This window comes from Myroides oncorhynchi (genome assembly GCF_020905415.1).
GTDB lineage: Bacteria > Bacteroidota > Bacteroidia > Flavobacteriales > Flavobacteriaceae > Flavobacterium > Flavobacterium oncorhynchi_A.
In genome coordinates this window covers 818187-933529 of the sequence record NZ_JAJJMP010000001.1, presented here as the reverse complement: position 1 = coordinate 933529, position 115343 = coordinate 818187, and the positions used below count along the sequence as shown (strand labels likewise).

108 protein-coding genes, 1 tRNA gene and 1 riboswitch (2 of these 110 cut by a window edge) are annotated in these 115343 nt (G+C 34.1%); of the genes, 67 read left to right on the top strand and 42 right to left on the bottom strand.

Translation table 11 applies throughout. The features are described 5' to 3' along the window. Positions 1-2303: the 3' portion of a hypothetical protein gene (locus LNQ81_RS04135; protein ID WP_229944911.1), read on the top strand. The gene continues 64 nt to the left of window position 1, outside the view; 2303 of the gene's 2367 nt are visible here — the last part of the coding sequence; its start codon lies beyond the left edge, outside the window; its stop codon occupies positions 2301-2303. Here LNQ81_RS04135 and LNQ81_RS04130 read toward each other — a convergent pair. Beyond that, complete coding sequence (locus LNQ81_RS04130; protein ID WP_229944910.1) at positions 2284-3441, bottom strand: Pycsar system effector family protein; 1158 nt, start codon at positions 3439-3441, stop codon at positions 2284-2286. The two genes, LNQ81_RS04135 and LNQ81_RS04130, sit on opposite strands and share 20 nt — an antisense overlap. Before the next feature lie 29 nt (positions 3442-3470). Between LNQ81_RS04130 and LNQ81_RS04125 the strand changes: the two genes are divergently transcribed. Next, complete coding sequence (locus LNQ81_RS04125) at positions 3471-7211, top strand: BamA/TamA family outer membrane protein (protein ID WP_229944909.1); 3741 nt, start codon at positions 3471-3473, stop codon at positions 7209-7211. Here the strand turns inward: LNQ81_RS04125 and LNQ81_RS04120 are convergent. Further along, positions 7194-8075, bottom strand: coding sequence for an esterase-like activity of phytase family protein (locus tag LNQ81_RS04120; RefSeq protein WP_229944908.1), 882 nt, complete (start codon positions 8073-8075; stop codon positions 7194-7196). The genes LNQ81_RS04125 and LNQ81_RS04120 overlap by 18 nt on opposite strands. Positions 8076-8369: 294 nt before the next feature. On the opposite strand from LNQ81_RS04120, the gene lepA reads away from it, so the two are divergent. Then, positions 8370-10166 (top strand): translation elongation factor 4, encoded by a 1797-nt coding sequence (lepA, locus tag LNQ81_RS04115; RefSeq protein WP_229944907.1) that lies wholly within the window; start codon positions 8370-8372, stop codon positions 10164-10166. Between the two features lie 84 nt (positions 10167-10250). Continuing rightward, complete coding sequence (locus LNQ81_RS04110) at positions 10251-11066, top strand: hypothetical protein (protein ID WP_229944906.1); 816 nt, start codon at positions 10251-10253, stop codon at positions 11064-11066. A gap of 81 nt (positions 11067-11147) precedes the next feature. On the opposite strand, the gene LNQ81_RS04105 is transcribed toward LNQ81_RS04110, so the two are convergent. The 7 genes from LNQ81_RS04105 to LNQ81_RS04075 form a co-directional block, all read right to left on the bottom strand. Continuing rightward, positions 11148-13883, bottom strand: a complete 2736-nt coding sequence (locus LNQ81_RS04105) for a M16 family metallopeptidase (protein ID WP_229944905.1) — start codon at positions 13881-13883, stop codon at positions 11148-11150. Positions 13884-14019: 136 nt separating this feature from the next. Then, positions 14020-14337, bottom strand: coding sequence for a thioredoxin (gene trxA / locus LNQ81_RS04100; RefSeq protein WP_006259770.1), 318 nt, complete (start codon positions 14335-14337; stop codon positions 14020-14022). 4 nt (positions 14338-14341) lie between these two features. After that, positions 14342-15772, bottom strand: a complete 1431-nt coding sequence (locus LNQ81_RS04095; RefSeq protein WP_229944904.1) for an MBL fold metallo-hydrolase — start codon at positions 15770-15772, stop codon at positions 14342-14344. Between the two features lie 73 nt (positions 15773-15845). Further along, entirely contained in the window at positions 15846-16637 is a 792-nt protein-coding gene (locus LNQ81_RS04090) for a sulfite exporter TauE/SafE family protein (RefSeq protein ID WP_229944903.1), read from the bottom strand. 8 nt (positions 16638-16645) lie between these two features. Next, positions 16646-17278, bottom strand: a complete 633-nt coding sequence (locus LNQ81_RS04085; RefSeq protein WP_229944902.1) for a Crp/Fnr family transcriptional regulator — start codon at positions 17276-17278, stop codon at positions 16646-16648. 89 nt (positions 17279-17367) lie between these two features. Continuing rightward, complete coding sequence (locus LNQ81_RS04080) at positions 17368-17781, bottom strand: DUF6691 family protein (protein WP_229944901.1); 414 nt, start codon at positions 17779-17781, stop codon at positions 17368-17370. 37 nt (positions 17782-17818) lie between these two features. After that, the gene (locus tag LNQ81_RS04075; RefSeq protein ID WP_229944900.1) at positions 17819-18379 is read right to left on the bottom strand and encodes a YeeE/YedE family protein; all 561 of its coding nucleotides are present in this window, start codon (positions 18377-18379) and stop codon (positions 17819-17821) included. A gap of 560 nt (positions 18380-18939) precedes the next feature. Here LNQ81_RS04075 and LNQ81_RS04070 point away from each other — a divergent pair. The 9 genes from LNQ81_RS04070 to LNQ81_RS04030 all read left to right on the top strand — a co-directional run bounded on the left by LNQ81_RS04070 (position 18940) and on the right by LNQ81_RS04030 (position 27888). Then, entirely contained in the window at positions 18940-19299 is a 360-nt protein-coding gene (locus LNQ81_RS04070) for a DsrE family protein (RefSeq protein WP_229944899.1), read from the top strand. A 64-nt stretch (positions 19300-19363) separates the two neighbouring features. Next, entirely contained in the window at positions 19364-21805 is a 2442-nt protein-coding gene (locus LNQ81_RS04065) for a bifunctional UDP-N-acetylmuramoyl-tripeptide:D-alanyl-D-alanine ligase/alanine racemase (RefSeq protein WP_229944898.1), read from the top strand. A gap of 44 nt (positions 21806-21849) precedes the next feature. Further along, entirely contained in the window at positions 21850-22287 is a 438-nt protein-coding gene (gene mscL / locus LNQ81_RS04060; RefSeq protein ID WP_229944897.1) for a large conductance mechanosensitive channel protein MscL, read from the top strand. Positions 22288-22398: 111 nt separating this feature from the next. Beyond that, positions 22399-23016, top strand: a complete 618-nt coding sequence (locus LNQ81_RS04055) for a 4'-phosphopantetheinyl transferase family protein (protein WP_229944896.1) — start codon at positions 22399-22401, stop codon at positions 23014-23016. 49 nt (positions 23017-23065) lie between these two features. Next, positions 23066-23785 (top strand): Bax inhibitor-1/YccA family protein, encoded by a 720-nt coding sequence (locus LNQ81_RS04050; RefSeq protein ID WP_229944895.1) that lies wholly within the window; start codon positions 23066-23068, stop codon positions 23783-23785. A gap of 73 nt (positions 23786-23858) precedes the next feature. After that, a complete protein-coding gene (gene pnuC / locus LNQ81_RS04045) occupies positions 23859-24485 on the top strand; it encodes a nicotinamide riboside transporter PnuC (RefSeq protein WP_229944894.1) in 627 nt (208 codons plus the stop codon). Further along, positions 24470-24868, top strand: coding sequence for an alternative ribosome rescue aminoacyl-tRNA hydrolase ArfB (gene arfB / locus LNQ81_RS04040; RefSeq protein ID WP_229944893.1), 399 nt, complete (start codon positions 24470-24472; stop codon positions 24866-24868). Before pnuC ends, arfB begins: the two co-directional genes overlap by 16 nt. Positions 24869-24880: 12 nt before the next feature. Further along, positions 24881-25531 (top strand): glycosyltransferase family 32 protein, encoded by a 651-nt coding sequence (locus LNQ81_RS04035; protein ID WP_229944892.1) that lies wholly within the window; start codon positions 24881-24883, stop codon positions 25529-25531. A 215-nt stretch (positions 25532-25746) separates the two neighbouring features. Further along, positions 25747-27888: a TonB-dependent receptor gene (locus LNQ81_RS04030; RefSeq protein ID WP_229944891.1), complete on the top strand. Its 2142-nt coding sequence runs from the start codon at positions 25747-25749 to the stop codon at positions 27886-27888. Positions 27889-28139: 251 nt separating this feature from the next. On the opposite strand, the gene LNQ81_RS04025 is transcribed toward LNQ81_RS04030, so the two are convergent. Then, a complete protein-coding gene (locus tag LNQ81_RS04025) occupies positions 28140-28595 on the bottom strand; it encodes a Rieske (2Fe-2S) protein (protein ID WP_229944890.1) in 456 nt (151 codons plus the stop codon). Between the two features lie 312 nt (positions 28596-28907). On the opposite strand from LNQ81_RS04025, the gene greA reads away from it, so the two are divergent. Together greA and LNQ81_RS04015 are read left to right on the top strand one after the other, a co-directional pair. After that, positions 28908-29387, top strand: coding sequence for a transcription elongation factor GreA (greA, locus tag LNQ81_RS04020; protein ID WP_229944889.1), 480 nt, complete (start codon positions 28908-28910; stop codon positions 29385-29387). Positions 29388-29402: 15 nt separating this feature from the next. Next, a complete protein-coding gene (locus LNQ81_RS04015; protein WP_229944888.1) occupies positions 29403-29792 on the top strand; it encodes an HIT family protein in 390 nt (129 codons plus the stop codon). Positions 29793-29829: 37 nt separating this feature from the next. Here the strand turns inward: LNQ81_RS04015 and LNQ81_RS04010 are convergent, their stop codons facing one another. Then, complete coding sequence (locus LNQ81_RS04010) at positions 29830-30981, bottom strand: sensor histidine kinase (RefSeq protein WP_229944887.1); 1152 nt, start codon at positions 30979-30981, stop codon at positions 29830-29832. A 134-nt stretch (positions 30982-31115) separates the two neighbouring features. Between LNQ81_RS04010 and LNQ81_RS04005 the strand changes: the two genes are divergently transcribed. Genes LNQ81_RS04005 through aat form a run of 3 tightly spaced genes read left to right on the top strand, consistent with a single transcriptional unit; the run spans position 31116 to position 33383 of the window. Further along, positions 31116-31988, top strand: coding sequence for a flavin reductase family protein (locus LNQ81_RS04005; protein ID WP_229944886.1), 873 nt, complete (start codon positions 31116-31118; stop codon positions 31986-31988). A gap of 25 nt (positions 31989-32013) precedes the next feature. Continuing rightward, positions 32014-32685 carry a DUF3127 domain-containing protein gene (locus tag LNQ81_RS04000; RefSeq protein ID WP_229944885.1) on the top strand — a complete coding sequence of 224 codons (672 nt, stop codon included), beginning with the start codon at positions 32014-32016 and terminating at the stop codon, positions 32683-32685. A 53-nt stretch (positions 32686-32738) separates the two neighbouring features. Continuing rightward, positions 32739-33383, top strand: a complete 645-nt coding sequence (aat, locus tag LNQ81_RS03995) for a leucyl/phenylalanyl-tRNA--protein transferase (RefSeq protein WP_229944884.1) — start codon at positions 32739-32741, stop codon at positions 33381-33383. On the opposite strand, the gene LNQ81_RS03990 is transcribed toward aat, so the two are convergent. From LNQ81_RS03990 to pepE, 16 genes are all read right to left on the bottom strand, one after another. Continuing rightward, positions 33384-34091: a HesA/MoeB/ThiF family protein gene (locus LNQ81_RS03990; RefSeq protein WP_229944883.1), complete on the bottom strand. Its 708-nt coding sequence runs from the start codon at positions 34089-34091 to the stop codon at positions 33384-33386. It abuts the gene before it with no gap. Positions 34092-34106: 15 nt separating this feature from the next. Next, positions 34107-35216 (bottom strand): 2-iminoacetate synthase ThiH, encoded by a 1110-nt coding sequence (gene thiH, locus LNQ81_RS03985; protein WP_229944882.1) that lies wholly within the window; start codon positions 35214-35216, stop codon positions 34107-34109. A gap of 3 nt (positions 35217-35219) precedes the next feature. Beyond that, complete coding sequence (locus LNQ81_RS03980; RefSeq protein WP_229944881.1) at positions 35220-35996, bottom strand: thiazole synthase; 777 nt, start codon at positions 35994-35996, stop codon at positions 35220-35222. Then, positions 35993-36613, bottom strand: a complete 621-nt coding sequence (locus LNQ81_RS03975) for a thiamine phosphate synthase (RefSeq protein WP_229944880.1) — start codon at positions 36611-36613, stop codon at positions 35993-35995. Before LNQ81_RS03975 ends, LNQ81_RS03980 begins: the two co-directional genes overlap by 4 nt. Next, positions 36603-37358 carry a hydroxymethylpyrimidine/phosphomethylpyrimidine kinase gene (locus tag LNQ81_RS03970; protein ID WP_229944879.1) on the bottom strand — a complete coding sequence of 252 codons (756 nt, stop codon included), beginning with the start codon at positions 37356-37358 and terminating at the stop codon, positions 36603-36605. Before LNQ81_RS03970 ends, LNQ81_RS03975 begins: the two co-directional genes overlap by 11 nt. Beyond that, a complete protein-coding gene (locus LNQ81_RS03965) occupies positions 37325-37957 on the bottom strand; it encodes a thiamine phosphate synthase (RefSeq protein ID WP_229944878.1) in 633 nt (210 codons plus the stop codon). Before LNQ81_RS03965 ends, LNQ81_RS03970 begins: the two co-directional genes overlap by 34 nt. 12 nt (positions 37958-37969) lie before the next feature. Next, positions 37970-39784 carry a phosphomethylpyrimidine synthase ThiC gene (gene thiC, locus LNQ81_RS03960; protein ID WP_229944877.1) on the bottom strand — a complete coding sequence of 605 codons (1815 nt, stop codon included), beginning with the start codon at positions 39782-39784 and terminating at the stop codon, positions 37970-37972. A 44-nt stretch (positions 39785-39828) separates the two neighbouring features. After that, positions 39829-40035 carry a sulfur carrier protein ThiS gene (gene thiS, locus LNQ81_RS03955; RefSeq protein ID WP_229944876.1) on the bottom strand — a complete coding sequence of 69 codons (207 nt, stop codon included), beginning with the start codon at positions 40033-40035 and terminating at the stop codon, positions 39829-39831. Between the two features lie 64 nt (positions 40036-40099). Then, positions 40100-40199: riboswitch (TPP riboswitch) on the bottom strand. 62 nt (positions 40200-40261) lie between these two features. Next, positions 40262-41359, bottom strand: a complete 1098-nt coding sequence (locus LNQ81_RS03950; RefSeq protein WP_229944875.1) for an ISAs1 family transposase — start codon at positions 41357-41359, stop codon at positions 40262-40264. Positions 41360-41540: 181 nt separating this feature from the next. Further along, on the bottom strand, positions 41541-42020 hold the full coding sequence (locus tag LNQ81_RS03945) for a methyltransferase (RefSeq protein ID WP_229949230.1): 480 nt from the start codon (positions 42018-42020) through the stop codon (positions 41541-41543). Positions 42021-42091: 71 nt separating this feature from the next. Continuing rightward, complete coding sequence (locus tag LNQ81_RS03940) at positions 42092-43261, bottom strand: dicarboxylate/amino acid:cation symporter (RefSeq protein WP_229944874.1); 1170 nt, start codon at positions 43259-43261, stop codon at positions 42092-42094. Positions 43262-43350: 89 nt separating this feature from the next. Continuing rightward, positions 43351-44316 (bottom strand): translation elongation factor Ts, encoded by a 966-nt coding sequence (gene tsf, locus LNQ81_RS03935; RefSeq protein WP_229944873.1) that lies wholly within the window; start codon positions 44314-44316, stop codon positions 43351-43353. A gap of 102 nt (positions 44317-44418) precedes the next feature. Further along, positions 44419-45159, bottom strand: coding sequence for a 30S ribosomal protein S2 (gene rpsB / locus LNQ81_RS03930; protein WP_229944872.1), 741 nt, complete (start codon positions 45157-45159; stop codon positions 44419-44421). A gap of 141 nt (positions 45160-45300) precedes the next feature. Continuing rightward, complete coding sequence (gene rpsI / locus LNQ81_RS03925) at positions 45301-45687, bottom strand: 30S ribosomal protein S9 (protein WP_229944871.1); 387 nt, start codon at positions 45685-45687, stop codon at positions 45301-45303. Continuing rightward, positions 45687-46142 carry a 50S ribosomal protein L13 gene (gene rplM / locus LNQ81_RS03920; RefSeq protein ID WP_229944870.1) on the bottom strand — a complete coding sequence of 152 codons (456 nt, stop codon included), beginning with the start codon at positions 46140-46142 and terminating at the stop codon, positions 45687-45689. Before rplM ends, rpsI begins: the two co-directional genes overlap by 1 nt. A gap of 543 nt (positions 46143-46685) precedes the next feature. Beyond that, positions 46686-47393 (bottom strand): dipeptidase PepE, encoded by a 708-nt coding sequence (gene pepE / locus LNQ81_RS03915; protein ID WP_229944869.1) that lies wholly within the window; start codon positions 47391-47393, stop codon positions 46686-46688. A 91-nt stretch (positions 47394-47484) separates the two neighbouring features. Here pepE and LNQ81_RS03910 point away from each other — a divergent pair, with 91 nt between their 5' ends. The 6 genes from LNQ81_RS03910 (at position 47485) to LNQ81_RS03885 (ending at position 52073) form a co-directional block, all read left to right on the top strand. Beyond that, on the top strand, positions 47485-48228 hold the full coding sequence (locus tag LNQ81_RS03910; protein WP_229944868.1) for a hypothetical protein: 744 nt from the start codon (positions 47485-47487) through the stop codon (positions 48226-48228). A 23-nt stretch (positions 48229-48251) separates the two neighbouring features. Further along, positions 48252-48995, top strand: a complete 744-nt coding sequence (locus LNQ81_RS03905) for a hypothetical protein (protein ID WP_229944867.1) — start codon at positions 48252-48254, stop codon at positions 48993-48995. Positions 48996-49367: 372 nt separating this feature from the next. After that, a complete protein-coding gene (locus LNQ81_RS03900) occupies positions 49368-50099 on the top strand; it encodes a hypothetical protein (protein ID WP_229944866.1) in 732 nt (243 codons plus the stop codon). A gap of 245 nt (positions 50100-50344) precedes the next feature. Next, entirely contained in the window at positions 50345-51106 is a 762-nt protein-coding gene (locus LNQ81_RS03895) for a hypothetical protein (protein WP_229944865.1), read from the top strand. A gap of 86 nt (positions 51107-51192) precedes the next feature. Continuing rightward, positions 51193-51510 (top strand): Sec-independent protein translocase subunit TatA/TatB, encoded by a 318-nt coding sequence (locus LNQ81_RS03890; protein WP_229944864.1) that lies wholly within the window; start codon positions 51193-51195, stop codon positions 51508-51510. After that, on the top strand, positions 51510-52073 hold the full coding sequence (locus tag LNQ81_RS03885; protein ID WP_229944863.1) for a phosphatase PAP2 family protein: 564 nt from the start codon (positions 51510-51512) through the stop codon (positions 52071-52073). Before LNQ81_RS03890 ends, LNQ81_RS03885 begins: the two co-directional genes overlap by 1 nt. A gap of 46 nt (positions 52074-52119) precedes the next feature. On the opposite strand, the gene LNQ81_RS03880 is transcribed toward LNQ81_RS03885, so the two are convergent. Beyond that, complete coding sequence (locus tag LNQ81_RS03880; protein WP_229944862.1) at positions 52120-52761, bottom strand: O-methyltransferase; 642 nt, start codon at positions 52759-52761, stop codon at positions 52120-52122. 644 nt (positions 52762-53405) lie between these two features. On the opposite strand from LNQ81_RS03880, the gene LNQ81_RS03875 reads away from it, so the two are divergent. From LNQ81_RS03875 to LNQ81_RS03860, 4 genes are all read left to right on the top strand, one after another. After that, positions 53406-54563, top strand: coding sequence for a serine hydrolase domain-containing protein (locus LNQ81_RS03875; protein WP_229944861.1), 1158 nt, complete (start codon positions 53406-53408; stop codon positions 54561-54563). A gap of 3 nt (positions 54564-54566) precedes the next feature. Then, positions 54567-55280 (top strand): 3'-5' exonuclease, encoded by a 714-nt coding sequence (locus LNQ81_RS03870; RefSeq protein WP_229944860.1) that lies wholly within the window; start codon positions 54567-54569, stop codon positions 55278-55280. A gap of 455 nt (positions 55281-55735) precedes the next feature. Continuing rightward, on the top strand, positions 55736-56185 hold the full coding sequence (locus LNQ81_RS03865; RefSeq protein ID WP_229944859.1) for an osmotically inducible protein OsmC: 450 nt from the start codon (positions 55736-55738) through the stop codon (positions 56183-56185). 126 nt (positions 56186-56311) lie between these two features. Next, entirely contained in the window at positions 56312-57997 is a 1686-nt protein-coding gene (locus tag LNQ81_RS03860) for an ABC transporter ATP-binding protein (RefSeq protein ID WP_229944858.1), read from the top strand. Positions 57998-58044: 47 nt separating this feature from the next. Here LNQ81_RS03860 and LNQ81_RS03855 read toward each other — a convergent pair whose 3' ends face one another. Next, positions 58045-59400 carry a saccharopine dehydrogenase family protein gene (locus LNQ81_RS03855; RefSeq protein ID WP_229944857.1) on the bottom strand — a complete coding sequence of 452 codons (1356 nt, stop codon included), beginning with the start codon at positions 59398-59400 and terminating at the stop codon, positions 58045-58047. A 116-nt stretch (positions 59401-59516) separates the two neighbouring features. On the opposite strand from LNQ81_RS03855, the gene LNQ81_RS03850 reads away from it, so the two are divergent. Beyond that, entirely contained in the window at positions 59517-59909 is a 393-nt protein-coding gene (locus LNQ81_RS03850) for a DUF423 domain-containing protein (protein WP_229944856.1), read from the top strand. A gap of 77 nt (positions 59910-59986) precedes the next feature. After that, on the top strand, positions 59987-61600 hold the full coding sequence (gene pckA / locus LNQ81_RS03845) for a phosphoenolpyruvate carboxykinase (ATP) (protein ID WP_229949228.1): 1614 nt from the start codon (positions 59987-59989) through the stop codon (positions 61598-61600). Positions 61601-61722: 122 nt separating this feature from the next. On the opposite strand, the gene LNQ81_RS03840 is transcribed toward pckA, so the two are convergent. Beyond that, positions 61723-62466: a uroporphyrinogen-III synthase gene (locus LNQ81_RS03840; RefSeq protein ID WP_229944855.1), complete on the bottom strand. Its 744-nt coding sequence runs from the start codon at positions 62464-62466 to the stop codon at positions 61723-61725. A 13-nt stretch (positions 62467-62479) separates the two neighbouring features. Beyond that, positions 62480-63154 (bottom strand): DUF4271 domain-containing protein, encoded by a 675-nt coding sequence (locus LNQ81_RS03835; protein ID WP_229944854.1) that lies wholly within the window; start codon positions 63152-63154, stop codon positions 62480-62482. A 103-nt stretch (positions 63155-63257) separates the two neighbouring features. Here LNQ81_RS03835 and LNQ81_RS03830 point away from each other — a divergent pair, with 103 nt between their 5' ends. Genes LNQ81_RS03830 through LNQ81_RS03820 form a run of 3 tightly spaced genes read left to right on the top strand, consistent with a single transcriptional unit; the run spans position 63258 to position 65782 of the window. Then, positions 63258-63980: a polyprenol monophosphomannose synthase gene (locus LNQ81_RS03830; protein WP_229944853.1), complete on the top strand. Its 723-nt coding sequence runs from the start codon at positions 63258-63260 to the stop codon at positions 63978-63980. Next, positions 63980-65317, top strand: coding sequence for a dihydroorotase (locus LNQ81_RS03825; RefSeq protein ID WP_229944852.1), 1338 nt, complete (start codon positions 63980-63982; stop codon positions 65315-65317). The genes LNQ81_RS03830 and LNQ81_RS03825 overlap by 1 nt, the downstream gene beginning before the upstream one ends. Positions 65318-65329: 12 nt before the next feature. Further along, positions 65330-65782, top strand: coding sequence for a DUF4296 domain-containing protein (locus LNQ81_RS03820; protein WP_229944851.1), 453 nt, complete (start codon positions 65330-65332; stop codon positions 65780-65782). Here the strand turns inward: LNQ81_RS03820 and LNQ81_RS03815 are convergent. Continuing rightward, on the bottom strand, positions 65715-66713 hold the full coding sequence (locus LNQ81_RS03815) for an NAD-dependent epimerase/dehydratase family protein (RefSeq protein ID WP_229944850.1): 999 nt from the start codon (positions 66711-66713) through the stop codon (positions 65715-65717). The two genes, LNQ81_RS03820 and LNQ81_RS03815, sit on opposite strands and share 68 nt — an antisense overlap. 184 nt (positions 66714-66897) lie before the next feature. On the opposite strand from LNQ81_RS03815, the gene tyrS reads away from it, so the two are divergent. The 4 genes from tyrS to LNQ81_RS03795 all read left to right on the top strand — a co-directional run bounded on the left by tyrS (position 66898) and on the right by LNQ81_RS03795 (position 74333). After that, positions 66898-68190 carry a tyrosine--tRNA ligase gene (gene tyrS / locus LNQ81_RS03810; protein ID WP_229944849.1) on the top strand — a complete coding sequence of 431 codons (1293 nt, stop codon included), beginning with the start codon at positions 66898-66900 and terminating at the stop codon, positions 68188-68190. Between the two features lie 646 nt (positions 68191-68836). Continuing rightward, the gene (locus tag LNQ81_RS03805) at positions 68837-71935 is read left to right on the top strand and encodes a SusC/RagA family TonB-linked outer membrane protein (RefSeq protein ID WP_229944848.1); all 3099 of its coding nucleotides are present in this window, start codon (positions 68837-68839) and stop codon (positions 71933-71935) included. Between the two features lie 14 nt (positions 71936-71949). Beyond that, positions 71950-73476 carry a RagB/SusD family nutrient uptake outer membrane protein gene (locus LNQ81_RS03800; RefSeq protein WP_229944847.1) on the top strand — a complete coding sequence of 509 codons (1527 nt, stop codon included), beginning with the start codon at positions 71950-71952 and terminating at the stop codon, positions 73474-73476. Positions 73477-73676: 200 nt separating this feature from the next. Continuing rightward, positions 73677-74333 carry a response regulator transcription factor gene (locus LNQ81_RS03795; protein WP_229944846.1) on the top strand — a complete coding sequence of 219 codons (657 nt, stop codon included), beginning with the start codon at positions 73677-73679 and terminating at the stop codon, positions 74331-74333. A 228-nt stretch (positions 74334-74561) separates the two neighbouring features. Here the strand turns inward: LNQ81_RS03795 and yihA are convergent, their stop codons facing one another. Beyond that, entirely contained in the window at positions 74562-75182 is a 621-nt protein-coding gene (gene yihA / locus LNQ81_RS03790) for a ribosome biogenesis GTP-binding protein YihA/YsxC (RefSeq protein WP_229944845.1), read from the bottom strand. A gap of 1 nt (position 75183) precedes the next feature. After that, positions 75184-75951 carry an alpha/beta fold hydrolase gene (locus tag LNQ81_RS03785; protein WP_229944844.1) on the bottom strand — a complete coding sequence of 256 codons (768 nt, stop codon included), beginning with the start codon at positions 75949-75951 and terminating at the stop codon, positions 75184-75186. A 352-nt stretch (positions 75952-76303) separates the two neighbouring features. On the opposite strand from LNQ81_RS03785, the gene mraZ reads away from it, so the two are divergent. The 26 genes from mraZ (at position 76304) to LNQ81_RS03655 (ending at position 104054) form a co-directional block, all read left to right on the top strand. Then, positions 76304-76759, top strand: a complete 456-nt coding sequence (mraZ, locus tag LNQ81_RS03780) for a division/cell wall cluster transcriptional repressor MraZ (protein WP_229944843.1) — start codon at positions 76304-76306, stop codon at positions 76757-76759. After that, the gene (gene rsmH, locus LNQ81_RS03775; RefSeq protein ID WP_229944842.1) at positions 76752-77663 is read left to right on the top strand and encodes a 16S rRNA (cytosine(1402)-N(4))-methyltransferase RsmH; all 912 of its coding nucleotides are present in this window, start codon (positions 76752-76754) and stop codon (positions 77661-77663) included. The genes mraZ and rsmH overlap by 8 nt, the downstream gene beginning before the upstream one ends. Next, the gene (locus LNQ81_RS03770; protein ID WP_229944841.1) at positions 77660-78019 is read left to right on the top strand and encodes an FtsL-like putative cell division protein; all 360 of its coding nucleotides are present in this window, start codon (positions 77660-77662) and stop codon (positions 78017-78019) included. The genes rsmH and LNQ81_RS03770 overlap by 4 nt, the downstream gene beginning before the upstream one ends. Further along, positions 78010-80013, top strand: coding sequence for a penicillin-binding protein (locus LNQ81_RS03765; RefSeq protein ID WP_229944840.1), 2004 nt, complete (start codon positions 78010-78012; stop codon positions 80011-80013). The genes LNQ81_RS03770 and LNQ81_RS03765 overlap by 10 nt, the downstream gene beginning before the upstream one ends. Beyond that, positions 80010-81467, top strand: coding sequence for a UDP-N-acetylmuramoyl-L-alanyl-D-glutamate--2,6-diaminopimelate ligase (locus LNQ81_RS03760; RefSeq protein WP_229944839.1), 1458 nt, complete (start codon positions 80010-80012; stop codon positions 81465-81467). Before LNQ81_RS03765 ends, LNQ81_RS03760 begins: the two co-directional genes overlap by 4 nt. An 18-nt stretch (positions 81468-81485) precedes the next feature. Further along, positions 81486-82697, top strand: coding sequence for a phospho-N-acetylmuramoyl-pentapeptide-transferase (gene mraY, locus LNQ81_RS03755; RefSeq protein WP_229944838.1), 1212 nt, complete (start codon positions 81486-81488; stop codon positions 82695-82697). Between the two features lies 1 nt (position 82698). Further along, entirely contained in the window at positions 82699-84030 is a 1332-nt protein-coding gene (gene murD / locus LNQ81_RS03750; protein ID WP_229944837.1) for a UDP-N-acetylmuramoyl-L-alanine--D-glutamate ligase, read from the top strand. Positions 84031-84037: 7 nt separating this feature from the next. Beyond that, positions 84038-85276 carry an FtsW/RodA/SpoVE family cell cycle protein gene (locus tag LNQ81_RS03745; protein ID WP_229944836.1) on the top strand — a complete coding sequence of 413 codons (1239 nt, stop codon included), beginning with the start codon at positions 84038-84040 and terminating at the stop codon, positions 85274-85276. 12 nt (positions 85277-85288) lie between these two features. Continuing rightward, a complete protein-coding gene (murG, locus tag LNQ81_RS03740) occupies positions 85289-86383 on the top strand; it encodes an undecaprenyldiphospho-muramoylpentapeptide beta-N-acetylglucosaminyltransferase (protein ID WP_229944835.1) in 1095 nt (364 codons plus the stop codon). Between the two features lie 2 nt (positions 86384-86385). Further along, positions 86386-87729 carry a UDP-N-acetylmuramate--L-alanine ligase gene (murC, locus tag LNQ81_RS03735; protein ID WP_229944834.1) on the top strand — a complete coding sequence of 448 codons (1344 nt, stop codon included), beginning with the start codon at positions 86386-86388 and terminating at the stop codon, positions 87727-87729. 17 nt (positions 87730-87746) lie between these two features. Further along, positions 87747-88484 (top strand): cell division protein FtsQ, encoded by a 738-nt coding sequence (locus LNQ81_RS03730; RefSeq protein WP_229944833.1) that lies wholly within the window; start codon positions 87747-87749, stop codon positions 88482-88484. A 10-nt stretch (positions 88485-88494) separates the two neighbouring features. Then, on the top strand, positions 88495-89922 hold the full coding sequence (ftsA, locus tag LNQ81_RS03725) for a cell division protein FtsA (RefSeq protein WP_229944832.1): 1428 nt from the start codon (positions 88495-88497) through the stop codon (positions 89920-89922). Positions 89923-89935: 13 nt separating this feature from the next. Then, the gene (gene ftsZ, locus LNQ81_RS03720) at positions 89936-91981 is read left to right on the top strand and encodes a cell division protein FtsZ (protein ID WP_229944831.1); all 2046 of its coding nucleotides are present in this window, start codon (positions 89936-89938) and stop codon (positions 91979-91981) included. Between the two features lie 87 nt (positions 91982-92068). Next, positions 92069-92518 carry a GatB/YqeY domain-containing protein gene (locus LNQ81_RS03715; RefSeq protein WP_229944830.1) on the top strand — a complete coding sequence of 150 codons (450 nt, stop codon included), beginning with the start codon at positions 92069-92071 and terminating at the stop codon, positions 92516-92518. A 13-nt stretch (positions 92519-92531) separates the two neighbouring features. Continuing rightward, positions 92532-92605, top strand: a tRNA-Arg gene (locus tag LNQ81_RS03710). Positions 92606-93436: 831 nt separating this feature from the next. Continuing rightward, positions 93437-93865, top strand: a complete 429-nt coding sequence (locus tag LNQ81_RS03705) for a CBS domain-containing protein (protein WP_229944829.1) — start codon at positions 93437-93439, stop codon at positions 93863-93865. Positions 93866-94082: 217 nt separating this feature from the next. Then, positions 94083-94547 (top strand): GAF domain-containing protein, encoded by a 465-nt coding sequence (locus LNQ81_RS03700; RefSeq protein ID WP_229944828.1) that lies wholly within the window; start codon positions 94083-94085, stop codon positions 94545-94547. A gap of 135 nt (positions 94548-94682) precedes the next feature. Next, complete coding sequence (gene rpsO / locus LNQ81_RS03695; protein ID WP_229944827.1) at positions 94683-94952, top strand: 30S ribosomal protein S15; 270 nt, start codon at positions 94683-94685, stop codon at positions 94950-94952. A 169-nt stretch (positions 94953-95121) separates the two neighbouring features. Further along, complete coding sequence (locus LNQ81_RS03690; RefSeq protein WP_229944826.1) at positions 95122-97278, top strand: polyribonucleotide nucleotidyltransferase; 2157 nt, start codon at positions 95122-95124, stop codon at positions 97276-97278. Positions 97279-97758: 480 nt separating this feature from the next. Further along, the gene (locus LNQ81_RS03685) at positions 97759-99144 is read left to right on the top strand and encodes a trimethylamine monooxygenase (protein ID WP_229944825.1); all 1386 of its coding nucleotides are present in this window, start codon (positions 97759-97761) and stop codon (positions 99142-99144) included. A 186-nt stretch (positions 99145-99330) separates the two neighbouring features. Further along, positions 99331-100194 carry a sigma-70 family RNA polymerase sigma factor gene (locus LNQ81_RS03680; RefSeq protein WP_002987652.1) on the top strand — a complete coding sequence of 288 codons (864 nt, stop codon included), beginning with the start codon at positions 99331-99333 and terminating at the stop codon, positions 100192-100194. Between the two features lie 67 nt (positions 100195-100261). Then, complete coding sequence (locus tag LNQ81_RS03675; RefSeq protein ID WP_229944824.1) at positions 100262-100630, top strand: hypothetical protein; 369 nt, start codon at positions 100262-100264, stop codon at positions 100628-100630. 84 nt (positions 100631-100714) lie between these two features. Beyond that, entirely contained in the window at positions 100715-101587 is an 873-nt protein-coding gene (locus tag LNQ81_RS03670; RefSeq protein WP_229944823.1) for a helix-turn-helix domain-containing protein, read from the top strand. Between the two features lie 99 nt (positions 101588-101686). Further along, the gene (locus LNQ81_RS03665; RefSeq protein WP_229944822.1) at positions 101687-102052 is read left to right on the top strand and encodes a hypothetical protein; all 366 of its coding nucleotides are present in this window, start codon (positions 101687-101689) and stop codon (positions 102050-102052) included. A gap of 84 nt (positions 102053-102136) precedes the next feature. Beyond that, complete coding sequence (locus tag LNQ81_RS03660; RefSeq protein WP_229944821.1) at positions 102137-102949, top strand: MbnP family protein; 813 nt, start codon at positions 102137-102139, stop codon at positions 102947-102949. A gap of 61 nt (positions 102950-103010) precedes the next feature. After that, positions 103011-104054 carry a cytochrome-c peroxidase gene (locus LNQ81_RS03655; protein ID WP_229944820.1) on the top strand — a complete coding sequence of 348 codons (1044 nt, stop codon included), beginning with the start codon at positions 103011-103013 and terminating at the stop codon, positions 104052-104054. A gap of 186 nt (positions 104055-104240) precedes the next feature. Here LNQ81_RS03655 and lysS read toward each other — a convergent pair whose 3' ends face one another. Continuing rightward, entirely contained in the window at positions 104241-105941 is a 1701-nt protein-coding gene (lysS, locus tag LNQ81_RS03650; protein WP_121964200.1) for a lysine--tRNA ligase, read from the bottom strand. Between the two features lie 188 nt (positions 105942-106129). Between lysS and LNQ81_RS03645 the strand changes: the two genes are divergently transcribed. The 3 genes from LNQ81_RS03645 to rpe all read left to right on the top strand — a co-directional run bounded on the left by LNQ81_RS03645 (position 106130) and on the right by rpe (position 107881). Continuing rightward, a complete protein-coding gene (locus LNQ81_RS03645) occupies positions 106130-106294 on the top strand; it encodes a YqaE/Pmp3 family membrane protein (protein ID WP_121964199.1) in 165 nt (54 codons plus the stop codon). Positions 106295-106305: 11 nt separating this feature from the next. After that, positions 106306-107019 (top strand): lipoyl(octanoyl) transferase LipB, encoded by a 714-nt coding sequence (gene lipB / locus LNQ81_RS03640; RefSeq protein WP_229944819.1) that lies wholly within the window; start codon positions 106306-106308, stop codon positions 107017-107019. Between the two features lie 199 nt (positions 107020-107218). Further along, positions 107219-107881: a ribulose-phosphate 3-epimerase gene (rpe, locus tag LNQ81_RS03635; protein ID WP_229944818.1), complete on the top strand. Its 663-nt coding sequence runs from the start codon at positions 107219-107221 to the stop codon at positions 107879-107881. A 142-nt stretch (positions 107882-108023) separates the two neighbouring features. Here the strand turns inward: rpe and groL are convergent, their stop codons facing one another. The 7 genes from groL to miaB form a co-directional block, all read right to left on the bottom strand. Further along, complete coding sequence (groL, locus tag LNQ81_RS03630) at positions 108024-109649, bottom strand: chaperonin GroEL (protein ID WP_229944817.1); 1626 nt, start codon at positions 109647-109649, stop codon at positions 108024-108026. Between the two features lie 38 nt (positions 109650-109687). Then, positions 109688-109963, bottom strand: coding sequence for a co-chaperone GroES (locus tag LNQ81_RS03625; protein WP_229944816.1), 276 nt, complete (start codon positions 109961-109963; stop codon positions 109688-109690). A 150-nt stretch (positions 109964-110113) separates the two neighbouring features. Further along, entirely contained in the window at positions 110114-110488 is a 375-nt protein-coding gene (secG, locus tag LNQ81_RS03620) for a preprotein translocase subunit SecG (RefSeq protein WP_229944815.1), read from the bottom strand. A 4-nt stretch (positions 110489-110492) separates the two neighbouring features. After that, entirely contained in the window at positions 110493-111548 is a 1056-nt protein-coding gene (locus LNQ81_RS03615) for a tetratricopeptide repeat protein (RefSeq protein WP_229944814.1), read from the bottom strand. A 19-nt stretch (positions 111549-111567) separates the two neighbouring features. Then, positions 111568-112071, bottom strand: a complete 504-nt coding sequence (locus tag LNQ81_RS03610; RefSeq protein ID WP_229944813.1) for an LptE family protein — start codon at positions 112069-112071, stop codon at positions 111568-111570. Positions 112072-112073: 2 nt separating this feature from the next. After that, on the bottom strand, positions 112074-113363 hold the full coding sequence (locus tag LNQ81_RS03605; protein WP_229944812.1) for a sigma-54 interaction domain-containing protein: 1290 nt from the start codon (positions 113361-113363) through the stop codon (positions 112074-112076). A gap of 23 nt (positions 113364-113386) precedes the next feature. Further along, on the bottom strand, positions 113387-114835 hold the full coding sequence (miaB, locus tag LNQ81_RS03600) for a tRNA (N6-isopentenyl adenosine(37)-C2)-methylthiotransferase MiaB (RefSeq protein WP_229944811.1): 1449 nt from the start codon (positions 114833-114835) through the stop codon (positions 113387-113389). Between the two features lie 387 nt (positions 114836-115222). Here miaB and LNQ81_RS03595 point away from each other — a divergent pair, with 387 nt between their 5' ends. After that, positions 115223-115343 carry the 5' portion of a hypothetical protein gene (locus LNQ81_RS03595; protein ID WP_229944810.1) on the top strand. Its footprint extends 362 nt past the window's final position, so only the first 121 of its 483 coding nucleotides appear in the window; the start codon lies at positions 115223-115225; its stop codon lies off the right edge, out of view.

The window sequence follows — 115343 nt, the reverse complement described above, 5'->3', positions numbered from 1 at the left end:
AAGCGATGCATATCTTCATAAATGATCCGGAGAAGAACGATATCAAAAAGACCTACTTTAAAGATTTGTTGGAGCGTGTGAGTGGCGTACCATGTTTACTAGAACCGATAACCGACGCTAAGATACTTGATGATAACCGAGTTCTTATTAACGAGCTTTTAGAGATTCTGTTTCCTATCGCATTAACAGATAATGAAATCAAAGCAGTAGGTATGCCTTTTCAGAACTTGATGTTTAACCATAGTAGAAGGTTTAGAAAAATCATAGAAGAGAGTGGGGGTAATTATAATATAGAGATTCGAGACTTTAGTCAACACCAGTATTATGTAGCAAGTTGTTGTATAATTATGAACCATTATTTTAAAGCTGATTTTGATTTGACTAGACCTCTATTCATTGATCTTCCAGATGCTAAAGGGATTATTCATCACTATAGAGTTTTATATAATGCGGACTTTGTAGAAGTTATTCCTAAGGAGAATGCAGTAATGTTGACTAAAGAGGACATCGAATTACTTGAAGATAATTTCGATGATTTAGTGTTGTGGAAAGAGAAATTTCCTCAGCATAGTTGGCAATTAAATGGTTTTGGTATTATTAACCTTGTAGATGTTACTATAGAGAACGCGATGTCATTACTTAAGGAGAATTTCCTAAAGTCAGAATTGCAGAGCGTGTGTATAGGTAATATTATGGAGCCTTTGTTTAGCTCTATTTTTAGAGTTCCGAATTTGAGAATAGGGTTTACTCCTTTAGTCGTAGATGCCTTAATACAGAAGGAAACGAATGAGATAATGGCGATGTCTAGTTTTTTGTTGAATGAAAAAAAGCCATCTATTATTCTATCGAAGAAAGCTTATGAGGCTGTGATTAATGAAAAGGGATATTACAGTATATCAGATGTAGATGTAGCCTTAGATGAGGAAGAAGAAAGAGAAATGTGTCTTCACTTAAAAAGACAGGGTATCAGGAGTTGCTTGTTTAGTCCTGTGGTGATTTCTAGTGGAATAGAAGGGGTTTTTGAAATTGTCTCTAGTGATGCTAGAGTACTAAATAGTGTGAATGCTCAGAAGTTGAACGGGATTATGCCTATTATTTCTGAGACATTCGAACGAGTAAAAGCAGATATGCAAAATCACGTTGAGGCAATTATACAAAGAGAGTTTACAACTATACATCCTAGTGTATATTGGAAATTCTTAGAAGAAGCGCGACGAAATTATATAGATAGCGTAGTGGAGAAGGATGTGTTTATTAATCCTATTTCATTTAAGAATGTGTATCCATTGTATGGTGAGATAGACATTAAAGGGTCTGGAGCACTGCGTAATCAGGCCATCTTTGGTGACCTTAAAGAACAATTAGTGAAATTAATAGCTGTCTTTGGTGATTGTTCTTTACAAGAGAATGCTTTGATACTAGAACGTCATATACTTAAATTACAAGCTTATTTGCGTCAATTAGATAGTAATTTCGTTACAGGATTAGAACAGCGTATTCAGAATTATGTAACGAATGAAATACACTCGTATTTAACGAAAGAAGAACACCTGTTCTGTAAACAGAAGTTAGAGGATTATTTTATGTTTATAGATATGCAGTTAGGTATATATTATAAATACAGAAAAATATATGATACACAAGTTGCAAAGATGAATAAATCCTTCTCGGATTTATTAGACTTTCGTCAAGAGTCAGCTCAAAAGGTTTTTCCTCATTATTATGAACGATTTAAGACAGATGGTGTAGAACATAATCTGTATATAGGTAGTTCTATTAGTCCTAACAAATCATTTGATTTTACATATCTACATAATTTAAGACTGTGGCAGCTACAGGTGATGAGTGAGCAAATGTGTATACATTATCGCAATAATATACAGGATGCCTTAGAGATGGATGTGACAGTGCTAATATTTGTTTATGACTCTTCTTTAGGTATTCAGTTTAGACTAGATGAAAAGCGCTTTGATATCGATGGATCATATAATACTCGTTACGAGATTATAAAAAAGAGACTGGATAAAGCTTGTGTTAAAGGATCTACTGAACGCATTGTACAACCTCGTAAAATAACGATAGCATTTGCCTCTAATTATCATTTAGAGGAATATTTAGGATATATTCAATTTGGACAAAAAATAGGATTACTAGATAATAATCTAGAACAATTTCTTATAGAAGACATGCAAAGCGTATCAGGATTAATAGGAATACGCATAGGGGTCAATTTAGATTATGATGTAGATCAGTTAGACTATAGTACACTAATGCATAGATTCCTTAAAAACCAATACCTTTAAAAGCTAGTGTGAAAGCAAGAACAGATAACAGAATACCAACAGTGAATACGGTATAAGTAATACGCAAAAACTTGTATTTTTTGTTTAGTACTACTCCGAGACTATATAAGTCTTTAGTCAGTGCATGATGTAGGTATTGTTTGTCTTTCATGATTTCACCTAATGTCTCTTCGTATTCTTCAAAAGGCATTTGATGGAATGTTCCAAAAAACAGTAAATTCACTTCCTTATTTTGTACTTGTTCTTTGGTGTATTTACCGGAAGTTAGTTTAGGACGTGTAGATTGTATAGCGAATATTATAGTAGCTACGCTGAAGATTAATAAGACAAACGTAGGTATTATTAGATGCGCATTACTAGGGCTATCTAGCTTTGGAATAAGAGTAGATAGACATATTGAGATAATGATTGCATTAACAGATAGTAATATATTTGCCTTTCTATCAGCAATTGCACTAAGAGAAGTATGATTCCTTAATGTAGTTCTAAATAGAGTATCTATAGTTCTATTAGAGTCAATCTTTTCTTTCTTCTTTTTATTTGATTGTATTTTGTCAATTTTTGCTAGTACATCTAACAAGTTTTTTTGTTTAGTTGGCTGCCATTTTTGCTGTGTATATGTAGTATAATAACGGTGTTTATAGAGCATTACATCTCTGTTTTGTTCCAACCATTCTAATTGAGTGAATGTTTTATCACATAAATGTTCTATTTCTTTTTTTAATAGATTGCTTGTCTCTACATAATTGTCATCTGAGAAATGTGCGAAGTCAGCATCTTTAATAATACATTCTAAATCGTTTTCAGGGATATAATCAAGTTTGGTTGCACGGATTAATTGCATAATAGTTAGTACATCATCGTGCGCTACACCATTGTCTAATAAGTATGTTTGTGCAATTTGTGCTCCTCTTTCTTCATGACCCTCCCAAGAGTTAATATATCCTACATCGTGAAACCACGCCGCATAACGTAAAAGATCAGCTTCGTGGTCTGTAACAGTTATATGTGTTAAAATTTCCTCTAATCCATTTACTACGCGTAGAGTATGGTTAAAGTTGTGGTATGTATATTGATGTGATAATGTATCTTTGTGTATCTGAAAGATATGTTCTTCGATTTTTTGTAGAATAGTCATGATGTAAATACCTTTATAACCCTAAAAATATGAAAATATTTTCTTACTTATCGTTAAAGCTAACTAAAATAGCAGCTACTTTATTGTTAATCTCCTTAGTTGGATTAATGTCTTGTGCTACATTAGAACCTCAATACAACAATAAAAATAGTAATATGCTCTCACAAGAACGAATTAATGATTCGAAAATTGCCCATACGTACTATTTAGTTGGGAATCTTAGTCAAGCTGGAAATAGAGATGAACAGGAGCATTTGACAGCATTTAGAAATATTGTGAAGCAAGATGGTGATGAAAACTCTACTTTAGTATTGTTAGGGAATAATACTAAAGGTGGAATGCCTAGTTTGTCTTCAAAAAAGAGAATAGAAGCAGAAAGCAAAATAGGTTCTCTTATAGAGTTAATTAAAGAGAATAAAGGAGACGCGGTTTTTATTAATGGTGAGTCTGATTGGAGTAAAGGTTATGAAGGCATAAAGCGTTTAGGCGATTATTTAGTAGAAAAAACAGGAGATAAAAAAATAGTATTACCCCGAAAAATATGTGGTTTAGAAAGATATAAAGTAAATGACGAAACTGTTTTAATCGTTATTGATAGTCAATGGTATTTAGAGGATTGGGATGAACATTCAAATATCAATGAAGATTGTGATATTAAGACTAGAGAGGATTTTTTTGAAGAGGTTAGAGGAGAGATAAATAAGAACCAAAATAAGGTTGTTCTATTAGCTATGCATCATCCTGTGTATAGTAATGGTAATTATGGTGGAAAGTTTTCTACAAAGGATCACTTGTTTCCTTTAGGTAATAATGTGCCATTACCTGTGATAGGTAATATTTATACTTATACTCGTGCAATGGCAGGCTTTAATAGTCAAGATTTACAAAGCAAGAAATATAACGAATTAAATAAGCGTATTCGCACAACAGCTCAAATGTATAATAACGTAATTATTGTTTCAGCACATGAACATAATATGCAGTATATAGAAAGGGATGGAGTAAAGCAGATTATAAGTGGTGCAATGAGTAATCTATCACCAGCGCGTGCTATAGAGCAAGGTGACTTCTCAGCTGGAGTATATGGATATACAAAGGTTGAGGTAATGAAAGATAGAAGTACGAGATTAGTATTCTATGGATATAAAGAAGGAAAATATAAAGAGATTTATAATCAAGAAATATTAGGGGCTTTTGGAGATAACTATGCTTCTCTATCAGCTAATGAAGAAGTTAGTAGAGAAGATGTCAAAGCAAGTGTATATCCTACAGAATGGACAAAAAAGACAGGTTGGTATAAGTTCTTATGGGGGCAGCATTATAGAGATGTATATGGTACACCAATTACTGCATCTGTAGCTGATTTAACAACGTTAAAAGGAGGATTAACACCTACTATATCTGGAGGGGGTAACCAATCTATGTCGTTGAGGTTAGTAGATAAAGAAGGTAAAGAATATGTAATGCGTGGAGTGAGAAAGAGTGTGTCAAGATTCGTACAGACAGCAGTCTTTAAAGATCAGTACGTGATGAACTCTTTCGAGAATACTTGGGCAGAGCGCTTTATCTATGACTTCTATACTACTTCACATCCGTATACACCATTTATACTTGATGGCTTAGCGGATAAGATAGGGATGTATCACACTAATCCAGAGTTGTATTATGTGCCTAAACAGTCTGCTTTGGGACGTTTTAATGATAAGTATGGTGACGAATTATATATGATAGAAGAACGACCTTCATCGGGATATGAGGATGAAGCTAGCTTTGGGAACACTAAGGCAATAGTTAGTACAACTGATGTTATCGCAAAACTGCGTAAGGATGAGAAATATACTGTAGATCAACAAGCATATATGCGTGCTCGTATCTTTGATATGTTGATAGGGGATTGGGATAGGCACGGAGACCAATGGAGATGGTCGGAGTTTACAGAAGGAGATAAGATTGTATATAGACCTGTACCTAGAGATAGAGATCAAGCATTCGCTAAGATAGATGGAGCATTATTATCACTGATCAAGAAGCTTCCACCACTTAGACATATGCAGAATTATACAGAAGACTTTGCTAATCCACGTTGGATAAATAAAACTGCATTTCCATTAGATCAGTATTTGTTAAAAGAGACTTCTGAAGAAGACTGGTTAAGAGAGGCTAAGGATATTGTAGAGAAACTAGATGATGAGACTTTAGATGAAGCCTTTAATAAACTACCTAAAGAAGTGCAGACCAATGAAGTTGAAGACATCAAAAGAATATTTAAAGCAAGAAGAGGTAAGATAGAGCAATTCATACCAAAATATTATAAACAATTACGAGAGTATGTAATCTTGTCGGGGACTGATAAGAAAGACTTATTTAATATCGAGAGATTGGTAGGTGGCGATGTATTGTTAAAACAATATCGAGTTAAGAAAGATGGTGAAGTACTTGTGTTTGAAAAGGTTTACAAAGCTAGTGAAACAAAGGAGTTATGGGTTTATGGTTTGAATGACGAAGATACTTTTAAAGTGACAGGTGATGAGAAAGCTAAAATAAAAGTGAGATTAATAGGAGGTAAGAACCAAGATTCATTCTTGATTGATAATTCTTCTAAGGTTGTTGTTTATGATTATGCAGACAAGAAAAATGAAGTAGTTTCACAAAGTACTAGAACGACAACTATCTTGTCGAATAAGTATGACCTTAATAATTTTAACTATGAGAATGTTCCATTGAACATTAATATGTTATTACCTAATGTAGGGTATAATCCTGAGGACGGAGTCAAATTAGGTTTTTTATATAGTTCTACTCGCTCTAAGTTTTTGCAAGATCCTTATACCGCTAAGCATGTAATAAAAGGTTTTTATTCTTTTAATACAAAAGGATTTGAAGGAGAGTATAAAGGTTTTTTTCCTAATGCTACAGATAATTGGATGTTTACTATTGCCGGTAGAGCGACTAGCCCTAATTTCGCTGTGAATTACTATGGTCTAGGTAATGAAACTTATTATTTCGATGAAGAAAAAGGAGATGATTATAAGCGTGTTCGAGTAGAGAGTTATTCTGTAACACCAGGTTATAGATATGAAGGAAAGCAAGGTGGAAGCTTCGAGGCTAACGTAGAATATAATGCTTTAAAAGTACAAGATAAGAGTGGTCGTTTTATCACTGATAATCCTGAGTCTGTTAACACTAAAGTTTTTGACTTCCAACATTATGGAGGAGTCAAGTTAGAGTATAGCTATGAACAGTATAATTATCCAGCTAATCCGACTGTAGGTTTTGGGTTTAATTCGAAGTTAGGATGGAAGATGAATCTGAAAGAAACTGAGCAGAACTTCCCTTATTTAGATGTGAAAGCCAACTTTATACATAATATAGATAGAGCAGAGCACTTAGTATTTGCTACCAATTTTACGTATCAGACTAGATTAAATAATAACTATGACTTCTACCATGCAGCTGTGATAGGAGGTAATGCTAATCTGAGAGGATTTAGACCAGAGCGTTTTACAGGTAAGAGTTCTTTGGTGCAAACAACAGACTTGAGATATAATGCGGGTCAGTTTACAGCAGGATTTATCCCAATGAGCTATGGTTTTTATGGTGGTTTTGACTATGGTAGAGTATGGCAGCCAGGTGAGGTGTCTAATAAATGGCACAACTCTTATGGAGCAGGTTTATGGGTAAGTGCAATAGAACAAGCGACACTACACTGCTCATATTTTAGCAGTGCAGATGGAGGTCGCTTTGTATTTGGATTAGGGTTTGGGTTTTAATGTACTCAAATCCACTTTATATATTTTACCACCTTTTTTATCTTTTACTTCATCTGCCAGATAAACAGTGTTGTTGTCTCCGAAAGTAACAGATTCTTTTTGAGAAACATGATGTAGTTTGTGCTCTGTTATTTTTCCGTCCATAATAGCATTGGGGTTGAAGCCCTCTATTATCCATAATTTAGAGTGAGAGAGTAAGACAAAGGTCTTCTCATCAGGACTCATAGCAGCGCCTGTGATAGCACAGTGTTTATATATATTACATCCATTAAAGGTTTGTACATGTTCTGCTTGGTGATGTCCTGCTATGTTAGGTACTTTATACACTAAAGAAGTTCCATCAAAGCCTTTACTTCTGTTCTTAGTGAAGATATAGAAGTTATTATTGTATAAAATGAATGCTTCAGCATCATAGAATAATTCCGTGTCCTTAGGGGGAAAAGTCTCTTGTTCAGGATATTCGAATGTGATGATTTCTGCGACGTTTGCTTTGTCTTTTTGTAAGTCATCTTTGTTGATTTTGAGAATGCGCAGGTCTTTTCGTGTATTCTTATTGTTGCCAAAGTCACCGATGTATAGGTTACCTTCTTTATCTGCTGTTAATTCCTCCCAGTCTATATTCTTTTGGTCTTTTATTTTTAAAGTATGAGCTATTTTTCCATCAGTTTTAATCTGATATAGTTCGCTTTTATTACCGCTATCTTGTAATGCCCAGAAAGAACTAGATGTATTATCATAGTATAACCCAGAAACTTCCTTAAGGTTATTAGGTAGTATAATGTGGTCTTTAGTAACATCACTTTTTTGTCCACAACTAGCTAATGTAGTTAATGCGACTATTGAAATTGTCAGTAGTGATTTCATAGTTTAAAATTTTAAAATATAAAGTTACTAAAAGTGGCTATAAAAAACATATAATCTACTTTGAATTGTAAACACAACTTGATATAAAGCTCTTTTCTTTTAATAAGAGGCACTCTAATGCACAAAAAAATAAGTGAAAATTGAAAGATTAAAGTATATTTGCAAAATATAGGCTTATTATCTTTTAATTAGAAGAGAATAAAAGTCTTATAATAGAGGTTACACGATTATTGAATGTCATTTCAATGCTTCTAATGGGCGTGTGCACGTAATTATAACTTTGATTTAACGAAGATGAAGAACATTAGAAACTTTTGTATTATTGCTCATATTGACCACGGTAAAAGTACTTTAGCGGATAGATTACTAGATGCTACACAGACTGTTACAGCACGTGAACAACAAGCTCAACTTTTAGACAGTATGGATTTAGAGCGCGAGAGAGGGATTACTATTAAATCTCACGCAATCCAAATGGAATATACATATAAAGGTGAGCAATATATACTTAACTTAATCGATACCCCAGGACACGTAGACTTTTCTTATGAAGTTTCTAGGTCTATTGCAGCGTGTGAAGGTGCGTTATTGATCGTAGATGCAGCTCAGAGCATCCAAGCGCAGACTATTTCTAACCTATACTTAGCGTTAGAGAATGACTTGACGATAATCCCTGTTTTAAATAAGATTGACTTACCTAGTGCTAATCCAGAAGAAGTAAGCGATGATATCGTTGACTTATTAGGGTGTGATTACGAGGAGATTATTCCTGCATCAGGAAAAACAGGATTAGGAGTAGAAGAAATATTAGCTGCTATTATAGAGAGAGTGCCAGCTCCTAAAGGAGATCCAGAAGAGCCTTTGCAAGCACTTATATTTGACTCTGTATATAATCCTTTCCGTGGTATTGAAGTTATCTTCCGTGTTATTAATGGTTCGATTAAAAAAGGACAGAAGATTAAGTTTATGGCGACGAATAAGGAGTACTTCGCAGATGAAATCGGTACACTTAAATTGAATCAGGTTCCAAAACAAGAGATAAAAACAGGAGATGTAGGTTACTTAATCTCTGGTATTAAAGAAGCAAAAGAAGTAAAAGTTGGTGATACCGTAACTGACGCTAAGGTACCTACTCAAAACATGATTTCTGGTTTTGAGAACGTAAAGCCTATGGTATTTGCAGGTATCTATCCTGTAGATACAGAAGATTATGAAGAGTTGCGTAATTCAATGGAGAAACTTCAACTTAATGATGCTTCATTAGTATTCGCTGCAGAGAGTTCTGCTGCATTAGGGTTTGGTTTCCGTTGTGGTTTCTTGGGAATGTTACACATGGAGATTATCCAAGAGCGTTTAGAACGTGAGTTTAATATGACTGTTATTACTACTGTACCTAACGTGTCGTACTTAGCTTATACTAAGAAAGAACCAGAGAAGGGTATTATCGTTAACAATCCATCAGATTTACCTGAGCCTTCTAAATTAGAAAGAGTAGAAGAACCATATATTAAAGCAACAATCATTACTAAAGCTGACTTTGTTGGACAAGTAATGAGTTTATGTATTGATAAGCGTGGTATTATAACTAACCAAACATACCTTACAGAGAGTAGAGTAGAGTTGACATTTGATATGCCACTAGCAGAGATTGTTTTCGACTTCTATGATAGACTAAAAACAGTATCGAAAGGATATGCTTCTTTTGATTATTCTCCTATCGGAATGCGTACTTCTAATCTTGTTAGAGTCGATGTAATGCTTAATGCTAACGTAGTAGATGCACTTTCTGCATTAATGCACGCAGATAACGCTTATCATATCGGTAAGAAGATGTGTGAGAAATTAAAAGAACTTATCCCACGTCAGCAATTTGATATTCCTATTCAGGCAGCTATTGGAGTGAAAGTAATCGCTCGTGAGACTGTAAAAGCATTGCGTAAAGACGTAACAGCTAAATGTTATGGAGGGGATATTTCTCGTAAACGTAAATTACTTGAGAAACAAAAAGCAGGTAAGAAGCGTATGCGTCAAGTAGGAAACGTAGAGATTCCACAAGAAGCATTTATGGCTGTATTAAAGTTGAATGATTAAGCACAGCTTTTAAAATATTTAATGAAAAGACTATCAATTCTGATAGTCTTTTTTTTTGAAACAAAAACTAATACAAAAAACTAGATGAGAAAAGGCTTATTATTAATAGCTACACTTGCATTAATTGGTTGCAAGAATACCAAAGAAGAAGAAAAGTCTACAATAGAATCGATCACTAATGTACAAGAAGTGGTAGAGGAAACACAAGAGAAGGTGGCTGTAACACAATTTGATAAGGAAGAAAATATTTTTCTAGATATACTTGTTCCTAACTATTATTTTAAGGAATTTCATCAGTCTGATTTCGATAAGGTTAATGATAAATGGCTTGCGTTTGAAGAAAAGAAAGGATTGTACCAAGTATTAAAGGCCGACTACGCGATTAGTGAACAAACTAATGAGTGTACAGAAAGTCAGCAGATAGGTATATTTTCAACTGGATCAATAGAGCCTATCTTTTTCTTAGGACCTAATAAAATGATAAAAAAGGGAACTAAAACTGCTGTAAATATTAAAGAACAACCTTTATGGCCTGATATGCCACAAGAATATCTGTTTAATGGGAAACAGTATATTTTAAGGGCAGAAGGCAAACAAGTAGATTCATATCAGTATACTGATGATAATGGAAAAGTAAAGAAGTATAGAAAGTATGAAGACTATAAGTTATATCTAGTTGTTAATGGAGAGGCAGAACAGTTAGTTCTTGATATACCTAGCTTTAATGAGACTTTTATCAAGGTATTATTTGTTGGCGATCTAGATGATGATGGTAACTTAGACTTTGTATTTGATACATCGGCTGAGTATGAAATTCAATCAGTAGAAGTGTATTTATCTAAAGGAGCTCAACACTTTATTTATTTGGCTGGAATAACATCTGTTGATTTTAGTTGTTAATAAAATTGATATTTAAGTGTGTAAAAGAAACGCCCATTGAGACTCAATGGGCGTTTCTAGCTTATGTATTAAAATATTAGATTACTTCTTAGTAAAATCACCTGTATAAACAGTAGTAAATTTAGTTGGCTGTAAATATTTTTTAGCAGCGTCATTTACTTGTTTAATTGTTACTTTTTCTATTTCTCCATTTAGTTTATCATGGTCTGTGAATGGTATATCAAATAATAATAATGAATTAGATAATCCTATTAGATAACCATCAGAACCTAGATTAGTTTGTCTAGCATTTTTCCAAGAAGTTTTATTAGCTACTAATTCTTCTTCAGTTATACCTGAGGTAATCAGTCTATTAAACTCTTCATTGATAGCTTTTTCTACTTCTGCACGCTTTGTAGGGTTTAGGAAAGCATAAATCATCCAAGCAGAATCTTCTCTTTTAGGATCATTAGGAACACTTAGTGAAGAACCTGCACCATAGCTAATACCTTCTTTTTCACGTAATCGCTGAGGAATACGTGCAGTCATAAAACCACCTCCCATTACTTCATTTGCAAATACTAGAGCAGCATAATCAGGATTAGTTTTATTCATTTTGAATCCTACTTTACCTACTGCAACAGCATTCTCTTTGTCAGGAGTTTCAAACGTTTGTTTGTCTTGTTTTGTTTCTACATAATTAGGAAGCGCTTTTTCGTATTTTACAGTACTATTGAAGTTGCTGAAAGTAGTTTCAAATAACTTGTTTACAGCTTCTTTATTATTCATTCCAATTACTGTAGCTATCCCATTGTTTGCACCAAAGAATGCTTTGTAAAACTCTTTTATTGCGTTAACTGTTACATTTTTATATCCAGCGATATCTTCTTGTGGAGTAGATGTGTAGAAGATACTTCCTTTCTCCTCTTTAGATGTTAATTGAGATATTTTAGTAAAAGCTATAGTCTGCGGATCACTCAGTTGAGCTTCTATTCCTGTTATAGTCTCTAACTTAAGTTTATCCAATTCTGTTTCTGGAAATATAGGATTAGATAAAATATCTTTTAAGATGGTCATTGTTTCATCTATACTGTTTCTATATGACGACACACTAATGAAAATATTTTGACCTCCAAAGCGAATATTAACAGAAGACTTCAGTTGATCTAATTTATCTTTGATCTGTTGTTTAGTCATTGTTTTAGTTCCTGCTGTTAACAAGTCAGCAGTGAATTCTCCGATGTATTGTTTGTTCAATAGGTCTTTCTGATTACCTACTGGTAGTGTCATACTAATGATAACTTTTTCACCTTTGATATCTTTATCTATGATACCATATTTCAAACCATTCTTAAGTTTACCAGTAGAATAATTTTTTTCTAAGTTAGAAATAGTTGCCTCAAATGGTCTTAACTCTCCTGAAGATTCTTTTCCTTTATAGTTTTCAACTAAAGATTTGATATCTTTATTTTGAATCTCATTTGCTTTAACTCTCACTTCATCTTTTGAAGGAATGAATAAACCGACTGTACGATTATTATCTTTAAAGTATTTTTTAGCAACTCTATTGATATCTTCTAGTTTTAAGTTCTCTATATTATCTCTATATAGATTAGCCAAGCGGTAATCACCAGCTCCTATTATCTCTGTTAGATTAATTGTATAACCGATTGTGTTATTCTTAATATTTTCTAAGCCTTTAAGAATATTAGTTTTAGCTCTGTCTAGATCCTCTTGTGTATAGTTGATATTACTTATTTTAGCTAAAGCTGTTTTTACATCTTTAAGCGTTGTTTCTAGATTTTTATCATTGGGAACGTCAAAGTTAAATAAAACAAAGCCTGCATCTCTAACAGTTGGATTAAACGCCCAAAGACTCGACACTTTCTTTGTCTCTACTAATTCTTTGTATAAATATCCTGATGGGTCATTGTTTAAGATTGACTCTAAAGCGCTTAATGCCGCATAGTCTTTATCTGCAAAAGAGGCTGCGTGATATAAAATATTGATGTGTTGAGAATCACCAGCACGTCTAACTTCTACATACTTTTCTCCATCTTGTGCAGGCTCTACAGTGAAGATCTCATCTAATACACGTTTAGGTTTAGGAATAACAGAAAAATAGTCTTCAACATATTTTAAAGCTTTAGCTTCGTCAAACTTACCAGAGATAACTAGCGTAGCATTATCAGGTTGATAATACTTTTCATAGAAACGTCTTAATTGAGGTGTTTTTACACGTTCGATGTCTTCTTTAGATCCGATAGTACTTAATCCATAGTTATGCCATAAGTAGGCTGTATTAATAGTTCTTTCCATTAATACTCTAGTGGGATTATTTTCTCCTATCTCAAACTCATTTCTCACTACAGAAAATTCCTTGTCTAAATCTTCTTGTAAGATAGTGGCATTAATCATACGATCTGCCTCCATCTCTAAAGCCCATGATAGGTTTTCGTCACTAGCCGCAAATACTTCATAGTAGTTTGTTCTATCATACCATGTTGTTCCTTGTGCGTTACCTCCTTTATCAGATAACATCTTTTTGATATCACCTAGTTTAGTAGTACTCTTAAATAGCATGTGTTCTAACAAGTGAGCCATTCCTTTTTCACCATAACCCTCATGTTTTGAACCTACATTGTAAACAATATTTACGATGACATTGTTCTGTGTTGCATCAGGTAGTAAAAGTACTTTTAATCCATTTGATAATTTGTATTCTTTAATATCTTCAACAGAAGTTACAAAGGTTGGTTTTTCCTTCTGTTGGGCATAGGCGTAATCTGCAGCACTTATGGTCAATGCAAACATAAGTGTGTATACTATTTTTTTCATAAATCAGTAATTAAGGTTAATTGTTATAAATATATAATATAAATTCTAATAAATTGATAGTCTGATAAATAGTGGGCGTTAAATATTTGAATGCTATTGTAAAAAATAAGGCTACTCTAGATAGAGTAGCCTTATTTTAATAATTATGTTTATACTGATCTATATGACCTAGTAAGGTCTGTTTATCCATATATCCAGATTGTTTCCACAGAAGTTTACCTTTTCTAAAAAGCATTAGTGTAGGTACACCTCTCATCTGGTATTGTGTGCTGTACTGTGTGGTAAGAGCAGTATTTTTATCTACATCTATTTTGATAATAGAGATATCATCCTGTAACTCTTTTTTTACTTCCTCTAGCACAGGAGCTAGCATCTGACATGGTCCACACCATGTAGCGAAGAAATCAACTAAAGTTAACTGATCTCTATCGATTAACTCTTGAAAATTACTCATTGTATTATTGTTTAGTTGTTGGACAGGTTGCTGTACAGCTAGCTCCTTCTTGTAATGGGATAGATGTGTTCTTGATAGCGCCAAAACCTCCGATTACATCGATCATATTGTGGTATCCTCTAGCTTTTAGAATAGAAGACGCGATTAATGAACGGTACCCTCCTGCACAGTGGATAAAGAATTTACCTTCTGTTGGGAAGTCGGTGATATTATCATTGATATAATCTAATGGAGAATGTGTCAAGTTTTTATAGTTAATATGAGCAGAATTATATTCTCCTGGTTTACGCACATCTACTACCTTGATATCTTCATTTGCTATTTTATCTGCTAATTCTTCTGCTGTTACCTGTTGTACAGTATCGTATTCAAATCCTTCTGTTTTCCAAGTAGAGAATCCTCCTTTTAGATACCCTAGCGTATTGTCATATCCTACACGAGATAGACGGATGACAGCTTCTTCTTCACGCCCTTCAGGAGTGATTAATAAGATAGGCTGTTTAATATCTGTGATTAATGCACCTACCCATGGAGCGAACTGCCCATCTAATCCGATAAAGATAGCACCTGGTATATGTCCACTAGCGAAGTCTGAAGCAGAACGTACATCTAATAATAATGCACCAAACTCTTCAGCTACGGCTTGAAACTCTTTTGGTGTAAGGGCTTTATTGTTGTTGATGATTGTCTCTACATTCTCATATCCTTCTTTATTTAACTTCACATTTAGTGGGAAGTATGCAGGAGGTGGTAGTAGACCATCTGTTACTTCTTTTACAAACTCTGCTTCTGTCATGTCAGCACGTAGCGCATAGTTCGTTTGTTTTTGATCTCCTAGAGTACCAACTGTTTCTTTGCTTAAGTTCTTTCCACAAGCAGATCCAGCACCATGTGCAGGATATACGATAACGTCATCTGCTAACGGCATAATCTTCGTGCGTAAACTATTGTATAACGTAGCAGCTAATTGCTCTTGAGTCAAGTCAGCCGCTTTCTGAGCTAAGTCAGGACGACCTACATCACCTAAGAATAACGTATCTCCACTGAAGATAGCGTGATCTTTTCCACTCTCATCTTTTAGTAAGTACGTAGTACTCTCCATTGTATGCCCAGGAGTGTGTAGTGCTGTGATCGTGATATTTCCTATTTTAAACACCTCTTCATCTGTAGCGATATGTGCCTTAAATGTTGGGTTAGCATTTGGTCCATATACGATAGGAGCATTCGTTTTCTCAGCTAATGTAACGTGTCCACTCACGAAGTCTGCGTGGAAGTGTGTTTCGAAGATATATTTTATAGTTGCATTATCTTTAGCAGCTCTGTCTAAGTAAGGCTGTACCTCTCTTAGTGGATCGATGATAGCAACTTCTCCGTTGCTCTCTATATAGTAAGCTCCTTGAGCTAAACATCCTGTATAAATTTGTTCTATTTTCATATTGTAGTTTATTTCTTTGTTTGAAGTAAAAGTAAGAAGATGTTTTTGAAATGAAAGTAACTTAGGTTACAAACTATAAAAACACTTCCTTAATTAGGATATAAATAGCCATGATCAGTACGAAATAACCATAGCTCTTTTTTAAATTTTTGTCAGGGACGTACTTTGTTAAATAGATCCCGATGAAGATTCCTATTATAGATATTCCACTAAAAGTAAGTAGCATCGCCCAGTCCATAGTGGTATGACCTAGATCTCCTAAAAAACCTATTAACGACTGTATAGCGATGATGCATAATGAGGTGCCGACGGCTTGTCTCATAGGCATCTTAGCAAATAAGACTAAGGCAGGTATGATTAAGAATCCACCTCCAGCTCCTACTGTACCAGCTAGTAGTCCGATAAGGATACCTTGTAAGACTAGCCCTGATAAGGCAGGTTTGTTATCTTGTACTTCTATCCCTTTTCGAGGTCTGATCATTTTAGTAGCAGAAGTGAACATCACCAAAGCAAATAAGATCATCAATGCTATATTCTTATCTATATTCCAACTACCAATAGATATTACATCTGGTACGAGTGGTAGTAAGTAGGCTCTCGTGATATATACTGTAATGACAGACGGTATCCCGAAGAGCAATACTGTTTTTAGATCTACTTTTTTGTCTATATAGTTTTTTACCCCACCTACTAGGGAAGTAGATCCTACTATGAATAGTGAGTATGCTGTAGCTACGAATGGTTCTACCTTCATGATATACACGAGGATAGGTACGGTGAGTATAGACCCACCACTACCGATAAGGCCTAGTGATATTCCGATAAGTAAGGCTAGAGCATAACCTATTAATCCTGTATAATCCATATCTGTACTTAAGGCTTAAGTAGCTCGATGTATTTTCTATTGAGCTGTATAATACCTTCGTTTTCTAAAGTTTTTAGTATTCTAGAGATCACTACTCTAGAAGTGTTTAGTTCATCAGCTAATTCTTGATGTGTATTGTTGATAAAGCGGCTATTGTATATTTTCGCTTTACTTCTTAGTAAGTTACATAGACGTTCTTCCATATTCATAAAGGCAAGACTATCGATAGCAGTCAGCATTTCGTTCATACGGTTGTTATAACTGTTGAGTACGAAGTTTCGCCAGCTCTTATATTTTACCAGCCATTCATCCATTTTTCCTACAGGAACTAAGACTACACTACCATTGCGTTCAGCTATAGAGCGTACTTGACTTTTAGTCTCGCCTAAACAGCAGGTCAGTGTCATCGCACAAGTATCTCCTTCTTCTATATAGTATAATACTATTTCTCCTTCTCGCTGATCTTCTCGTATGATTTTTATAGCTCCTTCTAATAGCAAGGGAATTTTTTTTATATATTCTCCTATCTCCATTAGTTTTTCCCCTTCTTTAAAGTCTTTTATCGTTGATACTTCTATGATTTCGTCTAATAGTTTTTCCTCAAAGATAGGACTGTACTTATTTCTGATAATATGCTCCATAAAAGAATAAACAAATGATTATTAGCTGTGATTTACTTTATTGAAGCCAATATATTAAAAGTATTGTAAACTAAGGAAGAAATCTTGTATTAATGAGGAAGCCATTTTCTAATCAACCCATAGAACCAAGTTCCTAATAATGCTCCGATAATCGCAATCAGAATAGGTAAAAAGCCTGCTCCAAATAAGGCAAACATAGGCCCTGGGCAAGCTCCTCCTAATGCCCATCCTAATCCGAAAAAGACACCTCCTATTAGGTAGCGTGGTACACTCTTCTCTTTTGGGGTGAACTCTATCGGGTTACCAGAGAAATCTTTAATGTTTTTTTTCTTGATAATATAGGTCGCGACAACAGCGATAGTTAACGCAGTTCCCATAATACCGTACATGTGGAAACTGTCGAATTGGAACATTTCATATATTCTGAACCACGATGCAGCTCCAGATTTAAACATTCCTATCCCGAAAAGCATTCCGACTAATAAATAGGCTAATTTTTTCATTGTATCTTATTGATATAGATATTGTTAATCATTTGTATTAGAAAATAAGAGGGAACAGTAGGTGTACCATAATTAACCCTCCTATAAAGAAACCAATTACTGCTATTAAGGAAGGTAACTGTAGATTACTCAGTCCACTGATCGCATGTCCTGAAGTACATCCTCCTGCATATCGAGAACCAAAGCCTACGAAGAACCCTGCTAATAATAGGAACCCGATAGACTTAATAGAACCAAAGACTTCATTAGAGAATAGTTCTGTCGGTATATATGCTTTGCCAGCACTTTCTATACCTAGTGCATGGAGCTTCTCTATCGTCTGTTCGCCTAGAGGTATAGCTGCAGGCTCAACACTCAAGAAGTGGTATGCGATGAATCCTCCTAGGATGGTACCTACTAAGAAGAGTAAGTTCCAGGTCTGAGCCTTCCAGTTAAAGCAGAAGAAATCACAACTCTTCCCTGCTCCCATCATAGAGCACATGGCGCGTAGATTAGAGGAGAATCCAAAAGATTTACCCATTAATAAAAGCAATATAAGTGTAGTAGCGATGAATAATCCTCCTACATACCAAGGCCATGGGCCATATATCCATTCCATAACATTTAATTTAGTAAGACAAAGTTCTCGATTAAAATTGAGAAGAAATGTAACCTAGGATACACAGAACTTCTTTTTTGTGTTTATGCTATATATAATGTAGGATAAAGTTAGGTTGGATGAGAAGTAAGGATTAATGTTGTTTCACATTGAGATAAGAGGAGAATACTACGTGTATAAAAGGAGTATTGTTGGACAAAAGTACTTCTACTTCCACCATTCTAGGTGTATTGTTTTGATAACTAATTCATTATGTATTTTTGAGTGATAAAAAAAGTAATTTCTTTTTTTAGTTAAATTGTTCTAATAGATAGTTTTTGGGGTAATTTTTCAAAAAAAGTAGACATTGAAAGTGAATTTAGGGTATAAATAAGAACTTATTTATGCTGAAAACGAAAAAAAGTAATTTCTTTTTTTGAAAGGATAGATTTAGATCTGAATAGAATTTTAAAGAGGATGGAAGGAAAAGTTTGTGAGAGTTTATTAGTCGATATGAGTGGTTTTTAGTAGTTTTATAGAACTTAAAAAATAGAACCCAAAACTTAAAAATAGATATACTTATGAAAAATACAAAGCACAACGTTGTATTTCAATTAAACACAGACAACATTAACGAACAGAATGCACTAATGACTTATGTAACTAATGTTAGAAATCACTGGAAAGAGGATGTAACTATACAAGTAGTCGTGCATGGGCCTGGTATCGGAATGCTTAGAAAAAGTAAGACGATGGTAGGAGAGCCTCTAAAGGCAGTGATGCAAAAAGGAATACAATTCTTTGCGTGTGAGAATACAATTAATGCTCGTAAAATAGAGAAATCAGATATTATCGAGAATGTTGGATTCGTTGCCTCAGGATTAGTTTATATCATCGAAAAACAAGAAGAAGGTTGGTCTTACATAAAATGTAATTTTTAAGATTTTATATAGATAGAGAGTGGTATGACTATCTTTACCTTTGTGTATCAAATAAGGCAAAATAATGAAATTTAATACGGATGCGTTCTGTTCATTCATTGGAGCAGATATTATAGGAAACAGTAAGAGTGAATATGTAGATATTTCGAATATATCCGTAGATAGTAGGTCATTACAAAATGATCAGCACACTTTATTTTTTGCATTAAAAGGAGGTAATCATGATGGACATGATTATATCGAAGAATTGGTAAATAAAGGAGTCAGATATATCGTCATCTCTGACCAGACTAAGGTACGTCCTATAGAAGGGGTACTTTTCTTTAAAGTAAATAATACATTAACTGCACTTCAGGGTGCGGCTATTTTTCATAGAGATCGTTTTGATTTTCCAGTTATCGGAATTACAGGTAGTAAAGGAAAGACTGTCGTAAAAGAATGGCTAAACTTTCTCCTAAGTGAAGAGTATAAGATCATCAAGAGCCCTAAGAGCTATAATTCTCAGACGGGTGTTCCGCTATCTGTATTTGGGATAGAGGAGAAACACAACTTAGGTATCTTCGAGGTTGGAATTTCTACTGTGGGTGAAATGGAGAAACTTGCCAAGGTTGTCAAGCCAACCATTGGAGTTTTTACAGCACTTACAGAAGAGCATGGAGAAGGTTTTCGCTCATTAGTAGAAAAAGTGAGTGAGAAAGCTAAACTATTCCAGAATGCTGAGGTGATTATCTGTGAGCTGAATGAGTTGTTATTAGAATATTTTAGCCCTGTTACTTCTGTCTATACTTGGAGCTTGACAGATACGTCAGCGAATGTCTATGGACAGTTTCATTCATCTATTCTTACCGTATCTATTAATCAGAGAGATTCGTACTCAGTAGAACTTCCATTTACAGATGTTAGTTCTGTACGCAATATAATGACTTGTATCAGCACGATGTCGTATCTAGGATATGACTCGGAGAAGATCGTACAGCGTATCAAAGGACTATATCCTGTAGAACTGCGTATGCAGGTAAAGAACGGTGTGAATAACTGTACGATAATAGATGATGCGTATAATGCAGACTACCAATCTCTATCTATCGCTCTTGACTTTCTAGAGAAGCATAAGGTAAGTACATCTAAAACTGTGATATTATCCGATATGTTTAAAAGTGGATATGAGGAGGGAGAGATATATGGTCAATTAAAAGTACTGTTGTCTACACACCAGATAACTCGTGTCATTGGTATTGGGGAACACATTAGTAAGTATCTAATCGGAATAATGAATACTTATCTATACAGAGATACTGAAGAGTTTTTACAGAAAGTATCGGCAGATGATTTTAGCGATGAGAATATTTTGGTCAAAGGAGCTAGAGGATTCCGTTTTGATAGAATCGTCACGATGCTAGAGAAGAAAACACATGAGACTGTATTAGAAGTTAATCTTACTGCGATGTGTCACAATCTTAACTTCTACCGTTCAAAGTTAAAGCCAGAGACTAAAGTGATGGTCATGGTGAAGGCATTCGGCTACGGTAATGGCAGCTATGAGGTAGCTAAATTATTAGCTCACGAGAAGGTAGATTATCTAGGAGTAGCTTTTGCAGATGAAGGAATAGAATTGCGCAAAGCAGGTGTGAATACTAAGATTATCGTGATGAACCCTGAGATCAATGCTTTCTCTGCGATGATAGCGTATGATTTAGAGCCTGAGGTGTATTCTGTACGTGAGCTTAATGCATTCTTAAAAGTAGCTAGAGAACGCAACTGTTATGAATATCCTATCCATATCAAGCTAGATACAGGCATGCATAGACATGGCTTCTTGACAGAGGATCTGGATGAATTAATAGAAGTGCTTAGACATACTAATGTAGTCGAAGTCAAATCTATATTCTCACATTTATCATCAAGTGATATGCCTGAATATACAGACTTTACACTCGGACAGATAGAGATGTTTACACATAACTCAGATAAATTAATACATGTATTAGGTATTAATCCAATACGTCATATTCTGAATACATCAGGAATTTTTAACTTTTCAGAGTATCAATTTGATATGGTTCGATTGGGAATAGGATTGTATGGAGTCGGTAATGATAGAGAAGAAATGCAACAATTGACTAATGTTAGCACGCTTAAAACTCGCATTATGCAAATCAAAGAAATCAAAGAAAAAGACAGTGTAGGATACGGTCGAAGATTTCGAGCTGAGGGAAAAACGCGTATTGCAACTGTGCCAATAGGATATGCCGATGGAGTACATCGCTCGTGGGGGCCTGTGGGCTATGTACTAGTAAATGGGCAAAAAGCTGAGATTACTGGATCTATATGTATGGATATGTTAATGATTAATGTAACAAATATAAATTGTCAAGAAAATGACGAAGTCGTTATTTTTGGTAAAGACCTGCCTGTCACTATTATAGCTGATGAAATAAAAACAATACCATATGAGATTTTAACAAGTATTGCACTTCGCGTTAAAAGAATTTTTTTTGTAGAGTAAAAAAGTTATATTTTTAACACTTCAAAACTTAAACAATAAAGGCTATGGGATTTGTAAAAGAATTTAAAGAATTCGCTGTCAAAGGTAATGTAATGGACTTGGCAGTTGGGGTTATCATTGGAGGAGCATTTGGTAAGATCGTGACTAGTGTAGTTAACGATGTTATTATGCCTATCGTATCAGCTATTATTGGTACACCAGACTTCTCTAATATGTATTTAGTGTTAAAAGGTGATGCACCTGATGGAGCACCATTAGCAGCTGCAAGAGGAATCGACGGAAACGTTGTGTTTGCGTATGGTAATTTCATTACAGAAATTATTAACTTCACTTTATTAGCATTATGTGTATTCCTATTAGTTAAAGGAATTAATACAATGAAGAAAAAAGAAGCAGCAGCAGAGGAAGTGCCAGCGGGACCACCAGCTCCAACACAAGAAGATCTTTTGGCTGAAATTAGAGATTTGTTAAAAAAACAATAATATCTTAGTTATTTGACGATTGATTTCGTTTTAATAAAATAAAAAGACATACGTTTAGTATGTCTTTTTTTATTTGATGTATCTTTGTATACATTAATTAGTAGTTAAGTTATGCCTTTAATAAAAGAGTTAAGAGAGGATAGATGTAAAGTATTAATCTGGAAAGTAGAAGAAAATATAGAGATACTTAAACAGGGGATAAAATTACGTGAAGCGACGCAGCAACGTTTAGATAAGATGAAATCTGAGGTTCATCAAAAAGGATTTTTGGCGGTACGACATTTATTAGCATGGGCTGGTTATAGTGATTTAGATTTAAGATATGACGAGAATGGAAAACCGTCATTAATGGATGGAAGTTTTATTTCAATCTCCCATTCATTTGAATATGCTTCTATAGTTATTAGCAATGAAAATGTAGGTATTGATGTAGAGAAGAAACGCGAAAAAATTAAGCGAATTGCCAATAAGTTTTGCAATGTTGAAGAAATGAAATTAAGTGAAGAGGGTAACTGTGAGGTAGAGATATTGACTGAGATTTGGTGTGCTAAAGAAGCAATGTTTAAAATGTGTGAATCACGTAGTATGAGTTTTAAGGAGGATATGAGTGTCATGCTAGATAAGAATCAATGTGTTGTTGATAATGGAGTTTTTAAACAAATATTCGAATATAAATTAGCTGATTTAGGGGATTTTGTATTAGTTTATGCGTTAGAGGCGAAATCATAGTGTAGATTATAATTATTAATTAGTATTTTTGAAAAAATAAAATAACGATATGGAAAGTAATTTTAATAAAATAGAGTATGCGGTGCCAGTAGCACAGGAGTCTGAGATAGTCAGAGCACAGTTTTATAAGAAGACTTATGCTACTTTAGCAATGGGAGTATTGGCATTCATAGTATTGGAGACAATTATGCTTAATACGCCTTTTGTTGTGGAAGGAATGTTTAAGATTATGGGAATGGGAAAATTCTCATGGTTGATTGTTTTAGGTGCATTTATGGGAATTACGTGGTATGCTCAGAAGTTAGCGGATAACACTACTAATAAAACACAACAGTATGCTGGTTTCTTTCTATATACGTTGGCTGAAGCATTCATTTTTGTACCTATTCTTTATGTAGCGATATCAATGACTAATGATTTGACATTGATTTCTCAAGCAGGTATTATGACCTTAGCATTATTCGGTGGATTAACAGGAGTAGTTTTTAGTTCTAATGCGAACTTCTCTTTTATGAGATCAATATTAAGCATAGGATTTTTCTTAGCATTAGGAACGATTATTTGTGGGATGATCTTCGGATTTAACCTTGGATTATGGTTTTCTTTAGCTATGGTAGGATTAGCTTCAGGATCTATTTTATACTCTACATGGCAAATTAAAAATGAATATGCTGCTAATCAGCACGTACCAGCTGCATTATCATTATTTGCATCATTAATGCTTTTATTCTGGTATATTTTAAGAATAGTAATGAGTAGAAACAACTAATTAAAAAGATAAATGATACTTTTGAACCGCGTTCTTTAATGATCGCGGTTTTTTTATATATAATTCAGTGATTATGTTTGACTTTTTCTTTGGAGCTTATAGTGAAGCGAGTATGCTTCAGATAGTATTAGAATCAATAGTGTTTATATTCGGAATATTAAGTGTGTGGTATGCTGGTAAAGAAAACATCCTAGTCTATCCAACAGGTATTATAGCTACTATTATTACAGTATATTTGCTTTATGTGATAGGGTATTATGGAGACATGATCTTAAATGGATACTATTCTATAATGAGTGTGTATGGCTGGTATAACTGGTCTAGACAGAAAGATGGACATAGCGTATTAAAGATTAGTAGAACTAATAGAAGTGAAAAAGTAAAGGGAGTTATCATATTCTTTGTAACTCTTATTATTATTTACGGTGTTTATTATTTCTCAGGCAAAGAAATATTGCCAGAGAATTATATAGATATTATTACATCAGGTATCTTTTTTACAGGGATGTATTATATGGCACTAAAGAAGATAGAGAATTGGACACTTTGGATTATAGGAGATATAGTATCAGTTCCACTATATGCATACAGGGGATACGGTATATTAGCAGTACAATTTGCTGTCTTTACTGTACTTGCTACTATGGCTTATATATCATGGTATAAAACAATAAATAAAGAAAAATGCTTAGAGAAGTAATAGAAAGAGAATTGACCTTTAAAGCCGTCCGCAGTAGTGGAGCAGGTGGACAGAATGTTAATAAAGTATCTACTAAAGTTGTGCTGTCTTGGGATTGTATGAATTCGCAAGGGATAACAGAAGAAGAACGTACACTATTGTTAGAACGACTTAAGAACAGATTTACGAAAGAAGGAGTATTAATATTGGATGCTGATAATACACGTAGTCAGATTAAAAATAAAGCAATTGTACTAGAGCGTTTTTTTCAACTGCTGTCTATTGGTTTACATATAGAAAAAGAGAGAAGAGAGACTAAAACACCTCGTAGAGTTTTGCAAAAGAGGAAAGAGAGTAAACAGCAAAACTCTTTAAAGAAGGCATTGAGAAAACGATTAATGTAGTAAAACAAAAATATGATTCCCAAAATAATTCATTTATGTTGGTTTGGTGGAAGTAAGTTCCCCGAGTCAGTAGAAATATGCATTGCTAGCATGAAGAAGCATAATCCTGATTATCAAATTATGATATGGAATGAAGAGAATTATGATGTTAATAAATGCAGGTTTACTAGTGAGGCATATCGTGAGAAGAAGTTTGCTTTTGTATCAGATGTCTGTAGGTTAGAAGTGTTACAACAGTATGGAGGGGTATATTTAGATACAGATGTAGAGATTCTTAAGAGTTTTGATCCTTTATTAGATAATGATTTTTTCTTAGGGAGAGAGTCACTGACTTTGTTGTGTACAGCAGTTATAGGATGTGTACCTAATCACCCTCTGACTGCGGAATTATTGACATATTATAGCTCTAAGTCTTTTTACAGATATCCACTTCTAAAGTCTTTTTACAAAAAAATCAATAAAACGCCTAATACGGTGATTATAAGTAAAATGCTTAGTAATAACGGACTGCTTAAAGATAATAGTTGTCAAAGAATAGATAAATACAATTTAGTTATTTACCCAACGTATTATTTTAGTCCAATAGATTATAAGACTAAAGTGTTTAATAAATCTGAGGATACTTATTGTATCCATCACTTTACAACCACCTGGAAAAAGTAAGGTTCTACTATTACTTTTTTTCTTTAGAAAAACAATCTATATTTGTACTATAAATCTCAAAGGGGTGCCGTACGGCTGAGATCATACCCATAGAACCTGGGCAGGTAATGCTGCCAAGGGAGTAAATACAGTTCACTCTAGAACTGTTATGGACTAGTGTAATTATTAATTAATAAGAATAATTGCCCCTTTTATTTGTAGATATTTTTTTACGAATGAAAAAAAAATTACTTCAATCTTTATTGGTAACTGCTGTTTGTGCAAGTTCCACCTATGCACAAGAGAAACAAGTTAAAGATTCTGTTCAACAATCAACACTTAACGAAATCGTATTATCAGCTGTTCGTGCAGATGAGAAGACGCCTATTGCTTATGCCAACTTATCTAAGAGTGAAATTGGAAAGCGCAATCTCGGACAAGATATTCCTACCATTATGTCTTATATGACTTCAGTAGTGACTACTACTGATGCTGGTAATGGGATAGGATACTCTAGCTTCAGAGTACGTGGGTCAGATGCGACACGTGTCAACGTAACCTTAAATGGGATTCCATATAATGATGGAGAGTCACAAGGTTCTTTTTGGGTTAATATGCCAGATTTTACATCATCTGTTCAGAATCTACAGTTGCAGCGTGGTGTAGGTACTTCTACTAACGGATCAGCAGCATTCGGCGCTAGTCTTAATCTAAAGACAGATGACTTCTCACATGAAGCTAATGGAGAAGTATCTAATTCTTTTGGTAGTTATAATACACGCAAGTCTACTGTTAAGTTTAGCACTGGACTAATCAACGATAAATTTGAGATAGCTGGACGTCTATCCGATATGAAGTCTGATGGATATATAGACCGGGCGTCTTCTAACATGAAGTCTTACTACTTACAAGGAGTGTATGTAGGTGAGACTTCATTAATAAAGGCTGTGGTATTCAGAGGGAAACAAAAGACGTATCAAGCCTGGAATGGCGTGTCTCAAGCGGATATAGATAAGTATGGTCGTCGTTATAATCCTGCTGGGAAGTATAAGGATGATCAAGGGAATACACAGTTTTACGATAATGAGACAGATAATTATATCCAGACACATTACCAATTGCACTGGAGTGAACAGTGGTCATCAGCTTGGTCTTCTAATGTGTCTTTACATTATACCAAAGGAGATGGATACTATGAGAATTATAAAGAAAATCAAAAGTTTAAAAGCTATGGATTTAAACCTATTACTGTAGATGGTAAGGAGGTAAATAAGACAGATTTGATAAGACAGAAGAGTCTAGATAATCACTTCTATGGGATGGTGTTTAATACTAATTACACAGCTGATAAACTTAGTGTGATAGTAGGTGGAGGAGCGAATAAGTATGAGGGGGATCACTTCGGAAATGTGCTATGGACTAGACAGCCAGTAAAGTTTAGCCCTAACTATGAGTATTACAGAGATGACGCAGTGAAGACAGACCTTAATTTCTATGCTAAAGCGACTTGGCAGTTCGCTGATAAGTGGAGTCTATATGGAGATATGCAGTATAGAAGAGTAACTTATGAAGCTAATGGTATAGAGACAGGGTTAGTCAATGATAAGTTTAACTTCTTTAATCCTAAAGGAGGAATTACTTTCCAACTAGATGGTCAAAATCAGTTTTATATGTCTTATGCCAAGGGTAATAGAGAACCAAACCGAAAGGACTATGAGGGTGAGGGAAAACCGAAGTCAGAGAGTATGGACGATTATGAATTAGGATGGAGATTCAGAGGAGATAGAGCTACTATTAATGTGAATGCGTACTATATGAAGTATAAAGATCAATTGATCTTGACAGGAGAAATTAATGATGTAGGAGGAATGCTAAGAGCCAATAGTGGGGATAGTTATAGAGCAGGTTTAGAGATAGATGCGAATGTATGTGTGCTAGAGAAATTATATTGGTCTCCTAGTGTAACGATAAGTGCAAATAAGAATAAAAACTTTATGACTACGGTAGATAATAAACCTATTAACCTAGGGACTACTAATATTGCCTTCTCACCTGACTTTATTGCATCTAATGCTATTACCTATTTACCTATATCAGGAATGAGTGTGTCATTACTGACGAAGTTTGTAGGAGAGCAGTATATGGCTAATCTAGACGCTAAGGAATCAAAACTTGATTCTTATTTTATCAATGACCTAAGTGCTTCTTATGAGTTCCCAATAAAAGGATGGGTTAGATCAGTAGGAGTTTCTGTACTAGCGAACAATATATTTAATGTGAAGTATATCTCTAATGGATATTATGACCCAGAATGGGGAGCTGCTTATTATCCACAAGCAGAGTTTAATATATTAGCGGGATTGAGCATTAAGTTTTAATTAGTGAAGTATAATAAAACGAAAAGCTACTATTTTAACGATAGTAGCTTTTTTTATATCTAATCCTGTCATTCAAGATTGCTTCAAGGTTTTTTCAATATTTCTTCAATAAATGAACTCTTTTATAGGGAACTCTTGAACAAATGTTGAAGAGGTGTTGAGGAATACTATTTGATTTTAGAGGTGTTGTAATTAATCGATTTAATTCTTCTGTGAATAAAAGAGTAATAGATAATTATTAGAACTGTCGCTTAATAGTTAATATGTAAATAATCACCTTGTTTTCTTACAGGATACGGTTTTAGTTGGTACTGTACTCCTGGAGTAAGAGATTGTCCATTGATAAGGCTAAATTGAGCTTGTACTCCGTCATGATTGTGTTTGCATGAACAATAGACAAATATGCCTTTATTATCTTTTCGAGTTAGTACAGAGCATCCTTCTGGTTTGTGATTAGGACAAGTTAGTTCATAAGCGAAATACTGTGCTCCTGCATTGTAAATAGCTATACCACTTATGCTGTTTCCGACTCCATAAGCTACATATACACCTCCAGGATTTAGTAAGTTTATCGCAGCAGGGTCATTTAAGTATAGACTAAAGTTTACACTTTGGCTAGGTAAATATGGATTAGTATATTTACCATTAGTTTTACCACAAGAGACAGATATAAGTATTGTAAAAAGGAATAGAAATAATTTCTTCATTTTAATAAACTGTTTGAAAAACAAATTTAATTAATTATATTTGACAAATATAGTAGAACAATCAATTATTGATTTAACAATAAAATAAAAATATCTTTATAGTAAGGAATCCCGTTTTTATGGGATTTTTTCTATTTACCTTAAATCCGTAAAGAACGTTTAAACGAGAATAAATTATACAAAACAGAACAAGATTAGTGATTAAAGCACACTATAGTGTGGTTTTAGAGCTAATTGAAGCTATGTAAAGTAGAATTAATTCGCAGTAAATGGTAGTTACGGATTTAAAGTTTTTATATAAACGAGTTAATTATGAGCAAGATTTCGTATTATACTGCGGAAGGTCTTAAGAAGTTAAAAGACGAATTAGAGCAGTTGAAAAGTGTGGAGCGTCCTAAAGCATCTCAAGCGATAGCTGATGCAAGGGATAAAGGTGACTTGTCTGAAAATGCAGAATATGATGCAGCTAAGGAAGCACAAGGATTATTAGAGTTAAAGATAGCTAAGGTAGAAGAAGTTGTAGCAAATGCTCGACTAATAGATGAATCTCAGTTAGATGTTACTAAGGCTTTAGTATTATCAAAAGTAAAAATTAAAAATACAGCTAATGGTATGGAGATTACCTACACATTAGTGGCAGAGAGTGAAGCAGATCTAAAAGCAGGTAAGATATCTGTAACTTCTCCTATTGGTAGAGGGTTGCTAGGTAAATCTGTAGGTGATATTGCGGAGATACAAGTTCCTAATGGTACTATTGCTTTTGAGGTATTAGAAATAAGTAGAGATAACTAAAAACATAGATAGATTATGAGTTCTATTTTCACGAAGATCATTTCAGGAGAGATACCTGCATATAAAGTAGCAGAGGATGATAATTTTCTAGCATTTTTAGATATTAATCCTAATGCGAAGGGACATACATTATGTATTCCTAAGGAGGAGATTAATAAGATTTTTGATATGGAAGAGGATCAATATCTAGAGTTGATGAAGTTCTCTCGTAAAGTAGCTAAAGCATTAGAGCTAGCAGTGCCTTGTAAGAGAGTAGGTATGGCTGTAGTGGGGTTAGAAGTGCCTCATGTACATGTCCATCTAATTCCTCTTCAAGAGATGGATGATATGCGATTCACTAAGAAGGAAAAGCTATCTCCAGAAGAGTTTGAAGCAGTTGCTAAGGCTATTAATAGTCATTTATAAGACTATATTATATATAACGTAAAGAGGTTGCCTAGTATTAGTGCAACCTCTTTTTGTTATACGTAATACAGAATGTAGTTCCTTTACCTATTTCTGATTGAGTAATTTTAATCTTTCCATTTTGGAAGTCTTCTACTATTCTTTTTGTTAAGGATAGTCCTAATCCCCATCCCCGTTTTTTAGTTGTATATCCAGGCTCAAATATCTTCTTCAACATTTTTTTTGGGATACCACTACCTGCATCGGTGATCAATATATTGACCACTTTAGGAGTGTCTTGTATATGTATAGCCAACTTTCCTTTTCCTTTCATAGCATCTATAGCATTCTTGATAAGGTTTTCTATCGTCCAGCTATGTAGTTCTTTGTTTAAAGGGATTAATATTTCATAGTCTGGGCTATCCATCGTAAAGAGTATTTGCTTAGAGTTTCTAAGAGAGAAGTAATCAAAAGTCTTACGAGTCTCAGAGATAATATCAACATCAGTAAGCTTAGGGATAGAACCTATCTTAGAGAATCTATCTGCTATAATTTGCAGTTTTTTTACATCCTTTTCTATTTCTGCTATTGTGTCTGGATTCACATTGTCTAGTCTCATAATTTCTATCCATCCTAGAAGAGAAGATAGAGGCGTTCCTATCTGGTGGGCAGTCTCTTTCGCCATACCTGTCCATAGTTTATTTTGAGTAGCTACTTTATTACTGCGATAGAAATAAAATAATAAGACAGTGAAGAATAAAAATATTAGAACTAGGGTAACAGGGTAATACTTTAGTTTAGTTAATAAAGAAGAGTTGCCATAGTATACGTATTGTGTTTGCTTACCTACTTTTAATAGAATAGGAGGATTTTGTGATTTTAATCTGCGCAGTAGTGCTTGTTTCTTCTCAGGCGTATTGACTATATTTTCGTCTATATTGTTAATAGATAATATATTGTCATTTACATCTGTTTGTATGATGGGAATCGTTTTGTTTTCCATCATAATTAAAAAGGGGAGAGAGACATCTGCTTCAATAGATGTAGCAATATCAAGGGTATTCAGTGCTTCTGCCCATATTTTCATCTTTGTTCTCTCTTCAGTTTTATAGGTCTGAAAAAAAGAATAGGTATTCCAAAGGATTACTAATAAGGTGATTAATGCGGCGGCGATAACTGACCAGCGGAATATTTCTTTCTTATTGCTCAAGATAACAATTGGTTTAATATCAAGATTTAAAAGTAATTAAAATAAATGAATTGATTTTAGTTTAATGAAGTATTAAAAGTTTTATCGTTATTAAAAGCTTTTGTAACTTTACTTTTCTTCAATTTAATGAATATATGAAATCTATAAAACCAAATGATATCTCTGTAGTAGAGCTACAGAGACTGATGCAGACGTCTATAGGACCACGTCCAATAGCTCTTGCAAGTACGATAGATGCTGATGGTAGACCAAATCTATCTCCGTTTAGCTTCTTTAATATGGTAAGTACTAATCCACCTATTTTAGTGTTTTCTCCATCTAGACGTGTGAGAGATAATTCTAATAAGCATACCCTATTTAATGTACAGGCTAATCTTCAGGTAGTGATTAACGTGGTGACGTATGATATGGTTCAACAGACTTCTTTATCAAGCACAGAGTATAAGGATGGGGTAAATGAGTTTGTTAAATCAGGATTGACAATGGTACCATCAGATATAGTCAAACCATTTAGAGTAAAAGAAAGTCCTGTACAGTATGAGTGCGTTGTACAAGAAGTAATTGGTCTTGGACAAGAGGGAGGTGCTGGAAATCTTGTGATTTGTGAAGTTGTAAAAATACATGTGAATGAAGAGGTGTTAGATGAAAATGGGCAAATAGATCAACATAAGATAGATTTAGTAGCACGTATGGGAGCGAACTGGTATACACGTGCTAATGAAGGTGTTTTTGAAGTAGAAAAGCCATTAACTACACTTGGTTTGGGAGTAGATGTGTTACCTATAGAAGCAATAGAAAGTGATGTATTCACAGGTAATGATTTGGGGATATTAGGTAACGTTGAGCATTTGCCAAATGATGAGGAAGTGCTAAGCTTTGCAAATTCAAATAAAGAGTTAAAAGAAATATTGATATCTAATAATCAAATCAATAAATTTAAATTAGCAAAAAAATATTTAGAAGAAAATAATGTACCTTTGGCTTGGAAAACAATTTTAGCCAAATAGATTGTAATTAAAAATAGAGATTAAAATGGAAGTTACAGGAAGAATCAAGTTAATTGGACATACACAAGATATTAGTTCATCATTCAGAAAGAGAGAAGTTGTAGTAACTACAGAAGAGCAATATCCTCAGCATATTATGATAGAGTTTACTCAAGATAAAGTAAACTTATTAGATACATATCAAGTGGGTGAACAAGTTAGAGTTTCTATTAATTTGAGAGGAAGAGAGTGGCAAAGTCCACAAGGTGATACTAGATACTTTAATACAATCCAAGGATGGAGAATAGAGCACATGATGCCTGCTCAACAAGGAGGTAATATGGAGCAAAATCAACAACCATATATGGGGCAACAAGATAATATGCAGTCTCAATATGGTAATACTGGTATGTCTCAACAAGGAGGTTTTAACCAAAACCAACAACAAGGTTTTGCTCAGAATACTCAAGGGCAACAACAAGGAGGCTTTAATCAAAACCAACAACAAGGTTTTGCTCAGAATACTCAAGGGCAACAACAAGGAGGTTTTAACCAAAACCAACAACAAGGTTTTGCTCAGAATACTCAAGGGCAGCAACAAGGAGGCTTTAACCAAAACCAACAACAAGGTTTTAACCAAGGACAAAATAATATGGGACAACAGTTTCCTCCTGCTTCAAGTTATTCTGAAGAAGATCACGACGATTTACCATTCTAAAATAGTATATATGTCCCTAAGTATTCTATTCTTAGGGACTTTTTTTTTCTATTATGATATCATCTATAGATAGTAATTACTTGTATTTTCCATCAGTGGAGAATGCGCACGAATCAGGTATATTAGCAATAGGCGGAGACCTGTCTGCTAATAGACTTATACTCGCCTATAAGTCTGGTATATTTCCATGGTTTGAAGATGGAGAGCCTATTACTTGGTGGGCGCCTGATATGCGTATGGTGCTCGCACCTGATGAAGTACATATTTCTAAAAGTATGCGTAGTATACTTAAAAAAGAACAATTTAAAATTACTTTCAATACTTGTTTTGCTGATGTAATTAGCAATTGTCAAAATGCTAAACGCGACGGACAATTGGGAACTTGGATTACAGATGATATGATTGAAGCATATTGCAATTTACATAAACTAGGTTTGGCTCAGTCTGTTGAAGTCTGGCAAGATGGAGAATTAGTAGGGGGCTTATATGGGGTAGATATGGCACCTGTTTTTTGTGGAGAAAGTATGTTTTCATCTGTTCCTAATGCAAGTAAAGTCGCTTTTATTTATTTATGTGAGTATTTAGAAAGCAAGAATTATAAATTGCTAGATTGTCAAGTATATAATAGTCATTTAGACTCCTTAGGTGCTTATGAAATACCAAGAGAAGTTTTTATGGAGTATTTACCTCAAAAGTAATTAGTAATTTAATTTTGTTACCTGCCATGTTAAGGTGTTTATTATTAGTAGTTGATTACTAAGAGCCGGTAATGTTAGGATGACTTTAAGTGTTTCATGTGCCATCATAGTTCCTATAATACCTGGAAATGTTCCTAGTACCCCATTAAGAGTACAGTTAGGGACATCTTCTTCTGCAGGTGGTTCTGAGAATAGATTACGCAGATTATGTGAGCCTTTATAATTAAATACACTTAGTTGTCCTTCGAATCCGAATATAGTTCCATAGATAATAGTCTTATCTAAGCTTACACCTACATCATTGACTAAATACCTAGTATCAAAGTTATCACTGCCATCTACTATGATGTCATAAGGAGATAGTATATCTATAGCGTTTACATTTGTTAGTTTCTCATTATAGGCAGTAAAGTGTATATGAGGGTTTAGTTCTTTAATTCTTTGTGTAGCTATTGTTGTTTTATTTTTATTGATATCTATCTCTGTGAATAGTATTTGTCGATGGAGATTGTGATGTTCTATGGTGTCATAATCTATGACAGCTAATGTACCTACGCCACAACATGCTAAGTAGGTCAATGCTGGAGAACCTAATCCTCCAGCACCGATGACTAATACTTTAGCTTGTTTAATCTTCATTTGACCATCTATACCTATTTCAGCTAAATTCATCTGTCTATTATATCGTAAGAAATCTGTTGTATCCATATTACAATTGTTTAATTATTGATAGGCTTTATCCCAATCTTTCCATATAGGTTCATATCCTGATTCTTTAATAAGGTGATAGATTTCGGATGTACTTCTCGTATCACAAATCTCAAATTGCTCTAGTGAGTCCTCTGCTACACTATATCCTCCCGGATTGGTTTTTGAGCCAGCACTCATAGTAGTAGCTCCTAGTTTGAAGACATTGTTTCTTAAGATTTTACTCTCACGGGTAGAGATGGATATCTCTAGGTCTTCATTCCAAATTCTGTATGCACATAATAGTTGTATGAGGTCTCTATCTTCCATGATGAAGTTCGGTTCTATAACACCTTCTGCTGGTCTTAATCTAGGGAATGATACAGAATACTTCGTTTGCCAATAGGTTTTTTGTAAATAATCAATATGAAGCGCATTAAAGAAACTATCTACTCGCCAGTCTTCTAGTCCAAGGAGAACACCTAGTCCTATTTTATGTATGCCAGCTCTCCCTATTCTGTCAGGGGTGTCTAGTCTATATTCAAAGTTAGATTTCTTCCCTTTAGGATGATATTGTTTATAGACTTCTTTATGATAGGTCTCTTGATATACTAGTACAGCATATACACCAAGATCAGCTAACTGTTCGTATTCATCTTGCTTTAGGGGCTGTACCTCTATTGAGATGGTAGAAAAAGACTGTTGTATTTGTTCTATACTTTGTTTGAAGTAGTTGATATTGACTACGTGATTAGCTTCTCCAGTGACAAGTAGGATATGATCATAGCCTTGTGTTTTTACTGCAGTAATTTCTTGTTCTATTTCTTTTGGAGTTAGTGTCTTTCTTCGAATATTATTATCTACACTAAAACCACAATAGGTACAAATATTATTACACTCATTACTTAGGTACATAGGGGCGTATAATGATATCGTCTTGCCAAATCTCTTTTGCGTAAGCTGTTGACTTATTTGTGCCATTTGCTCTAAATAAGGAGCGGCAGCGGGAGAGATGAGATGTAAGAAATCAGTAAGTGTCTTTTTATTTTTTATGAGACTGTATTCTACTTTAGCAGAGGTTGTTTCATAGATTTTTTTCTTAATCTCTTCCCAGTCGTATTGTTCATAAGTTTGTATAAAGGACATAGTTTACTCTGTTAGAAATGCGGTTAGTGGACTAGAAGCTTGAGCGCGCTTTAGTATAGCCGGTAGTTTAGCTTCATAAGCTAGACGACCGGCTTGGACAGCAAGTTTAAAAGCAGTTGCCATTTGTTTTGGGTTACCAGCTACTGCTATGGCAGTATTAACAAGTACAGCATCAGCACCTATCTCCATAGCCTTAGCTGCATCAGAAGGAGCTCCAATACCAGCATCAATAATAACGGGAACTTTACTGTTCTCTATGATAATTTCTAAGAAGTCCATTGTCTTTAAGCCTTTATTGGTACCAATAGGTGCTCCTAAAGGCATAACAGCTGCTGTACCTACTTCTTCTAGTCGCTTGCATAATACAGGGTCTGCGTGTATATAAGGGAGTACAACAAATCCTAACTTAGTTAATTCTTCTGTAGCTTTTAGGGTTTCGATAGGATCGGGGAGTAGGTATTTTGGGTCTGGGTGTATTTCTAGTTTTAACCAATTGGTCTCTAATGCTTCTCTAGCTAGCTGTGCTGCGAAGATTGCTTCTTTAGCATTTCTCGCTCCTGAAGTATTAGGCAGTAGATGGATATGGGGGTGATCTAGATGAGTGAGTATGACATCTGTGTTTGTAGTAGTGTCTATTCGTTTCAATGCGACTGTTACTAATTCGCTTTCAGATGCTAATGTTGCTATTTCCATATCTGCGTTAGAACCGTATTTACCTGTCCCTAAGAATAAGCGTGATTGAAAGGTCTTATCCGCTATTGTAAGTGGCTGTATATTCATTTGAGTATATTGTTTAGTTGTTGTAGTAATGTTCTTTTATCTGTGCTATTTTGGAGTAAACTAGATATGGCTATACCATATAGTCCAGCTTGTTTTAAATTTTCTACATCTTCTAGTTGTATACCACCTATAGCAACAACAGGAATGTTGATAGCAAGTTGTTGCATCTGTTTTAATAACTGTTGATAACCTGCTATTCCAAGTATGGGGCTTAGCTTTTGTTTAGTTGTAGTAAATCGATATGGGCCTAGACCAATGTAATCACACCCTTCAGAATGTCTAAGTATGATATCCTCTATCGTATTAGCTGTACCACCTATAATTTTGTTGGGTAAATAGACTTTGGCTTGTGTGATGCTTAAATCAGTATGCCCTAAGTGAACACCATCAGCCTCTAGTGCTTTAGCTAAGTCTACATGATCATTAATGATAAGAGTCGCTTGATATTGTTCACAAAGTTTCTTGACCTGTTCTGCTGTTTGCCATAAGGTAGTATTCGTTGTATTCTTGAAGCGATATTGTATCCACTGTTGTCCTGCTCCTAATACAGTTTCTATATGATATAGTTGTTCTTGTGGAGTATCTCCATGACTGATGTATTGTATCTTATTTAGCATGATATCCGAGTAGTGTATGGTTAGAATTGAAGAATGTTTCTATGTAGGCTTTTGCCTTTTGAATAGCGGTCAGTGTGTTATACCCTTTAGCGATATTGGATGTTATAGCAGAAGATAATACACAACCAGAACCGTGTTTAGGATAATCTGATAGTTGAGTAGGAGGTATAGTTTGTATAACCTCTTTACTTACGTAGTAGTCAAAGCCTAACGCATTGGGGTTATGTCCCCCTTTTAGCAGTACATCACAGTATTGGCTTAATGCCAGTGCCTTTTGAAGAGCATCGTCATTTGTAGTGACTAATTGATGTATTTCTAAATAGTTGGGGGTGATAAGATCTATCTGTTGTAACACAGTAACTAAGGAATCTGCTAGCTGAATAGTCTGAAAGTCAAATCCACTAGATGAGCGCAGTACTGGATCCCAAATAATTTTAGTTATAGGAGATAAACCTTTAATAGTATCAATATATAATTTGAATGTATCTAGGTCTTTGACAATGCCTATTTTTACTACTGATATAGAATAATTCTCTAATATCGTTGACAATTGACTGATAGTATATTCTGCCTCCTGCCATTTTACATGAATAAAGTGATCTTCAGTCTGTATCGTATTAGCAGATAATATTGCCATTGGGTATACTTGATGAAGTTCAAATGTTTTGATATCTGCCATAACTCCAGCGCCACTAGTAGGGTCAAAGCCAGCTATTGCCAATGCAATTGGTCGTAATGTTGACATAATTCAAATTGTTTTAAGGGTTGCTTAGCTTCCCATATTGTTCCTAATAAGGCATAATCATCAAACCCCATTGAATGAATAGATTTGATGTGAAAAGGAGTAATTCCTCCAAGGGCAACTAAGGTTACTCTGTTGTTGGTTCTTTGCTCTAATTCTTTTGTCCAATCTATGTCTGAAGTGTAACCTTTCTTAGATATACTAGGATAGATAGGACTTATGAATGCTCTGTTTATACTTGTTGATAACTTATTAACTTCACTTATACAGTGAACAGATGTTGATAACTTAGGTAATTCTTTATTATAGTTATTAACATGTAAACAATTGGTTGTTGATAAGTGCGTATAAGTACTGTTTATCTTGTTGATAAGTGCTTTATATTGTTCAAAACAGTGTTTATTGTTGTTAATAACTATTGTTGGCATGTGTATAACTAAGTACTGATGATAGTAATTATCAATATTATTTACCCACTTTACAAGTTCTTCAAATGACATACTCGGTTTGCGAACATGAAGTAGAGGCAAGCCTTTCTCAAACATTTTGTTGATAAGGCTTGTCTCATTTTCTATAGGAGTAGGATAGGTTATGACTACCATCTCTTTTTGCTTTTATAGGTATATTTCTTTTCCTAGTTCTATAAATTCTTCTGACTTTTCGCGCATTCCTTGTTCTGCGGAGTCCCTAATCTCTTGTGATATTTTCATAGAACAGAATTTAGGTCCACACATAGAACAGAAGTGAGCTACTTTAGCACCATCAGCAGGGAGTGTCTCATCGTGAAACTCCCTTGCTGTATCAGGATCTAGGGATAAGTTGAATTGATCTTCCCATCTAAATTCAAAGCGTGCTTTACTCAGCGCATTATCTCTGTATTGCGCTCCAGGGTGTCCTTTCGCTAAGTCAGCTGCATGAGCAGCTAGTTTGTAGGTAATCACTCCATCTTTAACGTCTTTTTTGTTAGGAAGACCTAAGTGTTCTTTTGGTGTTACATAACATAGCATTGCAGTTCCGTACCATCCTATCATAGCCGCTCCGATAGCTGAGGTGATATGATCATAACCTGGTGCTATATCTGTAGTCAAAGGGCCTAAAGTATAGAAAGGTGCTTCTCCACAGTCGCGTAATTGCTTTTCCATATTCTCCTTAATCATGTGCATAGGTACATGCCCGGGGCCTTCTATGATGACTTGTACATCGTGTTTCCACGCAATTTTAGTTAGTTCACCTAGTGTCTCTAACTCTGCAAATTGAGCTGCATCATTAGCATCTGCGATAGAGCCTGGTCTTAGTCCATCACCTAAAGAGAATGCTATATCGTATTGCTTCATAATCTCACATATCTCTTCAAAGTGAGTATATAAGAAATTTTCTTTGTGATGGAATAAACACCACTTAGCCATAATAGAGCCTCCACGGGATACAATACCCGTCACTCTATTAGCAGTTAAGTGTATATAGCGTAGTAATACTCCAGCGTGAATGGTGAAGTAAGAAACTCCCTGTTCTGCTTGCTCAATCAGTGTATCTCTAAAGATCTCCCACGTCAAATCTTCAGCTATTCCTTTTACTTTTTCTAAGGCTTGGTAGATAGGTACTGTTCCAATAGGTACTGGAGAGTTGCGTATAATCCACTCTCTTGTCTCGTGAATATTCTTACCTGTTGATAAGTCCATAATCGTATCCGCTCCCCAGCGACATGCCCATACCGCTTTTTCTACTTCTTCTTCTATCGATGAGGTAACAGCGCTATTTCCGATATTAGCATTGATCTTCACTAAGAAGTTACGGCCTATAATCATAGGTTCACTTTCAGGGTGATTAATATTATTAGGGATGATAGCACGTCCACTAGCAATTTCTTCTCTGACGAACTCTGGTGTAATAAAGTTTTTTGGAGTATTGGCACCAAAGCTATGACCTTGATGTTGTTGTTTCATTGCTGAGCTAGCCTTGTTTAACTGTTCTATTCTTTGGTTTTCTCTTATAGCTACGTATTCCATTTCAGGAGTTATGATTCCTTTTTTAGCATAATGTAGTTGTGTAACATTAATTCCCTTATTAGCAACCTTAGGATTGTGTCTAAATTCAAAGCGCAAGTGATCTAATTTTTCATCTGCTAATCTAGCTTTACCATATTCTGATGTGATAGAAGATAATGTATTCACATCCTCTCTATTTAGTATCCATTCTTCGCGTAGACGTGGAATACCTTTGCGTATATCTATCGTGATATTGGGATCTGTATAAGGACCTGATGTATCGTATACGGTTACAGATGGATTCTCTTCTGTACCGCCGTTAGATAGCTTAGTATTGCTAAGAGATATTTCTCTCATTGCTACTTCTATCGGAAAAATATCTCCTTTGATATATACTTTTTTTGAGTTTGGGAAAGGGGTTTGCGAGATACTGTGTTGTTCCATTGTCTTTTAGTTTTAAGTGTTATTAGTTCTTTTAACGAATGGAATCAACCACCTTGAGTAGCAGTGATAATTAAGATATCATCACTAGAAGATAAGTGATGAGTAGACCATTGGGTTTTAGCTATAACAGTTTGGTTCACTGCTACTGCTACCCCTTTTTGCTTAAGTGGATGATAAATATCCAACATAACTTGAATACTTAAGGTATCCGTGTCAAATTGTACTTGTTGATTGTTGATTTTTAGTTCCATTCCTTTTCGTTTTGATATATAACTTTAGGAATGGCTACAATAGGGTACGAACGTACCTATCTAATGAAGTCATCTTACTTTTCCCTACGCTAGTATTAACTAGATCAGGTTCCAAGGGTGAAGTCTCAGTCTACAATGTTATGTAGACACCCCTAAAGCTTGAGGCAAATATAGGTCTTTTTTTGAACTGTGCAAATTAGGGGTAGATTTAACCAGGGCAAACGCATCATAAATTTATTAATTGCATTAGATAGTTATTGTCCCACCCCGCTTTGAGTCTTTTTCCTTTAATTCCAAGTTTAGCAACTTTATCATTCTTCAAAATATTTAGTGCAATTTTTAGTAATATAGCGAAGTTGTTTGCAGCATTTTTAGTTCTTTTTCTACTCTGATCTTCTCTAAAAACAACATCTAAAACCCAATGTAGTTTGTTTTCAATCCCCCAATGTGAGCGTATAATATGATTGAAATCATGAGGTGTTGAGTCTAAACTTGAAATGTAGTAACGTGTAGCATATTGTGTTTCTTTATCCGAATTTTTAAATTCACGAATACTATCTATCTTAATAATAGATTGTATTCCAGTCCATTTAGTTTCACTTTCAATGAATTTAAAATCTTTTATGACACTACACTTCCTTGTTTCTATACGCCCGTGGTCTATATTTTCTGTCTGAACAGACAGTATTTCTTTTCCAAATCGAAACTCGTCTTCAATATCTTGATATAACTGTTCTTGATTTAATTTTACAGCAATAACATAATCTGCATTTGCGTCGATAATTTTATCTACAATAGTTGTTTGACAACCCATCGCATCAATGGTAATAATGCTATTATCCACACATAGTTTTTCTATTAATTCAGGTATAGCCGTTATTTCATTTGATTTTTCATTAGTTTTCACCTGTCCTAAAACTAAGTTATTTTTACTTGCCCAAGCACTAACTAAATGAACGGGTGATTTACCTCCATTTTCCTTTGCTCCTCTAACTGTTTTGCCATCTATATTAATAATTTCTTTATCTACGGTAAGATTAACAATACCACTAACCCATTGAATAAAACAATTCTCAAACTTCTCATAATCAATAGAACTCAGAACTCTATTAAAAGTGTCATGAGACGGAATACCGCTTTTTAAGTCAAGTACATTTGTCAACCATTCTTCTTTTGCTTTGCAATAATCTTCAATTTCATTATAAGAATCTGCCCCACAAATCACTGCAATTATTGACATAACAAGGATGTCATTTAATTTATGTTGCTTCCCTAAATCTCTTCTTTTGTCTTCTATTTGGCTAAAAATATCCACTAATTCCATTGCTTATAATTTTATATAAAAATCTGATAATCAGTTATTAATATAGCTAAAAGTAATAAATAAAACAACGTTTTGTCTAATTATTTTATCTTTATAGATTATAAATTATCATGCGTTTGCCCTGTAGATTTAACCTTGTATAATAAAAAAACGCTGAGGTAATTCCTCAGCGTTTCTCTATTTATATTCTTTCAGCGTAGATGATATAGTATCTTGGTGTAAACCATCTGAACATAGGTCGTATTCCCAGTTTTTTTATTGGGTGTGTCCACTTGTTCCTATCTAATATTTTATATCCTGCTTTTTCTATAAGCCAGTCTAATTGCCAAGGTTCGAACTCGTGATAATGCCTGTCTAGCATATCTGTTTTACTACGATATGCCGTACTAAACCATAGTCTCAAAGGGACTGATATCACTATCTTTTGAGCCTTACACGATTTAAGTATAGTATATGGATTCAGTAAATGTTCAACTATTTCGAATGCTGTCAGTACATTATATTCTGTGTTGATTAGAGTCGACTGATCTTCATCTAAATCTTCCCCAGAAGTATTCGAAACTTTATATCCATCCTCTTGCATTATCTTGGTGAGCGGATTTACTACTCCTAGATCTAATATTGTTGATTCTTTTGGGATATGTTTATTAACAAACTCCATTGTCTTGCGAAATCTTTTACTCGGATATGTTTTTTCGTACATAGTATTCTTAATAAGTTAATGCCTTGTGTTTAAGCAGTAACTGGCTTGTGTGATATTTTATTAACTATAATTGCAATAGCACCATCTCCCATAACGTTACAAGCTGTACCGAAACTGTCCATAGCAATATATAATGCAATCATTAAACTCTGTTGTTCTGTATCAAAACCTAAGATAGAGCTAAGTACTCCTAAAGAAGCCATAATTGCCCCTCCAGGTACACCAGGCGCTGCCACCATCGCTATTCCTAGCATAAATATAAAACCTACCATTAATGTAAAGTCTACATTTTGTCCTTGTACTAACATTAAAGCTATAGAACATGCAACTATCTTAAGGGTACTACCCGCCAAGTGAATAGTAGCACATAAAGGTATGGCAAATCCTGCTATTTTAGGGTCTACACCATTCTTTAAGGTATGTTCTAACGTCACTGGTATTGTTGCCGCAGATGATTGGGTACCAAGGGCTGTGAAATATGCAGGTAGCATATTTTTCATTAGTTTAAATGGGTTTTGTTTACTGATAGTTCCTGCAATAACGTATTGGAATACTAATACAAAGATATGTAACAAGAATATAACCCCTATTATTTTTATAAATGTATCAAGAACGATGAATACTTGACCATTATACGTCATGTTTAAAAATATACCGAATATGAAGAGCGGTAAGAAGGGAATTATAGCTTTATTGATGACTGACATTATGATTTCTTGAAAGTCGTTAAAAACACCTTCTAAATACTTGTAGTTGCCTTTTGATATTCCTATACCTAACATGAATGATATGATTAATGCACTCATTACATCAAACATAGGAGGCATTTCGATATTAAAATAAGGAGCTAAACTTTTAGTAGATTCGGTTATGTTTCCTAATTGTTCTGTTCTCAGGATAGAAGGAAAAGTCGCCATACTAACTCCATAGGAAATAAAACCAGCAAATAGGGTAGATCCATAAGCAATAGCTGTGGTAATCAGAAGTAGTTTACCTGCGTTTTTGCCTATATTACCAATAGCAGGAACGATAAGTCCTATGATGATAAGGGGAATAGCAAAGCCTAAGAAGCCTCCGAATACACTGTTAAAAGTGCTGAATATTCTACCTATGGATTCAGGTAGAAAATTACCTAACACACTACCTAATGCGATAGCAATAATAATCTGTACTAGCAGATTCTTTTTTAAGAATTTCATAATAAAATTAGTTGCGTTTGGGTAAAAGTAATAAAAAAAGCCTCAGAATGAACTGAGGCTTTTAATTATATTCTTAATAAGTTAAATGATTAACCTAAAGAAGCTCTTTTGAATCCAGTGATTTCAACGTTGAAACCTTTCACATAGTCAGAAACTTTTTTAGACTCATCTTTGATAAAGTTTTGGTCTAATAATGCTTTCTCTTGATCTAAAGTAGTGTTGTCACTGATAAAACGTTGGATTTTACCTGGTAAGATTCTATCCCAAATGTTTTCTGGTTTACCTTCAGCTTTTAATTCAGCTTTAGCATCTTCTTCCGCTTGTTTTAATACTTCTTCAGTAAGTTGAGCGTAAGAAATATATTGAGGTACATTTTTAAGTGTTTTACCTAAACGTACTAACTCTTCATTTTCTTTAACGATAACAGCGATACGAGCTTCAGTTTCTTTAGCTACGAATTCTGTATCAAAATCTTTGTAAGATAGAGTATCAGCACCCATAGAAGCAACTTGCATAGAAACGTCTTTAGCAATTTCGTCAGCTTTAGCTACTGCTTCTGATAAAGCAGTGATAGCAGCAATCTTGTTTCCGTGAACGTAAGAACCGATAAAAGCACCTTCTAATACTTCGAAAGCTCCGATTTCGATTTTCTCACCGATAACTCCAGTTTGCTCGATACATTTTTCAGCTACAGTCATAGTAGCATCAAATGGTGAAGCTAAGAATTCTTCTTTAGTGTTAAAGTTGATAGCTTTGTCAGCTAATTCTTTTGCTAAAGCTTGGAATCCTTCGTTTTTACCTACGAAGTCAGTTTCACAGTTTAAAGTAAGAACTACACCTCTAGTTTTGTCTGCATTAACTAAAGCTACAGCAGCCCCCTCGCTTGACTCACGGTCAGAACGGTTAGCAGCAACTTTTTGTCCTTTTTTACGTAGAACTTCGATAGCTTTATCGAAATCTCCTTCAGCTTCAACTAAAGCTTTTTTACAGTCCATCATTCCGGCACCTGTTTGTTGTCTTAGTTTATTTACTTCTGCAGCAGTAATATTTGCCATTTTAAAAGAGTATTAATGAGTTAATAAAAAAAAGTCGTTATCGACAGTGTATACAAATGTAGACAACTATCAGCATAACGACTTTATGATATTGTTAAAAAATTATGCGTTAGCAGCAGGAGCTTCTACTTTAGTAGCTTCTTCTTTTTCAGACTTTCTTTCTGCATTACCTTCGATAATAGCAGAAGTCACTAATGATAAAATTCTATCGATTGATTTAGAAGCATCATCGTTTGCTGGTATAACAAAATCAACTTGACGTGGGTCAGAGTTTGTATCAACCATAGCGAAGATCGGAATGTTTAATTTTTGAGCTTCTTTTATCGCAATGTGTTCAGCTTTAATATCTACAACAAATAGAGCTGCTGGTAGACGAGTCATGTCAGCAATAGAACCTAAGTTTTTCTCTAATTTTGCACGAAGACGTTCAACTTGTAAACGCTCTTTCTTAGAAAGAGTCATAAATGTACCGTCTTTTTTCATTCTATCGATTGATGCCATTTTTTTAACAGCTTTACGAATAGTAACGAAGTTTGTTAACATACCACCAGGCCATCTTTCAGTGATGTAAGGCATGTTAGCCGCAGCTGCTTTTTCAGCTACGATGTCTTTCGCTTGCTTTTTAGTTGCAACGAAAAGAATTTTTCTTCCTGATGCAGCGATCTTTTTCAAAGCTTCATTAGCTTCTTCTATTTTAGCTGCAGTTTTATATAGATTGATAATGTGAATACCATTACGCTCCATATAGATATAAGGAGCCATGTTTGGATCCCATTTTCTAGTCATGTGTCCAAAATGAACACCTGCTTCTAGTAAATCTTTTACTTCTACTTTGTTTGCCATTTTCTAATAGTTTACGTTCTGTTACTTTAGCAATAATCGAGTAGCAATAAATTGGTCTCAATTATTTAGATGCTAAACTACCTCTTACAGCATGTTGTAAGTGGGGCAACAAAAACCCAGATTTTTAATAATAAATAAATATTAACGTTTAGAGAATTGGAATCTCTTACGAGCTTTCTTCTGACCAAATTTCTTACGCTCAACCATACGAGGGTCACGAGTCAATAATCCTTCTGGTTTAAGAACACCTCTGTTCTCAACATCAAGTTCACACATTGCTCTAGCGATAGCCATACGCACTGCTTCTGCTTGTCCTGTTGTTCCTCCACCGTATACATTTACTTTGATGTCAAAGTTCTCAGCGTTCTCAGTCATTGTAAGAGGCTGTAATACTTTGTACTGTAATGTACCAGTTGGGAAATAAATTTTAAAATCTTTTTTGTTAACTGTGATGTTTCCTGTTCCTTCAGAAACATAAACACGAGCAACAGCGGTTTTTCTTCTACCGATTTTGTGAATAACTCCCATTACTTAATTTCGTTTAAATTAACGGCCTTAGGTTGTTGAGCTTCATGTTTGTGCTCAGAACCTACATTAACATTTAGGTTACGGAATAATTGTGCTCCTAATTTGTTTTTAGGCAACATTCCTTTTACTGCTTTCTCAACTAATAATGCAGGATTTTTTTGTTGCATTACTTTAGCAGTTAATGATCTTTGACCTCCTGGGTAACCAGTATGACGGATGTAAGTCTTGTCATCTAATTTGTTACCAGTTAGGTTGATTTTTTCTGCGTTGATAACGATTACGTTGTCTCCACAGTCTACGTGCGGTGTGTAATTTGTTTTGTGTTTACCTCTTAAAAGTACTGCAACTTTTGAAGCAAGACGTCCCAAATTTTGACCTTCAGCGTCAACAATTAACCACTCTTTTTGAGCAGTTGCTTTGTTAGCCGATACTGTCTTGTAGCTTAAACTTTCCACAATAAATTTGTATTTAATTAAACATTCCATTCCCAATTAAGGGAGTGCAAAAGTACAATTAATTCTGTACTTTACAAATTTCTACTTTCTTTTTTCGAAAATATTGGCGCTCAATTGTTTGACTAACAATCGTATCGGTATTCTTCTCTGCCTAGATATATGTGTTTTTTTAAAAGTGTTTTTCAAGATTATAGGGAAGTAGTTTTTTGTTTTATATGTTACATATAATATGTTGATATTTAATATATTGTGATGTTTTTTGTGGGTGTTTTAGGAATGTGTATAGTGCCTTTTTTAGTAAGGATTCATATTCTTTGGTTTGTTTCATGCTTTAATATGGACACTAAGAGCAAGCAATGATTCTGTAAGTTCTAGGTATACAGTTAAGAAAGATAGGATAATGGAGAGAATGGCAATTTTTTTTTGTTTAAATAGACAAACCCTAATACTAGGATTTATGCATATAGTATTAGGGTCTGTTATGTAGTGAGAATAACACCATTTCGTTAGATTCAGTATCTGATTAACAAAGTGATTCTCTATTTAGTTTAATTTGCTTAGGTCAGCATTAGTTTCTACTTCATAAGCAGATTTGTTTTGCTCAAAGATACGAGCACTTAGTTCACCTCTTAGTTTTATTGAATCACCTTTGACTTCTAACCAACTGCCTTCTCTAAGTCCTAATACTGGCTGAGTGTTAAACGCGTGAAATTCGTTGATACGTGTCTCTCTTGTTTCTCCCATGTGTGTAGATCCATCGATAGGGTCTAAATAGTGTGGGTTAAGGTTAAAAGAGACAAAACCAAATGTCTTAAATGATGGAGGGTATACGATAGGCATATCGTTAGTTGTTTCCATTGTCAACCCGCATATATTACTACCTGCACTACATCCTAGATAGGGAGTTCCATTATGTACCACTTCTTTTACAGCATCTAAAACATTTGTTCTATAGAGCTGTTGAACTAGTAAGAATGTATTGCCTCCTCCAGTGAATATGCCTTCTGCCTGGTGCACAGCTTCTATTGGGTTTTCATATTCGTGAATTCCTTTTACTTTTATATTTATTGTAGCAAATGCTTTGCGTACTTTATCTGTGTACTGATCATGAGTTATACCACTAGGACGAGCATAAGGTATAAATAGGAGTGTAGAGACCTCTTTAAAATGTTCTTTTAGGGTAGGTAAAAGATATTCTAAATAAGTACCATTGTATATAGTAGATGTACTAGCTATGATTAGATTCTTCATATAGATGATAATTTTTGTAAAAATAAGTCGTTTAGATATAACATTTGTTTTTTATCTAGCAAATGTTCACCTAACTAAACAAAACACTATAATGACTCACTATTTTAGACTATTATGTCTAGTTACACTATTGATATGTACCAATAGTTTAGCACAGGATAAAAAAAATATATTAAACGGTAAGCTAGTTACTCGCAATGGCAATTTAGATGGAATCGTTATTGCTAATGTAACGAAAGAGACTTCGGTTCTATCTGATAAGAAAGGCTATTTTACTATTGAATGCCAAGTTCTTGATACACTAAAATTTATTAGCTCTAACTATATTGAATACACCTATGTTATTAATGAATTAGATGTAAAGCTTAATCCCGTTCTCTTTCCTTTAGAGCCTATATTTACGATGAATAGTTTAGATGAAATCGTGATTACGAAGATCGATAGTGACGCTTTGGGGATCACAAATAAATATACAAGAAGACACACTCCTGCAGAACGCCAATTAAAAAAAGCTACAACAGGAGGAGGATTCATTCCTGTAGATCCTATTGTTAACTATTTTACAGGTAGAACCGGTATGCTTAAAAAAGCGTTGTCTTATGAACGGGAAGGATTTAGAATAGATAAGTTTTTAAATGCTGTTAGTGCTGAACGTCTTGAGAGGCATTACAGGATACCTCTTGATTATGTCGAAACGTTTGTGTATTATGCAGTAGCAAAACAGGATATTAAAGATATATTAAATGCAAAAATAGTAGATGTAAAATATCTAGAAATAAGCTTAACCCCTGTGGTTTTTGAATTTATGGAACTGATTAGCAAAGAAGAGAATTGATTATTAATTAAAGTAAGTGAATCATGCGTTGTATAAGATTATTCCTATTTATTACCATACTGATTTCTTCTTTAGGTGTCTTCGCTCAGGAAGAAATGAAAGTTTTGCATGGCAAAATAGTGACTCACGAAGGGAGTAAAGAAGGTGTGATGGTAATAAATGTTACTAGAGAAACATCTGTTCTATCAGATGATGCAGGATACTTTGATATTCATGGAAAAGATCGAGATGTCTTAAGGTTTATCAGTCCAATGTATTTATTATATATTTATGAGATTAAGAATACAGATTTTGAAAAAGACTTAGTTCTATTTCCATTGGAGAGAAATAAGAATGGGGAAGTTTTAGAAGAAATAATTATTACAAAGAGAAAAGATACATATAAAGGTCTTTTTAATTATGAATCAAAAGGACCATCTCCAGTAGAAAGACAGTTAGCCGCTGCTAACTCAGGTGTTATCATGTCATTGGTTAATCTAATTAATGGAAGGACAACTATGCTTAAAAAAGCTTTAGCTTATGAAAAAGAGTGGTTTAAGTTAGAGAAATTTTTAGATAATGTATCTAAGGAACGACTAGTTGCTCGTTATCACATACCCTACGATTATACGGAAGGATTTGCTTTATATGCTGTTCTTAATAGCGAGGTTAAGGCTGCATTAGATATTGCACCTGTGGATGTACATTATCTTGAGGAAATAATTGCCCCTATAGCTTCAGAATTTCTGGAATTGATCAGTCAAGAAGATAAAAAAGGTGTTAAATAATTAATTTGAATAATTTTCAGTAGAAGTATTCGTTCTAAGAAGACAGTTACCTTTTAACCCTGACTTAGCATTAGCCAAATACTATAAAGTAATTCTAAGAAAGATATATTAAGAGCTCTTTAGTCATATTGTGCTTAAGTCTATTGTGAATAATTGCATTTTGTTTATTCGTTTATGACGTATTTTAGGCTCGTTTAGATTTTGTTGCGAGCTACTTTTATTAAGTATTCCTAAGCTTAAAAAACAAGATGCTATAACGATAGTTTTAGACTAAGTGAAATGGAGATGACTTAGTATTAGTTTGCAATATGAAGTTACTGCAAAAGTAGGAATAGAAGTTAACCAACCACCTTATTAAAATTCACACTAAACATGAATGTTAAACACCTGCTATTTTGTATTTCTTTTTTTCTTTTTTATCACATAGGAAATGCACAAGAAAACAATACAGCTATACACGGAAGAATAATTACTCGAGAAGGAAGTAAAGAGGATATACTGATCACTAATACTACAAAGGGGAATTCTGTTATCTCTGACAAAACAGGTTATTTTGATATTGCCAGTGAATTGAGAGATACACTTAAGTTTACTAGTCCTTTCTACATAGAATATACTTATGTGGTCAATGAATTAGATCTTAAACGAAACCCTGTGCTATTTCCATTAGAACAATTGTATACCATGAATCAGCTGAATGAAATTGTTATTACTAAGTATGATGGGGGTTCATTAGGACTATTTGATGGAATGGGAAAGAAATATACTCCTGCGGAACGCAAATTAAGGTTTGCAAAATCTGGAATTGTAGAACCTCTCTATAATTGGCTATCAGGACGAACATCTATACTTAAGAAAAGTTTGGAGTATGAGAGAGAAGGCTTTAGGGTAGATAAGTTTTTGGATGTTATTAGCAACGTACGATTAATAAATTATTTTAAAATACCTGCTGATTACACAGAAAGTTTTGTGTATTATGCAATTACAAAAGAGGAAGTGAAAGAATTATTAAACTCTAATCTTGTTGATTCTAAAGCTTTAGAACGTGTGATTACTCCTATTGTATTTGAATATTTAGACATGCTTGATAATAAGTCAAAATAGCATTATAGAGCATGAAGAGATTTAATAATATAAAACTGTTTCTTGTTGACTTTCCATTTGATAAAGAGTCAAGAATGTAATACTGCTACACATTGTGATGTTGTTAGTATAGAAGGGAGTAATAAAGAATTGTTCATAAGTAATATCCTAGTAGTATGATAAAATAAACTTATTTAACATAAGTTTGGAGGCGTAAAATTTGTGCATTATTTAGAATAGAATATTTTTACAGCAATAATTGAAGAATGATGAGATTTTTTATAGCTTTTTTAATGATATTAAATGTTTTTGTAGCATTTGGTCAGGAAAGGAAGATGATAGATGGTAAAGTTGTATCTAGTACAAAGAGATTAGAGGGAATCTATGTAGCAAATATCAATACAGGAGAGTCATTTATGACAAAACCAGGTGGATATTTTCGTTTAAAAGCACAAGAAAATGATACACTGATGTTTGCAGGTGCTTTGTTTTTAGGCTACCGACATAAATTAGATGAAATCGACTTTAAGAGAGATGTTGTTTTAATTCCTTTAGAACCCAATTCTCTTTATTATGAATTGGATGAAATAGTAATTACTAAAATAACAGCAGAATCTCTAGGATTAGTACCCAAAGGGACAAAAGTAAGAACTCCTGCTGAAAGGAAGATCTATACAGCAACCACAGGAAGTGGATTAATCTCAGTAGATGCTGTTGTTAACATGATTTCTGGGCGAACAAAAATGCTTAAAAAAGCCTTAGCCTATGAAAGACAAGAGAGTAGAAAAGACAGATTCTTGAATATAATGTCTGATGAAAAATTAATTAAAGATTATAGTATTCCTAAAGATTATATCAATGGATTTGCATATTATGTAGCTACAGATGAGCTAATGTCTTCTTACTTGAGTGTTACAAATCCTGATGCAAATAAAGTAAAAAGTCGTACAGGTGAACTTGCCCTCTACTTTATCGAACTTATAAGTCAAAAAGAACTTGAAGTAGGAAAGCAGGCTAAGTTAGAATAGTTTAACACATGCTTTATGCGAAAATCTACGTGAGAATTTAATAAACTTCGTAGATTTGTAATCTTATAAATTATAAAAACCATACTATGTTTGGAATAGGCGGAGGTGAAATATTTTTCATTATATTAATTATCTTGATGTTATTTGGTTCTGATAAGGTGCCAGAGATGGCACGTGCGTTTGGTAAATTTATGGCACAAGTAAAGAATGCTACGAATGATATCAAACACGAAATTAATAAAAGTGCAGAAGAATCAGGTATTAAGAAAGAGATTACCGAAACTTTTGATATGGATGTTAACCCTTTAAAAGATATCAATCCATTACAGGATATACAGAACGAAGTAGAAAAACAAAAAGAAGATATCGAGAGTATCACTGGACCTATTAAAAGACAGATGTAATGATAGAATCAATTATACAATCAGATAAAGAATTATTAGTCTATCTTAATAATCTAGGAAGTGCTAGTTATGATGCATTTTGGTTGTTTATTACTAAACAATTAAATTGGATGCCTTTTTATCTACTATTGTTATATCTAGTATATAAGAAGGTTTCTCTAAAAACATTGGGTATAGTATTACTTGTTATCGCTGGATTAATTGCCTTTACAGATCAATTTACTAATCTTGTTAAGAGGTATTTTGCTAGACCTAGACCCTGTAATACGGAGGATATTCAAGCATTGTTGCGAATAGTAAAATGTAGCGATACAAATAGTTTTTTCTCTGGACATGCTTCTAACTCTACGGCTACGATGGTGTTCTTATTCTTTTTATTGAGAAGGTATTATAAGTATACATTCTTTGTATTTATATTTCCATTAGTATTTGCCTATAGTCGAATCTATCTATCACTGCACTTCCCAGGAGATATAGTTGTAGGTATGTGTGCAGGGACAATTACTGGAACATTATTCTACCAACTATTTAAATGGTTAGAACGAAAATATAAGTTAGTTTAAAAATTATAAAAAAAGGCTTAACATCAGTGTGTTAAGCCTTTTTTTATTATAATACTCTAGATACTGTCAGTCCATCTCTGATCGGTAGAAGTATAGTCTCTACACGTGGATCTTCTTTCAGTAGCTTGTTATATTGATCTATTTCTATAGTAGCTCTATCGTTCCACTTAATTTCTTCGACTACCTTACCTGACCATAATACGTTGTCAGAAAGGATAATTCCTCCCTTGTTCATCTTCTCTATAATAAGGTGAAAGTAGTTCGTGTAGTTTTTCTTATCTGCATCTAAAAACACCAAATCAAACTTCTTATCTAACGTAGGGATGATATCTAATGCACTCCCTAAATGCTGTCTGATCTGATCTCCGTGACCTGATAGATCAAAGTATTTACGTTGAAATTCTACTAGTTCTTCGTTTACATCTATTGTGTCTATCGTACCATCAGCTCTTAGTCCTTCAGCTAGGCTAAGTGTTGCATACCCTGTGAATGTACCTACTTCTAATATATGCAGAGGGTTTACTAACTTTGAAATCATACTTAAAAATCGACCTTGAAAATGTCCACTAAGCATCCTAGGTTGCAATACTTTTTGGTAGGTTTCCTTATCTAATTTTGCTAGTAATTCAGGCTCATTCTCTGAATGCATAGCTGCGTAATCTTCTAATTCTGGTGATATAAAGTGCATAGTCGTAATTCAAATCTAATTTTAAAAGTGCAAATATAATCCTAGATTAAACGTCTGCCAAATACTGCTTTGATTTTCTGTATTTTAGTTCTTTCATTAGCTTTATCTTGATTTAGGGTTAAATTACATCTCTCTGCTACCTCCCATTCTATAGAATTTAAGAAAATATGAACTACTTTTTTTATTTTCTCTTCATTATAGCTCTATTTACTTTCAAAATATCCATTGCATATCTCTTTTTTTTTGAAAAACTATCCCATTATAGCCTTAAATAGCATAATTCTAAAAAAATAGCATATGTTTTTTTGGAACAACAAATATGCTTAAATAGTTGTTTTTAAATTAGTTAATTTATTTTTAGTTGATTAAGTCTATTTCTACTAGTTCTCTCAACCCCAGTGGGAATCAGTATTAATAGCGAGTTGCTCGACAGTTACTCGAGTATTCGCCGTAGATAGTCGCTCTCAGAAAGATTAGTCGAGTAATGGTTCTCGTATTGATACGCAATCTACGACTAGTTGAGAAATGGTATTAAGTAGGAGGAAGAATAATAAGTGAAGAGTATGAGAAATAAAAATTAACACTTCCTCTAGTTTTAGAGTTTTATTTTTCTAATTTTATAAGAACCAATTATTTAAACTATTATGAGGATATTAAAGAAGATTCTGAAGTGGCTGGCTATTGTTATAGTATTAATCGTTGCTTTGGCTTATATATTTAAGGTGGATTATTTATTCACTGCGGTGCGTACTGTTTACTTTAATGGGTATAAGACTGCATTCTTAGATGATTATAAATACTTTCCAACTAGAGAGATTAAAAATGACGTGGGGCAACCGTGGGCATTTACGAAGGATTATAATACAGTGAAGGCGAGTGATAGTTTAGAGAAGACACATAAAGAGTTACAGTCTATCGCGTATATGGTGATTAAGAATGATAGTATCTTCTATGAGGCATATTATGATGGGTATGATAAGGATTCTTATAGCAACTCGTTCTCGATGGCTAAAAGTGTGGTGTCTGCTGTACTTGGTAAGGCGTTGCAGAGAGGAGAGATTAAGAGCTTAGATCAGAAAGTAATTGAGTTTTTACCGGAGTTAAAAGGAAAATATAAGGACGAGTTGACAGTAGGGGATTTGTCTTCTATGTCGTCAGGTTTAGATTGGGATGAGGCATATTACAGTCCGTTCTCTATTGTGACTAGAGCTTATTTTGACAAAGATTTGAGAGGAGTGATGCTTGGCTTAGAGATTAAGGATAAGCCGGGACAAGAGTTTATTTATAAAAGTGGAGATACTGAGCTGTTAACGATGGTACTGGAGAAAGCTACAGGTAAGTATATGACGGATTATGTGTCAGAATACTTCTGGAAACCGATGGGAGCTGAGAACCCTGCGTTATGGCAGTTAGACCATAAAGGGGATGGAGTAGAGAAGTCTTATTGCTGCTTTACGAGTAATGCTCGTGACTTCGCTAGATTTGGTAAATTATATAAAGACCATGGAATGTGGAATGGGGTGCAGATATTAGATCAGTCATTTGTAGATAAATCAGTGACACCGCGCTTTAAGAATTCTCCTGAGTATGGTTACGGCTGGTGGATGGTGAATCATAAAGGGCAAGACTTCTTCTATATGCGTGGACATTTAGGTCAGTTCGTGATTGTGTCTCCTAAAGACAATGTGATTATCGTACGTCTCGGACACTTTAAAGGGGTACAGACAGACACAGATCCTCATAGTAATGATCTGTATACCTATATAGATGAGGCGTATAATATGTTAGCGCAAAGAAAATAAGCTATGCTAAGAAATCTTGTATTAGAACATTTGCTGTTTTTTGATATAGAGACTGTACCTGTATGCGAATATTTTGATGGCTTAGATGAAGAGATGCAGGGTTTGTTTGATACCAAGACAGCTTATCAACGCAAAGATGGTCAGACTGCAAGTGAGTTTTATGAGCGAGCAGGGATTTGGGCAGAGTTTGGTAAGGTGGTTTGTATCTCTGTGGAGTACTTCACTTATAAGAATGGCGATAGACAGTTTAGGGTAACTTCTTTCTCTGGGGAGGAAGCTACTTTGTTGACAGAGTTTGGTGTTTTACTTGATACTCATTTTAATGATCCTACTTACGTATTATGTGGACATAATATCAAGGAGTTTGATGTCCCATTTGTGGTGAGGCGTATGTTGATTAATGGGGTTAAAATCCCCAATAAGTTGTGTATAATTGGGAAGAAGCCCTGGGAGGTAAATCATCTAGATACCATGGAGTTATGGAAAGTTGGAGATTATAAAAATTTCACTTCTTTGAAGCTTTTGACTAGAATATTGAATATTCCATCGCCAAAAGACGATATTGATGGTAGTGAAGTGGCTAAAGTGTACTATGAGGATAAAGATATCGATAGAATCATTGTGTATTGTGAGAAGGATGTAGTAGCGGTGGCACAGGTTTTGCTTAGGTTTAAGAGAGAGGAACTATTAAGTAAAGAGGAGATATTATCTATCTAGGTTAATAATTGGTTAAAAAATACAGGTTAGCATTTGGTGTTAAAATATATTTTTCCTATTTTTGACTATAAATAAAGATATAATCATGCAAATAATTTATTCAAATACGTTTTATTCTATAAAGTTATCAGTCTTATGTAAGGCTATGTCTTTTGTGGTATAAGGTTTTTGAATAAAATAATAATATTTATTAAGCCTCTGTACCTCTACAGGGGCTTTTTTTTTAATAATAATATAAAGAACAGAGTAATGAATTTAGTCATTAAGCATATAACGCCAACTTCGTATAAGGGAATTTGTTTTCCTGTGCGTTCGATGTGGACATATGTGACCAAGAGTGATGGCTTGTTTTGATTATACTGTTTTTGTATGTAACAATAAATAAGAAAGTCCTTTTGGTATGTGAATACTAAAAGGACTTTTTTTATAAACACAATTTTAAATAATAAGAAGTAATGGGAAACAAAGTTTTAAAAGTATTGGGGTTTTCAGTTAGAGAGCAACAATTCGCTGTGAAGACAGCTAACTACTCTTTCACAGTGAAAGATGGTAGAGAATTAGTGAGAGATGTCAATGCTGATTCTGGGGAATTATTATTAGCTAAGTTGGCTGGTAGTATCCATGCTGTGGGTAATCTTATCGGTAATACATTAGGGTTAAACCTTAAGTCAATCCAAGTAGAAGTATCTGGAGAGATTAAGGCGGATGATGTAGATAAAGCAAACTTCTATGAGTTTAACAAAGTAGAGGTAGTGGTAAAGCCTACGTCTGAGGCATCAATAGTGTTGCTAAAGGAATGGATCGATGCTGTGAAATTAGCATGCCCAATGTTCGCCAATTTTAACGCAAAAACTCCTACTATCGTTACGTTAGTAAAGGAATATGATCAAGTAAAAGTAGCTTAATATGCATATATGTTCCATAAAGATTGTGATATAGTATGTCTGTATAATTAGTTTATTAGATAGCAGACACTATATCACAATTATTATATATTTTTGTTATTCAAGCGAGATAGCTGAATAGACAAAATGAGAGAACAGACACCCATATTATCAGTAAAGGATTTACAGATTGATTTTCTGAAAGAGAAAACATGGAATACGATTATCAAAAAGAGTTCTTTTGATATCTATCCAAATGAAATACTCGGTGTAGTAGGGGAGTCAGGATCTGGTAAATCAGTTACATCACTTGCATTAATGGGGCTATTGCCCAGAGAGATTTCTCAGATAGCGTCAGGTAATATTATTTTCGAAGGAAAGGATATTACACATTATACTGATAAAGAGTTTCGCTTACTTCGTGGAGCTCAAATATCAATGATATTCCAAGAACCGATGAGTGCTCTTAATCCCTCTATCACGTGTGGGGAACAGGTAGCAGAAATACTACGTGAACACCTATCCCTTAAAGGTAAAAGCTTAAAAGAAGAAGTTTTGCGCTTATTCGATAAAGTGAAATTACCTAATCCAAATCAAGTTTATAGTAAATATCCACATCAGATATCTGGTGGTCAGAAGCAGAGAGTTATGATCGCTATGGCTGTGGCGTGTAAGCCTAAGGTATTAATAGCAGATGAACCTACGACTGCATTAGATGTGACGGTACAGAATGAAATTATCAATCTATTAAAGGATTTGCAAAAGGATAATAAGATGAGTATCTTATTTATCTCACATGATTTAAATTTAGTATCTTCTATCAGTGACCGTATACTGGTGATGTATAAAGGTGATATCGTAGAACAAGGGGATGCAGCAGCAGTGTTTAATCATCCTCAAGATATATATACAAAGGCTTTAGTCGCTTCTCGTCCTTCACTTACAGAACGCTTAAGAAGATTATCTACGATAGGAGACTTTCTGAATAAGAATGTGGTAAAAGAAATAGTAACGAAAGAGGATAGGCAAAGTAAGCTAAACACAATATATAGTAAGGCTCCTTTGTTAGAAATAAGAAATGTCTTTAAGGATTATGTGATTAATGGAGGATTATTTAAAAAGGGAGTATTTCACGCTTTGCAAGATATTAACTTTAATGTTTATGAAGGTGAAACATTAGGATTAGTAGGAGAGAGTGGTTGTGGTAAATCTACTTTGGGTAATGTGATTCTGCAGTTAGATAGAGCAACTAAAGGGCAGATCTTTTATAAAGGACATGATATTACGAAGCTTTCAGCTAGAGAATTTAGAGTGTTTAGAAAGGATATACAAATCATATTTCAAGATCCTTATTCTTCATTGAACCCTAGACTTACAGTAGGGCAGGCTATTATGGAACCTATGAAAGTACACAAGATAGGAAGTAATGATGCTGATCGAAGAGAGAAAGTAATAGAAATACTACATCGCGTAGGATTAGACGAAACGGTGTTTAATAGATATCCACACGAATTCTCTGGAGGACAAAGACAGCGTATCGGTATCGCTAGAACGATAGCAGTACAGCCTAAACTTATCATCTGTGATGAGTCTGTCTCTGCCTTAGATATCTCCGTACAAGCACAAGTACTGAATTTACTTAATGACTTAAAGGATAATTATAACTTCACATATATCTTTATTTCACACGATCTGTCTGTGGTGAAGTATATGTCAGATAATGTGATGGTGATGAATAAGGGTAGAATAGAAGAAATAGGAGAGGCAGATGAATTATACGCTAACCCAAAGACACCATATACGCAGGGATTGATCAGTTCGATTCCTCAGTAAGAGATAAAAGTAAAGGCTCCTTATTATGGGAGCCTTTATTATTTCTGTTAGTTATATCCCGAGTAGGGTACTTCTTGTTCTAAGAAGTTAATACCGTAATTCTCGAGTTCTTTTAAGATGGGTTCATACACATCTTCTGTGATTGGCATTTGAACACCTGGATTCGTGATAATCCCTTTTAATATCTTCAGTGTGGCAATGGCTACTGGTAAACCTACTGTTTTTGCCATAGCAGTATAGACTTGGTTATCACCTATGCAGACCATCGTTGAATCAATCTGCTTATTTTCGCCTTTTAGTTCGTAGCCTATTTTGTGATACATCACAATCATATCTTTGTCATCAGGACTTAGTGTCCATGAATCTCCTAATATCTTTTCTAATATTTGTGCAGGAGAGGCGTCTTTAAGACCGATTTTTTTAGTTGGATTAAATAAGTCAAGCTCTAATAACTTATCCCACATGATGTCATCTTGGTCAATACCTAGAGCTAATCGGAGTTTCGTTTCTACAGTGTCAGTAGGATGGTAAGGTAAGTAAGAGTTAATAAACTCTCTGTAGGTCATCTGTTCTGAATTATCTATCTTGTATGTGTCGTCAGTAATACCTAATTCCACGAATAAATTCCATGCTCTAGAGTATCCAACTCTTCTGATAGTACCTCTAAATATTGTTCTGGCATCATTTAAACCATAAATATCTTTATACTTTAAAGAATCTCTGTTTGCGTAAGCTTCAAATTTGCCATACCCTTCGACGTTAAGAAACTCTGTTCGTCTAAATACTTTATTGTAAGGAATGTATTTGTATTGTCCTTCTTGTAAAAATTTGGCTGCACTACCTTGTCCAGCAAGAACAACATTGCGAGGGTTCCAAGTGAATTTATAGTTCCAAAGGTTGTTGTCAGATTCTGGAGCAATTAATCCACCACAGAAAGATTCGAATGAAGTGACTTTTCCACCTTTATATTCGATCTCATGGATGATTTTCATCGCACTCATGTGATCAATACCAGGATCTAGACCTATTTCATTCATAAAGATTAGGTTATTGGCAGTGACTTCTTCGTTTAATTCTTGCATAGCAGGGCTGATGTATGATGCCGTTACCATGTGTTTTTTATACTTTACACAGTCTTTTGCTAGTTCTATGTGTAGTGTAGCAGGTAACATTGATACTACTATATCTGCCTTCTGCACTAAAGTTTGTCGTTCCACTTCGTTGTGTAGGTCAAAAGCGATGGCAGTAGCATTCGGATGGTTCATTGCTTTCTGTTTGGCTGACTCAATTGATAAGTCACCGATAGTTAAATGTAAATTCTCTTGTTCTGATTTATCTAAGAGATACTTGATTAATGAAGAGCTAGATCTACCAGCGCCTACTATTAAAATTTCTTTAGTCATAATATTCTAGTTGGTAATCTAATATACGAAATTTGAGTTTTAAGAAAATGAAAAAATTGTATAAAAATATTAATGTGCTATGTAAGTGATAATTTGTATATTTGAAAGAAAAATAAATGGGACGTAAAGTAGTATTTATCGCGGCATTAATCGGAGCAATTGGTATTATGTTAGGAGCATTTGGAGCTCATGGGCTAAAGAAAGTTGTTTCAGAAGCACAGGTTCTAACTTTCGAGACAGGTGTACGTTACCAAATGTACCATGCCTTTTTTTTACTTTTTATTGGAATGAGCAGTTATTTTTCAGACAAGACTAAAAAAACAGTTATGTATCTGGTTTTGTTTGGGATATTGTTTTTCTCCGGATCGATCTATCTTTTAACCTTTAAAGATTTGATTACTATTAACTTAAGATTTATTGGACCTATTACTCCTATTGGAGGCTTATTGTTTATTATAGCATGGTTATATGCTGGTATACAGGCTTATAAGTGTAAAGGCACTATTTAATAACTCTTTTGTACATTTATATTTTAAATTTATTTCTAAGTTTGCAAACAAATTAATACACAACCTAAATAATGAAAATGGATATTTCTGAATCAATTTCACTGGAAAAATATGGTATTAAAGATGTTGTAGAGGTAGTTTACAATCCTTCATACGACGTTTTATTTAATGAAGAAACAAACCCAAGCTTAACTGGGTATGATAAAGGAGTGGTAACTGAGCTAGGTACAGTTAACGTAATGACTGGAGAATTTACAGGACGTTCTCCTAAAGATAAATACATTGTTAAGGATTCAGTTACAGAAAATACTGTATGGTGGAATTCACCAGAGTCTCCAAATGACAATAAACCAATCGACAACAAAACTTGGAATGCCTTAAAAGAAAACACTGTAGAGCAGTTATCTGGAAAGAGATTATTCGTTGTTGATGCATTTTGTGGTGCAAACGAGAATACTCGTTTAAAAGTAAGATTCATTATGGAAGTTGCGTGGCAAGCGCACTTCGTAACAAATATGTTTATCCGTCCAACTAAAGAAGAGTTAGCTAACTTCGGTGAGCCAGACTTCGTAGTAATGAACGGATCTAAAACGACATTCAAAAACTTTAAGGATTACGGATTAAACTCTGAAGTATATGTAGCATTTAACTTGACTGAAAAAATACAAGTTATCGGAGGTACATGGTACGGAGGAGAGATGAAAAAAGGATTGTTCGCTATGATGAACTATTACTTACCATTAAAAGGAATGGCTGCTATGCACTGTTCAGCTAATAAAGGTAAAGATGGTGATGTAGCTGTATTCTTTGGTTTATCAGGTACTGGTAAAACTACTTTATCAACAGATCCAAAACGTGAACTAATCGGTGATGATGAGCACGGATGGGATGATGAGGGAGTATTTAACTTTGAAGGAGGATGTTATGCTAAAACTATTAGTTTAAGCAAAGAAAATGAGCCAGATATTTATGGAGCTATTCGTCGTGACGCTTTATTAGAAAACGTTACAGTAGATGCTAATGGTATCATTGACTTCAATGATGGATCAGTTACGCAAAATACACGTGTATCTTACCCAATCGAACATATTGAAAATATTGTTAAGCCTGTGTCTAAAGCTGGACATGCGACTAAAGTTATCTTCTTAACAGCAGATGCTTTCGGTGTAATGCCTCCAGTTTCTAAATTGACTCCAGAGCAAACTAAATATTACTTCTTATCAGGATTTACAGCTAAGTTAGCTGGTACTGAGCGTGGAGTAACTAAGCCAGAGCCTACATTCTCTGCATGTTTTGGTAAAGCATTCTTATCTCTACACCCAACTCAATACGGTGAAGAATTAGTTAAGAAGATGGAAGAGCACAACGCTACAGCTTATATGGTAAACACTGGATGGAATGGTACTGGAAAACGTATCTCTATCAAAGATACTAGAGCTATCATTGATCGTATCTTAGATGGTTCTATTGAGAACGCTGAGACTACTATCGTTCCTATTTATAACTTCGCTGTACCAACAGCATTAGAAGGAGTAGATACAAACATTTTAGATCCTCGTAATACTTATGCAGATGCTTCTGAATGGGAAACAAAAGCACAAGACTTAGCCACTTTATTTATTGAGAACTTTAATTTGTACTCAAATAATGCTGAAGGTAAAGCTTTAGTAGCAGCAGGACCACAGTTATAATAATAGTATATTTATATAATAAAAAGGAGATGATTAATCATCTCCTTTTTTTGTTCATACCAGTAAAGTATTGATATAAAAAAACCTCCTTATTAGGGAGGTTTTATATATGAAGTAAGTTATTACTTGTTTGCTTGTTGAATGTATTTCTCTAAAGCCATAGTCATAGATGGTGTGCCAGGTGCTGGAGCCATAATGTCTACTCTTAAGTTATGATCTAAAGCTTCTTTTTGAGTTGTAGTACCGAATACAGCTATTCTTGTATTATCTTGGCTAAAATCAGGAAAATTTTTGAATAAAGATTTAATACCAGTAGGACTAAAGAAAGCTAATACATCATATTTTACATCTGCTAAATCAGATAAATCACTCATAACAGTACGATAAAAGGTTCCTGGAGTCCAGTTTACTTTCAATTCGTTTAAAGTAGTTGGAACATCATGATTCAATTGATCAGAAGCAGGTAGTAAGAATATTTCATCTTTGTATTTTTTAATCAAAGGAGCTAATTCTGCAAAGTCTTTTTGACCTACATAGATTTTTCTTTTGCGATATACTACGTATTTCTGAAGATAATAAGCTACAGCTTCAGATTGACAGAAATACTTTAGTGTTTCTGGTACTTTGTATCTCATTTCTTCAGCTACCCTAAAGAAGTGATCTACTGAATTTTTACTGGTTAAAATAATAGCCGTAAAATTGTTTAGATCAATTTTTTGGTGTCTTACCTCTTTGGCTGGAACACCTTCTACGTGGATGAAGGGTCTAAAGTCAATTTTTACTTTGAATTTTTGCTCTAATTCAAAGTAAGGTGAGTTTTCTACTTTAGGCTCTGGTTGAGAAACCAAAATTGTTTTCACTTTCATAATTGTACTTTTCTTATAATGCTCCGTAATCTTTGAACCAGAAATATAATAATAGATAAGGAGCTATTTCAAGGGTGCAAAGATACAAAATAAAATAGAACACTTTATTTAATATTGATTTTTGGTTGTTTTTTATAAAAATGATATATAATAGGACATTTGTTGTAATTACTGTAATTAATAATGCGCCAATTATGATTTTGTTAGTTATATCGTTGTAGAAAAGTAATACATCTACAGCCAATAATATCATTCCTATATAATTTCGGTATGTTGCTTTTTGAAGGTTTAATGCATCTGAAAACTCATCTATTCCAAAGGTTGTTGAGATGATTTTATCAATTAAGTACTTCCCGATGATAAATGTACCAACGAAGTTTAAAATCATTAGAAACGATCCAAAACTATAAAAAGGTATAATGTCAAAGGATTTTAATACTATCTGCACAAAGAAAGTAAGGGAAAATAGTTGAACCAGTAAGAAAGAAAGAGTAAAACTATTTCGTAGGTTAGTATTGTCTTTGTAAATTTTCAAATACTTATTAGATACAATAAGCTTTGTAAATTCATAAAATCGAACGCCAAAAATTGTTCTATTGATTGCAATAATAGAGAAACCTATAAAGAAAAGGATTGTCGCCCAGTCTTTACTTGGTATTACGCGATCGATAAGTATTAGGTTCTCCATAATATTCGCAAAATTACTAAAAAAATCATTCGAAGGGACTTTGTATTTTATTTAAGTGCTAACTTTATAGAAAAAGGTTACTTTTGTGACAAACGTTTTAAGAATGGAATCAGGATTAGTCATTATACCAACGTATAATGAGATTGAAAATATAGAATTAATAGTTGATGCTGTGATGGAGTTGCCTGAGCAATTTCATATTTTAGTTGTTGACGATAATTCTCCTGATGGTACTGCTGATACAGTGCAATTACTTCAAGAAAGATATCCAACTAGATTGTTTTTAGAAAAGAGGGAAGGTAAGAATGGATTAGGAACAGCTTATGTACATGGATTTAAATGGGCGCTAGCTCGTGAGTATAACTATGTTTTTGAAATGGATGCAGACTTCTCACATAATCCGACAGATTTACCTAAGTTATTAAAAGCTTGTAAAGCGAATCAAGGACTTGTAATCGGGTCTAGGTATGTAACGGGTGTAAATGTTGTCAATTGGCCTCTAAATAGGGTTTTGTTATCTTATGGCGCCTCTAAGTATGTTAGATTGATTACAGGGATGAATATTAAAGATACTACTGCTGGATTTGTTTGTTTTTCACGTCAAGTTTTAGAAAGCTTTAATTTTGATAAAGTGCGCTTTGTGGGTTATGCTTTTCAAATAGAAATGAAATATCGTACTTATGTTAAAGGATTTCCTATCACAGAAGTTCCTATTATATTTACAGATAGAACTAGAGGTGAGTCTAAGATGTCCAGTGGGATTATCAAAGAAGCTGTATTTGGCGTTATAAATCTACGTATACGTAAACTACTAAACACACTATAATGACACACTATTTAATTAAAAACGGAAAAGTTGTAAACGAAGGAGTTACTGTTGTAGCAGATGTCTTAATCGAAAACGGCTTTATTACTAAAGTTGCAGAGTCTATTGAAGTAGCTGAAGGTGTTGCGATTATCAATGCTGAGGGGAAATATGTCATACCTGGGATGATTGATGACCAAGTTCACTTTAGAGAACCTGGTTTGACGCATAAGGGAGATATAGAATCAGAATCTAGAGCAGCTGTAGCTGGCGGGATTACCTCATTTATTGAACAACCTAATACAGTGCCTAATGCTGTGACGCAAGAAATTTTAGAGGAGAAATATCAGATAGCTTCTACTAAGTCATTTGCTAATTACTCATTTATGATGGGGGGAACAAATGATAATTTAGAAGAGTTGCTAAAGACAAACCCACGTAATGTAGCTGGTATCAAATTATTTTTAGGTTCTTCTACAGGAAATATGTTGGTAGATAGACAGGATGTTTTAGAAGAGATATTTTCTAATACATCAATGCTTATTGCTGTACATGCTGAAGATGAGGGAACTATTCAGGCTAATTTGGCAAAGTATAAAGAAGAGTATGGTGATGATATTCCTGTAAAATATCACCCTATAATACGCAGTGAAGAAGCGTGTTATTTATCTTCGTCTAAGGCCATTGAACTTGCTAAAAAAACAGGTGCTAGACTTCATGTATTTCACGTATCTACGGCGAAAGAGACAGAATTGTTTAGAAATGATATCCCTTTAAAGGATAAAAAGATTACTGCAGAGGTATGTGTGCACCACTTGTGGTTTAGTGATAAAGATTACGATACTAAAGGTAATTTTATCAAGTGGAACCCTGCTGTCAAGACAGAAGTAGATAGAGATGGATTATGGAAAGCACTATTAGATGATAGAATTGATGTTATCGCAACTGATCATGCTCCTCACACTTTAGAAGAGAAATCTAAATCATATACATCAGCTCCTTCTGGTGGACCTTTAGTACAGCATGCTTTGGTTTCTTTGTTTGAAGCGTCTAAGCAAGGCAAGATAAGTATTGAGAAAATTGTGGAGAAAACGGCACATAACCCTGCTATATTATTCCAGGTGGAGAAACGCGGTTATGTAAGAGAAGGTTATCATGCGGATATTGTTATTGTTGATGTTGATAGTACTTGGGAGGTGACTAAAGAGAATGTGTTGTATAAATGTGGTTGGTCTCCTTTCGAGGGACAACAGTTTAGTTCAAAAATTACTCATACATTTGTCAATGGATTCCTTGCTTATGAAAATGGAAAAGTGAATGAAAACCATCAAGGACAACGATTATTGTTTGTGAGATAAATCTAGTAATAAATGAATAAATTCTTAGTAATGTTAAGTATGCTTACTCTTATGTCTTGTAAAAGTGACTTAAGTAAGCCTTCGCCTTTTATAGAACAACAAAAAATGGAAAATATCTTATATGATTTTGCTTTGTTGTATTCTATAGAAAGTGTTAGTGCATATAGTCGAGAGGAAGATTCTATTCGAAAAATAGATATTAACTCACTTTATAAGAAATATGATATAGATAGTTTGACTTTTGTAACTAATAATAGGTACTATGTTGAACTAGAAGATGGTGTATATAATCAAATGCAGAATAATATTCTCGTTAGATTAGAAGCAGCTAAAGTCATTGCAGATTCTTTATACTCTAAGTTAGAGGCTAATAAAGAGAATGATACACTGAATAAAACTAGTCTTGATGATATTGAGCAATTGAAATTAGAAAAGATTGATAGTGTTCAAACTGGAAAGAAATAGTATTCTTTACTTTTGAACAATCATAAATATAACTTGAATGAGAAGCTTGTGCGATTGATCGTGTAAAGCTTCTTTTTTTTCTAGTAACGAGAGATACTATATAGTCGAATTTCCAAGCTAGTATACTAGAAGTTTTACTAACTTTTAGGCTAAGATGTTTTTTACCAACTAGATCAGCTATAAAGTTAATTAGTTCTTGATATGTGATATTGTCAGATACAAGAGTAAAACGCTCATTTTTAGTAGGACTATTCATGAGTTGATGCATTGCCTTAACGACATCATTTGCACTAACAATGCTAGCTATGCCTGTTGTGTAAAAAGGGAAGTCTTTTTTTACTTTTTGAAAGAAAGCACCACTACCTTCATATCCGAATCCACGTCCGAATACAATACCAGGATTGACGATGACTACATCTAGACCTTCTTGAGTGCCTCGCCATACTTCCATTTCAGCACCATATTTAGTGATTGCATAATCTCCATGATATAATTCGGGATTCCAATCTGTTGTTTCAGTAATTATTTTGTCTTTATTTATTGTTTCTCCTAAGGCTGCTATAGAGCTTACATAACCTAGTTTTTTAATCTTAAAGGCAATACATAAATTGACGATATTAGCAGTACCTTCAATGTTTGTTTTGCGAAGTAACATCTCATCTTTAGGTTCAAATGAGACTAGTGCAGCACAGTGATATACATAATCAATGTCTTTAAACGCAAGTTCTAATGCAGGAACATCTATTAGATCTGCTTTTACCCATTCTATTTTTAGGAATAAATGAGGTTGATTGTTTAAAATGAAGAAAGCTTTGGTCTTTTTGATGCTGTTTTCATTTCTATAGATAGCTCGTACCGCATCTTCTGATTGTAGAAGATGTAATAATAAATGTGCGCCTATAAGGCCTGTTCCTCCTGTTACTAGTATCATACGCTTAGACAAAAGTAAGTTATATGTTTTACATAGTGAAAAATTATGAAATAAAGTTGAAATCTAACGCCTCTATTATTAGTTCTTGAAGGATAAATGTAGAAAACGAATAAAAATGCAGTGTTTGAGATTTTTTATTCCACAAGCTAAGGTTTTGGGCTATCTTTGTGTAAAATTTATTTAAATGAAGAATTTTATTGAAGAAGTGACTTGGAGAGGTATGCTCCACGACGTAATGCCAGGCACTGAAGAACATCTGTTGGAGCAAATGCGTGCTGCGTATGTGGGAATAGACCCAACAGCGGATTCATTGCATATTGGACATTTAGTAAGTGTTATGTTATTGAGACATTTTCAATTAGCAGGACATAAACCGTATGCTCTTGTAGGAGGTGCTACTGGTATGGTGGGTGACCCTTCAGGTAAATCTAATGAGAGAAACTTATTAGATGAAGAGGCTTTACGTCATAATCAAAACGCAATCAAAGAACAATTAAGTCGTTTCTTGGATTTTAATTCAGGAGCAGATAACGCTGCTGTATTAGTGAATAACTATGACTGGATGAAGGACTTCTCATTTTTAGAGTTTATTCGTACAGTAGGAAAACACATCACTGTTAACTATATGATGGCGAAAGATTCTGTAAAGAAACGTCTTAATGGAGAGTTTGCTGATGGAATGTCGTTTACAGAATTTTGTTATCAATTAATGCAAGGATATGACTTCTTGCACCTATATAAAGAAAACAACATCACTTTACAAATGGGTGGTTCTGATCAATGGGGTAATATTACTACAGGGACAGAGCTTATTCGTAGAACAATAAGTGAGAAAGCATACGCATTGACTTGTCCATTAATCACTAAAGCCGATGGTACTAAATTCGGTAAATCAGAAGGTGGTAATATATGGTTATCTGCTGAGTATACTTCTCCTTACAAATTCTACCAATACTGGGTAAATGTAACGGATGTGGATGCAGAGCGCTATATCAAAATCTTTACATTCATTTCGAGAGAGGATATTGAAGCATTAATCAAAGAGCATGCTGAAGCACCACACTTACGTGTATTACAACGTCGTTTAGCTGATGAAGTAACAGTAATGGTTCACGGTCAAGAGCAGTTAGATAATGCTATTAAAGCATCTAATATCTTATTTAGTAACTCATCTGCTGAAGATTTAAAACAACTAGATGAGAAGACTTTCTTAGAAGTATTTGACGGAGTACCACAAGCAGAAGTATCAAAAGCTGATATTGAAGCTGGTTTAGGTATCGTAGATGCTATCGCAGGTAAGTCTAGCTTCATGCCATCTAATGGAGAGGCTCGTCGTTCATTACAAGCTAACTCTATTTCTGTAAATAAAAAAAAGGTTACAGAGGAGTATGTAGTAACATCTAATGATTTGATCAATGGTCAATTCGTACTATTACAAAAAGGAAAGAAAAACTACTTCGTATTACACGTAAAATAAGAATACTTTCTCTTCATAATACTAAAGGGTTCTCAGTAATGAGAGCCCTTTTTTTTTGACGTATTTAATATGTGTGACCCGTCCTGAAAAACTGTACAGTTTTTTCAGGACGGGTCAGCTTGTATTGCAGGTGTGTAAATTGGGTTTTTTACTGATATAATTATGTAATTATTATTTACAATACTATGATAGCTGTACTTTTTTTCTAGTTAGATTTTGATATTTTATGTTAGATAGGTTAAGGGGCACTTAAAATATACCATATACATGGTATTTCAGGAGAGGTGTTGTTGTAATAAATTTGTATCACTAAAGCAGAGGAATTTATATCTAAATCTGTTGTGTATAATTATTGTTTGTTTTGTAAAGAAATATTCACATTAGACATTACCTCTGCTTTCTTTTTTACTGAGAAGAGAAATATATAAACCCAATATTATGCAATCAATTGAACAAAAGCAAGAATTAAAAACTTGCGTTTTTAGATTTACTGATTCGATTTCTTATAGCACAGATTCTTTGATGTGCATGTGCTGCTGTATGTAGTATTTATCTCGCTAGACCATGTGTTGACGTCTAGTAATACAATTTATTTTCAATTTATAAATAGGGTAAGGATTATAGTCTTTAGCCTACAGTTAGTCTTATGCAAAAAATATTTACAATTTTATTTGTGTTTGTCAGTATTGTAAGTGTACAAGCGCAAAGTAAATTAGTAACAGGAACTGTTACTGATGTTAGTGGCACATTGCCAGGAGTTAGTGTTTTAATCCAGGGAAGTGATGAAGGTACAATGACTGATCTTGATGGAAAATATTCTATTAATATACAGGAAGGTCAAGTGTTAGTGTTTTCCTTCATAGGATATAAATCACAAAATATTGCCTTTAAAGGGCAAAGCCTAATTAATGTCGCTCTTAAAGATGAGAGTAGTGAATTAGGAGAAGTGTTAATAACGGTGCCTTATGGTACTGCTAATAAGAAGACATATACTGGGTCAGTAGGATTGGTGCAGGCTAAAGATATCGAAAAAGCCCAAGTAAGTGATGTGTCTAAAGCTTTAGAAGGAACAGTAGCGGGACTTCAGTCTTTCTCTGCAAGTGGACAGCCAGGATCTAATGCTACGATTAGAATACGTGGTATAGGGTCTATGAATGCAGATAGCGATCCTTTGTTTGTAGTAGATGGTGTACCTTTTGAGGGTGGGTTAAATTCTATTTCACCTACTGATATTGAATCGATTTCAGTATTAAAAGATGCTACAGCAGCAACATTATATGGATCTCGTGCTGCTAATGGAGTGATAATGATTACTACTAAGCAAGGTGGACGAGATACCAAACCACAGATAGAGATTAATGCAAAATATGGATTATCAGATCGTGCACGTAGTGATTATAAACAGTTAAGTACTAATCAATATATGGAGTTGCAGTGGGAAGCCTTGAGAAATGGTCAAATGGATGCTGCAAAAATGAATGCAGAACAAGCGGCTATCTATGCTACGAATAATCTAATAGGAGCTATAGGGATTAATCCTTATGGAACTGGTAATCCATTTCCTGTAGGTACAGATGGTAAGTTGTTACCAGGATTGACGCCATTATGGAATGATGATTGGAATGATGCATTAAGTCAAAATGCTAGATTTACTGATGTTAATCTACGAGTTAGTGGAGGTGGAAAAACTGCTAGATACTATGTTTCAGGAGGATATTTAAATGATCAAGGATATGTGTTAGAATCAGGTTTTAAACGTTTTAATATGCGTTCAAATATCGTGATAGATGCTAAGGAGTGGTTAGAAGTAGGAATGAACGTCTCTGCGTCCCATTCTATTCAAGACTACCCTAAACAGGATGATAGTGCTATTAATAATGTAATTGGTTTTGCTAGAGGGGTACCTTCTTTTTATCCTATTTACCAACGTGATTTAGCCACAGGAGAGTACTTAAGAGATTCGAATACTGGAGGTTTGCTATATGATTATGGTAATTATAGAACGACATCTTATAGAAACTACAATTTAGTAGAAACTCTTCCATTAGATAAGAGTGAGATTAAGAAAGATGTAGCAAGTATTAGAACATACGGACAGGTTAAGTTTTTGGATAATTTAAAACTTAAGACTTCTTTAAGTGTTGATTATAATAGTATAAATGACCATAGTGTGGCTAATCCTGATAAAGGTGCTTCCGCTAATTATGGTGGAAGTATTTCTCGTAGAAATACGCGTACGGTTAATATGACATTTAATAATGTTTTAAATTACAATATTGATTTGGATGATAAGAACTCTTTGGCTGCAATGGTAGGGCAAGAGTATTATCAGTATGATTCTAACTATTTTGGAGGAGCTAGAGAGCAAATTGCAATGATGGGGTTTGAAGAACCTGATGCTGCATCTCGATTGATAGATTTTTATGGAAAGGCTGACAAGTATAGCATGTTGAGTTTCTTTGGAAGTTTAAATTATTCATACGATAAAAAATATTATTTATCAGGATCTTATAGAGCGGATGGATCATCTCGTTTTAAATCTGGTAATAAATGGGGAGGTTTCTGGTCATTTGGTGCTTCATGGAGAATTATAGATGAAGACTTTATGAGTGCATTTAAAGATACTTGGCTAAACAACTTATTATTAAAAGCAAGTTACGGTGCTCAAGGAAATGACAAGGTTGGGTATTATGCTTATCAAGGATTATATGCCATACGTAATAACTTAGGAGAATCTGGATTAGTTAGCTCTAGAATGGAAACGCCTAACTTATCTTGGGAAACTAACTTAAACTTAAATATTGGATTGGATTTTGGTCTTTTTAACAATCGTTTGAGTGGTACAGTAGAGTTCTTCGAAAGAAGATCAAAAGATTTATTATTTAGTCAACAGTTAGCCCCATCAATAGGGTTTTCAAATAAAGATGTAAATATTGGAGGAATTAAAAACTATGGATGGGAATTTACATTAGAAGGTATTCCTATTCAAACAGAAGATTGGAAATGGCGTGTAGGATTAAACTTGACTACGTATAAAAATAAGATAACATCATTACCTAGTTCTGAAATCAATAAAGGAAATCAGATATGGAAAGTAGGTGGGTCTATTTATGATTTCTACTTACCAGAGTGGGCTGGTGTAAATCCAGTGAACGGTAATCCGCAGTGGTACATCCAGAATGAAGATGGTAGTCGTACAGTGACCGAGAATTATAGCAATGTAAGTGGTAATAAAAATAAAGTCTATAAAGGGACTTCTCTTCCTGATGTATCTGGAGGTTTTTCAACAGAGTTGACATATAAGTCATGGCAAGTATCTGCAAACTTTACTTACAATATAGGAGGGAAGATTTATAACTCAGATAAGACTGGATTATATAGACAGGCTGGTAATGGTAGTACATGGAGCGCAGATATGATAGGAAGATGGACACCAGAGAATCCTAATACAGATATAGCTAGATTAAGTACTAATCCTGGTAATAGCTGGACAAATACTTCTGATCGTTTCTTAGTAGATCGTTCATATTTAAAGTTAAAGAATCTGACAGTAGCTTATAACTTACCACAAGAATGGTTGAGAAAAATAAATCTAGCTTCTGCTTCAGTTTATTTTCAAGCAGAGAATTTATTTACATGGACAAAAGAACAAGGGTTTGATCCAGAGCAAACCTTCAACGGGACTACTTATTATAGATACCCAGCGATGAAGACGTTGTCTTTAGGATTAAATATTAAATTATAAAGAATTAAGTAATCATGAAAAAAACAATTTTTAAATATATAGCGTTTAGTGTTCTATTTTCTATTGGAATGACTTCTTGTTCTTTAGATACAGACCCTACAAATGCAGTGTCTAATGAGAATGTTTTTACTACAGTAGAGGGTAATGACAAGGTCTTGATTGGTACATGGGCTAATCTTATGGATTCTTATAGTACTTATGCTAATCCTGGATATGGGGCATTTTTAAGAACAAACGATGCCATGGGGAATGATGTAGTGGTGAATAATATGTATGGATTTAGTAGCCATTATGCCTTCACAGCTCTTTATAATCGTGGTGGAACGAATGCGTTTAGTTGGAATCTTACGTATAAAACTATTGATAATGCAAATAATGTAATAGATAAAGTATTTGCCTCGGAAGGTAGTGTGAATGAAAAACAACGAGTACGAGGTCAAGCGTTAGCTTTGAGAGGGTTTATGTATTTACACTTAGCATCTAGTTATGCATTAGCTATAGATGTAAATCCTAATGCTCTAGTAGGACCTATTTATTTGACTGCAACTACACCTAGTACAGTTCCTGCATCAGCAGCTACGGTTACAGAAGTGTATAAACAAGCAATTTCAGATTTAGAAGAAGCATTATCTTTAATACCTGAGACTTATAAGAGAAATCTTAAGTATAAGCTTGACAAGACTGTAGTACAAGGGTTGTTGGCACGTGCTTATTTGTATACTCAGAATTGGGAAAAAGCTAATTTTTATGCAGAGGCAGTGTTGAACAAGTATGGTCAATTGATGTCTGAAGATGATTATAAGAGTGGTTTTAACGACTCTAGTAATGTAGAGTGGATATGGGGACATCAACAGACATCAGAACAAAGTGGGGCTTCTTATCAATTTAACTATTTAGATGTAACATCAAAAGAGAGTTATTATTTCAGTTTTAATACTGATCCTTATTTTAAAGAATTATTTGATGAAGGGGATTATAGAAAAAGTATGATTTACTGGGCTCCAGATCCCTCTAATACTTCTCCAAAGACGAGAGATGTCGCTTATATGCGTTATGCTAAGTTTAAGTTTAAAGCTGGTCGTATAGCAGATATCGTTTTAATGCGTTCATCAGAGATGTATCTTATAAGTGCAGAAGCTAAAGCTAGATTAGGACAAGCTGATGCTATTAATACTTTGAATGTTTTAAAAATAGCAAGAGGTGCTAAAGAAGTGAATGGATTAAGTGGACAAGCTCTTCTTGATGAAATCTGGATAGAGAGAAGAAAAGAATTGTTTGGTGAAGGATTTTCACGAGTGGATATTGTGCGTAACAAGTTGGCTGTAGAAAGAAAGCTATACCCTCAAGATAAGTTAGTTCCTTATACTTATGAAGTAATGGATAGCCAAGGTAAGGTAAGTCAAGTAACAGTTGAATTATTACCACAAGGACATAGAATAATTAGTTTCTCAGACAAGTCTTCTTTTGTTCCTAATAGTGTGAATTACTTATTTAGAATTCCAGAAGTAGAAGAGATCGAAAATGGGAACCTTTATAAATAAGGAAAAAATAAAGAATTAGTTAGCGTTTATTTACATAAAAGGTTGCTCTTAATTTTATAGTTAAGAGTGACCTTTTTTAATATATGGTCAGTTTGCGTTATATTAATACTAGAAAAGTTGTGTATTTTTGTAACAGAATATTAATAAGGTTATCTATTCTAATAATAGATAAATGAAGGAGTTAACTTAAGGGAATAAGGATGTTAAATATAGGGATTGTAGAAAGTCAAGAGATTACCCGTTATGCTTTACAAGGGCTTATTAAAGAGGTTTGCGTAGGCGAAGTGAGTATTATTGAGATTGATGATTTAATGGGCTTAAAGAGTTATCTACTGAGGAATCCTAATGCGGTTATTATTGTAGACCCGTTCAGTAAATGTCTAGAGAAGCAAACAGAGTTGTTACTCTTACTGCGAGAGCAAAGTGAGAAGTCACAATGGTTATTATTCTTTAGTGAGTTAAATGAGCTATGGCTAAAACAGTTTTTGTCTAATCGAATCTCTGCTTTTAATATTGTCTTCCAAAATGATAAATTAGAACATATCAAGGAAGGTATTTTTAAAACCATTTCTAAGGAAGCTTATCTTGCACCTTGGATAATGAAGAAGCTGGATGAACATCAAGATAGTATTCTGAAAGTGGGGCAAGTGTTAACCAATGCTGAGCGTGAGATATTAAAAGAGATAGCTTCAGGTAAGATGACTAAAGAAATAGCTGCAGATCGTAGCATTAGTAGTCATACTGTAATCACACATCGAAAGAATATTTTTAAGAAGCTTGGGGTGAGTAATGTTTACGATGCTACTCGCTATGCTATAAGAGCAGGTATTATTACTGTCAATGAATATTACATCTAGTGATTGTGAAATTAAAAATAAGGCTTTGAGTGGTGCCATTTTTAGATGCTAGTGGAGTTGTAGCGGATTTAGTGCCGATTGTCTTGTATATACTGGGGTTTGAGCAAGTATACTGCACGGATACTTCTCTGGATAGGCAAGGAAATAGTTGGAGAATTAGATAATAACATAAAGGAAAACTTTAGTATAGATACAAAAAAAACTGCCTAATCAGGGCAGTTTTTTATATTATATAAAGTTTTGATTTTTGAACATCTCCACATTGATTTCTTCAATGTAATCTAGTACCTCGTCTCTTCCTATCTTACCTTCAGCAGATGTGATAAAGCAAGGTGGCATTTCCTCCCAATTATCAGCTAACATCTTTTTTCTATAGTCAGCGATTAGCCCATTGACTTTTTGTTTACCTACTTTATCCGCTTTAGTAAAGATGATAGAGAATGGAACTTCTGTTTCACCTAAGTATTGCATAAATTCTAAGTCAATCTTCTGAGCTTCGTGTCTTATATCTACAAGTACAAAGGCACTTACTAGTTGTTCTCTTTTCTCAAAGTAGTCAGTAATAAACTTTTGGAATACAGCTTTCGTTTTCTTTGATACTTTAGCATATCCATATCCTGGTAAATCGACTAAGTACCAATTAGAATTAATCTTAAAGTGGTTTATTAGTTGTGTTTTACCTGGTCTAGAAGAAGTCTTTGCTAAGTTCTTTTGGTTAGTAAGCATATTGATTAAAGAAGACTTACCTACATTAGATCTACCGATGAATGCGTATTCAGGGATAGGTTCATTAGGACACAACTTAGCGTCAGAGTTACTAACAATAAATTCAGCTGTATTTATTTTCATTTTATTTGATATTTCTTTTAATAAACCAATCGTTTAATAATACATTAAACTGATCAGGGTGTTCCATCATAGCAGCATGTCCACATTCTTCGATCCAGTAAAGGTCAGAATCAGGTAGTAATTCATGAAATTCTATAGCAACTTCAGGTGGAGTTACTTTGTCATTTCTACCCCATATTAAACAAGTTGGGACTTGTATTTTAGGTAAGTCTTTAGACATGTTATGTCTAATAGCGCTTTTTGCGATAGTAATAGTTTTTATAACTTTCATACGATCGTTAACAGTAGCGAATACTTCATCAACAAGTTCTTTTGTAGCTATTTCAGGATGATAAAAAACATCTTCTGCTTTTTTCTTGATATATTCATAGTCACCTCTTTTAGGATAACTATCCCCCATAGCACTTTCATACAGACCAGAGCTTCCTGTCAAAATCATAGCATGAAGGTATTCTGGATATAATTTAGAAAAATATAGCGCAATGTGTCCACCAAGTGAATTACCTAGCAGAATAACTTTTTTATATCCTCTTTTGTCTATAAAATCTTTTACAAATTTAGCGAAAGCCTTTACATTAGTTTTTAAAATACTGTTAGTGTAAAGCGGAAGTTCTGGAAGAACTACTTTGTAACCTTCTTTTGGGAAAAAGTTCGTAACACCATCAAAATTGCTCAGACCTCCCATTAATCCGTGTAGGATGACAATTGGTGTTCCTTCACCAATTTCAACAAAACGGAATTTACCATCTTCTTTTAAAGTTCGCTCCATGTAGTTTCTAAATGCGATTTTTAAATTCCCACAAATATACGGTTTTATATAGTAAAAAATTTTAAATGAGGGAATAATTTACACCTGTGAGAATAATTTAATTATTTTGAGTCTTTTTTTGAAGGTGATTTTGTCAATTTAATTCAATTAATAAGTGGGGTTTGTACTTAAAAATAGTTGTTTAAAATGCGAATTGCTTTTTAAAATTAATGACTATTAATCAGCTGATTACCCTGTATACTTGAAATATTAGCTTTAGGATGTAAAACTTATTAACAAAGTGGGAAAAAGTGGTAAATTGTGGTAAAAAAATGACTACATTTGCTAAGATTATATTTATAGGTGTGTATAGATGGCAATAATTGGGACATACGAATGTAAAATAGACGCTAAAGGAAGGGTGTTGGTTCCTGCTTCTCTAAAGAAGCAGTTGCCTGCTATGTCTGATGGTTTTGTTTTAAAGCGTTCAGTGTTTGAATGTTGCTTGGAGTTATGGCCTATGGCGGAGTGGAATAGAATGATGGAGAAGATAGGACGGTTAAATCCTTTTGATAAAAAAAATGACGCATTTATTCGACGTTTCATGGCAGGGGTTAAAAATGTAGAGATTGATGATGCAGGACGTCTTTTGATAGCAAAAGATTTAATTGATTTTGCTAAGGTTAGTAAGGATATTGTTTTTTCGTCTAAGGTGAATATAATGGAAATATGGGATAAGAAGTTGTATGAGGCTACATTGGATGGAGAAGATTTTGATTTTGGTGAGTTGGCTCAAGACGTAATGAGTAATATTAATTTTGATGAGTAAAGAAGAATACGGATATCACAGACCCGTTTTGTTGACGGAAAGTATTGATGGATTAATAACGGATCCAAATGGAATATATGTAGATGTTACTTTCGGTGGAGGGGGACACTCAAAGGAGATACTTAGTCGACTAGGTAGTGAGGGGAAACTGTTCGCTTTTGATCAAGATGAAGATGCGTTGGCAAATGCTATTGATGACCCAAGGTTTACTTTGATAAATCAAAATTTTAGATATTTAAAACGCTATTTGCGTTTTTATGGAGTAAATGAAGTGGATGGTGTGTTAGGAGACTTAGGTGTTTCGTCACATCAGTTTGATGTTCCAGAGAGAGGATTCTCTACTCGTTTTGATGGAGAGTTAGATATGAGGATGAGTCAAGCAGGTGATATATCCGCATATAATGTCGTAAATGAGTACGCTGAAGCTGATTTGAGAAACATGTTTTACATGTATGGTGAATTAAAGAATGCTGGTTCTCTTGCTAATGCAATAGTGAAAGCAAGAACTGAAGAGCCAATAAAGAATACGGATGAATTGAAATTAGTGTTGGCAAGATTCTTACCAGCTCACAAAAGTGCTAAGATTTTGGCGCAAATTTATCAAGCGATTCGCATTGAGGTGAACCAAGAGATGGATGTGTTAAAAGAAATGTTGATGCAGAGTCTTGAGGTATTAAAGCCAGAGGGACGATTAAGTATTATATCATATCATTCACTAGAAGATCGCTTAGTAAAGCGATTTATGAAGAATGGTATGTTTGAAGGAGAGCCTGAGAAAGATTTCTATGGAAGATTTGAAGTTCCAATGAAACAATTAGGTAAGTTGATAATACCAACTGATGAGGAACTTGCGGTAAATAATAGAGCACGTTCTGCAAAATTGAGAATTGCTGAGAAAAAATGAAAAATAAAGTAAATAGTCCAGGTGATATAATTAAGGCTAAGATTCTCGTTAATGAGAACTCAGCTAAGACTTGGGCATTTATTATTTATATAATTATTTTGAGTTTATTGTTGATTGGTAATACACAGTCTTATGAGGCAAAAGTATTTAAGATTGCGAAGTTAACTCATGAAGTAAAGATGCTGCGGGCAGAATTCGTTGATACTAGATCTGAGTTAATGGAACTGAAGATGGAGTCTACTATTACTAAGAATCTTGAGGAGGATGGAATTCTTCCTTCAGAGACGCCAGCAACAAAGATTAAAGTAACAGAAGAAATAAAAACAGAAAGTATTTGGGATAAGTTATGGCGCTAAATAATAAAAATATTTATGTGAATATATATCTTATCTCTGCGATGGTTTTATTGTTTGCAGGAGGAATTATTTATCGCTTGATTCAAATTCAAGGGGTAGAGGGAAAAGAATTGAGAGCAAAAGCTCAAGACAAAACCAGAGTTAAGATAGAAGATATTCCTGCTAATAGAGGGAATGTGTATTCGTCAGATGGAAGTTTATTAGCAACTTCTGTTCCGGTCTTTGAAATTCGTTTTGATGGTGTAGCTCCAAGTGAGAAAGATTTTTATGGGAATGTAAAACCATTATCTGATTCATTGGGAGCGATGTTTAATAAGCCTTCTAGCTATTATGAGAATATGCTTAGAAAGGCTAGAAAGAATGGTAGTAGATATGTGTTTATAGCAAAAGATTTAAGTTATACGCAATATGTACGAGTTAAAAATTTTCCATTGCTTAAAAGAGGTCCTTATAAAGGAGGACTGATTTCTTTGCAGAAAACAATACGACAACACCCAATAGGTAGAATTGCTCAACGTACGATAGGATATGAGAGAAAGAATGAGGATAACACATTCTCAAGGGTAGGTATAGAGGGGGCATTTACTTCTTATTTAAGTGGAGTAGATGGACGTCGTAAGATGCAGAGTTTAGGTAAGGATCAGTGGAAGCCTATTAATGATGAAAATGAGATAGAACCTATAGATGGTCAAGATGTCGTCTCTACTATAGATGTTTATATTCAAGATATAGCGCACCATGCTTTATTAAAACAGTTAGAGTATTATAGTGCAGATCATGGATGTGTGGTAGTAATGGAGGTAGAGACTGGTGCTATAAGAGCTATTTCTAATTTAGGGAGATCTGAAAGCGGTAATTACTATGAGACGATTAATTATGCAATCGGTGAAAAGCACGAACCAGGATCTACATTTAAGTTGGCATCATTATTAGCACTATTAGAGAAAGGTAAAAGTGATACTGCTAGAGTATATGATACTAACGAAGGAGTAGTTAAGTTTTATAATGCTCGAGTTCGTGATTCTAAATGGGGAGGATATGGTAAGATTTCTTTAGCAAGGGGAATAGAAGTTTCTTCTAATACAGTGATAACGCAAGCGGTAAATGAAGGATTTAAAGAAAAACCAAGTGAGTTTACTAATTATTTAGGAACGTTGTGGTTAGATAGATCTTTAGATTTACCTATTAAAGGAGGAGGAGTACCTTATATGCCAAAACCAGGAAAGAAAGGTTGGAGTGGATTAGCGTTACCTTGGATGGCTTTTGGTTATGGAGTTTCGATAACGCCGTTACATACCTTGACGCTGTATAATGCGGTAGCTAATAATGGAGTAATGGTAAAACCCATGTTCGTGTCAGAAGTAAAAGAGTTTAATAAAACGGTGGTTAAGTTTGAACCTGAGGTTATTAATTCTCAAATAGCATCACCTGAAGTTATAAGCCAAGTGCAAGCAGTACTTGCAAATGTTGTGACAAAAGGGACGGGAAGAAAATTGAGCTCTCCTAATTTTTCTATGGCAGGGAAAACAGGTACTGCTCAGGTAAATTATGGAAAAGGTAAGGGAAAGGATATGTATTATTCATCTTCTTTTGCAGGATATTTTCCTATAGATAATCCTAAGTATTCATGTATAGTTATTATACATAAACCAGATAGAACGAAGAGTTATTATGGGGCGGATGTTTCTGGACCAGTGTTTAAACGTATTGCACAGAAGATTTATACAGATGTGCCTACGACGACTAGTTTAAGTAATATAGATGAAGTGCCATCAGATGTACGTAGTAGTTATAAAGATTATTATGATAAGGTAAATGCAGACCTTGAAGTGATGCCTGATGTAAGGGGAATGTATGCGATGGATGCTGTCCCTTTATTAGAAAACTTAGGTTTAAAGGTAGAAATTAAAGGTATAGGTAAGATAAAGAACCAGTCTATAATAGCTGGTCAAAAAATATTTAGAAATCAAAAAGTAGTATTAGAACTATCGTGAAAAAGTTAAACGAGTTATTACAATCAGCAAAGATGAATTCTGTTATAGGGGGTGATTTAGACCTTACTATAGGGAAGATTGCATTTGATTCACGTGAGGTTTCAAGTGACACTTTATTTGTTGCTATTTCAGGTACAGTAGTTGATGGTCATGATTATATAAGTCAGGCGATTAAAGACGGAGCAAAAGCAGTTGTCTGCGAGAAGATGCCAGAAGAATTAGCAAAAGGTGTTACATATATATTAGTAGAAGATAGTAATAAAACTCTTGCTGTAGTAGCTAGTAACTTTTATGACAATCCGTCTTCAAAGTTAAAGTTAGTAGGAGTAACAGGTACAAATGGGAAAACTACTATTGCTACCTTATTATATACTTTGTTTAAAAACTTGGGTTATCAAGCAGGATTATTATCTACGGTGATAATCAAAGTTGGAGATGTAGATTATAATGCAACACACACAACGCCTGACTCATTAACTATAAATCATTATTTAAATGAGATGGTGGAGGCTGGATGTGAATATTGTTTTATGGAAGTGAGTTCTCATGGTATCGTACAGATGCGTACACATAGCCTTGATTTTGATGGTGGTATATTTACTAATTTGACGCATGATCACTTAGATTACCACAAGACTTTTGCAGAATATAGAAATGCAAAGAAAATGTTCTTTGATCAATTAAATAGTAATGCGTTTGCGATTACTAATGTGGATGATAAGAATGGATTAATAATGACTCAGAATACAAAAGCAACTATTAAGACTTATGCTCTTAAGAATGTAGCTGATTATAAAGCAGAGGTATTAGAAAGTCAATTCTCAGGGATGTTAATGAAGATTAATCAACGTGAGATTTGGGTGCAACTAATAGGTTTGTTCAATGCATCTAATTTATTAGCAGTCTATGGTGCTGCAGTACAATTAGGAGTGAGTGAAGAACAAGCACTAATAGAAGTTAGTAAATTAACAAGTGTAGCTGGAAGATTCCAGTATGTAGTGTCTTCTAAGAAAGTTACTGCGATAGTTGATTATGCACATACACCTGATGCTCTTAAGAATGTAATAGAGACTATTAATTCTATCCGTACCTATAATGAGCAGTTGATTACTGTAGTGGGGTGTGGAGGAAATAGAGATAAAACAAAGAGACCTGAAATGGCACAGATAGCATCTGAGCTTAGTAACAAGGTTATATTTACTTCTGACAACCCTAGATTCGAAGAACCAAGTGTTATTCTTGAAGAAATGGAAGCTGGAGTAGAACCTCAAAATACTATGAAAACAATAGTGGTAGAGGATCGTAAGCAGGCGATAAAGCTAGCTTGTCAACAGGTGTTACCTGGTGATATTATTTTAATCGCTGGTAAAGGACATGAGACTTACCAAGAGATTAAAGGTGTTAGAAATCATTTTAATGATTTAGAGATTGTAACTGAATTTTTAGAACAATAGATTAAGGAAGAATACAGTATGTTATATAATTTATTTGAATACTTAGATGAATATTTTAAAATTCCAGGCGCGGGAATGTTTCACTACATTACGTTTCGCTCTGGTATGGCAATGATTTTTTCGTTGTTGATATCAATCATCTATGGTAAGAAAATTATTAAGTTTTTACATAAGTTGCAAATAGGTGAAACCGTTCGTGAGCTTGGATTAGAAGGGCAAAAAGAGAAGTCTGGTACACCTACGATGGGAGGGATTATAATTATAGTAGCTACTTTAATTCCGGTATTATTATTTGCTAAACTAAATAATACTTATGTCTTGCTTTTATTGCTAACTACAGTATGGATGGGAGCGATAGGATTTTTAGATGATTATCTAAAAATGAAAAAGAAGGATAAAGAAGGATTAAAAGGGAGATTTAAAGTAATAGGGCAAGTAGGTTTAGGGTTGATCGTGGGATCAGTACTTTATTTTAGTCCAAGTGTGACGGTACGTGAAATGCCAGCAAACCGTGTTCTAGTAGAAGAAGTTGCAAGCCGATATGATGTCAAGTCAACAGCGACAACTATTCCTTTTTTAAAAGACAATGAGTTTGATTATTCAATTTTGATTAGTTGGCTTGGTGAAGGTGCAGAGAAATATACTTGGTTGATATTTATACCTATTGTGATATTCATTGTTACAGCAGTATCGAATGGAGCTAACCTTACAGATGGTATTGATGGACTGGCCGCCGGTACTTCTGCAATCTCAACATTTGTGTTGGGAATTTTTGCGTTTATTTCAGGGAATGTTGTTTTGTCAGGTTATTTGAATATTATGTATATCCCACATTCAGGTGAGATGACCGTCTTTATAGCTTCCTTTATGGGAGCGTTGATTGGATTCTTGTGGTATAATACTTATCCTGCTCAAGTGTTTATGGGGGATACAGGAAGTTTAACTATAGGAGGAATTATAGCTGTATTAGCTATCGCAGTGCGTAAAGAGTTAATTATACCTGTGTTATGTGGTGTTTTTTTAGCAGAGAACCTATCTGTTGTTCTTCAAGTAGGATATTTTAAATATACTAAGAAAAGATATGGTGAAGGTAGAAGGATATTTTTAATGTCTCCTCTTCATCATCACTTTCAGAAAAAAGGATATCATGAGAGTAAAATTGTGACTCGCTTCTGGATTATAGGAATATTGTTAGGAATATTCTGTATTGTTTCTTTAAAGATTAGATAGTATGAAAGTGATAGTATTAGGAGCAGGAGAGAGTGGTGTAGGAACAGCTGTCTTAGCCAAGACCAAAGGGTACGATGTATTTGTATCAGATTTTGGATTGATTAGCGATAAGTATAAAGCTATTCTTAACGAGTTTGATATTCGTTGGGAAGAGGATAAACATACAGAAGAAGAGATATTAAGTGGAAATATAGTAGTGAAAAGCCCTGGGATACCAGATAAAGTAGCTATTATTCAAAAGGTATTAGCAGCTGATATTGACGTAATATCTGAGATAGAGTTTGCTTATACTTTTAATACAGAACCATCTGTTGCTATAACAGGTAGTAATGGTAAAACTACAACGACGATGCTAACTTATCATTTATTGAGTAAGGGAGGTTTAAACGTCGGAATTGGTGGAAATATTGGAGAAAGCTATGCTAAACAAGTAGCTGTAAACCCTGAAAAATGTTTTGTGTTAGAATTGAGCAGTTTTCAGTTGGATGGTATTCGTAAATACCGTCCTCATATAGCCGTTATTACTAATATTAGTCCAGATCACTTAGACAGATATGATTATAAGTATGAAAATTATATCAATGCTAAGTTTAGAATTACGATGAATCAAACATCAGATGATTATCTTATTTATGATTATGACGATGTAGAGATTCAACGTTGGTTAACTAATAATAAAACTGCGGCTAAGAAAGTTCCATTTTCTATTTCTAAGAAATTAGAGTACGGTGCTTATTTAGAAGGGCAAAATATTGTAGTAGCGATGGATAAAGAGACTATTGTTTTACCAATCAGTGAGCTTGGGATTGAAGGAAAGCACAATGTTAAAAATGCGATGGCAGCAACTGCTGTTGCTCAATTAAAGAGGATTAGAAAACAGAGTATAAGAGAAAGTTTATCTGATTTTCAAGGTGCAGAACATCGATTAGAAAAAGTGGCGAAAGTTGAGAACGTTCAATATATTAATGATTCTAAAGCAACGAATATCAATGCTACTTTTTTTGCATTAGAAAGTATGAAAACTCCAACAGTGTGGATTGTAGGGGGGGTAGATAAAGGGAATGACTATGATGAGTTAATGCCTCTTGTTAGAGAGAAAGTAAAGAGTATTATTTGTTTAGGAGTGGATAACTCTAAGATCAAGACTGCTTATGAAAGTGTTGTTGATACATTGATTGAGGTACAAAGTATGGTAGATGCTGTAAAGATGGCTCAACGTCTAGCAGAGAGTGGGGATACGGTATTGCTGTCTCCAGCATGTGCGAGTTTTGATTTGTTTAAAAATTATGAGGATAGAGGACTTCAGTTTAAGGAAGAAGTAAATAATCTATAAGAATGAAATGAAAAAGTTAGTTGCAAATTTATATGGAGATAAACATATATGGACAGTAATATTTTTGCTGGCCTTATTTTCGTTTGTACCTGTGTATAGCGCTAGTACTAACTTAGTTTATACAATAGGTACTGGAAAGTCAACTTTTTCGTATCTGTTTAAGCATTTTACTCATTTATCAATTGGTTTTATACTGCTGTATATCGTACATAGATTAGAGTATCGCTATTTTAGATCTATATCTATTTTGGCGATGCCTGTGGCTATAGTTCTGTTGTTTTTTACTTTAATACAAGGTAAAACAATTGGAGGAGCTAACGCAAGTAGATGGTTAGATTTTGGCTTTATCCAGATTCAACCATCAGCTATTGCAGCTATAGTATTGTTAGGATATGTAGCCCAATATCTTGTAAGTATACAAGATAAGAAAGTTGAGTTTTGGCCTTCAGCATTAAAGTTATGGCTACCTGTTTTGGTTGTAGTGGGATTGATTTTTCCTGCCAATTTTTCAACAGCAGCTTTGATTTTTTTAATGGTAGGTATATTAGTATTTGTGGGTAAGTATCCTTTTAAATATTTGGCAGCTATTTTTGGTGCAGGTATATTATTAGTTACATTATTTGTATTCGCTGCAAAAACGTTACCAGAAGGTACAATGCCAAATCGTGTTGATACATGGATTAGTCGTATAGATAGATTTGCAAATGCAGATGAGGGAGGAAAGGACTTATATCAAGTAGATAATGCTAAGATAGCTATAGCTTCAGGTGGAATAGTTGGTAAAGGACCTGGAAAAAGCATACAAAAGAATTTTTTACCACAATCATCCTCTGACTTTATTTATGCGATAATTGTTGAGGAATATGGTTTGTTAGGTGGGCTATCTGTTCTTTTTTTGTATTTATATTTATTTTTTAGATTTTTAATAGCAGCACATAAAGCACCTACGTTGTTTGGAAAGTTATTAGTTACAGGATTGGGGTTCTATTTTATTTTTCAAGCCTTAATTAATATGGGGGTTGCAGTTTCATTATTGCCCACAACAGGACAGACTTTGCCTTTAATAAGTAGTGGAGGGACATCAATTTGGATGACTTGTATCTCACTAGGTGTGATTTTAAGTGTTACTAAAAAAGAACAGGAAATACAGAGACAAGAATTAGAGAGACAAATTGAGGAAGAGAGGATGCAGACTGAATTGGCAAAACAAGAGGAGCTCAGACAAAGTCAGGAAATATTAAATTAGAATAGTTATTATATGAAACATACACCAAGAGTAATATTAAGCGGTGGAGGTACAGGAGGACATATATATCCTGCGATAGCTATTGCTAATGAAATAAAGAGTAGGTATCCTGATGCAGAGATTTTATTCGTAGGTGCAGAGAATAAGATGGAGATGCAGAAGGTTCCACAAGCTGGATATAAGATTGAAGGATTGTGGATATCGGGTATCCAAAGAAAACTAACTATTGACAACTTAGCATTTCCTTTTAAGCTTATAAGTAGTTTATGGAAGTCTAGTAAAATAATAAAGAGGTTTAAGCCTGATGTAGTTATTGGAACAGGTGGTTTTGCGAGTGGTGCTGTTGTAAAAGTAGCAGCAGGAAAGGGAATACCAACCCTAATACAAGAACAAAACTCTTTTCCAGGAATAACAAATAAGTTGTTAGGAAAGAAGGCAAATAAGATATGTGTAGCTTATGACAACTTGGGAAGATTCTTTCCAGAGTCAAAGATTATAAAGACAGGTAACCCTGTCAGAAGTGGTTTATTGAATGTGGGTTCTAATAAAGAAGAAGGGATTCTTTCTTTTGGATTAGAAGTGAATAGACCTATTCTTTTAGTATTAGGAGGAAGTCTAGGAGCACGCAGAATAAATCAACTAATAGAAGATAATTTAGAAGAGATTAGGAGTAAGAATATTCAGGTAATCTGGCAATGTGGAAAGCTTTATTACGATGAGTATAAAAAGTATCAGACAGAAGATGTACGAGTATTTGCTTTCATAGAAAAGATGAATCTAGCATATGGTATAGCAGATTATGTAATCTCTAGAGCAGGAGCTTCTTCTATTTCTGAGTTAGCATTAGTGGGAAAACCAGTGATATTTATCCCGTCTCCTAATGTTGCTGAAGACCATCAAACGAAGAATGCGATGAGCATTGTGAATGAAGAGGGAGCTATATTAATAAAAGAAGCTGAATTAAAAGAAAAGTTTCTACCAACGTTTAGTGCGTTAGTAGAGAATAAGGATTTACAGATGAAATTAGGTACTAACTTTAGAAAGTTAGGGTTGCCAAACGCAACAAGTGATATTGTAGATCAAGTAGAAGCAATAATGAAGAAATAGTTATGGAATTAAATAAGATAAAGAGCGTTTTTTTTATAGGCATAGGTGGTATCGGTATGAGTGCCTTGGCTCGTTATTTTAAATTTTTAGGCAAGAATGTTGGTGGATATGATAAAACGCCAACTCAATTAACAGATGAATTAGTAGAAGCAGGTATTGATATTCACTTTGAGGATAATCTTGACCTAGTTGATGCAGTATATAAAGATAAGGAGACAACCTTAGTGGTAGTAACTCCTGCCATTCCAAAATCACATAGTGAATGGAATTATTATATTAATGAAGGGTTTGATATTCGTAAACGTTCTGAGGTTTTAGGATTAATAACGAAAGATACCTATTGCTTTGCAGTTGCTGGTACACATGGTAAAACGACTACAACTAGTATTCTAGGACACTTGTTGTTCCAAGCGAAAGTTGATGTTACTGCATTCGTAGGCGGGGTAGTTGAGAATTATCAGACAAACTTAATTGGGAGTGGAACTACTGTTACCGTAGTGGAAGCTGATGAGTTTGATCGTTCATTCTTAAGATTGTATCCTGATACAGCGTGTATTACTTCTACAGAGGCTGACCATCTTGATATATTTGGTACAGCAGAGGAAATGTTAGTTGCATTTAATGATTTTGCTAATAAAGTAGAAGACAAAACGAAGTTTTTTAAGACAGAATGTGTTGACTTAGATGGTATCAAAGTTGGATTTGGAGAAGATTGTAGTTATAAGATTGAGAATATTCGTATAGATAACGGTTGGTATATCTTTGATATAATAACACCAAAAGAAAGAATTGTAAATGTTCGTTTTGGATTACCAGGGAGACATAATTTATCTAATGCTTTAGTAGCTTTTGCCATGGCATATACTTATGGAGTAGATCCAAAAGTACTAGTTGAAGGCTTAGAGAGTTTTCAAGGAGTTAGAAGACGTTTTTCTTATAAGATAAGAAGAGATAACTTTATCTATATAGATGATTATGCACATCATCCTACAGAGATTTTAGCTGTAAGCCAAGCTGTGCATGAGTTATATGGAGATAAGAAGGTGGTGGCAGTATTTCAACCACATTTATACAGTCGTACGAAAGACTTTATGAATGAGTTTGCTTCAGCACTATCTACTTTTGAGCATGTAGTTCTTCTGGATATTTATCCTGCTAGAGAATTGCCTATAGAAGGAGTTACATCAACAGCATTGCTAGAAGGAGTTACTTCTAAAGTTAAGGTAGTTCTACAGAAAGAAGAATTAGTACCTTATTTAAGGGCATCGAATGCTGAGTTAGTATTGACGATAGGAGCAGGTGATTTAGGAGAAATGGTAGAAGATATAAAAAAGGGATTGGAATAAACTATAAAGATTAGGACGTGAAAAAGTTGTTTAAAAGTATAAAATGGTCAGATGTTCGCATATTGCTTATATGTGGATTGTTACTGTTTTTATATTCTTTTACAAATAAACGTAGTAAGGCAAGTGAAGTGTCGGGTATCAGTGTTGTTTTTAAAGAAAGTGAAGAACACTTCGTAACTACTGAAGAAATTCGCAATTTGGTTAAAAATAAATTTCCAAAAACTTCCGAGATTAATAGAAGTGTTTTAGATTTGAATAATCTAGAGAAAAATGTACTGAAAAATGAATTAATCAGAAATGCAGATGTTTATTTGACAGTAGATAATAAACTAATCGTTGATATTTGGCAAAAAAAAGCAATAGGAAGAGTCGTAGACGGTGATAAAAATTACTATCTTGATGAATTAGGAAAGAGGATGCCATTGTCATCAAATTTCTCGGACAGAGTCCCAATGGTGCAAGGGACAGTGAAAGCGAATAATGAGAGAGAAATCAAGGAAATGCTAGAGTTAATAAACAAAGACGATTTTTTAAAAGAAGATATAACTGGTATTATAATAGAACCTAAAGGAACTTTAATGTTAGTGAGTCGTACTAATCGCTTTGATATTCTTTTTGGTGGGTTTGACGAGAAAGAATTAAAGCTACAGAATTACAAGGCTTTTGTACAGTATTTGAGAAGATCGAGTGTAGAGCAAGATGTGTACAAGTACATAAACCTTAAGTTTACCCAACAAGTGGTATGCACTAAATAGAAAAATGAGTATGGAAAAAGAAAATATAGCTGTAGGTTTAGACATTGGGACAACTAAGATTGTAGCAATGATCGGAAAGAAAAACGAATACGGTAAACTAGAAATTTTAGGATTAGGAAAAGCTAAAAGTCTAGGAGTAAAAAGAGGTGTAGTTAATAATATAACACAGACTATTCAGTCTATTCAAAATGCGGTGACAGATGCTGAGTCTGCTGCAGGGTATAAGATAAAGAATGTCGTTGTGGGTATAGCAGGACAACACATCCGAAGTATTCAACATAGTGATTACATAAGTAGAGATAATCCCGATGAAGTAATTGGTGATAAAGATATTGAGCAATTAATTACTCAAGTTCAAAAGCTAAGCATGCTTCCTGGAGAAGAAATTATACATGTACTTCCGCAAGAATTTAAAATTGATGGTGAACCTGGTATTAAGGAGCCTATCGGAATGTATGGAAGTAGACTAGAGGCAGTATTTCATGTAGTAGTAGGTCAAGCAGCTTTGATTAAGAATGCTGGTAGATGTATTAAAGATGCTGGATTAGAGCTTTCGGGGATCACCTTAGAGCCTTTAGCATCAGCAGAAGCTGTCTTAAGTCAAGAAGAAAAAGAAGCAGGAGTAGCGCTTATCGATATAGGTGGTGGTACAACTGATTTGGCAATTTTTAAAGATGGAATCATTCGTCATACAGCTGTAGTACCATTCGGAGGTAATGTTATTACAGAGGATATTAAAGAAGGATGTTCTATCATTGAACGTCAAGCAGAGATTCTTAAAGTTAAGTTTGGTTCTGCATGGCCAGGTGAGAATAAAGATAATGAAATAGTATCAATACCTGGATTAAGAGGAAAAGAGCCTAAAGAAATATCTTTAAAGAACCTTTCTAAAATTATTCATGCTCGTGTAGAAGAAATAGTGCAATTGGTCTTTTCTGAAATTAAAAGCTATGGATATGAGAATCCTCAAAAGAAATTAATAGCTGGTATTGTATTAACTGGAGGTGGTTCTGAGCTAAAACATATTAAGCAATTAGTTGAATATATTACAGGTATAGATACCCGTATTGGATATCCAAATGAACATTTAGCAGGAGATTCTAATTTAGAAATATCTAGCCCATTATATGCAACAGCAGTTGGATTAGTAATGGAAAGTGAAAGACATCAAATTAAAGGAGCTGTGTCTTTAGAAGATATTGCAAAAGAGCATAAAGCTCCTGAGGTAGTGGTTTCTAATGTTAATCACATAGAACCAGTGATAGAGCATAAAGCAGAATCACATGATCCACTAGAAACTATTAGTTCTGATAGAACTAAAGTGTCTGAAGAACCAAAAGAAAAAGAATTTAGATCGCCAACGGCAGAAAAATTTGAATCTAATTTCTTTGGTACTTTTTTTAGAAAAATTAAAGATTTTATTGAAAAGCAAGAATAAAAAGGCTACGTATATGGAGAATACAGATTTTGGAGGAATAAAGTTTGATTTACCTAAAAATCAATCAAACGTTATCAAAGTAATAGGTGTAGGAGGTGGTGGAAGTAATGCTATTAATCACATGTTCCAACAAGGAATTAAAGGTGTGGATTTTATAGTGTGTAATACTGACTCTCAAGCATTAGAAAATAGTCCAGTTCCAACGAAAATTCAGTTAGGGGTTAATCTTACTGAAGGTTTAGGTGCTGGAGCTAATCCAGAAGTAGGCCAACAGTCTGCTTTAGAAAGCATAGAGGATATTGAGAAGATGCTTGATACTAATACTAAGATGGTGTTCATCACTGCTGGTATGGGTGGAGGTACTGGTACAGGTGCTGCTCCAGTAATTGCTCAATTATCTAAAGAACGCGATATTCTAACAGTTGGTATTGTAACTATTCCTTTTCAATTTGAAGGAAAAGTTAGACAAGACCAAGCCTTAAAAGGTGTAGAACGTTTGCGTAAGCAGGTTGATTCATTAGTGGTTATCAATAATAATAAGTTACGTGAAGTATATGGTAATTTAGGATTCAAAGCCGGTTTCTCCAAAGCCGACGAAGTCTTATCTACTGCAGCGCGTGGGATAGCGGAAGTTATTACACACCACTATACTCAGAATATTGACTTAAAAGATGCTAAGACAGTATTATCGGATAGTGGTACAGCTATAATGGGATCTGCTACAGCTTCAGGCGAAACTAGAGCTAAGGATGCTATTGTAGATGCATTAGATTCTCCATTGTTAAATGATAATAAAATTAGCGGAGCTAAGAACGTATTGTTGTTAATCGTTTCAGGAGCTAATGAAATTACAATTGACGAAATAGGAGAAATCAATGATCATATTCAGACTGAGGCTGGTCATAATGCTAACATTATCATGGGGGTTGGTGAAGACGAATCTTTAGGTGATGCTATTTCTGTAACTATAATTGCTACAGGATTTAACATTGAGCAACAAAAAAATATTGTTACAACAGGTGAACCAAGCAAAATTATTCATGTCCTAGAAGGTGAACAAAAATTAGAACATAATCTATTGCAGGTGACAACTGAGCCATTTGGCTATTCTTCTCCAGATGAACCTTTGTCTAAAGTAACAAGTGCTTTAGTAAACGAAGAGGAAATTGATGACGAAGTAGATAAAATCACTGTTCATCAATTAGGAGATTTTGATGATAGTGATGAAAGTGATAATTATGATTTTAGTGATGCTGGTTTTGAAATAACTCCAGGAACAGAGAGCACTGAGAAAGTAAGAGAAGCTAATGGATTAGATGTTTTTTTTGAAATAGTTACACCTGCAGAAGAGGTAAAAAAAAATATTAATATTTCAGAAGAACAAATTTTAACAAAAACTAAGGATATTCGTGATATTAATGTTGTTGATCCTGAGTTTGTTATTGTAAATGTAGCAAAACAACCTGAATCTTTCTTATCTCAAAAAGTACCTACAAGTGCACCTGTAGTCTATCATTTAGAAGAGGAAGAAATAGTTGAGATTAAGGCTAAAGCAGCGTATTCTGGAGAAATTAAGGTAGGACAAAATATAAGTACTCCTAAAGAAGAGATTATTATGTTCTCTTTAGAAGATTATACTGATAAAGAGTCTGAATTAGCATCGGCTAAGCCAATTAATATGCACCAGGATGAGATAGAGGATGAATTTAAATTTTCTATTAAATCTGACGAGATTGCACCAACTGTTGATACAGTTGTAAGCGCTGTAGAAGAGGATTTAGATGAAGTAAATCCTATAGAAATGAGCATAGAAGAATTTACTTTAAAAAGTCGTGCTGCTGAACGAAGAAAAAAAATGAAGGAGTTTAATTACAAATTCAATAATACAAACAATCAATTATCAGAGTTAGAGAAAGAACCTGCATACAAACGCAGTGGTGTAGATTTAAATGAGACTGAAGATACTAGTACTAAATCAAGAATTACTTTTGGTCTGGATAGTAATAATGACGGACAATTGAGATCTAATAACTCTTATTTGCATGATAATGTAGATTAGTTATATTTTAACTAAAGATATAGAGCCCGAAAGATTATAATCTTTCGGGCTTTTTTATATATTTGCACAAAATAAAATAAATTTGATATGAGTTTACAATCAAAGATAATGGATGCTATAAAAGATGCGATGAAAGCGAAAAACACAGTCGCTTTAGAAGCATTAAGAGCAGTAAAGTCAGAGTTATTATTAGCTCAAACTCAATCAGGAGCACAAACTGATCTTACAGAGGAAGAAGAGATAAAGATTCTTCAGAAATTAGTAAAACAAAGAAAAGATAGTGCTAATATTTTTTCAACGCAAAATAGAAATGATTTAGCAGAACCTGAAATTGCTCAGGCGGCTATTATAGAACAATTTTTGCCAGAGCAGTTATCAGAAGCAGAAGTTCAAAAAATAATTGGAGAGATAATTAGTAAAGGCGGTTTTAGTGGCATGTCTTCTATGGGACAAGTGATGGGAATCGCAACTAAAGAGTTGGCTGGTAAAGCTGATGGAAAAACTATCTCTTCCGTAGTAAAATCACTATTATCTTAATAGATGATTTAATGTCCGTGTAGTTCAACTGGATAGAATATCAGATTTCGGCTCTGAGGGTTGGGGGTTCGAGCCCTCCCGCGGACGCAAAATATATACGCTATTACTTTAACAAAGGTAATAGCGTTTTTTGTTTATGAGTAAGTGTTATTTCGTAGGTATGGTCTAAATACCATAATATACTGTGTACTTATAAAAATTTGCCAGCAAGGGCTTTAGACATTGGTATTTCTAATCTCATTTTTATATAAAGGGTTAATAGGTGGAGTTGTTAGATTATATGTTAGTCTGACTATTAGAAATTCTATTTGAATATGTTTTTGTGATCAATAACGATTGACAGGAGAATAAGTAGAGCATTATTGGGCAAAACAGTATATAGTCCTACTATTGTGCAAGTATAGTCCAAGAAATGTCCTAGGATCTACTATCAGTGCCTATATTCATTGGCATTGTCAAGAGGTGCAGATGTAAATGTAAATTGAGTTTTTTTATTAAATAGTTGGTTTGCAATGAATTGTGTTTTTGTGTGAATTAAAAAAAATAATAAAAAAGTAGTTTTTAAATTTGTTTTGATGGTAAAGGACTGGAATTGGTTAAAAAAATAGATATTTTAATAGGTATTATCTTATTTTTTGACTGTTTTAAAGGGTTAAAATAAAAAAAATACCCTCTAAATTTTAGTGTTCTAATCCTGCGTGATATTTCTACTTGTAAATTGGCTTATAGGTGTGGATTGATATATTGTCTCCTTTATGACATTTGATGTAAGTTTATCAGCTGGAGTTTTAGAGTAACTTTTTGAGTAAATAAAGTATGATTTTGACTAATGAGGCAATAAAATACTTAAATCTGATAAATATCATTTTTTTAAGAGTTAGGTTGGTTTAAATTTGTCGTAACAAAATGGAAATTGTAATGACAAAGAATGTTCAAGTTTCTAATATTATGGCTAAGGATGTTGTCAAATTAAATTTGACTGATTCATTGACAGATGCAGAAAAATTGTTCAAGGATTTTAGAATTAAACATTTGCCAGTTATTTCAGGAGGTAAATTAGTAGGAATGTTAAGTTATACTGATTTAATAAGAATTAGCTTGGCAGAAACGACAGACGAAGATGATGAAGTTGTTGATATGACTGTATATAATATGTTCTCTATAGAACAAGTTATGGTTAAAGATGTAATAACAATTCAAGCAGATTTAAGTGTTCGGGATGCGGCAGAAATAATTATGGAAAAAGGATTTAGATCGTTGCCTGTAATGGAAGGTAATGTCTTAATAGGTATGCTTACGAGTACGGATTTAATTAAGTACTTGATTAAGCAGTGTGATAAGGAATAAAAAAATTGCTATAAAAAAGATTATTATATTTTGTAGTTTGTGAGTTTGGCTACGAAATAACATATTGTTGTTTGAAAAAAGCATTAGGGGTGAGTTCTAATGCTTTTTTTTGTTTTGTATATACGTTAGTTTTAGAAATATAGTTAAGAAGTGAAGATGTTTACTGTGATATCTAGAGTGGATTCTTATATTTGTTTATCATAAAACTAATATAAATATGAATGATTTATATCAAGCGCTCTTAATTGAAGCAAAAAAGATACTAGGATTAAGTGATCTAAGAGTGGAAGAACGATTAAAAAAGATTTGTGTTCTTTTACATGAGCAGATTTCTTATTACGACTGGGTTGGATTTTACTTTGCATTTCATGATAAACAGGAGCTTTATTTAGGACCATATTCAGGACCAGAAACAGATCATACTGTAATACCTTTCGGTAAAGGTATATGTGGACAGGTTGCTGTGAGTAATGAGACATTCCTAGTAGAAGATGTTACGGCTCAAGATAACTATATAGCATGTAGTATTACTGTTAAGTCGGAGATAGTTGTGCCTCTTTTTGTTAATGGTGTTAATATCGGGCAGATAGATATTGATTCTAATCAAATTAACGCATTTACACCTGAAGATCAATTGTTTTTAGAAGAGTTAAATAGCTATATATCATGTCTTTATGTTTGATTTATAACTAAAAGTTATTTTGCTATAAAAAGAGAGTTTTTTATAGTTGTATTTATAAAAAAATAAAATTACCTTTGCAAACGTAAATATGGTACTACCATATTATATACATAAAAATCATTAAATAATATTAGCATGTATTTATCAAAAGAGAAAAAAGCTGAGATCTTCGTACAACACGGAGGAAAAGCTGAGAACACTGGTTCTGCTGAAGGACAAATTGCTTTGTTTACATTCAGAATTTCACATTTAACTGAGCACTTAAAAAGAAATCGTAAAGATTATAATACTGAGCGTTCATTAGTTCTTTTAGTTGGTAAAAGAAGAAGACTTCTTGACTACTTAAAGAATACAGAAATTAACAGATACCGTGAGATTATCAAAGAATTGAATATTAGAAAATAATCAATAGTAAAGAGGTGCCCTTGTGCGCCTCTTTTTCTTTTTAGCCTTTTTAGCAAAAAAAGTCTGGTTTTTCATTGGGTTTCATACAACTACACAACACACACAACACAACACAAAATTATTAATGTCTCTCTTCGGAGAGACAGAAACCCTAAAGTATTAATTTATTATGATTCCTAAGGTAACTAAAGAAATTATCGATTTAGGAGATGGCCGTAGCATCTCTATCGAAACTGGAAAATTAGCGAAGCAAGCAGATGGTTCTGTAGTTGTTCGTATGGGAGACTGTATGCTTTTAGCTACAGCTGTATCAGCGAGAACTGCGAACCCTGGTATTGACTTTCTTCCTTTAACTGTAGATTACAGAGAAAAATTTGCTGCTGCTGGACGTTTTCCAGGAGGCTTTTTTAAACGTGAGGCTCGTCCGAGTGATCAAGAGGTGTTAACAATGCGTTTAGTAGACCGTTGTTTACGTCCATTGTTCCCAGATGATTATCACGCTGAAACACAGGTTATGATTCAATTAATGTCTCATGACGAAAATGTAATGCCTGATGCATTAGCTGGTTTAGCTGCTTCTGCGGCTCTTGCTGTATCAGATATTCCATTCTATACTTCTATATCAGAAGTTAGAGTTGCTCGTGTAGACGGACAATTCATAATTAACCCTTCTAGAGCACAGTTAGATGTTTCTGATCTTGATATGATGATCGGAGCTTCTAAAGATTCTGTATGTATGGTAGAAGGTGAGATGAGAGAGATCTCTGAACAAGATATGATTGATGCAATTAAGTTTGCTCATGATGCTATTAAAGTACAAGTAGAAGCTCAAGAAAAAATGCGTGCTGCTTTAGGACTTACTTACCGTGAGTACGAACCAGAAGCAACGGATGCTGAAGTTGAGAAAATAGTTAATGATGCAGCTTATGCTAAATTATACGAAATTGCTTCTCATGCTAGTGGTAAAAGCGAGCGTGGTGAGAAATTCGCTGAAGTATATGATGAAGTGAAAGCTTTGTTCTCTGAAGAAGATTTAGCTGAAAAAGGTGAACTAATCAGTACTTACTTTAAGAAGACTCAAAAAGAGGCTGTACGTAACCTTATTTTAGATCAAAACATTCGTCTTGATGGTCGTAAGACTACTGAGATTCGTCCTATCTGGAGTGAAGTAGATTACTTACCTTCTGTACATGGATCGTCTATCTTTACACGTGGAGAAACTCAAGCATTAGCGACAGTTACTTTAGGTACATCAAGAGATGCTAATATAATTGACTTGCCAAGTGAGCAAGGAGAGGATAGATTCTACTTACACTATAACTTCCCTCCGTTCTCAACAGGTGAAGCTAGACCATTAAGAGGAACTTCTCGTAGAGAGGTAGGTCATGGTAACTTAGCACAACGTGCTTTGAAAAATATGATTCCTGCTGACTGTCCTTATACTATTCGTTTAGTATCTGAAGTATTAGAATCTAACGGTTCGTCTTCTATGGCAACTGTTTGTGCTGGTACATTAGCATTAATGGATGCAGGTATTCAAATGGAAAAACCAGTTTCTGGTATTGCTATGGGGTTAATCTCAGATGCGAAAACTGGACGTTGGGCTGTATTGTCTGATATCTTAGGAGATGAAGATCACTTAGGAGATATGGACTTTAAAGTTACTGGTACAAGAGATGGTATCACTGCATGTCAGATGGATATAAAAATCGACGGATTAGCTTACGAAATCTTAGAGCAAGCGTTAAAACAAGCTCTTGATGGACGTATGCACATTCTTGGATTATTAGAAGAAACGATCGCAGTTCCAAATCCTACAGTTAAACCTAAAGCTCCGAAAATTGTTACTGTTACAATTCCTAAAGACTTTATTGGTGCTGTTATCGGACCTGGAGGTAAGAATATTCAAGCTCTTCAGGCAGAAACAGGAACTACTATCGTGATTAACGAAGAGGGAGATTTCGGTATTATTGAAATACTTGGTACTGATCCAGACGGTATGGCTAAAGCTATTGCTGCTATCGATAACACAACTTTCGCTCCAGTAGAGGGTGAGACTTACCATGTTAAAGTAGTTAAGATGCTTGATTTTGGTGCTGTAGTAGAATTCGTACCAGGAAAAGAGACTTTACTTCATGTATCTGAGTTAGATTGGAAACGCATTGAGAATGTATCTGATGTGTTGAAAATGGGTGATTTACTTGATGTTAAATACATGGGTATTGATCCTAAAACGAAAAAAGCAAAAGTATCTCGTAAAGCTTTAATGCCTCGTCCTCCTAGAGAAGAGAAAAAAGACGACGCTCCAAAGCAAGAAAATAAATAAAAGTAATCTTTTTATTATATAAAGGACATCTAGTAATAGATGTCCTTTTTTTATTCTCGTTTTTGTCTGATTACTAGCTATGTTGTAGTTATCATCGATATACTCTATTAGATACAACTTTCTATTTAGATAATCTTACTATGTAATGTTGAGTTTTGTCATTGTTCTAATTGTATTTATATTTTTAGGGGTTTGTTTTTTGGTTAAGTCGCTAATTTGTATTATATTAGCAATTAACGTTAATAGGAGGTGGCTTGCTTATATATTTCTAGCATTGTGTTATCAACTCCTATCCAAATTCAAGTTTTGTATACTTGACCTTATTTTCGGCATATAATTATGCTGCCTGATATACATCAATTATTAGATGTATCTATTGTAGAATACGAACATGTAGTATTCTATCTCGGCTGAGCAATCAGTGATAATCATTTTTATTAATTCTTCGTTTTTTAACGAGGACAAATTTGTTATGTAGTTATGTTAGATTTTAAAGTTGGAATTATTGGTGCTGGACCGAGTGGATTAGCTATGTTGCGTGCCTTTGAGTCAGAACAAAAAAAGGGAAACCGAATACCAGAGATTAAATGTTATGAGAAACAAGATAATTGGGGAGGAATGTGGAATTATACTTGGCGTACTGGCGTAGGTAAGTACGGTGAGCCTCTTCATGGAAGTATGTATAAGTACCTTTGGTCTAATGGACCAAAAGAATGTTTAGAGTTTGCAGATTATACTTTTATGGATCACTTTAAACAGCCGATATCATCATATCCACCAAGAGAAGTTCTATTTGATTATATTGAGGGACGTATAAAGCAAAGTAATGCAAGAAGTTTTATCAAGTTTAATACTGTGGCTAGATGGGTAGACTATATTGAGGAGAAACAACAGTTTAGGGTCATATTTGATGATCTTGTTAAGAATGAGACATTCGAAGAGTTTTTTGACTATTTAGTTGTAGGGACAGGACATTTCTCTACACCTAATATGCCTTATTTTAAAGGAATTGATAGTTTTCCTGGAACAGTAATGCATGCTCATGATTTTAGAGGAGCAGATCAGTTTAAAGATAAAGATATTTTATTAGTAGGTAGTAGTTATTCTGCTGAGGATATAGGTATTCAGTGTTTTAAACATGGTAGTAAGTCAGTGACGATTTCTTATCGCACTAATCCTATTGGGGTTAAGTGGCCTAAAGGTATAGAGGAAAAACCTCTTGTGACCCATTTTGAAGATAATGTAGCATATTTTAAGGATGGTTCTAAGAAAGAATATGATGCAGTGGTATTATGTACAGGATATCAACATAAATTTCCTTTTCTGCCAGATAATTTGCGTTTAAAAACAAAGAATAATTTATATCCAGATAATCTCTATAAAGGAGTTGTTTTTAATGAAAATGAACGATTACTTTTCTTAGGAATGCAAGATCAGTACTATACATTTAATATGTTTGATACTCAAGCTTGGTTTGCAAGAGATTATATGTTAGGACGTATCAAGTTACCTTCTAAAGAGATTAGGAGTAAAGAGATAGAACAATGGGTGAAACTGGAGAAAAGCTCTAAAACGGGTGAGGAACATGTAGACTTTCAAACTAATTATATTAAGGATCTGATTAGTATGACAGATTACCCTACTTTTGACTTAGATACTGTTGCCTCAATGTTTAAAAGTTGGTTAAATGATAAAGAGATTAATATTTTAAATTATCGTGATAAGGTTTATACCTCAGTTATGAGTGGCGTGATAGCAGAAGAGCACCACACTCCGTGGATGAAGGAATTAGATGATAGTTTAGAGCGATATCTTGATGAAGTAGAGGTAGATGAAGAGGAATTAAGCAAGGTGAATTATTACTAGTTTAAAAGTTATATTTTTTATAAAATAGAGAAGCACTGCATTAATTACATTTTTGTGGTGCTTTTTTTGTGTAGTAAAGATATAGGTTTAAATTTTTTTTTAAAATGTTGTAACCTTTTGGGTGTAGTGAACGTATAATATATGTGTGAGAAACACATCATAGCAAAAAACAAGGATAGAAATAATATGAGACAACTTAAAATTACCAAGCAGGTAACAAATCGTGAGACAGCTTCTTTAGATAAGTATTTGCAAGAAATTGGTAAAGTAGATTTAATTACTGCGGATGAAGAGGTAGAGTTAGCGCAACGAATCAAAGCAGGAGATCAAAGAGCACTAGAGAAATTGACGAAAGCAAACTTGCGTTTCGTAGTTTCGGTTGCTAAGCAGTATCAAAATCAAGGATTGACTTTACCCGATTTAATTAATGAAGGAAACTTAGGTTTGATCAAAGCAGCGCAACGTTTTGACGAAACACGTGGTTTTAAATTCATTTCTTATGCGGTATGGTGGATTCGTCAATCTATTTTGTCTGCACTAGCAGAACAATCTCGTATCGTTCGTTTACCATTGAACAAGATTGGGTCTATTAATAAAATTAATAAGATGTACGCTTTATTAGAGCAATCTAATGAACGTCCACCTTCAGCGGAAGAAATTGCTGTAGAGTTAGATATGACTGTGAACGACGTTAAAGAGAGTATGAAAAACTCTGGACGTCACCTTTCAATGGATGCTCCATTAGTTGAAGGAGAAGATTCTAACTTATATGATGTACTTCGCTCAGGTGAATCACCAAACCCAGATAGAGAGCTAATTCACGAATCTCTTAGAACAGAAATTGAGAGAGCATTAGAAACACTAACTCCAAGAGAAGCAGATGTAGTACGTCTATACTTCGGATTAGGTGATCAACATCCTATGACATTAGAAGAAATAGGAGAAACATTTGATCTTACAAGAGAACGTGTAAGACAGATTAAAGAAAAAGCTATTCGCAGATTAAAACATACATCTAGAAGTAAGATATTAAAAACTTATTTAGGATAAACCATATAAAGCGTTACTATTTTTAGTAACGCTTTTTTTATATCCTAATCGACTGTATATTTGTATCGTGAAGAAGTATTTATTTATTATAGTAACTTTATTAGTATTCAGACCAGTAGTGCCTTTGGTAGACTACTTGATCGATTATGAATATATATCAACAGTACTATGTATAAATACTGACAAGCCTGAAATGCACTGCAATGGACAGTGTTACTTAATGAAAGAGCTGGCTCGAACAGTCAAAGAGGAACAACATAAAGATGGTGCAAAAAAAGTATGTAACATAGCTTTTGCGTTAATGTATGTAGGGGAACTTCAGAATTATATAGCTGTTAATACTTCTTTAGCACACTCTAATAAGACATTGGATCAATATAGTGATCTATATAGACAGTTATTTACTTATCGCGTCCTAAGACCTCCTGTTGTTTAATTAATATGTATAGATTATTTTAATACTACCAAAATTTAGTTTGGTAGTATATGTACTTATGTATAATATTAATTAAAGTTTCTTATGTCTAGTAAGATTATAAAATCCTTTGGTATCAATTATTTTACGCAAGACCAATCTTCTTTTGTTATTAATCAGATTACATGTCTAAATAGAGATTATCCATTAATAAACTCTAGTTTTAGAGCTAACTTTTATGTGGTTGTTATTGTAGCAAGTGGAGTATATACTATTTGTATTAATGAATTTGAATATTCTGATTTAGGAGATAGTATTTATGTCATCAAGCCAGGTGATATAGTAAGTATGCGTTTTGGAAGTAATTGTACAGGTGTTTTCCTTGGCTTCGAGGATGCATTCTTTTCACAACGATACCATGAAAATGTATTGAAGTATTTTGACTTCTTTCAGCTGGATAGTATTCCCCAACAATTTATGGTTAATGCAATAAGTGTAAAAATAAATATGTTGACAGAACTAATGCTTACAGAGTATGGTTCTACACGTGTATATCGCATTAAGGTACTTCGTTCTTATTTGAATATCTTGTTATGTGAGTTACAGTATATTGAGGGACTTACAGATGTTCTTCATATAGATTATGGAAAATCGTCTTCTAATGATCGTATATTAGCCTTCTTAGATTTAGTAGAAGTGTATTTTAAGGAAGCTAAAACGCCTTCCTTCTATGCAGAGAAGTTATGTGTTACCCCTAATTATTTAAATAAACTCTGTAAGCAAGAGAGAGGTGTAACTGCAGGTCAAGTAGTGCGTCAGCGTATTATTATTGAGGCTAAGCGGCTATTACAGTTTAGCTCATTTAATATTAATGAGATAGCTAGAGAGTTGTGTTTTGACAGTACTTCTTATTTTGTCACTTTCTTTAAAAAACAGGAGGGAATTACTCCTGAGAGTTATAGGAAGACATTTGCATGATTTAGATAATCATGCTTTTAGTTATAAGAAGTGTGAATGTCTCAAAAAACATTAATAATATTATTAACTAAATTAAATTGTGTTTGATATTTTTGCCTCGTGAAGAAATTATATATCATAATAGCGTTAATTTTTATATTCCGCCCAGTTATGCCTGTGGTGGAGTATATTGTTAATTATGATTATATATCTACTGTGTTATGTGTTAATGTGGATAAGCCAATATTAGAATGTAATGGTAAATGCTATGTAGCAAAAGAATTACAGCAAGTATTAGATTCTAAATCTCCTATACAAATAGAGAAAGCTGTTGTTCTGTTCGATTTTATTCCAGTTTTCTCGTATAATTTTGTTGCTAATATGTCATTAGTCGGTAGTGTTCTAAAAGAGACAGTATCTATGACGTATAGTAATTTCTATACTTATCTGTTTAGTACAATTGTACTGCAACCCCCGATTTTATAGTTTTTTATTACAATTAAAAAGTTGTGTCTGATTATATCGGACTGATGCTTTATGGATTAAACTTAACTTATAAAATAGATTAAAATGAATAAATTTCTATCGTATATCACATTAATATTGTGTTCTACTATTATATTAACTTCTTGTAGTAGTGATGACAATAATTCGGGAGAAGATAAAAAAGAAGAGCTAACAGGTAAGAACAATATTACTTTTACTTTTAACCATAAAATGTTTGGCGAAGATTTGAAGTATAATACATCTTACAAAGCTAATAGCAATGATGAAAAGTTGAATATTAGTTTTTTAAAGTATATTATTAGTAATTTTCAACTTACTGATAGTAAAGGAGGAGTTTTTACTTACCCCAAAAAAGATGGGTATTTCTTTGTGGATTCTGAGACTCACGATTATAAGGTTGTTTTGAAAGATGTTCCAGCAGGTTATTATACTAAAGTGAAGTTTGGTATTGGAGTTGATCAAGAGAAGTATTTAAAGGGTATGGAAGATCAACAAGAGTTCTGGGATTTGTGCAAGAAGCATGATTTGATCTGGGGATGGATTACAGGATATAAATTTATTAACTGTCAAGGGCTTTATGTAAATGGTACAAATAAAGAGGATGATTTTCAGTTGCATATAGGAAGCCATGGAAGTAAACTAGACAATTATAAAGAAGTAGTGTTAGAAAGTAAAGAAGAGATTAAGGTTAGTGATAAGCATGTTTCTAATGTTGATTTGAATGTAGAAACATCATTATTAGTGGATGGTAAAAATAAGATTGTTTTGAAAGAGAGTTCATATATAATGGTTGATGCTGTTCGTGCTCCTAAGATTATGGAAAATGCCCAAGGCATGTTTAGCATAGGAAAAGTAACTGTTCAGAAAAGTTTATAATTTGATTTTATTGCAAAGGGAAGTTAGTCAGCTTCCCTTTACTTATTTAAAAATTTGTTTTATGAAGAAAATTGTTCGACTGTTTATGTTTTCTTTTTTGTTGATAGGATGTTCTTCAAACGAGGATTATGAAGAACCTATCGAAGATATAGATAATCTAGCGTGGTCTCGGCCAACGAACTTTCCAGAACCTACTTATCCTTTTATTAATAATGATTTAAAACATTCCCGTTTTGAATTAGGAAAGAAATTATTTCATGACTCTCGATTTTCACAAGATAATACAGTATCATGTGCATCATGTCATATTAAATCTGCTGCTTTTGCAGATGCAGGCAAACCATTGAGTGTTGGTATAGATGGTCAATTAGGTAAACGCAATGCTCCAGCTATTCAGAATATGGCTTTTATAGATGAGTATTTTTACGACGGAGCGTCTAATAATTTGGAGATGGTTCCAATTGTTCCCATTTACAATGAACTTGAGATGCGAGGAGATATCCCTATTATATTAGATAAACTGCGTTTGGATATAGATTACCAAAAACTGTTTAAAAAGGCATATAATGATGATAAGATGACATCTACTAATATGATGAAAGCTTTAGCTCAGTATATGGCATTGTTAGTATCTAGTAATTCTAAATATGATAAATATGTTAGAAATGAATTAGGAGGTACATTAAATGAACAAGAAAAAAGAGGTTTAGAGCTATTTCGACAGAATTGTGCAGCTTGTCATAAAGGTGATTTGTTTACGGATGTTTCTTTTAGAAATAATGGTGTGCCAGTAAATCCTTTAGTTAACGATAAAGGAAGAGAAGAAGTCTCAGGACTAGAAGAAGATAGATATAAGTTTAAGGTTAGTACAGTGCGAAATATTGCGTTAACGGCTCCTTATATGCATGATGGGAGTTTGGCTACCTTAGAGGCTGTGTTGGACTTTTATTCTTCAGGGATGAAAGATAGCCCTACACTTGATCCATTGTTTAAGAAAAGCGGTGGTGCAGTTGGTATTCCAATGACTACAGATGAAAAGAAAGCAATAATAGCCTTTCTACATACGCTTACAGATTATGAGTTTATCAATAACCCGAAGTTTTAAAGTATACCTCAAATCTGCAACTACCGATTACTACGAATTAATTCTACTTTACATAGCTTCGATTAGCTCTAAAGCCACACTACAGTGTGCTTTAATTTTTGTACAATTCATTCGTGTTTAAACGTTATCTGCAGATTTAAGGGTATAAAAAAACGAGACTCATTGAGTCTTGTTTTTTATTATCTCTTAGTGTTGGTACACTACATATTTTAAGTCACCTTCTGTTTCTACTTTAGTTAAGTTATGAGAAGAAAGACCTTTCATTGCCTTGTCCCATTTCTTACCACTTAAAGCAGCTTGTTCTTTTAGAGAACCAATTTCAACTTTGTTATCGTTGTTCTCTAATATCTGAATAATGATTTTCTCTTCATCTGTTAATTCTACTGAAGGAGCAGTCTTCTCAGGTCTCATTTGAGGGAAGAATAATACTTCTTGAATAGAAGGGTTGTTTGTTAAGAACATAATTAAACGGTCCATACCGATACCTAATCCTGATGTAGGAGGCATACCATACTCTAAAGCACGTAAGAAATCTTGGTCGATAAACATCGCTTCATCATCTCCACGGTCTCCTAAAGCCATTTGAGATTCAAAACGCTCTCTTTGGTCAATAGGGTCATTCAACTCAGAATATGCATTTGCAATCTCTTTACCACAAACCATTAATTCAAAACGCTCTGTTAGTTCAGGGTTATCTCTGTGTAGTTTAGTTAATGGAGACATTTCTTTTGGATAGTCAGTAATGAAAGTAGGTTGGATATAGTTTCCCTCACATTTCTCTCCGAATATCTCGTCAATAAGTTTTCCTTTCCCCATTGTTTCATCTACAGGAATACCCATCCCTAAAGCTGCTACACGTATTTCTTCCTCTGTTTTACCAGTGATATCAAATCCTGTGAACTCTTTAATAGAGTCTGCCATAGTGATACGTTTATAAGGAGCTTTGAAGTTAATCTCATGTTCTCCAAAAGTAGCATTAGTTGTACCATTAACAGCGATAGCACAGTGCTCTAATAGGCGTTCTGTGAAGTCCATCATCCAGTTGTAATCTTTATAAGCTACATAGATTTCCATAGCAGTGAACTCGGGATTATGTGTTCTGTCCATTCCTTCGTTACGGAAGTTTTTAGAGAACTCATACACTCCGTCAAAACCACCAACGATAAGACGTTTTAAGTACAATTCATTAGCAATTCTCAAGTATAAAGGAATATCTAAAGCATTGTGGTGTGTGATAAACGGACGAGCAGATGCTCCACCAGGGATAGACTGTAATACAGGAGTCTCTACTTCCATATATCCTGACTCGTTAAAGAAGTTACGCATTGCAGTAAACAACTTTGTACGTTTGATGAATATTTCTTTGTTGATTGGGTTAACCACTAAATCAACATAACGCATTCTGTAACGTAATTCTGGATCTGTAAAGGCATCAAACGTATTTCCTTCAGCATCTGTCTTAGGCAATGGAAGTGGGCGTAATGCTTTACTTAATAACTGTAAACCTTTTACACGTACTGTTTTTTCTCCTACTTGCGTAGTGAATAACTCTCCTTCTATACCTACGATATCTCCTAAGTCAATAAGTTTTTTGTAAATCTCATTGTATAATGTTTTATCCTCGTCTGGACAAAGTTCATCTCTATTGATGTATAACTGAATCTTACCTTCACTATCTTGGATAGTAGCGAAAGAAGCTTTTCCTTGTATTCTTGAAGACATTAATCTACCCGCAACGACAACCTTCTTACCTTCTTCGAAGTCGTTCTTTATCTGCTTCGACGTGTGGTCTACTGGAAATAGATTAGCAGGATAAGGATTCACACCAAGCTCTTGTAACTTGCTCAGTTTTTCTCTTCTGATGATTTCTTGTTCTGAAAGTTGCATAATAACTGTAAATTAATTTAATGGCAAATATAGTTAATCTTTGAAAATGCGACAATTACTATTTCTGATAAAACGACTTAATTTGCAATACTTTGTCTTAAAAGTGAATACGCACTATCATTTTAACTGTATAATAGGAGAGTTCAACGAAAAAATGTCGAAATTTGTATCTTACAAAATATTTAGTCATGAGTTTAGGACGTGTACTTTTATCTATTATTTTACCGCCTTTAGCTGTATTAGACAAGGGATGTGGATCTATATTGATTGTTTTTATCTTAACGTTATGTGGATGGGTACCTGGGGTGATTGCGGCATTAGTAATCCTTAACAATCCTAAATATAACAAATAACTAACATCACAATGAACAAACAAGTAAAGCTTATTGATTTAGGCGAGAAAGATTATAAAGATACTTGGGACTACCAAGAACAAATATTTCAATCTATTCTAGATGTTAAGATCAGAAATAGAAGAGAAGAACGAACAGATGCTACAGATAATTACTTTTTATTTGTAGAACACCCCCATGTCTATACATTAGGTAAGAGTGGTGATGCACATAATATGCTTTTAAATGATGAACAATTAAAGGCAAAAGGGGCTACGTTCTATAAGATTAATAGAGGAGGAGATATTACATATCACGGGCCTGGACAGGTAGTAGGATATCCTATCATAGACTTAGAGAACTTCTTTACGGATATACATAAGTATTTGCGTCTTTTAGAAGAGACCATTATCCTTGTTTTACAAGATTATGGTGTAGAATCTAGTAGAAGTGAAGGAGAAACAGGAGTATGGCTAGGTGCAGGAACTCCATTCGCACGTAAGATCTGTGCGATGGGAGTTAGAGCTTCTAGATGGGTGACGATGCACGGTTTTGCTTTTAATGTAAATTCAGATTTAGGTTACTTTGACAACATTATCCCTTGTGGAATACGAGGTAAAGGAGTTACTTCTCTTAATGTAGAGCTAGGAGTAGAGTATGTAGATGAGGATGAAGTAAGAGAGAAGATTATCAAGTATTTCTCTGAATTATTTGAAGCACGAGTAATAAGACAAGAGTCTTTATAGGCTACATCATACATCCCAATAGTATCATCTATTGGGATTTTTTTAATTTAAAAGCAGTGGTATTCAAATTTGAGTATCTTGTTTATATGTTATTAGACTAATGCTAATTCAATGTTTAAAGCCTATCAAGTAGAATTAACTTATAGCGTTTGACTATCGCTTTTTTTGGATTACCTTTGTACAAACACAACTCAATTATATGAAAAACACGATTATAGCACCTTCAGTATTAGCAGCTGACTTCGCTAATCTTCAGAGAGATATCGAAATGGTGAATAATAGCCAAGCAGACTGGTTCCATATTGATATTATGGATGGAGTATTCGTACCAAATATTTCTTTTGGTATGCCAGTATTAGCAGCGATTAATAAACACGCTAAAAAAACATTGGATGTACACTTAATGATAGTAGATCCTGATCGTTATATTAAGACATTTAAAGACTTAGGAGCAGATATCCTTACTGTGCATTATGAAGCATGTACGCACTTGCACCGTACAGTTCAAGCGATTAAAGCAGAAGGAATGAAAGCTGGTGTAGCACTTAATCCTCATACTCCTGTAAGTGTGTTAGAAGACATTATTCAAGATCTAGATTTAGTACTTATTATGAGTGTTAATCCAGGTTTTGGTGGTCAAAGCTTTATTGAGAATACCTATGAGAAAGTACGCAAGCTAAAAGCAATGATCACTGCTAAAGGAGCTAATGTAATGATAGAAATAGATGGTGGAGTGAATAATAAGAATGCTAAAGCCCTTGTAGATGCAGGAGTAGATGCATTAGTAGCAGGTAACTTTGTATTCAGTGCAGCTGATCCTATCGCAACTATTGCCGATCTAAAAGAGATTACTTCTAAGTAAGAAGTTTAAATAAGTTAATATAAAAAAGGCTTGGTGTATTCAGTACACTAAGCCTTTTCTTGTTATTACTGGTTATATAAAAAAAATAAGGAGACTATCTTTTTAGACAGCCCCCTTATAATATTGAAATAAAGATTTGGTATTACATCATACCTGGCATACCACCACCCATAGGCATAGCAGCGCTATCATCTTTAATGTCTACTAATGCACATTCAGTGATTAAGATCATACCAGCTACTGAAGCAGCATTCTCTAATGCAACTCTTGTTACTTTCTTAGGATCGATAACACCTGCTTGAAGCATATCTACATACTCATTTGACTTAGCATTGTATCCGAAGTTTGCTGTACCTTCAGCTACTTTAGCTACTACTACAGAACCTTCTAGACCAGCATTTTCCACGATAGTTCTTAGAGGAGATTCTACAGCTTTAGCGATAATAGCGATACCTGTCTCTTCATCAGCATTTTCAGCTTTGATATCAACTAACGCATTTTTAGCTCTTAATAAAGCTACACCACCACCAGCTACGATACCTTCTTCTACAGCAGCTCTTGTTGCATGAAGTGCATCATCTACGCGGTCTTTTTTCTCTTTCATTTCTACTTCAGAAGGAGCACCTACGTATAATACAGCTACACCACCAGCTAACTTAGCTAAACGCTCTTGTAACTTCTCTCTGTCATAATCAGAAGTAGTAGTTTCCATTTGAGCTTTAATCTGGTTGATTCTATTTTTGATCATATCTACATCACCATCACCACTTACGATAGTAGTATTGTCTTTATCAATGTTAACTCTTTTACAAGTTCCTAACATATCTAATGTAGTATTCTCTAATGTATATCCTTGCTCTTCAGAGATAACTACACCACCTGTAAGGATAGCAATATCTTCTAACATAGCTTTTCTTCTATCACCAAAACCAGGAGCTTTAACAGCAGCGATTTTTAACGCTCCTCTTAATTTGTTCACTACTAATGTAGATAACGCCTCTCCGTCAACGTCTTCAGCGATGATTAATAGAGGTTTTCCAGACTGAGCGATTGGCTCTAATACAGGTAAAAGCTCTTTTAAAGAAGAAACTTTTTTGTCATATAATAAGATGTATGGAGTATCTAATTCTACTTCCATCTTCTCAGAGTTAGTTACAAAATATGGAGATAAATATCCTCTGTCAAATTGCATACCTTCCACTACGTCAACGTAAGTCTCAGTTCCTTTAGCTTCTTCTACAGTGATTACTCCTTCTTTACCTACTTTCTCGAATGCTTGAGCGATTAACTCACCGATGAAATCATCATTATTTGCAGAGATAGAAGCGATTTGTTTAATCTTATCCATAGAACCTCCTACTTCTTGAGATTGTTTTCTCAAGTCTTCTACGATGATTTCTACAGCTTTATCTATACCGCGTTTTAAATCCATTGGGTTAGCACCAGCAGCTACGTTTTTAAGCCCTTCTTTTACGATAGCTTGAGCTAATACAGTAGCAGTAGTAGTACCGTCACCAGCTAAGTCATTCGTTTTTGAAGCTACTTCTTTCACCATCTGAGCCCCCATGTTCTCTAATGTATTCTCTAACTCAACTTCTTTAGCTACAGACACACCGTCTTTAGTTACAGTAGGAGCACCAAATGATTTACCGATGATTACGTTTCTACCTTTAGGTCCTAATGTTACTTTAACTGCATTTGCTAAAGCGTCAACTCCGCGTTTTAAACCTTCGCGTGCTTCAATGTCGAATTTAATATCTTTTGCCATTTTGTTCTTTTGGAATTTAGTTGTTAAGGATTCAATTTTTAAACGATTGCAAGGATGTCATCCTCTCTCATGATAAGATAATCTGTACCTTCTAATTTTAGATCTGTACCAGCATATTTACCATATAGCACAGTATCTCCTATTTTTACAGTCATCTCATGATCTTTAGTGCCATTTCCTACAGCTACTACAGTACCTCTTTGTGGTTTTTCTTTTGCTGTGTCAGGAATGAATAGACCTGAAGCAGTTTTAGTTTCAGCTGGTAATGGTTCGATTAGAACTCTATCTGCAAGTGGTTTAATATTTACTGCCATAGTTTTATAGTTTATGAAATTGAATTATTATTTTTAATTATTATAGATAATGAATTGTCATAAAGTGTGCCAAAGCAAAAAAGTGACAATATAGACAAAAAAAAATGCCAGCTTGACAGCTGGCATTTCGTGTATTGGTTGAAGCTAAACTTATTCAGCTTGATTTTGAGTTTCTTGAGCTGGAGTTGTTGTCTCAGCAGATGTCACAGGAGCATCTTGTTTTGCTGGTGCCTCTGTTTGCATTGGTTGTACTGGCACTGCATTTGGATCTAATAATTTAGAATCTCCAGCAGCTCCACCACTGAAACTAGTAGATGATAGTAATATTAAAATAATTAATACTGCACCTAATGTCCAAGTACTTTTATCTAAGAAATCATTTGTGTTTTTTACTCCACCTGCTACTGTAGAACCACCGAATGAAGAGTCTAATCCTCCACCTTTAGGATTCTGTACCATAATTACTACGATAAGTAAAAAACATACAATTGCGATTAAGATTAAAAATATTGTAAATGTGTTCATGGTGTTAACTATTATATTGTTGTAACGCTTTTATATCTGATATTTGGTTTGCAAAGAAACTACTTTTTTCTGGATATTTCAAAATTAATATTTCATAAGCTTGTATCGCTTTTTGATATTTCTTTTGCTCTAAGTATATTTTTGCTAATGTCTCTGTCATTAAACTACTGTTCTCTTGTACTGAAGTGTCAATGTTTATGGGGGTTACCGTTGCTTTTTTAGTAGGAACTATCTTTGGATTTGTTTCTATAAATTTATCAATTAATTCTATTTTTTTTTGTTTTTCAATATCTGTATTTTGCTCAATATCTGTTAAAATTGAATCATTTTCTCGGTCTATAGGCTTGCTTTTAGATAATTGTAGCCATTCTGTAAAAGATAATTTCTCTTTATCATCGAAATTTAATGGCGCTCCTATTTCTAGTTTTTCCTCTAACTGGGTTATAGCTTCTTGTTTAGAATTATCTATAACATCCAAGAGCTTATCAGCTGTGTGTTGTATGTCCTTTGTTATACTAGGTAATAGCTGTTGGTTTTCGTGAATTGTTATTGATTGTAATAAACTCTTAATTGCTGTTGATGTCAGTTTTGGTTCAGAGTTTAATACTTCTTTTTCTTCTTCAATTTGTAGTGGTGACTCTTCTTCTATATTATTATCCTTAGCAATATTCTCTTTGTCTTCTGTGATTTCTATGGAAGGTGTATTTATGGGATGATCCGTGATTAATACATTATCATCAATAGAAATTACTGTATCTGTTGTTTGACTTGTTTTATTAGACTTGCTTTGACTTTCTTTAATTTGCAAAGGTTGATATGAGATAAAATCAGGAGAGATTATAAAGTCAAATAAAATATCACGATCTAAAGTGTGAGCAGCAGTTGTCTTTAGCTCGTTGTTATAGTTAAAGCTATTACTTACATATAAACTTTTTAAATAAAGACTTCTCACAGACTGAAAGTATGGATACTGGTCTATGATTGCTTTTAACTTTATGCCATCTTCACCACTTATTTGGTGTGGTTGGCGTAGTAATATGTCTAATTCTTTTATAGTCAAGATGTCCTTTTTTAATTAGTTACCATTTTGCAAGTGATTCATTGAAGATGTCTTGGGTAATACGTTCATAGATGGTTTCAAGGGCAGAATTCAGACTCGCTCCCATTAATTGTGTATTGGCATCATAGTCATAATAGAATGAGAATCTTTTTTCAAAATCATCATCCGGTTTCTTTTTATTAAAAAATCTCACATTTACGGCTAGGTATAATCTGTTTTGCGCCGCTCTCTGATCTGCTGTAGCTGTCATTGGACTAATGCGATATTCTACTATTTCGCCTTCATATACTAAATCAGCATCTGTATTAGTAAGACTTAAGCTAGTTTGATTTTGTATTAGATCTTGTAGATTAGTTGTGAACGTTCTTTCAATACCTGGTTCTATTAATGGAGCATTGTTTTGGAAAGAATTCACTTGGAATGTATCCGCATCGATTTTACCTGTTCCTGTAAAGTTATAATATTTACAGCTATTAAAAAATAGAACTATAAATAATAATGTAAATAAATGTTTGATTTTCATGGTTATAGGTCGTATTGTTTTATTTTTCTATACAGGGTTCTTTCAGATATATTTAATTCCTTAGCAGCTGCCTTGCGTTTTCCACTGTGCCTTTCCAGTGCTCGTTTGATTAATTTAATCTCTTGATTTTCTAAGTTAAGTGGTTCGTCATCTACTGTTTCAGCTTCTAGATAGTTAGAAGTATCTTCATCATCATCTACTGTATCATGGAACATTAAACTGTTATTATTTGCTAGATGACTCTCCATTTGTATTACATCTAAATCAGTAGTTGGGGGAGCCATTAGTTCTGGTAATTCAGTTTTTTTAGTGCCATATATCTTCTGAATTAGGGTTTTATTAGATTCAGACACAGCACCTTTATCATGTTGTAGTAATTCAAGCGTAAGTTTTTTAAGATCTGTTAGATCACTTTTCATATCAAATAATACTTTGTATAAAATCTCACGCTCATTGCTAAAGTCTGATTCTGATTTAGAAGTATTGATAACTGAAGGTAACTGCCTATCGTGGTTAGGTAGGTATCCTTGTAAAGCAGATATAGATATTTCTCTATTGGTTTCTAGTACAGATATTTGTTCTGCTACGTTTCGCAGTTGACGGATATTCCCGTACCAATTATACCTCATTAGATACGCAGCAGCAGCAGGTTCTAATTTGATAGGAGGCATTTTATATTTATGAGAAAAGTCAGAAGCAAATTTTCTAAATAGGAGATGAATATCTTCACCACGTTCTCTAAGAGGGGGTAATAGTATTTCTACTGTACTTAGTCTATAGTATAAATCCTCTCTGAATTTACCTTTGTTAATTGCATCAACCATATTTACATTAGTAGCTGCGATGATGCGGATATCTGTCTTCTGTACTTTAGAAGAACCTACTTTTATAAATTCCCCATTCTCTAATACACGCAATAATCTTACCTGTGTAGTTAACGGAAGTTCTCCTACTTCATCTAGAAAGATTGTTCCTCCATTAGCTTCTTCGAAATAACCTTCACGAGTACCAATTGCACCCGTAAAAGCTCCTTTTTCGTGTCCGAATAACTCACTATCTATTGTCCCTTCAGGGATAGCGCCACAGTTAACAGCGATAAATTTGCCGTGTTTGCGGTGTGATAATGAGTGTATGATTTTAGGAATACTTTCTTTACCTACACCACTCTCTCCAGTGACTAATACTGATATATCAGTAGGAGCTACCTGTATAGCTTTCTCTAATGCGCGATTTAATTTCACGTCATTACCGATAATCTCGAAGCGTTGTTTTATAACTTGAAGGTTTTCCATTTTTTTAATTTAAATATTGCTATTTACTCTTGCATAGAAGAGTATCCTACAGGCTTACCAATAAGTGTAGCAGATGTACAGTCTGTGATTTCTACCATGACGAAGTCACCTACATTATAATTCTCTTTAGGGAAGATTACAGTCGTATTCTGAGAGTTACGCCCAGACCATTCTACTTCAGATCTCTTAGATGTTTTCTCTATTAGCACCTCTACTGTAGTACCTAAAAATCGTTCCATACGTTCAAGACCGATAGCACGTTGTACATCGATAATCTCGCTTAAGCGACGTTTTTTAACCTCTTCTGGTACATCATCTTCTAGTTTACGGGCAGCCAATGTCCCTGGTCTTTCTGAGTAAGCGAACATATAACCAAAGTCATATCTGACATGCTCTATAAGTGATAATGTGTCTTGGTGATCTTCCTCTGTCTCCGTAGGAAAACCAGTTATGATGTCCTGTGATAACGAAATATCAGGAATTAGTTCATAAATCTTATCTACTAATGCGATATATTGTTCTCTAGTATGCTGGCGGTTCATCTCTTGTAAGATACGTGTGCTTCCAGATTGTACTGGTAGGTGAATATACTTACAGATATTATCATGCTTAGCTACCATTTCGATTACTTCGATATGCATATCTTGTGGATTAGATGTAGAGAAACGGAATCTCATCTTAGGGAACATAGTAGCACATTGATCTAATAGCTGAGCGAAGTCCACTGCAGTTGCTTTTTGCATCTCAGTTGCTTTCTCGAAGTCTTTCTTAAGACCTCCACCATACCATACGAAGCTATCTACGTTTTGACCTAATAAAGTTACCTCTTTAAACCCGCGTTCTTTTAAATCTCTAATCTCTTCAATGATACTCTGTGGATCACGACTACGCTCACGACCTCTAGTGAAGGGTACTACACAGAATGTACACATATTATCGCATCCTCTAGTGATAGATACGAATGCCGTCACTCCATTACTCTGAAGACGCACAGGAGAGATATCACCATAAGTCTCGTCTTTAGATAAGATTACATTGATAGCATCTCTACCTTCTTCTACATCTTTTAATAGATTAGGAAGATCTTTATAGGCATCTGGACCTACTACCATGTCTACGATTTTTTCTTCTTCTAAGAATTTAGCTTTAAGACGCTCTGCCATACAACCTAATACCCCGACTTTCATCCCAGGATTCTTAGTCTTCATTTGGTTGTACTGAGTAAGGCGTTTACGCACAGTTTGTTCTGCTTTATCTCTGATCGAACATGTATTTACTAATACTAAATCAGCCTCTTCTAGTTTATCAGTTGTATTATATCCTTCGTTAGATAGGATAGAAGCTACAATCTCACTGTCAGAGAAATTCATTTGACAACCGTAGCTCTCGATGAATAGCTTCTTCTTGTTGTCTTGCTTTTGTTCTAATTGTAAGCTTGTACCTTGTTTATTTTCGTCAATTACCTTTTCCATAAGATACTTAAGGGTGTTTTACTTTAAGCCACAAAGATACTTTTTTTTCACTAACTGACAAGATGACAGCGAGTAAAAAGTAGGTGGTGTTTAGCAATCAAGTAACTGTGAGTAGTTGAGACAAAAGCAATAAATAAAGAGGGAATTATATCAACACAGAGAGTAATTAATTAGGCGTAATATTCTTTGAATTTTGATATTGTATATTTGTTATATATGTTGTTAATTTATAGTTTATTTGCGAGAATAATTTGTTTTATAGACTCGTATTTGTTTAATTATAAATAATAATTTACATATAGGATGTTGTATGATAAAAGTTTTAAAGTAGATTACCTATTTTATAAAAGTACCGTTATTGGACTTTTAGGGTTAATATTAGGCGTTATGCTGGTTACACTGTTGTACATAATAGGTGTGTGTGAGTATGTATTAGATAATCTTCAATTAGGTAAGTATTATAATTGGGTTTTGACATTGTTTCTATTACCATATTTGGTAGCTGTAT

What these genes read in the sequence shown, in the direction of transcription:
- LNQ81_RS03745 (WP_229944836.1), top strand. Translation starts at nt 84,038, where the DNA reads ATGAAAAAGTTAGTTGCAAATTTATATGGAGATAAACATATATGGACA.
- LNQ81_RS03680 (WP_002987652.1), top strand. Translation starts at nt 99,331, where the DNA reads ATGAGACAACTTAAAATTACCAAGCAGGTAACAAATCGTGAGACAGCT.
- greA (WP_229944889.1), top strand. Translation starts at nt 28,908, where the DNA reads ATGAGCAAGATTTCGTATTATACTGCGGAAGGTCTTAAGAAGTTAAAA.
- LNQ81_RS03975 (WP_229944880.1), bottom strand. Translation starts at nt 36,613, where the DNA reads ATGCTAAATAAGATACAATACATCAGTCATGGAGATACTCCACAAGAA.
- LNQ81_RS03895 (WP_229944865.1), top strand. Translation starts at nt 50,345, where the DNA reads ATGATGAGATTTTTTATAGCTTTTTTAATGATATTAAATGTTTTTGTA.
- rsmH (WP_229944842.1), top strand. Translation starts at nt 76,752, where the DNA reads ATGAGTAAAGAAGAATACGGATATCACAGACCCGTTTTGTTGACGGAA.
- trxA (WP_006259770.1), bottom strand. Translation starts at nt 14,337, where the DNA reads ATGAGTAATTTTCAAGAGTTAATCGATAGAGATCAGTTAACTTTAGTT.
- ftsA (WP_229944832.1), top strand. Translation starts at nt 88,495, where the DNA reads ATGGAAAAAGAAAATATAGCTGTAGGTTTAGACATTGGGACAACTAAG.
- LNQ81_RS04030 (WP_229944891.1), top strand. Translation starts at nt 25,747, where the DNA reads ATGAAAAAAAAATTACTTCAATCTTTATTGGTAACTGCTGTTTGTGCA.
- rpe (WP_229944818.1), top strand. Translation starts at nt 107,219, where the DNA reads ATGAAAAACACGATTATAGCACCTTCAGTATTAGCAGCTGACTTCGCT.
- LNQ81_RS03865 (WP_229944859.1), top strand. Translation starts at nt 55,736, where the DNA reads ATGGGAAACAAAGTTTTAAAAGTATTGGGGTTTTCAGTTAGAGAGCAA.
- thiS (WP_229944876.1), bottom strand. Translation starts at nt 40,035, where the DNA reads ATGGAACTAAAAATCAACAATCAACAAGTACAATTTGACACGGATACC.
- LNQ81_RS03875 (WP_229944861.1), top strand. Translation starts at nt 53,406, where the DNA reads ATGAGGATATTAAAGAAGATTCTGAAGTGGCTGGCTATTGTTATAGTA.
- LNQ81_RS04120 (WP_229944908.1), bottom strand. Translation starts at nt 8,075, where the DNA reads ATGAAATCACTACTGACAATTTCAATAGTCGCATTAACTACATTAGCT.
- yihA (WP_229944845.1), bottom strand. Translation starts at nt 75,182, where the DNA reads ATGAAAATAAATACAGCTGAATTTATTGTTAGTAACTCTGACGCTAAG.
- LNQ81_RS03870 (WP_229944860.1), top strand. Translation starts at nt 54,567, where the DNA reads ATGCTAAGAAATCTTGTATTAGAACATTTGCTGTTTTTTGATATAGAG.
- LNQ81_RS03605 (WP_229944812.1), bottom strand. Translation starts at nt 113,363, where the DNA reads ATGGAAAACCTTCAAGTTATAAAACAACGCTTCGAGATTATCGGTAAT.
- LNQ81_RS04075 (WP_229944900.1), bottom strand. Translation starts at nt 18,379, where the DNA reads ATGGAATGGATATATGGCCCATGGCCTTGGTATGTAGGAGGATTATTC.
- LNQ81_RS03700 (WP_229944828.1), top strand. Translation starts at nt 94,083, where the DNA reads ATGAATGATTTATATCAAGCGCTCTTAATTGAAGCAAAAAAGATACTA.
- LNQ81_RS03980 (WP_229944881.1), bottom strand. Translation starts at nt 35,996, where the DNA reads ATGAATATACAGCCACTTACAATAGCGGATAAGACCTTTCAATCACGC.
- tsf (WP_229944873.1), bottom strand. Translation starts at nt 44,316, where the DNA reads ATGGCAAATATTACTGCTGCAGAAGTAAATAAACTAAGACAACAAACA.
- lysS (WP_121964200.1), bottom strand. Translation starts at nt 105,941, where the DNA reads ATGCAACTTTCAGAACAAGAAATCATCAGAAGAGAAAAACTGAGCAAG.
- LNQ81_RS03825 (WP_229944852.1), top strand. Translation starts at nt 63,980, where the DNA reads ATGACACACTATTTAATTAAAAACGGAAAAGTTGTAAACGAAGGAGTT.
- rpsO (WP_229944827.1), top strand. Translation starts at nt 94,683, where the DNA reads ATGTATTTATCAAAAGAGAAAAAAGCTGAGATCTTCGTACAACACGGA.
- LNQ81_RS04130 (WP_229944910.1), bottom strand. Translation starts at nt 3,441, where the DNA reads ATGACTATTCTACAAAAAATCGAAGAACATATCTTTCAGATACACAAA.
- arfB (WP_229944893.1), top strand. Translation starts at nt 24,470, where the DNA reads ATGCTTAGAGAAGTAATAGAAAGAGAATTGACCTTTAAAGCCGTCCGC.
- LNQ81_RS03965 (WP_229944878.1), bottom strand. Translation starts at nt 37,957, where the DNA reads ATGGTAGTCATAACCTATCCTACTCCTATAGAAAATGAGACAAGCCTT.
- LNQ81_RS03970 (WP_229944879.1), bottom strand. Translation starts at nt 37,358, where the DNA reads ATGTCAACATTACGACCAATTGCATTGGCAATAGCTGGCTTTGACCCT.
- LNQ81_RS03805 (WP_229944848.1), top strand. Translation starts at nt 68,837, where the DNA reads ATGCAAAAAATATTTACAATTTTATTTGTGTTTGTCAGTATTGTAAGT.
- LNQ81_RS04055 (WP_229944896.1), top strand. Translation starts at nt 22,399, where the DNA reads ATGCCTTTAATAAAAGAGTTAAGAGAGGATAGATGTAAAGTATTAATC.
- LNQ81_RS04025 (WP_229944890.1), bottom strand. Translation starts at nt 28,595, where the DNA reads ATGAAGAAATTATTTCTATTCCTTTTTACAATACTTATATCTGTCTCT.
- LNQ81_RS04035 (WP_229944892.1), top strand. Translation starts at nt 24,881, where the DNA reads ATGATTCCCAAAATAATTCATTTATGTTGGTTTGGTGGAAGTAAGTTC.
- LNQ81_RS03940 (WP_229944874.1), bottom strand. Translation starts at nt 43,261, where the DNA reads ATGAAATTCTTAAAAAAGAATCTGCTAGTACAGATTATTATTGCTATC.
- LNQ81_RS03900 (WP_229944866.1), top strand. Translation starts at nt 49,368, where the DNA reads ATGAATGTTAAACACCTGCTATTTTGTATTTCTTTTTTTCTTTTTTAT.
- LNQ81_RS03770 (WP_229944841.1), top strand. Translation starts at nt 77,660, where the DNA reads ATGAAAAATAAAGTAAATAGTCCAGGTGATATAATTAAGGCTAAGATT.
- mraZ (WP_229944843.1), top strand. Translation starts at nt 76,304, where the DNA reads ATGGCAATAATTGGGACATACGAATGTAAAATAGACGCTAAAGGAAGG.
- LNQ81_RS03860 (WP_229944858.1), top strand. Translation starts at nt 56,312, where the DNA reads ATGAGAGAACAGACACCCATATTATCAGTAAAGGATTTACAGATTGAT.
- LNQ81_RS03950 (WP_229944875.1), bottom strand. Translation starts at nt 41,359, where the DNA reads ATGGAATTAGTGGATATTTTTAGCCAAATAGAAGACAAAAGAAGAGAT.
- lipB (WP_229944819.1), top strand. Translation starts at nt 106,306, where the DNA reads ATGAACAAACAAGTAAAGCTTATTGATTTAGGCGAGAAAGATTATAAA.
- LNQ81_RS04095 (WP_229944904.1), bottom strand. Translation starts at nt 15,772, where the DNA reads ATGAAAATAGAACAAATTTATACAGGATGTTTAGCTCAAGGAGCTTAC.
- LNQ81_RS03670 (WP_229944823.1), top strand. Translation starts at nt 100,715, where the DNA reads ATGTCTAGTAAGATTATAAAATCCTTTGGTATCAATTATTTTACGCAA.
- LNQ81_RS03905 (WP_229944867.1), top strand. Translation starts at nt 48,252, where the DNA reads ATGCGTTGTATAAGATTATTCCTATTTATTACCATACTGATTTCTTCT.
- LNQ81_RS03660 (WP_229944821.1), top strand. Translation starts at nt 102,137, where the DNA reads ATGAATAAATTTCTATCGTATATCACATTAATATTGTGTTCTACTATT.
- murD (WP_229944837.1), top strand. Translation starts at nt 82,699, where the DNA reads ATGAAAGTGATAGTATTAGGAGCAGGAGAGAGTGGTGTAGGAACAGCT.
- pepE (WP_229944869.1), bottom strand. Translation starts at nt 47,393, where the DNA reads ATGAAGAATCTAATCATAGCTAGTACATCTACTATATACAATGGTACT.
- LNQ81_RS03785 (WP_229944844.1), bottom strand. Translation starts at nt 75,951, where the DNA reads ATGGAGCGAACTTTAAAAGAAGATGGTAAATTCCGTTTTGTTGAAATT.
- thiH (WP_229944882.1), bottom strand. Translation starts at nt 35,216, where the DNA reads ATGTCCTTTATACAAACTTATGAACAATACGACTGGGAAGAGATTAAG.
- murC (WP_229944834.1), top strand. Translation starts at nt 86,386, where the DNA reads ATGGAATTAAATAAGATAAAGAGCGTTTTTTTTATAGGCATAGGTGGT.
- LNQ81_RS03850 (WP_229944856.1), top strand. Translation starts at nt 59,517, where the DNA reads ATGGGACGTAAAGTAGTATTTATCGCGGCATTAATCGGAGCAATTGGT.
- LNQ81_RS03690 (WP_229944826.1), top strand. Translation starts at nt 95,122, where the DNA reads ATGATTCCTAAGGTAACTAAAGAAATTATCGATTTAGGAGATGGCCGT.
- LNQ81_RS04080 (WP_229944901.1), bottom strand. Translation starts at nt 17,781, where the DNA reads ATGAAAAAATTAGCCTATTTATTAGTCGGAATGCTTTTCGGGATAGGA.
- groL (WP_229944817.1), bottom strand. Translation starts at nt 109,649, where the DNA reads ATGGCAAAAGATATTAAATTCGACATTGAAGCACGCGAAGGTTTAAAA.
- LNQ81_RS04070 (WP_229944899.1), top strand. Translation starts at nt 18,940, where the DNA reads ATGAAAAATACAAAGCACAACGTTGTATTTCAATTAAACACAGACAAC.
- LNQ81_RS03855 (WP_229944857.1), bottom strand. Translation starts at nt 59,400, where the DNA reads ATGACTAAAGAAATTTTAATAGTAGGCGCTGGTAGATCTAGCTCTTCA.
- rpsB (WP_229944872.1), bottom strand. Translation starts at nt 45,159, where the DNA reads ATGGCAAACAAAGTAGAAGTAAAAGATTTACTAGAAGCAGGTGTTCAT.
- aat (WP_229944884.1), top strand. Translation starts at nt 32,739, where the DNA reads ATGATATCATCTATAGATAGTAATTACTTGTATTTTCCATCAGTGGAG.
- ftsZ (WP_229944831.1), top strand. Translation starts at nt 89,936, where the DNA reads ATGGAGAATACAGATTTTGGAGGAATAAAGTTTGATTTACCTAAAAAT.
- LNQ81_RS04015 (WP_229944888.1), top strand. Translation starts at nt 29,403, where the DNA reads ATGAGTTCTATTTTCACGAAGATCATTTCAGGAGAGATACCTGCATAT.
- LNQ81_RS04125 (WP_229944909.1), top strand. Translation starts at nt 3,471, where the DNA reads ATGAAAATATTTTCTTACTTATCGTTAAAGCTAACTAAAATAGCAGCT.
- LNQ81_RS03685 (WP_229944825.1), top strand. Translation starts at nt 97,759, where the DNA reads ATGTTAGATTTTAAAGTTGGAATTATTGGTGCTGGACCGAGTGGATTA.
- thiC (WP_229944877.1), bottom strand. Translation starts at nt 39,784, where the DNA reads ATGGAACAACACAGTATCTCGCAAACCCCTTTCCCAAACTCAAAAAAA.
- LNQ81_RS03610 (WP_229944813.1), bottom strand. Translation starts at nt 112,071, where the DNA reads ATGAAAATCAAACATTTATTTACATTATTATTTATAGTTCTATTTTTT.
- LNQ81_RS04050 (WP_229944895.1), top strand. Translation starts at nt 23,066, where the DNA reads ATGGAAAGTAATTTTAATAAAATAGAGTATGCGGTGCCAGTAGCACAG.
- LNQ81_RS03840 (WP_229944855.1), bottom strand. Translation starts at nt 62,466, where the DNA reads ATGAAAGTGAAAACAATTTTGGTTTCTCAACCAGAGCCTAAAGTAGAA.
- LNQ81_RS03835 (WP_229944854.1), bottom strand. Translation starts at nt 63,154, where the DNA reads ATGGAGAACCTAATACTTATCGATCGCGTAATACCAAGTAAAGACTGG.
- secG (WP_229944815.1), bottom strand. Translation starts at nt 110,488, where the DNA reads ATGAACACATTTACAATATTTTTAATCTTAATCGCAATTGTATGTTTT.
- LNQ81_RS04090 (WP_229944903.1), bottom strand. Translation starts at nt 16,637, where the DNA reads ATGGATTATACAGGATTAATAGGTTATGCTCTAGCCTTACTTATCGGA.
- LNQ81_RS04005 (WP_229944886.1), top strand. Translation starts at nt 31,116, where the DNA reads ATGAAATCTATAAAACCAAATGATATCTCTGTAGTAGAGCTACAGAGA.
- lepA (WP_229944907.1), top strand. Translation starts at nt 8,370, where the DNA reads ATGAAGAACATTAGAAACTTTTGTATTATTGCTCATATTGACCACGGT.
- pckA (WP_229949228.1), top strand. Translation starts at nt 59,987, where the DNA reads ATGGATATTTCTGAATCAATTTCACTGGAAAAATATGGTATTAAAGAT.
- LNQ81_RS03645 (WP_121964199.1), top strand. Translation starts at nt 106,130, where the DNA reads ATGAGTTTAGGACGTGTACTTTTATCTATTATTTTACCGCCTTTAGCT.
- rpsI (WP_229944871.1), bottom strand. Translation starts at nt 45,687, where the DNA reads ATGGGAGTTATTCACAAAATCGGTAGAAGAAAAACCGCTGTTGCTCGT.
- miaB (WP_229944811.1), bottom strand. Translation starts at nt 114,835, where the DNA reads ATGGAAAAGGTAATTGACGAAAATAAACAAGGTACAAGCTTACAATTA.
- LNQ81_RS03820 (WP_229944851.1), top strand. Translation starts at nt 65,330, where the DNA reads ATGAATAAATTCTTAGTAATGTTAAGTATGCTTACTCTTATGTCTTGT.
- LNQ81_RS03885 (WP_229944863.1), top strand. Translation starts at nt 51,510, where the DNA reads ATGATAGAATCAATTATACAATCAGATAAAGAATTATTAGTCTATCTT.
- LNQ81_RS03880 (WP_229944862.1), bottom strand. Translation starts at nt 52,761, where the DNA reads ATGCACTTTATATCACCAGAATTAGAAGATTACGCAGCTATGCATTCA.
- LNQ81_RS04105 (WP_229944905.1), bottom strand. Translation starts at nt 13,883, where the DNA reads ATGAAAAAAATAGTATACACACTTATGTTTGCATTGACCATAAGTGCT.
- LNQ81_RS03910 (WP_229944868.1), top strand. Translation starts at nt 47,485, where the DNA reads ATGACTCACTATTTTAGACTATTATGTCTAGTTACACTATTGATATGT.
- LNQ81_RS03800 (WP_229944847.1), top strand. Translation starts at nt 71,950, where the DNA reads ATGAAAAAAACAATTTTTAAATATATAGCGTTTAGTGTTCTATTTTCT.
- LNQ81_RS03765 (WP_229944840.1), top strand. Translation starts at nt 78,010, where the DNA reads ATGGCGCTAAATAATAAAAATATTTATGTGAATATATATCTTATCTCT.
- LNQ81_RS03990 (WP_229944883.1), bottom strand. Translation starts at nt 34,091, where the DNA reads ATGGATACAACAGATTTCTTACGATATAATAGACAGATGAATTTAGCT.
- LNQ81_RS04065 (WP_229944898.1), top strand. Translation starts at nt 19,364, where the DNA reads ATGAAATTTAATACGGATGCGTTCTGTTCATTCATTGGAGCAGATATT.
- murG (WP_229944835.1), top strand. Translation starts at nt 85,289, where the DNA reads ATGAAACATACACCAAGAGTAATATTAAGCGGTGGAGGTACAGGAGGA.
- LNQ81_RS04085 (WP_229944902.1), bottom strand. Translation starts at nt 17,278, where the DNA reads ATGGAGCATATTATCAGAAATAAGTACAGTCCTATCTTTGAGGAAAAA.
- tyrS (WP_229944849.1), top strand. Translation starts at nt 66,898, where the DNA reads ATGAAGAATTTTATTGAAGAAGTGACTTGGAGAGGTATGCTCCACGAC.
- LNQ81_RS04110 (WP_229944906.1), top strand. Translation starts at nt 10,251, where the DNA reads ATGAGAAAAGGCTTATTATTAATAGCTACACTTGCATTAATTGGTTGC.
- LNQ81_RS03795 (WP_229944846.1), top strand. Translation starts at nt 73,677, where the DNA reads ATGTTAAATATAGGGATTGTAGAAAGTCAAGAGATTACCCGTTATGCT.
- LNQ81_RS03890 (WP_229944864.1), top strand. Translation starts at nt 51,193, where the DNA reads ATGTTTGGAATAGGCGGAGGTGAAATATTTTTCATTATATTAATTATC.
- mraY (WP_229944838.1), top strand. Translation starts at nt 81,486, where the DNA reads ATGTTATATAATTTATTTGAATACTTAGATGAATATTTTAAAATTCCA.
- LNQ81_RS03830 (WP_229944853.1), top strand. Translation starts at nt 63,258, where the DNA reads ATGGAATCAGGATTAGTCATTATACCAACGTATAATGAGATTGAAAAT.
- LNQ81_RS03945 (WP_229949230.1), bottom strand. Translation starts at nt 42,020, where the DNA reads ATGGAGTTTGTTAATAAACATATCCCAAAAGAATCAACAATATTAGAT.
- LNQ81_RS03625 (WP_229944816.1), bottom strand. Translation starts at nt 109,963, where the DNA reads ATGGCAGTAAATATTAAACCACTTGCAGATAGAGTTCTAATCGAACCA.
- pnuC (WP_229944894.1), top strand. Translation starts at nt 23,859, where the DNA reads ATGTTTGACTTTTTCTTTGGAGCTTATAGTGAAGCGAGTATGCTTCAG.
- LNQ81_RS03705 (WP_229944829.1), top strand. Translation starts at nt 93,437, where the DNA reads ATGACAAAGAATGTTCAAGTTTCTAATATTATGGCTAAGGATGTTGTC.
- LNQ81_RS03715 (WP_229944830.1), top strand. Translation starts at nt 92,069, where the DNA reads ATGAGTTTACAATCAAAGATAATGGATGCTATAAAAGATGCGATGAAA.
- LNQ81_RS04000 (WP_229944885.1), top strand. Translation starts at nt 32,014, where the DNA reads ATGGAAGTTACAGGAAGAATCAAGTTAATTGGACATACACAAGATATT.
- LNQ81_RS03815 (WP_229944850.1), bottom strand. Translation starts at nt 66,713, where the DNA reads ATGATACTAGTAACAGGAGGAACAGGCCTTATAGGCGCACATTTATTA.
- mscL (WP_229944897.1), top strand. Translation starts at nt 21,850, where the DNA reads ATGGGATTTGTAAAAGAATTTAAAGAATTCGCTGTCAAAGGTAATGTA.
- LNQ81_RS03655 (WP_229944820.1), top strand. Translation starts at nt 103,011, where the DNA reads ATGAAGAAAATTGTTCGACTGTTTATGTTTTCTTTTTTGTTGATAGGA.